Source organism: Thalassospira sp. NFXS8 (assembly GCF_040148805.1).
Lineage (GTDB): Bacteria > Pseudomonadota > Alphaproteobacteria > Rhodospirillales > Thalassospiraceae > Thalassospira.
In genome coordinates this window covers 1499460-1589360 of record NZ_JAGEMF010000002.1, presented here as the reverse complement: position 1 = coordinate 1589360, position 89901 = coordinate 1499460, and the positions used below count along the sequence as shown (strand labels likewise).

Annotated in this window: 84 protein-coding genes (1 of these 84 cut by a window edge); 42 read left to right on the top strand and 42 right to left on the bottom strand. The window is 53.6% G+C overall.

Features of this window, described 5'->3' with window-relative positions; translation table 11 throughout:
* Positions 1-932: 932 nt before the first annotated feature.
* The gene (locus J4E05_RS16365; protein ID WP_349597531.1) at positions 933-2297 is read left to right on the top strand and encodes a M23 family metallopeptidase; all 1365 of its coding nucleotides are present in this window, start codon (positions 933-935) and stop codon (positions 2295-2297) included.
* A 118-nt stretch (positions 2298-2415) separates the two neighbouring features.
* Here J4E05_RS16365 and J4E05_RS16360 read toward each other — a convergent pair whose 3' ends face one another.
* Positions 2416-3315 carry a LysR family transcriptional regulator gene (locus J4E05_RS16360; RefSeq protein ID WP_085595155.1) on the bottom strand — a complete coding sequence of 300 codons (900 nt, stop codon included), beginning with the start codon at positions 3313-3315 and terminating at the stop codon, positions 2416-2418.
* Positions 3316-3515: 200 nt separating this feature from the next.
* On the opposite strand from J4E05_RS16360, the gene J4E05_RS16355 reads away from it, so the two are divergent.
* From J4E05_RS16355 to J4E05_RS16335, 5 genes are all read left to right on the top strand, one after another.
* Positions 3516-4565, top strand: a complete 1050-nt coding sequence (locus J4E05_RS16355) for an amino acid ABC transporter substrate-binding protein (protein WP_349597529.1) — start codon at positions 3516-3518, stop codon at positions 4563-4565.
* Between the two features lie 76 nt (positions 4566-4641).
* Positions 4642-5874, top strand: coding sequence for an amino acid ABC transporter permease (locus J4E05_RS16350; protein ID WP_349597527.1), 1233 nt, complete (start codon positions 4642-4644; stop codon positions 5872-5874).
* A complete protein-coding gene (locus J4E05_RS16345) occupies positions 5875-7221 on the top strand; it encodes an amino acid ABC transporter permease (RefSeq protein ID WP_349597525.1) in 1347 nt (448 codons plus the stop codon).
* Positions 7218-7988, top strand: coding sequence for an amino acid ABC transporter ATP-binding protein (locus tag J4E05_RS16340; RefSeq protein WP_349597523.1), 771 nt, complete (start codon positions 7218-7220; stop codon positions 7986-7988). The genes J4E05_RS16345 and J4E05_RS16340 overlap by 4 nt, the downstream gene beginning before the upstream one ends.
* A gap of 43 nt (positions 7989-8031) precedes the next feature.
* Positions 8032-9351: an NAD(P)/FAD-dependent oxidoreductase gene (locus tag J4E05_RS16335; RefSeq protein WP_349597522.1), complete on the top strand. Its 1320-nt coding sequence runs from the start codon at positions 8032-8034 to the stop codon at positions 9349-9351.
* Positions 9352-9533: 182 nt separating this feature from the next.
* On the opposite strand, the gene J4E05_RS16330 is transcribed toward J4E05_RS16335, so the two are convergent.
* Together J4E05_RS16330 and cyaY are read right to left on the bottom strand one after the other, a co-directional pair.
* On the bottom strand, positions 9534-11330 hold the full coding sequence (locus tag J4E05_RS16330) for an ABC transporter transmembrane domain-containing protein (protein ID WP_085595136.1): 1797 nt from the start codon (positions 11328-11330) through the stop codon (positions 9534-9536).
* A gap of 50 nt (positions 11331-11380) precedes the next feature.
* The gene (cyaY, locus tag J4E05_RS16325; RefSeq protein WP_246833090.1) at positions 11381-11713 is read right to left on the bottom strand and encodes an iron donor protein CyaY; all 333 of its coding nucleotides are present in this window, start codon (positions 11711-11713) and stop codon (positions 11381-11383) included.
* Positions 11714-11937: 224 nt separating this feature from the next.
* On the opposite strand from cyaY, the gene rpmE reads away from it, so the two are divergent.
* Complete coding sequence (gene rpmE, locus J4E05_RS16320) at positions 11938-12165, top strand: 50S ribosomal protein L31 (protein ID WP_073956141.1); 228 nt, start codon at positions 11938-11940, stop codon at positions 12163-12165.
* A 226-nt stretch (positions 12166-12391) separates the two neighbouring features.
* Positions 12392-14134: an adenylate/guanylate cyclase domain-containing protein gene (locus J4E05_RS16315; RefSeq protein WP_349597519.1), complete on the top strand. Its 1743-nt coding sequence runs from the start codon at positions 12392-12394 to the stop codon at positions 14132-14134.
* A 236-nt stretch (positions 14135-14370) separates the two neighbouring features.
* On the opposite strand, the gene J4E05_RS16310 is transcribed toward J4E05_RS16315, so the two are convergent.
* Both J4E05_RS16310 and J4E05_RS16305 read right to left on the bottom strand, forming a co-directional pair.
* Positions 14371-14826, bottom strand: coding sequence for a DUF1465 family protein (locus J4E05_RS16310; protein ID WP_085595141.1), 456 nt, complete (start codon positions 14824-14826; stop codon positions 14371-14373).
* Between the two features lie 391 nt (positions 14827-15217).
* Positions 15218-15415, bottom strand: coding sequence for a DUF1192 domain-containing protein (locus J4E05_RS16305; RefSeq protein ID WP_085595143.1), 198 nt, complete (start codon positions 15413-15415; stop codon positions 15218-15220).
* A 169-nt stretch (positions 15416-15584) separates the two neighbouring features.
* On the opposite strand from J4E05_RS16305, the gene J4E05_RS16300 reads away from it, so the two are divergent.
* The 3 genes from J4E05_RS16300 (at position 15585) to J4E05_RS16290 (ending at position 18515) form a co-directional block, all read left to right on the top strand.
* The gene (locus J4E05_RS16300; protein WP_349597517.1) at positions 15585-16592 is read left to right on the top strand and encodes an NAD(P)H-quinone oxidoreductase; all 1008 of its coding nucleotides are present in this window, start codon (positions 15585-15587) and stop codon (positions 16590-16592) included.
* A 276-nt stretch (positions 16593-16868) separates the two neighbouring features.
* Positions 16869-17552 carry a DUF1013 domain-containing protein gene (locus tag J4E05_RS16295; RefSeq protein WP_085595147.1) on the top strand — a complete coding sequence of 228 codons (684 nt, stop codon included), beginning with the start codon at positions 16869-16871 and terminating at the stop codon, positions 17550-17552.
* A gap of 153 nt (positions 17553-17705) precedes the next feature.
* Complete coding sequence (locus J4E05_RS16290; protein ID WP_349597515.1) at positions 17706-18515, top strand: DeoR/GlpR family DNA-binding transcription regulator; 810 nt, start codon at positions 17706-17708, stop codon at positions 18513-18515.
* 117 nt (positions 18516-18632) lie between these two features.
* Here the strand turns inward: J4E05_RS16290 and J4E05_RS16285 are convergent, their stop codons facing one another.
* Positions 18633-19535 (bottom strand): LysR family transcriptional regulator, encoded by a 903-nt coding sequence (locus J4E05_RS16285; protein ID WP_349597513.1) that lies wholly within the window; start codon positions 19533-19535, stop codon positions 18633-18635.
* A gap of 117 nt (positions 19536-19652) precedes the next feature.
* Here J4E05_RS16285 and J4E05_RS16280 point away from each other — a divergent pair, with 117 nt between their 5' ends.
* Together J4E05_RS16280 and J4E05_RS16275 are read left to right on the top strand one after the other, a co-directional pair.
* Positions 19653-20360, top strand: coding sequence for a GNAT family N-acetyltransferase (locus tag J4E05_RS16280; RefSeq protein ID WP_349597510.1), 708 nt, complete (start codon positions 19653-19655; stop codon positions 20358-20360).
* Positions 20357-21610 carry an MFS transporter gene (locus J4E05_RS16275; protein ID WP_349597508.1) on the top strand — a complete coding sequence of 418 codons (1254 nt, stop codon included), beginning with the start codon at positions 20357-20359 and terminating at the stop codon, positions 21608-21610. The genes J4E05_RS16280 and J4E05_RS16275 overlap by 4 nt, the downstream gene beginning before the upstream one ends.
* Positions 21611-21842: 232 nt before the next feature.
* Here the strand turns inward: J4E05_RS16275 and J4E05_RS16270 are convergent, their stop codons facing one another.
* Together J4E05_RS16270 and J4E05_RS16265 are read right to left on the bottom strand one after the other, a co-directional pair.
* On the bottom strand, positions 21843-23750 hold the full coding sequence (locus tag J4E05_RS16270) for a propionyl-CoA synthetase (protein WP_349597506.1): 1908 nt from the start codon (positions 23748-23750) through the stop codon (positions 21843-21845).
* A gap of 459 nt (positions 23751-24209) precedes the next feature.
* Positions 24210-24374, bottom strand: coding sequence for a YdcH family protein (locus tag J4E05_RS16265; RefSeq protein ID WP_085591706.1), 165 nt, complete (start codon positions 24372-24374; stop codon positions 24210-24212).
* Positions 24375-25085: 711 nt separating this feature from the next.
* Here J4E05_RS16265 and J4E05_RS16260 point away from each other — a divergent pair.
* Together J4E05_RS16260 and J4E05_RS16255 are read left to right on the top strand one after the other, a co-directional pair.
* Positions 25086-25688, top strand: a complete 603-nt coding sequence (locus J4E05_RS16260) for a TetR/AcrR family transcriptional regulator (protein ID WP_349597503.1) — start codon at positions 25086-25088, stop codon at positions 25686-25688.
* Positions 25689-25915: 227 nt separating this feature from the next.
* A complete protein-coding gene (locus tag J4E05_RS16255; protein ID WP_503012342.1) occupies positions 25916-26593 on the top strand; it encodes a type 1 glutamine amidotransferase domain-containing protein in 678 nt (225 codons plus the stop codon).
* A gap of 94 nt (positions 26594-26687) precedes the next feature.
* Here the strand turns inward: J4E05_RS16255 and J4E05_RS16250 are convergent, their stop codons facing one another.
* Positions 26688-27164: a TIGR02444 family protein gene (locus J4E05_RS16250; protein WP_085591699.1), complete on the bottom strand. Its 477-nt coding sequence runs from the start codon at positions 27162-27164 to the stop codon at positions 26688-26690.
* A 118-nt stretch (positions 27165-27282) separates the two neighbouring features.
* Positions 27283-28389, bottom strand: coding sequence for an ATP-dependent 6-phosphofructokinase (locus tag J4E05_RS16245; RefSeq protein WP_349597499.1), 1107 nt, complete (start codon positions 28387-28389; stop codon positions 27283-27285).
* A 135-nt stretch (positions 28390-28524) separates the two neighbouring features.
* Here J4E05_RS16245 and J4E05_RS16240 point away from each other — a divergent pair, with 135 nt between their 5' ends.
* Positions 28525-28731, top strand: a complete 207-nt coding sequence (locus J4E05_RS16240; protein WP_085591695.1) for a YdcH family protein — start codon at positions 28525-28527, stop codon at positions 28729-28731.
* Between the two features lie 229 nt (positions 28732-28960).
* Here the strand turns inward: J4E05_RS16240 and J4E05_RS16235 are convergent, their stop codons facing one another.
* The gene (locus J4E05_RS16235; RefSeq protein WP_085591693.1) at positions 28961-29836 is read right to left on the bottom strand and encodes a GGDEF domain-containing protein; all 876 of its coding nucleotides are present in this window, start codon (positions 29834-29836) and stop codon (positions 28961-28963) included.
* 306 nt (positions 29837-30142) lie between these two features.
* On the opposite strand from J4E05_RS16235, the gene purE reads away from it, so the two are divergent.
* From purE to J4E05_RS16220, 3 genes are all read left to right on the top strand, one after another.
* Positions 30143-30643, top strand: coding sequence for a 5-(carboxyamino)imidazole ribonucleotide mutase (gene purE, locus J4E05_RS16230; RefSeq protein WP_349597497.1), 501 nt, complete (start codon positions 30143-30145; stop codon positions 30641-30643).
* A gap of 164 nt (positions 30644-30807) precedes the next feature.
* Positions 30808-31908: a 5-(carboxyamino)imidazole ribonucleotide synthase gene (locus tag J4E05_RS16225; protein ID WP_085591725.1), complete on the top strand. Its 1101-nt coding sequence runs from the start codon at positions 30808-30810 to the stop codon at positions 31906-31908.
* Between the two features lie 324 nt (positions 31909-32232).
* Entirely contained in the window at positions 32233-32874 is a 642-nt protein-coding gene (locus J4E05_RS16220; RefSeq protein WP_349597495.1) for a thermonuclease family protein, read from the top strand.
* 135 nt (positions 32875-33009) lie between these two features.
* Here the strand turns inward: J4E05_RS16220 and J4E05_RS16215 are convergent, their stop codons facing one another.
* Both J4E05_RS16215 and def read right to left on the bottom strand, forming a co-directional pair.
* Entirely contained in the window at positions 33010-33711 is a 702-nt protein-coding gene (locus tag J4E05_RS16215) for a COQ9 family protein (protein WP_085591685.1), read from the bottom strand.
* Between the two features lies 1 nt (position 33712).
* Positions 33713-34306, bottom strand: a complete 594-nt coding sequence (gene def, locus J4E05_RS16210) for a peptide deformylase (protein ID WP_349597493.1) — start codon at positions 34304-34306, stop codon at positions 33713-33715.
* Positions 34307-34530: 224 nt separating this feature from the next.
* On the opposite strand from def, the gene rpsU reads away from it, so the two are divergent.
* Positions 34531-34734: a 30S ribosomal protein S21 gene (gene rpsU / locus J4E05_RS16205; RefSeq protein WP_007091098.1), complete on the top strand. Its 204-nt coding sequence runs from the start codon at positions 34531-34533 to the stop codon at positions 34732-34734.
* A 152-nt stretch (positions 34735-34886) separates the two neighbouring features.
* Here the strand turns inward: rpsU and J4E05_RS16200 are convergent, their stop codons facing one another.
* On the bottom strand, positions 34887-35651 hold the full coding sequence (locus tag J4E05_RS16200) for an SDR family oxidoreductase (RefSeq protein WP_349597490.1): 765 nt from the start codon (positions 35649-35651) through the stop codon (positions 34887-34889).
* Positions 35652-35922: 271 nt separating this feature from the next.
* Between J4E05_RS16200 and J4E05_RS16195 the strand changes: the two genes are divergently transcribed.
* A complete protein-coding gene (locus tag J4E05_RS16195) occupies positions 35923-36774 on the top strand; it encodes a hypothetical protein (protein WP_349597488.1) in 852 nt (283 codons plus the stop codon).
* Positions 36775-36797: 23 nt separating this feature from the next.
* Here J4E05_RS16195 and J4E05_RS16190 read toward each other — a convergent pair whose 3' ends face one another.
* Positions 36798-37397, bottom strand: coding sequence for a hypothetical protein (locus J4E05_RS16190; RefSeq protein WP_349597487.1), 600 nt, complete (start codon positions 37395-37397; stop codon positions 36798-36800).
* A gap of 226 nt (positions 37398-37623) precedes the next feature.
* Here J4E05_RS16190 and J4E05_RS16185 point away from each other — a divergent pair, with 226 nt between their 5' ends.
* Positions 37624-38259, top strand: coding sequence for a LysE family translocator (locus J4E05_RS16185; protein WP_085591675.1), 636 nt, complete (start codon positions 37624-37626; stop codon positions 38257-38259).
* 72 nt (positions 38260-38331) lie between these two features.
* Here J4E05_RS16185 and J4E05_RS16180 read toward each other — a convergent pair whose 3' ends face one another.
* From J4E05_RS16180 to J4E05_RS16160, 5 genes are all read right to left on the bottom strand, one after another.
* The gene (locus J4E05_RS16180) at positions 38332-38904 is read right to left on the bottom strand and encodes a GNAT family N-acetyltransferase (RefSeq protein WP_349597484.1); all 573 of its coding nucleotides are present in this window, start codon (positions 38902-38904) and stop codon (positions 38332-38334) included.
* Positions 38905-39070: 166 nt separating this feature from the next.
* On the bottom strand, positions 39071-40468 hold the full coding sequence (locus J4E05_RS16175) for an NAD(P)(+) transhydrogenase (Re/Si-specific) subunit beta (protein WP_349597482.1): 1398 nt from the start codon (positions 40466-40468) through the stop codon (positions 39071-39073).
* A 15-nt stretch (positions 40469-40483) separates the two neighbouring features.
* Complete coding sequence (locus J4E05_RS16170) at positions 40484-40915, bottom strand: NAD(P) transhydrogenase subunit alpha part 2 (RefSeq protein WP_085591670.1); 432 nt, start codon at positions 40913-40915, stop codon at positions 40484-40486.
* Positions 40908-42083, bottom strand: coding sequence for a Re/Si-specific NAD(P)(+) transhydrogenase subunit alpha (locus J4E05_RS16165; RefSeq protein ID WP_349597480.1), 1176 nt, complete (start codon positions 42081-42083; stop codon positions 40908-40910). Before J4E05_RS16165 ends, J4E05_RS16170 begins: the two co-directional genes overlap by 8 nt.
* 915 nt (positions 42084-42998) lie before the next feature.
* Positions 42999-43517, bottom strand: a complete 519-nt coding sequence (locus tag J4E05_RS16160) for a hypothetical protein (RefSeq protein ID WP_349597478.1) — start codon at positions 43515-43517, stop codon at positions 42999-43001.
* A gap of 143 nt (positions 43518-43660) precedes the next feature.
* Here J4E05_RS16160 and J4E05_RS16155 point away from each other — a divergent pair, with 143 nt between their 5' ends.
* The gene (locus tag J4E05_RS16155) at positions 43661-44116 is read left to right on the top strand and encodes a MarR family winged helix-turn-helix transcriptional regulator (protein ID WP_349597476.1); all 456 of its coding nucleotides are present in this window, start codon (positions 43661-43663) and stop codon (positions 44114-44116) included.
* Between the two features lie 34 nt (positions 44117-44150).
* Here J4E05_RS16155 and J4E05_RS16150 read toward each other — a convergent pair whose 3' ends face one another.
* Positions 44151-45527: an ABC1 kinase family protein gene (locus J4E05_RS16150; protein ID WP_349597474.1), complete on the bottom strand. Its 1377-nt coding sequence runs from the start codon at positions 45525-45527 to the stop codon at positions 44151-44153.
* A 1-nt stretch (position 45528) separates the two neighbouring features.
* Positions 45529-47304 carry a M3 family oligoendopeptidase gene (locus tag J4E05_RS16145; protein ID WP_349597472.1) on the bottom strand — a complete coding sequence of 592 codons (1776 nt, stop codon included), beginning with the start codon at positions 47302-47304 and terminating at the stop codon, positions 45529-45531.
* Positions 47305-47471: 167 nt separating this feature from the next.
* Here J4E05_RS16145 and J4E05_RS16140 point away from each other — a divergent pair, with 167 nt between their 5' ends.
* The 3 genes from J4E05_RS16140 (at position 47472) to J4E05_RS16130 (ending at position 51054) form a co-directional block, all read left to right on the top strand.
* Positions 47472-49289: an AMP-dependent synthetase/ligase gene (locus tag J4E05_RS16140; protein WP_085591660.1), complete on the top strand. Its 1818-nt coding sequence runs from the start codon at positions 47472-47474 to the stop codon at positions 49287-49289.
* 248 nt (positions 49290-49537) lie between these two features.
* On the top strand, positions 49538-50464 hold the full coding sequence (locus J4E05_RS16135; protein ID WP_349597470.1) for a substrate-binding periplasmic protein: 927 nt from the start codon (positions 49538-49540) through the stop codon (positions 50462-50464).
* Between the two features lie 176 nt (positions 50465-50640).
* Positions 50641-51054, top strand: a complete 414-nt coding sequence (locus tag J4E05_RS16130) for an ATP-binding protein (RefSeq protein WP_349597469.1) — start codon at positions 50641-50643, stop codon at positions 51052-51054.
* Positions 51055-51129: 75 nt separating this feature from the next.
* On the opposite strand, the gene J4E05_RS16125 is transcribed toward J4E05_RS16130, so the two are convergent.
* The 3 genes from J4E05_RS16125 to J4E05_RS16115 form a co-directional block, all read right to left on the bottom strand.
* Positions 51130-51960, bottom strand: coding sequence for a DUF4197 domain-containing protein (locus tag J4E05_RS16125; protein WP_085591654.1), 831 nt, complete (start codon positions 51958-51960; stop codon positions 51130-51132).
* 106 nt (positions 51961-52066) lie between these two features.
* Positions 52067-54661, bottom strand: a complete 2595-nt coding sequence (clpB, locus tag J4E05_RS16120) for an ATP-dependent chaperone ClpB (protein ID WP_085591652.1) — start codon at positions 54659-54661, stop codon at positions 52067-52069.
* A 58-nt stretch (positions 54662-54719) separates the two neighbouring features.
* Entirely contained in the window at positions 54720-55028 is a 309-nt protein-coding gene (locus tag J4E05_RS16115; protein WP_349597466.1) for a hypothetical protein, read from the bottom strand.
* A 73-nt stretch (positions 55029-55101) separates the two neighbouring features.
* On the opposite strand from J4E05_RS16115, the gene J4E05_RS16110 reads away from it, so the two are divergent.
* Complete coding sequence (locus tag J4E05_RS16110; RefSeq protein WP_349597465.1) at positions 55102-55869, top strand: MOSC domain-containing protein; 768 nt, start codon at positions 55102-55104, stop codon at positions 55867-55869.
* Between the two features lie 96 nt (positions 55870-55965).
* Here J4E05_RS16110 and J4E05_RS16105 read toward each other — a convergent pair whose 3' ends face one another.
* From J4E05_RS16105 to J4E05_RS16055, 11 genes are all read right to left on the bottom strand, one after another.
* Positions 55966-57561 carry a type IV secretory system conjugative DNA transfer family protein gene (locus J4E05_RS16105; RefSeq protein ID WP_349597463.1) on the bottom strand — a complete coding sequence of 532 codons (1596 nt, stop codon included), beginning with the start codon at positions 57559-57561 and terminating at the stop codon, positions 55966-55968.
* Positions 57562-58035: 474 nt separating this feature from the next.
* A complete protein-coding gene (locus tag J4E05_RS16100) occupies positions 58036-59124 on the bottom strand; it encodes a DUF4167 domain-containing protein (protein WP_349597461.1) in 1089 nt (362 codons plus the stop codon).
* A 418-nt stretch (positions 59125-59542) separates the two neighbouring features.
* A complete protein-coding gene (gene prmC / locus J4E05_RS16095) occupies positions 59543-60421 on the bottom strand; it encodes a peptide chain release factor N(5)-glutamine methyltransferase (RefSeq protein WP_349597459.1) in 879 nt (292 codons plus the stop codon).
* Positions 60422-60429: 8 nt separating this feature from the next.
* On the bottom strand, positions 60430-61512 hold the full coding sequence (gene prfA, locus J4E05_RS16090) for a peptide chain release factor 1 (RefSeq protein ID WP_085591641.1): 1083 nt from the start codon (positions 61510-61512) through the stop codon (positions 60430-60432).
* Complete coding sequence (gene hemA / locus J4E05_RS16085; protein WP_085591639.1) at positions 61509-62852, bottom strand: glutamyl-tRNA reductase; 1344 nt, start codon at positions 62850-62852, stop codon at positions 61509-61511. Before hemA ends, prfA begins: the two co-directional genes overlap by 4 nt.
* Before the next feature lie 7 nt (positions 62853-62859).
* Positions 62860-64101 (bottom strand): histidine--tRNA ligase, encoded by a 1242-nt coding sequence (gene hisS, locus J4E05_RS16080; RefSeq protein WP_085591637.1) that lies wholly within the window; start codon positions 64099-64101, stop codon positions 62860-62862.
* 108 nt (positions 64102-64209) lie between these two features.
* On the bottom strand, positions 64210-65322 hold the full coding sequence (ispG, locus tag J4E05_RS16075; RefSeq protein ID WP_085591635.1) for a flavodoxin-dependent (E)-4-hydroxy-3-methylbut-2-enyl-diphosphate synthase: 1113 nt from the start codon (positions 65320-65322) through the stop codon (positions 64210-64212).
* Positions 65323-65496: 174 nt separating this feature from the next.
* A complete protein-coding gene (locus J4E05_RS16070; RefSeq protein ID WP_349597455.1) occupies positions 65497-66774 on the bottom strand; it encodes a helix-turn-helix domain-containing protein in 1278 nt (425 codons plus the stop codon).
* Between the two features lie 168 nt (positions 66775-66942).
* The gene (gene ptsP, locus J4E05_RS16065) at positions 66943-69222 is read right to left on the bottom strand and encodes a phosphoenolpyruvate--protein phosphotransferase (RefSeq protein ID WP_349597453.1); all 2280 of its coding nucleotides are present in this window, start codon (positions 69220-69222) and stop codon (positions 66943-66945) included.
* 5 nt (positions 69223-69227) lie between these two features.
* Entirely contained in the window at positions 69228-70256 is a 1029-nt protein-coding gene (locus tag J4E05_RS16060) for an NAD(P)H-dependent flavin oxidoreductase (protein WP_085591723.1), read from the bottom strand.
* 168 nt (positions 70257-70424) lie between these two features.
* Positions 70425-71645, bottom strand: a complete 1221-nt coding sequence (locus J4E05_RS16055; RefSeq protein ID WP_085591629.1) for an aspartate kinase — start codon at positions 71643-71645, stop codon at positions 70425-70427.
* A 323-nt stretch (positions 71646-71968) separates the two neighbouring features.
* Between J4E05_RS16055 and J4E05_RS16050 the strand changes: the two genes are divergently transcribed.
* The 6 genes from J4E05_RS16050 (at position 71969) to J4E05_RS16025 (ending at position 76582) form a co-directional block, all read left to right on the top strand.
* Positions 71969-72679 carry an HAD family hydrolase gene (locus J4E05_RS16050; protein WP_085591627.1) on the top strand — a complete coding sequence of 237 codons (711 nt, stop codon included), beginning with the start codon at positions 71969-71971 and terminating at the stop codon, positions 72677-72679.
* A 33-nt stretch (positions 72680-72712) separates the two neighbouring features.
* Entirely contained in the window at positions 72713-73795 is a 1083-nt protein-coding gene (locus J4E05_RS16045) for a helix-turn-helix transcriptional regulator (RefSeq protein WP_349597448.1), read from the top strand.
* A gap of 74 nt (positions 73796-73869) precedes the next feature.
* On the top strand, positions 73870-74505 hold the full coding sequence (locus J4E05_RS16040) for a YbhB/YbcL family Raf kinase inhibitor-like protein (RefSeq protein WP_349597446.1): 636 nt from the start codon (positions 73870-73872) through the stop codon (positions 74503-74505).
* Positions 74506-74654: 149 nt separating this feature from the next.
* Positions 74655-75416 (top strand): bifunctional 2-polyprenyl-6-hydroxyphenol methylase/3-demethylubiquinol 3-O-methyltransferase UbiG, encoded by a 762-nt coding sequence (gene ubiG / locus J4E05_RS16035; protein WP_349597444.1) that lies wholly within the window; start codon positions 74655-74657, stop codon positions 75414-75416.
* A 13-nt stretch (positions 75417-75429) separates the two neighbouring features.
* Entirely contained in the window at positions 75430-75984 is a 555-nt protein-coding gene (locus tag J4E05_RS16030; protein WP_349597442.1) for a GNAT family N-acetyltransferase, read from the top strand.
* A gap of 31 nt (positions 75985-76015) precedes the next feature.
* Positions 76016-76582: a GNAT family N-acetyltransferase gene (locus tag J4E05_RS16025; RefSeq protein WP_349597439.1), complete on the top strand. Its 567-nt coding sequence runs from the start codon at positions 76016-76018 to the stop codon at positions 76580-76582.
* A 108-nt stretch (positions 76583-76690) separates the two neighbouring features.
* Here J4E05_RS16025 and J4E05_RS16020 read toward each other — a convergent pair whose 3' ends face one another.
* Positions 76691-77128 carry a DUF1178 family protein gene (locus J4E05_RS16020; protein WP_085591618.1) on the bottom strand — a complete coding sequence of 146 codons (438 nt, stop codon included), beginning with the start codon at positions 77126-77128 and terminating at the stop codon, positions 76691-76693.
* Positions 77129-77160: 32 nt separating this feature from the next.
* On the opposite strand from J4E05_RS16020, the gene J4E05_RS16015 reads away from it, so the two are divergent.
* The 5 genes from J4E05_RS16015 to J4E05_RS15995 all read left to right on the top strand — a co-directional run bounded on the left by J4E05_RS16015 (position 77161) and on the right by J4E05_RS15995 (position 81801).
* Positions 77161-77583 carry a hypothetical protein gene (locus tag J4E05_RS16015; protein WP_349597436.1) on the top strand — a complete coding sequence of 141 codons (423 nt, stop codon included), beginning with the start codon at positions 77161-77163 and terminating at the stop codon, positions 77581-77583.
* Positions 77584-77742: 159 nt separating this feature from the next.
* Entirely contained in the window at positions 77743-79230 is a 1488-nt protein-coding gene (locus tag J4E05_RS16010) for an alkaline phosphatase family protein (protein ID WP_349597433.1), read from the top strand.
* Positions 79231-79302: 72 nt separating this feature from the next.
* Positions 79303-79743: a hypothetical protein gene (locus tag J4E05_RS16005; protein ID WP_349597431.1), complete on the top strand. Its 441-nt coding sequence runs from the start codon at positions 79303-79305 to the stop codon at positions 79741-79743.
* Positions 79697-80476: an ABC transporter ATP-binding protein gene (locus tag J4E05_RS16000; protein ID WP_349597428.1), complete on the top strand. Its 780-nt coding sequence runs from the start codon at positions 79697-79699 to the stop codon at positions 80474-80476. Before J4E05_RS16005 ends, J4E05_RS16000 begins: the two co-directional genes overlap by 47 nt.
* Positions 80473-81801, top strand: a complete 1329-nt coding sequence (locus J4E05_RS15995; RefSeq protein ID WP_349597427.1) for an ABC transporter permease — start codon at positions 80473-80475, stop codon at positions 81799-81801. The genes J4E05_RS16000 and J4E05_RS15995 overlap by 4 nt, the downstream gene beginning before the upstream one ends.
* 76 nt (positions 81802-81877) lie before the next feature.
* Here J4E05_RS15995 and J4E05_RS15990 read toward each other — a convergent pair whose 3' ends face one another.
* The 4 genes from J4E05_RS15990 to J4E05_RS15975 form a co-directional block, all read right to left on the bottom strand.
* Positions 81878-82702, bottom strand: a complete 825-nt coding sequence (locus tag J4E05_RS15990) for a carbon-nitrogen hydrolase family protein (protein ID WP_349597424.1) — start codon at positions 82700-82702, stop codon at positions 81878-81880.
* A 141-nt stretch (positions 82703-82843) separates the two neighbouring features.
* On the bottom strand, positions 82844-83101 hold the full coding sequence (grxC, locus tag J4E05_RS15985; RefSeq protein ID WP_085591606.1) for a glutaredoxin 3: 258 nt from the start codon (positions 83099-83101) through the stop codon (positions 82844-82846).
* A gap of 82 nt (positions 83102-83183) precedes the next feature.
* Positions 83184-84020, bottom strand: coding sequence for a ComFC family protein (locus J4E05_RS15980; RefSeq protein ID WP_349597421.1), 837 nt, complete (start codon positions 84018-84020; stop codon positions 83184-83186).
* A gap of 62 nt (positions 84021-84082) precedes the next feature.
* The gene (locus tag J4E05_RS15975) at positions 84083-84988 is read right to left on the bottom strand and encodes a LysR family transcriptional regulator (RefSeq protein WP_349597418.1); all 906 of its coding nucleotides are present in this window, start codon (positions 84986-84988) and stop codon (positions 84083-84085) included.
* Positions 84989-85142: 154 nt separating this feature from the next.
* On the opposite strand from J4E05_RS15975, the gene J4E05_RS15970 reads away from it, so the two are divergent.
* The 3 genes from J4E05_RS15970 to J4E05_RS15960 all read left to right on the top strand — a co-directional run bounded on the left by J4E05_RS15970 (position 85143) and on the right by J4E05_RS15960 (position 89158).
* Entirely contained in the window at positions 85143-85760 is a 618-nt protein-coding gene (locus tag J4E05_RS15970; protein ID WP_349597415.1) for a glutathione S-transferase family protein, read from the top strand.
* A gap of 109 nt (positions 85761-85869) precedes the next feature.
* The gene (locus J4E05_RS15965; RefSeq protein WP_349597413.1) at positions 85870-88062 is read left to right on the top strand and encodes a 2Fe-2S iron-sulfur cluster-binding protein; all 2193 of its coding nucleotides are present in this window, start codon (positions 85870-85872) and stop codon (positions 88060-88062) included.
* A 181-nt stretch (positions 88063-88243) separates the two neighbouring features.
* A complete protein-coding gene (locus J4E05_RS15960) occupies positions 88244-89158 on the top strand; it encodes a methyltransferase domain-containing protein (RefSeq protein ID WP_349597410.1) in 915 nt (304 codons plus the stop codon).
* Between the two features lie 3 nt (positions 89159-89161).
* Here J4E05_RS15960 and J4E05_RS15955 read toward each other — a convergent pair whose 3' ends face one another.
* Positions 89162-89380, bottom strand: coding sequence for a DUF6500 family protein (locus J4E05_RS15955; RefSeq protein WP_349597408.1), 219 nt, complete (start codon positions 89378-89380; stop codon positions 89162-89164).
* Between the two features lie 127 nt (positions 89381-89507).
* Here J4E05_RS15955 and sfsA point away from each other — a divergent pair, with 127 nt between their 5' ends.
* Positions 89508-89901, top strand: partial view of a DNA/RNA nuclease SfsA gene (sfsA, locus tag J4E05_RS15950; RefSeq protein ID WP_349597405.1) — the 5' portion only. The gene runs 323 nt beyond the window's last position; only the first 394 of its 717 coding nucleotides appear in the window; the start codon lies at positions 89508-89510; its stop codon lies beyond the right edge, outside the window.

Here is an 89901-nt window from a genome sequence, read left to right as displayed (position 1 = left end):
CAATCAATTGAGGCCAAAACCCCAACAAACCAAAAGGTCCGTCGTCTCCAGGATGCACAGACTGTAGCGCCATAACGCCGCCCGCGCATCCCTTCCTACTGATCAACAATGTCAAAGAACTCCGGGGAAAATCCCCGCCCCGACCAGTCCGCGTCGCCCTAGTAACCAGCGCCGCACCCCGTCGGTGGAGGCGGGTTATAGGCCCCAGTCCGCCACCTGTAAACACCTTTTTTAAACAAAAATCACGTTTTTTGGAAAAAACTGCGCTTGGCAGGCAGAAGGATAACCCAAGAGGGAATGTCGACAACCACCCCTCCCGCACAGCGCGAAACCGACCTGCTACGACGCGGTAAACACGCCATTTATGCGGGGTAACCTTAGGCCGAGATGGGGAAATTACGGATCAAAGACGCCAATTTACCCCGAAATGAAGGCAGCAAAAGCCAGTTGGACAACAAACATCACACATCTGATCGAGATCAGGGCGATGTCAAAGCAACAGGCATATTAACAAGAGAGAAACTGCAACATATCATGCAGATGAGAGACCTGATGATTTTCACATATATATAGAGAGCCCCCTTCGCTTAATGACCCAAGGTGCGATGCGGTGCTGCATGATGGAAAGGCAACAAGGTTATTGCGATAAAAAGACGACCATTTCAGATCGTTAAATCATTGCCATTTTCCTGCCATTGTCGCCGGGCAGATGGCGCCCGCCAGCAACAGAATTTTCAGCAGGATATTCAGCGAGCCTCAATACTTCTTAAACCTTCCTGCTGGCACACTGCTTTTGGCACCTTCAAATACAAAACCCGGTAATTGGGGTTTCATAATTGCCTGCCGTTTTGTATAACATTTCCGCCGATGTTGCCAAAAAGAGCAACTCGTTGGGTACACTGCATTTTTGATGACAGGGGAGATCTACGGCGATGGCCGGAAGACAAATCGTATCGTTTGCTGCGCTTGCGGCCATCATTGGCGGGACAACCGGCTATATTCTTTCTGACGCACAACAGGGACACCATAGTCCGCTTTCTGCCTATGCAGCAGAAACCACGACCATGCCAAAACCGGCAATGTCACCGAAGCACCAGACCACACGGGAAATTGCTTCTGTTACGGAAACGGTTCCCGTGGATGAAGGTTCCCAAAAAAATTCGGATAATTCATCACGGCAGGACACTGTTGTGCTTGAAAAGGGATCGAACCTGATGGCGGTTCTGACCGGGGCCGGACTTGAGCGGTCGGTTGCCTTTGAGGCCATTGAGGCTTTGCGCGATGTTTATAACCCGCGCAAATTACGCGCCGGTCAGGAATTTGACCTGGTTTATGCCAGCGAAATCAGCGGCGACACCGGGGATCTTCTTGATACCTTGCGCTTTCAGCCCGACGCGGAAACCATCGTTTCGGTATCACGCACCGATGACGGTTTTAGCGCCTCGACCGACAAGGTAGAACTGGTTAGTTCACCCAATGCGACCAGCGGCACCATTGACCAAAGCCTGTTTATGGCCGCAGAAAAGAACGGCATGCCGTTGTCGGTTCTGATGGAAATGATCAAGCTTTATAGCTATGACGTCGACTTTCAGCGCGATATTCAGCCTGGCGACAGCTTTGAAGTCATGTATGACGACATGAAAAACCCCAAAGGCGACCTGGTTCGTCACGGGGATATCGTTTATGCCAGCATGAATATTCGTGGCACTGATTATCGCCTGTATTCCTATACCGACAGTGATGGCAATCAGGACTTTTACAACGAAAAGGGCGAATCGTTCCGGCGTGCGCTGATGCGGACCCCAGTAAATGGGGCGCGCCTGTCATCCGGGTTCGGGATGCGCAAACACCCGATTCTGGGATATAGCCGCATGCATCAGGGTGTGGACTTTGCCGCCCCGACCGGTACCCCGATTTTTGCCGCCGGTAACGGCACCATTGAACGCATTGGCAAGGTTGGCGGCTATGGCAATTATATTCGCCTGCGCCATAACAGCACCTATGAAACCGCCTATGGCCACATGGCACGGTTTGCCAAGGGACTTCATACCGGATCACGCGTCAAACAGGGCGATGTCATTGGTTATGTCGGCATGACAGGTAGCGCCACCGGGCCGCACCTGCATTTTGAAATTCTGAAAGCAGCCCATCAGGTTAACCCGATCAGCGTGAAAATGCCGAGCGGCCGGACCCTGACCGGGAAGGAACTTGACCGTTTTCGCAACAATTCGGAGCAGTTGCAAAAGCAATATGCCCAATTGTCGATCGAAGGTGCGAAGGTTGCCAGTGCCGACTAAAACGATTTAACGATTTGTCATTCTTTCGAACCCTGCCAGTTCCCCCTGGCAGGGTTTTCTTTTTGAACGTCTTTCCAAAATTTCGAGGAATATATCAGTACCGGGCACAGGAAACCGATCACTGGGAAAACGCCTGAAGTTCGCCCAACATCACATCATAAAATTCGCGTGCAACACCTGATAATGGATGCACATTCGAGGTGATGACCTCTAGCGGTTCAAGAATTTGCGGACGAAAAGGCAAAAGCCTGACATTGGACAGGTTAAATGAGTCTGCGAACAACCGGCAATTTAGCGCATCGACCAATGCCACCCCGACCCCGAGATTAACAAACGACAACGCATGAACCGTTGTATGAACCTCGACCGCCCGATTGAAAACAAGCCCGCGATCAGCATAAATCCTTTTTAGGGCCTTTGTTGTCGCGTTTTCAGAATCAAGAGTGACCCAGGGAGAATCGGCTATAATCTCGGGTGTCAGGGCGTCGTGATGTGCTGCCGGATGATCCTTGTGAATCGCACAATGACATAACAAATCCATCGCTACCGATTCATGGCTGAAAGAACTTTGCGATTTATCGACAAGCCCGATCTGATATTGGCCGGTTGATATTCCCTGACGAATCACCGAACACCCCGCCTGATGCAAACTGACCTGTACACCCGGATGTTGTTTTAAGTACCGTGCAATCAATTCGGGCAGGAACCGGTAAGACGGGCCAAAAATGCTGCAAATACGCAACCGGCCAGCCTTGTTGTTTTTTGCCGCTTTCAGGCTGTCATCAAGATGATTAAGGCTCTGAAGCAAGGTATAAACTTCGTCATGAAGGAAATGGGCCTCGTCTGTCGGGATCAGTTTGCCATTACTGCGAGCAAACAACCTGTAGCCAATATCGTTTTCGAGATTGGTCAGCATTTTGCTGGCAGCGGGCTGGCTAACGAAACTTCTTTCGGCGGCCCGGGTGATACTGCCGGTGACAAAAACCTCGTGAAAAATCCGCAAACGTTTAACATTCATCAACATAACTCAAAGTTATAACCTCATTAAAAACATTCAATATCATTATTCAAATACTTAAACTAGCATCAGATCAGGCGTTGGATCAGAGCGCAGCAAAAACAAAAAAAGTGCGATACCAAATTGCACTGTTTCAGTCTGGGAATATGCTTCTGCGGCGAACGCCCAATGAACAAGAATTTTTAAAACAGGGATTCAAAATGAATAAAGTGAAGTCAATTGTGGCTGCGGGGACCGCAATTTTTGTGATGCAAGTCGCAACGAGTTCGTCGGCCATGGCACAGGAACGCACCAGCACCCTGCAACAGGTAAAAGATCGCGGTTATCTGAGCTGTGTGATTGGCAATTCCTTTCCCGGATTTTACAGCCTTGATAAAGACGGCGAATGGCAGGGCATGGACATTGACATGTGCCGCGGCGTTGCCGCCGCCGTGTTTGGTGACGCGTCAAAAGTAAAATTCATGCCGGTTCAATGGGCACAAAGTTTTACGTCTATCAAAAGTGGCGAAGGCGACATGCTGTCCAAAGGCATGACCTGGACACTGTCGCGCGACACCAGCCAGGGCCTGGACTTTCTTGAAACCTATTTTTACGACGGCCAGGGTTTCATGGTGCGCAAGGATCTGGGCGTGAATTCGGTTAAAGACCTGAAAGGGGCAACGGTTTGTGTTCTTACCGGGACATCAAGCGAATTGAACCTTGCCGATTACAGCCGCACCCACGGACTGGACCTTAAAACCGTGGTATTTGATGATTCGGCAGTTCGTAATACCGCATTTTTCAATGAAAACTGCGATGCCCTGACCAATGACAAATCGGGCCTGGCGGCACAACGTTCCGCCGCACCAAACCCGGACGATTATGTTGTCCTGCCCGAAACCATTTCAAAAGAAGCCCTGTCCTTTGCCGTCACCCAGAATGACAGCGAATGGGCCAACATTGTAAAATGGACCTTTGAAGCAATGGTTGCGGCCGAAGAATATGGCATCACATCGGCCAATGTCGATGAGATGAAAAACAATTCGGCCAGCCCGGTTGTTCGCCGTATCCTTGGCACAGAAGGCGACCTGAATACCGGACTTGGACTGTCGCCGGACTGGGCATATCAAGTGATCAAGGCCGTTGGCAATTATGGTGAAATTTATGCCCGCAATGTCGGCCCCGACAGTGTTCTGGGCCTTGAACGTAAAGGCACACTCAACGCCTTGTGGCAGGATGGCGGGCTGATGTACGCCAAGTCTTTCCGTTAATACGCATTGGTCCTTGCATTTCAGGCAGGTCTTCGGGCCTGCCTGTTTCAAACCTTTCAAGGTTCGGTTTCCCGGCATGATCCCCACCCCGATACAAAAGCCGCACAAATCCCCGCCGGTGCGTTCTGCCCCCAAGCTGGCAGGGCATCGCCCGCTGGTTACTTTTTTAAATAAAGATGCAACACGCGCGGGCCTTATTCAGGGCGCGGTTCTTTTCCTTGTGCTTTTGCTTTTTCTTTATCTGTTTTCAAATGCAGCCCATAACCTTGACCGACTGGGCATGGTTTTCGGTTTTGATTTTTTAACCGCGACCGCAGGGTTCGATATTAGCTGGAGCCTTATTCCCTATGACCCCGGTATGAGTTACTGGCGGGTCTTTTTAGTGGGCATTACCAATACGCTGGTATTATCGGCGGCGGTTATCGTGTTTGGCACCCTGATCGGCACTATTGTTGGTATTCTTCGCCTGTCGCATAACCCGCTGGTCGCACAACTAGCACGTTGTTATGTCGAGGTTGTTCGAAATGTGCCATTGCTGATTCAGATTATTTTCTGGTTCACTGCGGTTTTTTCGGCACTGCCACCCCCGCGCAAGGGATTTGCCTTTGGCGATGTCTTTTTCCTCAACAATCGCGGGTTCTATTTCCCCACCGCACAGTCAGATATTCCTGCCATATGGTTTGTTATTGCGGTATGTGCCTTTGTGCTTGGCGGTTGGTTTTTGCGGCAACTTGCCCGATCGGGCAATGATAGCCGCTCACAAAAATCCCGGGCCGTTATGGCCGGTTGGGGATGCTGGGCTGCTTTACTGATCGCCTGCATCGTTGTCCTAGGCCGGTTTTTAACCTGGTCGGTCCCTGCCCTTGACGGATTTAACCTTGAAGGCGGGCAATATATTCCGGCTGCGTTCGGTGCCGCCTTTGTTGCCATGACGGTTTACCGGTCGGCGGCAATTGCCGAAACAGTTCGCGCGGGGATGCAATCCATTGACAAGGGGCAACACGAAGCTGCCGCAACAATCGGTTTTTCCCGGTATCAAACCCTGCGCCTTGTGCTGATCCCCCAGGCGGTACGAGCCATTATTCCGCCTTTGGCAAATTCGTGGCTGGTTGCCGTGAAGGATTCATCGCTTGCGGTTGCGATTGGGTTTCCCGAAATCGTGTCGGTTTTTATGCAGACCTCGATCAATCAGACAGGGCGCGCCATTGAAATCATATCAATGGTTATGGGTTTTTACATCGTGGTCAGCCTGAGCATTTCCTATTTGCTGAACCGCTATAACGCCCACGTGCAGTATAAGGTCAGATAAATGAGCAACAAAACCGGGCTAAAACAGTTCGTTGCGAAACCTGCACGTCTGCCAACCCAAAATGATCAAACCATCATCCGGCGCATTCACAGCCGCTGTTTCAACACCATCGGCAACAGCATACTGACAATCTCGGTTGTAGTTCTGGGCTGGTATGTTATCAGCGCGGCCCTTGACTGGGCTGTGTTTAATGCCGTGTGGCATGCCAGCACCCGGCGCGAATGCATGAATATCAGCTCGGAGGGGGCATGCTGGGCCGGCGTGATAAGCTGGTTTAACGGGCTGATTTATGGCCGCTACCCAGCAGACCAGCAATGGCGGATCAATCTTGGCTTCATCCTTGCCGTAATGTGGCTTTTCCCGCTGAGCTGTCAGAAAATTGCCTATCGCAACTTTATCTTGCTGTCATGGATCGGATTATATCCGTTTTTCGGCGCCTATCTGTTTCTGGGTGGCACCTTCGGGGTCGATATCGGAGTATTTCATGGCGTTCTGACCTGCCTTGCAAGTGGCTTTTTCATATTGCTGTATGCAAACTGGCTTCTGGCGATTTTAAACAAACCGCATCTTTGCGAAATGTTTCAACCGCTGGCATCGCGTCTGTTTAACCGCTGGTCACAGCCCCTGTGCCTGGTTTTTGTGTGGCTCGTCCTTAGCCTGCCTGCGGCGGCTGTTCTTTCGCAGGTGCAATTGCAACCCGTGGCAATCGAACGGTGGGGCGGACTGTTCCTGACCCTGATCATCGCCACCTTCGCCATTACCATGTCCATCCCCATTGGGGTAATCCTGGCACTGGGGCGCCAATCGACATTGCCGGTTGTTCACTGGTTATCGCTTTTGGTGATCGAGCTTGTGCGTGCCGTTCCCCTGATTACGGTCTTGTTTATGGCTGTAACGCTGTTACCGATTTTTCTGCCCAGTGATATGGAACTCAACAAGCTGTCGCAGGTTCTGTTTGCTGTGTGCATTTTTGCCGGGGCTTATATGGCGGAAAATATCCGTGGCGGTTTGCAAGCCATTCCACGCGGGCAATATGAAGCGGCACAGGCGCTTGGCCTGGGATACTGGTTCACCATGCTGCTTATTGTATTGCCCCAGGCATTGCGACTTATGATCCCCAATATCATGACATCGTTCATCAGCATTTTAAAAGATACCACGCTGGTATCCATTATCGGGCTGTTCGACATCATGCTGATGGCGCGCAACATATCAAACGACAAGGACTGGATCGGGCTGCATACCGAACCCATTGCCATGATCTCGATCCTGTTTTTTGTCCTTTGCTACAGCATGTCGCAATACAGTCTTAACCTTGAAAAACGCCTGAAGGTGGATCGCTCATGACTTTGCAGAACCGTTCGGCGACCACCCCGGAGCCCCATGGCCGCGCAATCGAAATTAGCGGACTTAACAAATGGTATGGTGCCCATCACGTTTTGCGCGACATATCGCTTGATATTGCGGAAAGCGAGATCATGGTGGTGTGTGGCCCCTCAGGATCAGGAAAATCAACACTGATCCGGTGCCTTAACCATCTTGAAGAATATCAGGAAGGCGAGGTTTCGGTATTTGGTCACACATTGCAGCGCAATCCCCAAAGTGACCGTTATATTCATCAGACCATCGGCATGGTCTTTCAAAGCTTTAACCTGTTCCCCCATTTAAGTGTATTGCAAAACTGCACTTTGGGCCTGACATGGCTTCGTAAAAAAAGCGACAGCGAAGCCCGCGACATCGCCATGAGTTTGCTCGAACGGATTGGAATTGCCAATCTCGCAGATCGCTTTCCCGGGCAAATTTCGGGTGGGCAGCAACAGCGCGTTGCCATTTCCCGGTCCCTGGCGATGGAACCGAAAATCATGCTGTTTGACGAACCGACATCCGCACTTGACCCGGAAATGGTCAAGGAAGTGCTTGATGTGATGGTTAACCTTGCCAAAACAGGCATGACGATGGTGTGCGTAACCCACGAAATGCAATTCGCCCGCCAGGTCGCCGACCGCGTCGTCTTTATGGAGGATGGCGAAATTGTCGAAGTCGGACCGCCCGAACAGGTTTTGCTCAATCCGCAATGGGACCGCACGAAGGAATTTCTCGACCATATCCTTTAGCTGATCGCAGCCTGCAAAAACAACCACGTCAAAAGAACGGAAAATGATCGAAATGTTGGCAAAACATTCATCGAATTACACCCATGCGCCTTATTGGCTTGAAGATACGTCGATCAAGGCTGCACCCGCGACATTTCAACACCAGGATCTTCCCGCTTCTGTCGACGTGGTTATTGTCGGTGGCGGTTTTACCGGCTTGTCCGCGGCCATAACCCTGATCCGTGCCGGTTTAAAGGTTGCCCTGTTTGAAGCGGGACATTTAGGCAGCGGTGCAAGCACCCGCACCGGTGGAATGCTGGGACCAAGTTTTAGCAAACTGGGTGTTAACGGGTTGGAACGCCATTACGGGCGCGATCAGGTTCATGCCTCGATCAAGGAAAGCCTGGTCGCGTTTGACTGGCTGGTAAAATTTATCCGGGACGAACAAATTGATTGTGACCTGCAAATATGCGGGCGGTTTCGCGGTGCCAGCCATCCATCACATTATGCCGGGCTGGTTGAACAGGCAAACGAACTGGCAAAAATTGTCGATTTCCCGGCAATTGAAGTCAGCCGTAACGAACAGATGCAGGAAGTTGGCAGCAACCGTTATTATGGCGGGCTGGTTTACCCAACCGACGGTGCCGTGCAACCGGCAAAGCTGTTTCGTGGATTATGCCAAATTGCCCAAAAAGACGGTGCGATGCTGGTTGAACAAACGCCCGTGCGTCATGTTGAAAAGCAAAACGGGAAATTTACCGTTCGCTTTGACAACGGCGAAATCAAAGCCGGGCATGTCATTATCGCCACCAACGGCTATACCGGTGGCGCATTTTCACAATTCAAGCGGCGTTTGATCCCTATTCGCTCGGCCATCATCGCAACAGAGGAACTGCCAGAGGCTGTTATCCGTTCTGTTTCGCCCAAATTGCGTTGCCACGGCAGCACCGAAAGACTTTCAGCCTATTATCGCCCCTCGCCCGATGGCAAGCGCATCCTGTTTGGCGGGCGTGCCTTTGGACGCGGGGACCGGCCCGACCTTTATTCACACTATTTGCGTAATTTTATGGTTCGGTTATTTCCCCAGCTTCAAACTGCAAAAATCGATTACGCATGGTCTGGGCTGGTTGCCTACACCTTCGATCATGTGCCCCATATTGGCGAGCTTGATGGCCTGCATTATGCCATGGGCTATTGTGGATCCGGGGTTGGCCGGTCAAACTATTTCGGGCGCAAAATCGCCCAAAAAGTTATGGGCCTTGCCGAAGGCCGCACCACATTCGAGGATTACCCGTTTAAGGGACGCCCGTTTTATTATGGCAATCCTTGGTTTTTACCTGCGATCATGAAATGGCATGAACTTGCCGACCGCATGGGGCTATAGCCCGGGGCCAACTTCGCCAGATACCCCGGACACCAAGCTGTAGCCCCCAAAATGTCATCGCGATTCGCAGTCACACACAAACAAACGCCGGAGGTTTCAATGAAATCTCCGGCGTTGTCTTGATAATTATATAATGCCCGAATAAAGAAGCCTATCGGTACACAATGCAACAGGCCAGACTATCAAGCTGCATCGCGTTCGAATTGCAGTTTGGCCAGGCGGGCATAAAGCGGGCTGGTTTCAAGCAATTCATGGTGCGAGCCAATAGCGACCAGTTGTCCATCGTCAATCACAGCGATACGGTCTGCGTGCAGCACTGTCGACAGACGATGTGCAATGACCAGTGTTGTGCGCGACTTCATGATGGTTTCAAGCGCCTTTTGCACCACCTGTTCGCTTTCGGCATCCAGCGCGCTGGTGGCTTCGTCAAGCAGCAACACAGACGGGTTACGCAAAATGGCACGGGCAATGGCAATACGCTGGCGTTGACCACCGGAAAGACGAACACCCTTTTCCCCCAGAAAGGTTTTAAACCCGTCGGGTAAACGATCCAAAAACTCGCTGGCATGGGCTGCATCGGCCGCAGCCCTTACATCGGCGTCTGAAGCATCGGGGCGCCCGTAACGAATGTTTTCCCAGGCGTTGGCAGCAAAAATAACCGGGTCCTGCGCAACCAGCCCCAAACGTTCACGCACAGCAATGGGATCAGCCTGTCGAATATCAACACCATCAAGCGAAATCAGCCCCGAAGCCGGGTCGTAAAACCGCAGCAGCAATTGGAAAACAGTGGTTTTACCCGCACCGGACGGGCCAACCAGCGCCACAGTTTCCCCTGCATGAACATCAAGCGAAAAACCGGTCAGGGCGGAACGATCAGGCCGGGCGGGGTAATGGAAGGTAACATTTTCAAACCGGACATTACCCTGCGGGCGGTCTGGCATGGCCACCGCATTGGCCGGGGCCGCAATGCCAGGCCGGGTATGTAACAGGGCCACCAGCCGTTCGGCGGCACCGGCGGCACGCTGCAAATCACCAATGACTTCGCTGATGGCACCGACAGAACCGGCCACCACAACCGCATAAAACACAAAGGCCGAAAGTTCCCCGGCGGAAATCGTGCCATTCAGCACATCATGCCCGCCGATCCACAAAATAACGCCAACCGCACCAAACACCATAATAATGACCACGGCGGTCAACAGGGCACGGGCGGAAATACGTGAAATAGAGGTTTTAAACGCCCCTTCAACATACCCGTTAAAGCGATTGCTTTCGATTTCTTCGTGGGTATAGGCCTGCACCGTGCGCAGTGCATTGATCGATTCTTCGGAAAAAGCACTGACATCGGCGATGCGATCTTGCGAGTCCCGCGACAGACGACGCACCTTGCGACCATAAAAAATGATCGGCACCACCACTAACGGCACGACCAGCAAGACAAGAGCCGTCAATTTGGGGCTGGTAATGGCCAACATCGCCAGGCCGCCGACGAACATAAGAATATTGCGAAGCGCAATAGAAACACTGGAACCGATAACCACCTGCAACAGGGAAGTGTCGGTTGTCAGGCGTGACAACACCTCGCCGGTGCGGGTGACTTCAAAAAAGCCGGGATCAAGACGAATGATGTGAGCATAAATCGCCCGGCGAATGTCGGCGACAACGCGTTCCCCGATCCAGGAAACCAGATAGAATCGGGAATAACTGGCAAGCGCCATCAGAATGGTGAAGCCTAAAAGCACAAATAACGCCTGGTCAAGAAGGCCGCCATTGCCATCGGCAAAGCCCTTGTCGACCAGAAAACGCAACCCGTTACCCAAAGCCAAAACCGTACCCGACGCCACAATCAGGGCAAGGGAGGCACCAGCTATTTGTAATTTATAGGGTTTAATAAAGGGCACAATAGCCCGCAAAGAGGAGAGATCCCGGCTTCGATCACGATCTTCGAGGCGGGGGGACTTTCGCGGAGAGGTCGCCACGGCAATATTCCAGTTCTGTAATATCGACAGGAAAACGCCGGACCAAGGATTTAGTCCAGCGCGATCTTGTGCCCGGTCTTAACGGCAAGATCGGCAGCAAGCTGTTCGTGCAAGGTTGTGGCCCCCCGGGTGGAGCGCCAGCTTTCGGTGTCTTCGTCATAATCATAATGGCTGGCACCGCTTACGGGTGAGGACATCCAGATCTGACGGTTAAGGGCGTGTTTGTTAATGATAAACTGTTCACCCGAATCGAGTTCGATCGTTAAAATACCGGCTTCCAGATCAACGTCAATCTTGTCACCGATTGCATCATCAACAACATCAGAGATGGTTTCGATGGTCTGATCCGCAAGGCGATGAAAAAAGGTTTCTTCAAGAGGCACAATCAAACTCCGTCTGTCAGGCGGGAGGGCGTGTTGCCGTACCCGTGATCGTTTTGGTCCGTTGGCGCACCATACTATATAAGGTGAAGCGTGCAAGTAGACATCATCAATGACGGCAAGGAAATCCTGCGTTTTGCCTGATCCGAGATATTTACGGTGACAGGGGTTGCGCAGTTGGATTTTTTCGCTTATACACCGCGCTTCAAATTCCGGAGTGATAGGCGATGAAACAAGACATCCATCCCGATTACCATGAAATCACCGTTCAGATGACGGACGGCAGCACCTACACCACCAAGTCGACCTGGGGTAAACCGGGCGACGTCATGAAGCTGGACATTGATCCGAAGAGCCATCCGGCTTGGACGGGTGTTCATCGTCTTCTTGACAGCGGTGGACAGCTTGCCAAGTTCAAAAAGCGTTTCGCTGGTTTCAATATCGGTAATAACTAAGAACACAAATCGCGTTTTTTGCGATTTATGGGATTATCGCCCGCTGCATCCAAAAGATGCGGTGGGCGTTTTTCTTTTCTGCGCCATCTTTATATACACGCTGACACGCCTCATATGCCTTACCAAACTATGGTATAGTTCAACGTTTCTTGCCATACTTGAACCGGGACAGAATGATCGAGGCGGGTAACATGTATGTCATGCCGTTTTCGCGGGGGCGCGAGGTATGAATCAGATGGTCGCGCGCAAGCAGATCAGCTATGAAATCTATATAAAAGACAGAATGGGCAAGTGGGTTATTCATGCCCACTATACCGGTGCGCAAAAAGCGATTGCCGAAGAGGAAACCCATCAGCTTGAGCGTGAACAGCATGTGATGGCTGTCAAGCTGATCCGCGAGGTTTACAGCAGCGAAACCAACAGTGCTGACGAATATATCGTATATCAGACTCGCGATGCTGAAAGCCGCGAAAAGATTGCGACCTCGCGTGCTGCCCATTCCATCGAGCAGGTTGCCGACCCCGCCCCCGACGAAAACAATGACACTGCCCCGGCTGCCAAAACAAAATCAAAGCCGCGCAAAAAGAAGGATATCGGCCTGATCGGGCTGATTCTTAAGCTGCTACTGGCTTTTTGCGGGGCTATAGCCATTGGGCTTGCGGTTATGCTGGGCTCGGCACGCTTGCTGGAATATCTGCCGGGCATGGGCTATCACATCAGCCAGGGGGTGTTTGAAAAGGCCAACTTTTTTGCCTTTGTCCTTGGGTTTGTCGTCTCAATTACGCCCATGACAATGGCTCTGACCCGGCAGTTTCGCAGCTCGTCACGCAGCCGCAAAAAAGATAACACCCCGGACCAGGCCGCAGTCGCCCCGACAATTCCCAGTGGCCCAACCGACGAACAAATGCGTCAGGCCCGGGCCGAGGCCCTGCGCCGCAGCCTGGAAGAAAACCGTGCCGCTGCCAGCGACGAACCGGCCAGCACCCCCGCGCCCCCTGACGAAGATGACAGTGAAGCAACAGGCCAGCCCGAACACCCCGAACCGGAAAAAACCCCGGCCTTGCAGGCAACCCGGCAAATCATGCGTGATTTTATGGCGGGGTCGGTGATTGCAATTAGCGAGACCATGCCACAAATGGATGCCTATCATAAATTTGGCATCAATCTGTATGTTGCCGGGGCGTGCGATGCATGCAGCGAGCGCAACGCCCTGCCGCATGATAATGGCCGCACCATTTTACGCGATTGCATTTCAGCCCTTGGGGCCAACGGCAAAATGTCGGAAACCTTTTGCAACAGCGTGGATCAATACCTGCTGGAACCCAAATATAACGATATGTATGGGGCGGGACGCGATTCTATGCTGAATTTCATGAAAGATGAAAACAGCATTTCGGTGTCTGTCGCCCATGCCCTGACTATCTGGTCGGAAAAACCGGCCCCGACAACACAGCAACCGGGTAAAAAAATTCATGCCCTGATGTTCACCGATATTGTCAATTCAACCCGGTTAACCCAGGAACTTGGCGATACTGGCGCGCAACAAATGATACATGCACACAATAAAATTGTTCGTACGGCACTTTTGAACAATTACGGAAAAGAAGTGAAACATATGGGGGACGGCATAATGGCCGTTTTCCCGTCGTCCAATGCGGCCGTTGAAGGTGCTATTGAAATTCAGCGGCAAATGGCCCGATATAACGCGACGGGAAAACTGGAATTCCATGTTCGCATTGGTATCAATGCCGGCGAGGCCCTTGCCGAGGAAAACGATTTATTCGGGGCGGTTGTGCAACTTGCGGCACGGGTATGTGCAGCCGCCACCGGCGACGAAACACTGGTATCACCCGCCGTCCGGGAAACATATGCAGGCAAGCGAGCAACCTTTACCTCGCGTGGAGCACGAACAATGAAGGGTTTTGACACCCCGATCGAAGTTTTTGCCGTAACCAGCCGCACCAAATAGGCGCTACGATACGATCAACACCTGTTGGAACAGCGATGACGACGGGGGACGGATACAGTATCACCGTATCATCAGGATCCCCCTTATATCGCAGTCCAATTGCCCGGCGCCTAGCCGAATGCCCAAAGCACCCGCCAGCCGTTCCTGTATTCATCCCGAAATGGCAATTGAACGAAAGTAACCCAAAGCAAAAGCCGCCTGTGGCAACCCTTGCAGGGCTACAGGCATTGTCGCCGTCAATCCGCCGGGCGATGCCGGGCTGCGACCTGCAATTCCATACGGGCCGCGCGCATATAAAGCGAATGGGCACGATCCATTAAATCAAGCAAAGCCGGGGTTATTGTTGAACAACGATCACGGTCATCCTGAATGCATATTTTAATATCAACCATCAAATCGTCGCCATCAACCGCATCCGACCAGTCTATTTCACCGGCCTCCACCGCGCGAACCGACAACAGCCACGCCATGGAGCGGATCAGCCGCGTGGTCATACGCATTTCTTCGCGGAACTGGGCAATCGCGCCATCGCTTAACAGGTCTAGCCTGTCACGCTTGCGATTGGCAGACAGGTAGTCCCGGGCCTCGACCAAAAGGGTCAGGGCCTCGTCATAAGTCTTGGAAAACGGCACGATGACAAAATTGCTGTCATAGTTACTTTTTCCACGCAATGGCGGCGGATCATATGTCATCCACCGTATATTGGACTATCTGGAATGTAGTTCAAGCATCAAGGGTACCAAAAGACGAAGAGGCCGCTCCTGATAAGAGCGACCTCGCCTCAACCTGCTAAACTTGCCGGACTGTTTTATTTTTTGCGAATCTATACTCCCGGCTCCGGCTCGGTCAAGCGCATAAGTGTCAAAAATGTGACTATACGTATTAGTACGTATCCTCAGCATAAAAAAGAACCGCCCTACCAAAGGGCGGCCCAGTTTAACAGGGAGGCATCGAAACATCACGTTCGACAAGGGTAAAACTGAACCCTTAATCTTACATATAGATCGGCAGAATTAACATTCAATGAACCCAGGGTTTATTTTATCATTTAAGTGACACCCTAATGAACTTTCATTGAAATATTCAGGTTCTAAAAAGGGCTTCGGCCCCTTTGCGCACACCGTCGCGGCGCACCAGCGCCTGTTCGACCCGTTCTATTTCCGACAACAGGACGGCTTTGTAATCAGCCAGGTTTTCAACAGACATATCCTCAAGGTCGCGCGGAATACCCACCGGCATCCCCGCGGCTGCCTGAGCCAGAATATCGTCTTGCGCCATCATCGCCCTCCGTCGTTGCTGTTCCAACAGGACACATCAAAAAGCCTTGCCGCCGGTTTGGGTCGCCCGTCCGATCCAACAGAGCGCAACATCATGGCAACAAAAACCTTTCATATCTCGAACTGAAAACTAGATAATGATCAAACATCCATTTCGCCACAAAGGACAAGACATGAGCACGCAAAAAATTCCTGACACCATAAAAATCATCGCAATTGAAGAAAGTGGTGAAAACGGGCGACTGGTTACACAAAACGGGCCGTGTCCCCGTCCCGGTCCTGGCGAAGTCCTGGTCAAAATTGCCGCAGCCGGCATTAACCGCCCCGATTTGATGCAAGTCGCAGGCATGTATCCGCCGCCGCCCGGCGCATCCGATATCCCGGGGCTGGAACTGGCCGGGCAAATCGTTGCCTGCGGGGATGATTGCGGTGAATGGCAACCGGGTATGGATGTGTGCGCGCTGGTAACAGGCGGTGCCTATGCGCAATATGCGGTGGTCCCGGCGCAACAATGCCTGCCAGTACCAAAGGGGTTATCCCTGACCGAAGCAGCCTGCCTGCCTGAAACGTTTTTTACCGTCTGGCACAATGTATTCGACAAGGCGCAGTTGCAGGCGGGCGAGGTATTTTTGGTCCATGGCGGCACATCGGGCATTGGCACCACCGCCATTCAAATGGCAAAGGCCATGGGTGCGACGGTGATTGCCACAGCAGGTAGTGATGAAAAATGCGAGGCCTGCCGCAAGCTGGGAGCAGATCACGCCATAAACTATCGCGATCAGGATTTTGTTGCCGCCGTAATGGAAGCAACCGATGGCAAAGGGGCAAATGTCATCCTTGATATGGTGGCTGGCGATTATATCGACCGCGATTTCAAATGTGCAGCGCAGGATGGCCGCATTGCCGTGATTGCCTTTTTACGCGGCCCCAAGGCCGAAACCAACTTTTTGCCGTTATTGCGCAAACGCCTGACCCTGACCGGTTCCACATTACGCGCCCAGCCTGTTGCCGCCAAAGGGGCGATTGCCGACAAACTGCGCAAAACCATTTGGCCACTGATCGAAGAAGGCAGGATAAAACCGGTAATTTACCGCGAGGTTGCATTTGACGATGCCCAGCAGGGACACGATATCCTGAAAGACGGGGCCCATATTGGCAAAGTCGTGATCAAAATGGGTTAAGATGCCGGTCCAAAGGCCGATTTTAACGTTTAAAACGGGCAAATCGGACCTGCAAAAATATTATTGCCCCTTAATCGCAACAGAATGTTGCTTTTAGGTGCGCATTGACCGAAAAGAACGCAGTGGTGCGTTGGGCATTCGCGCGCGGCTAACCGTTGGTTGGCCTGCTGCGTTGCCGATCCACCAAAAGAGATTATATTCTGGGGCAGATATTGCCGCGTTTTGGGGCTTTACCCATCGCCGGTCTCCAGAAGTTAAATGATAACAGGAGGAATTATGGCTCAGCCCCTCATGCCGAAAGCAACTGCTGTATGGCTTATCGACAATACCGGCTTGTCATTCCGGCAGATTGCCGCCTTCACCGGTTTGCACGAGCTTGAAATCCAGGCAATCGCCGATGGCGATGTCAGCCAGGGGATCGTCGGGCGTGACCCGGTGGCAAATGGTCAGTTGACCCAGGCAGAAATCACCCGTTGCGAGGGCGACCCGCGCGAAGTTCTCAAGTTGGCAAAATCGGACCTTCCGCGCCCGCGTTCGCAAAGCAAAGGTGCGCGTTATACCCCGGTTTCAAAACGCCAGGATCGCCCGAATGCCATTGCGTGGCTGCTAAAGCACCATCCGGAACTTGCAGATTCGCAGGTTTGCAAACTGATTGGCACCACCAAGGATACGATCGGCAAAATTCGCGATCGCAGCCATTGGAATTCGTCCAATCTTGTACCGCGCAATCCCGTTACCATGGGTCTTTGCACCGAACTTGACCTGGAAAAACAGGTTGTGATCGCACGCAACAAAAACCCGGAAAAAATTGTCCGCGATGTCGAGCCCGATCCGCTGCCCGAAGAATTGCAGATCAAACCGGAACCCGATTTTCCCGGTGCCGAAAAAGAGAAAAAAGAAGAACGTGGCAAGTCTTCTCACGATTACAAGGAAGCTGCCGAGAACCTTTTCCGCAGCTAACCCGATCAAATCAGTCAGGCCGCCGAAAGGCGGCCTTTCTTTTTGGTCAGATTGTTGGTTTCATATGAATGCAGCCGAACCGTCATATTATTGAAACGCGCCTGCATTAGCATTCATTCGCACCTTCAAACAGGCCGATAGAAAAACAATTTTATGCAAAAACGCCCAACCGAACGTCAGGCCAGTATTGTAGAAACAGTCCGCGCTGACGGATTTCGTACCATTGAAGACCTTGCCGAGCGTTTTCAGGTTACAGCACAAACCATTCGCCGCGATGTAAATGCGCTGTGTGAAGAAGGTTTATTGCGCCGTCGCCATGGCGGAGTTGAACCAGCCCTGGAACACGAAAACATCGCCTATCGCGCCCGCAAGGTTTTACATGTAAATGAAAAACGCAAAATTGCGGCCCTGGTGGCGCGTCACATTCCCGATGGAGCATCATTGTTCTTTTCCATCGGCACCACACCGGAACTGGTTGCCAGTGCGCTTTTGCAGCACCGATCCTTGCGCATATTTACCAATAATCTGAATGTAGCCTACGTTGCGGCCACCAATGACAGCTTTGATGTTACTCTGATTGGCGGTCGCCTGCGAAACCGTGATCGCGACGTTCTAGGCCCCGAAGTCGAAACTTTCTTTAACAGTTATAAGGTTGATTACGGCATTTTCGGTGTTGGCGGCATAGACCCGGATGGCAGCCTGCTTGATTTTGATGAACAGGAAGTGCGCGCCCGCTCGGCCATTCTTGCCAATTCACGGCAGAATTATCTGGTGGCAGATCACACCAAATTTGGACGTAACGCCGTGGTACGCGGCGGCAATATTGCCCAGGTAACAGCATTTTTTACCGACACGACCCCGCCCGACCCGATCATCGCCATGATCGAAAAAACCGGTGTTGATCTGCATGTGCCCGAACCAGGTGCCGAATTTCCAACCTTTTATGTTCCGGACGATCATTGATACCTGGTGGAAACTGGCAAGGGGCAACGTGGACGTTAATTGACAATAATGAACAGGGCGCATGACCAGACATTAGGCGCGCCTAATTGCCCAGTTGGTTAATTTTTTAATGGCACCTTACAAAACCATATTCCCCAGCCCGGCGGCCTGTATCCCGTTATGAACCGCCCGCAACCCGGCTGTGAGGGTTTTATCACGACGCAAAATAACCGCCAGTTCCCGCCCCAAATCCGGCAACAGGGGCCGCGACACGACAGGCAGGCGCGTGCGCCCTGGCACCACCGCCATTGATGGCAATATTGAAGCCCCAAGTCCCGCGCCAACAAGTTCCTTGATCGCCTCGACACTGCCAAGTTCCATAACCGGGCGCGCGGCCACATTACCGTCTGCCCGCAGCCACCCATCGGCAATGTTGCGTGTGTTTGACCCCTGTTCAAAAAATACCAGCGGAAACCCCGCCAACACCTGTGGGGTAACAACATCGCCAACATTGGCGTCGGCGGCAAAAATTGCCACAAACGGGTCTTTCATAATCGGGGTTATATCCAGGGCACGGCTGTTTACCGGCAGGGTCACAAACCCGATATCAAGGTCGTTATCCTCAACCAGCCGGGTCATTTCGGCGGTATTGCCGGTTTTTACCGAAATTTCCAAATCGGGAAAACGATGCTGAATATCTGCCAGAACAGCAGGCAAAAAATATATGCAGGCTGTTGCCCCGCAACCGATCCTTACCCGCCCGCGCACACCATCGCCAAACGATGCCACAGCATCCAGTGCATCACGAAGAGCATGGTCGATCGGCCCGATATGCGCACGCAATGCCTGGCCCGCCGCCGTTGGCATGGCACGTTTGCCAATGCGTTCGATCAGTCGAACGCCAAGCCGTGTTTCCAGCAGCTTTACCTGCTGGCTGATTGCGGGCTGGCTTAAATTCCGGCGTTCGGCTGCGGCCGAAAAACTGCCCAGATCAATAACATCGGCAAAGGTTTGCAGGTGATCCAGGTTAAATCCGCGCACTATTGGTTTTCCTTATGGTTTGTATAAATAATCAAACACATACTTATGATAAAAACCAATCTATATTTTGCCAATCGTATCCCGCCACCCCGGCGCAACCGGCAAAGAAGCTATCTGATGAATGATCGATCCGGCACCGAAATAGCAAGCATACCGCCAACGGCCAGCAACAGCCCGGCCTGCCCCGACGATACCATTATCGCGCCAACACCTGCTGCGCCCGTTTTGGTGCGTGATGCAACCGTTTTTGATATTCCGGCAATTACTGCAATTTACCGGCAGGCGGTTTTGGAAGGCACAGCCTCGTTCGAAGAAATCGCCCCGGACGAAAACGAACTTGCCAAACGCCAGCAAGCGCTAATCGCGGGTGGCTTTCCCTATCTGGTTGCGATTGAGGAAACCACCGGTGATTTATGTGGCTATGCCTATGCCGGGCCATATCGCCCCCGCACAGCCTATCGCCATACGGTAGAAGATTCGATTTATGTCGCCCCCGCCCATCAGGGCAAAGGCATTGGCAGCCTTTTAATCACCAGCCTGATCGAACAGTGCGATGCCGGGCCATGGCGGCAAATGGTCGCCGCGATTGGCGACAGCCAGAATTATGGTTCTATCGCCCTTCACCGCAAACACGGGTTTCAACCCAGCGGCACATTTTACAATGTGGGTTATAAATTTGGCCGCTGGTTAGATTCCGTTTTAATGCAGCGCCCGTTAAAATCAACCACACCCGTAATCCCCGCACCCCAGAAACCTGCAGCCCTTTCTGCCGCTGGCCCCGCCAATGCCCCCTGCCCCACATCTTCGCCCACACACGCAAAATGATCAGCGCAGGTCTGGTGATCCGGCTTGGCATTGCGCAATTGATCAGTTGGGGAACGGCCTATTACCTGATTGGAAATTTTGGTAGCCGACTTGCACAACAGCACGGCTGGAGTGACACCATTATTTATGGCGGTTTTTCGCTGTCGTTGCTGGTGATGGGGGCCGTCTCGCCGCTCTGTGGCAAACTGATTGACCTCCACGGTGGGCGCCTGGTGATGGCGGCCGGGTCGCTTTTTCATGTGGCAGGCTGCATAACCCTTGCCTTTGCCGGTAACCTTGGCTTCTATTTTCTGGCGTGGGTTATACTGGGCATTGCCATGCGACTTACATTATATGACGCTGCATTTGCGACATTGGCCCGCATCGGTGGCATTGCCGCGCGGCGTAGCATGGGGCAAATCACGCTATTTGGCGGATTGGCCTCCACCGTATTCTGGCCGCTGGGACATTATATTGACGTTCAGTTTGGCCTGACCATTGCCCTTTTAAGCTATGCCGGGTTTGCACTGCTAACCTTTCCGCTACATTTATCCCTGCCATCGGGCACGGGAAACAATACGGCAAAGGGTCACGTCTCCCCAATATCGCATCACACTCAAACGGCCCAACCAGATGAAAAGCGCCATCACACTCCCCTTGCACCTGCGGGCATCCCGGTCCTGACAAAACATCAACAACTGGTGTGCGGCGTGCTATATGCCACAATCATGTCGCTGATGAATATTATCAACGCAGCAATGTCAGCCCACATGATTGCCCTTCTGGCGGGGCTGGGGCTGATTGGTGCGCAAGCAATTAACATCGCCAGTTTGCGCGGGTTCGGGCAACTGGCATCACGACTGGCCGATACCCTGTTTGGACATCACATCAGCCCGGCTGTGGTTACCGTCTGCGCGTCGTTATTGCTGGTTCTGTCATTCATCGTTGGGTTGGCTGCGGGCATTTCGCTGTGGCCTGCCGCAGTTTTTGCGTTGTCTTTCGGGGCCGCCAACGGGGTACTGACCATCACACGGGGAACATTGCCCTTGGTGATTTTTGATAGCAGCCACTATGGCAAACAGGTGGGCACGCTCTTATTACCGGGCTTTGTTTTATCAGCATTGGCACCGTCGCTGTTTGCAATGGCCATAAACCGGTTTGGCGCATCGCCGGCTATGATCATTTTGATCACCCTGTCAGGCGGCGCGTTTCTAGCATCGCTGATATTGTATTTATATATCACCCGTCATAAAAAAACCGCCCGCCCCTAAACGGGTAGCGGACGGTCAAGGGTATTCGGGCCCAACAAGGGTGTGCAGGTGGGACAGGCCCGAACGGGACCATGAATTGCCCGGCATAAAACCGGGGCCAGCAAGGCATAAGCAGAACCGCATACACGATATTGCCAAACATGACAGCAACCTGCCTGACCGGGGAAATCACCCCTTAAAAACTCCCGGTCCGGTCTTGGCCTTCCTGCTGTAAACAGGCAGATAACGATGGTTAACTTGCCCCGTCACGGGCATAGCCGATATCACGCAGGGCATCGGTAATTTCAGGCAAAATACCCGGGTCATCTATTGTGGCCGGTGTTTTATAAGCCTCGCCATCGGCTATCGAACGCATGGTCCGGCGCAAAATTTTGCCCGACCGGGTTTTGGGCAAGCGGTCCACGATTGTTGCCTGTTTAAAAGCGGCAACCGGGCCAATCTGGTCGCGAACCATGGCAATCACCTCGGCGATAATGTCGCTATCGGCGCGGTTGACCCCGGCCTTTAACACCATAAAGCCCAACGGCACCTGGCCTTTAAGATCATCATGCACACCAATAACTGCACATTCGGCAACGTCCTGATGGCCCGATAAAACTTCTTCCATCGCCCCGGTCGATAAACGGTGCCCTGCGACATTGATAATGTCATCGGTACGCGACATGACATAAATATAGCCATCTTCATCAATAAAACCGGCATCACCAGTGGCGTAATAACCGGGATATTCCGCCAGGTAGGATGAAACAAACCGGTCGTCATTTTGCCACAGGGTTGGCAGGGTTCCTGGTGGTAACGGCAATTTCGCAACCAGGGCACCAATTTTGCCCTTTGGCAATTCCCGGCCACCTTCATCAACGACCTGCACTTCCCAACCGCAAACCGCCACCGTGGGCGAGCCATATTTGATTGGCAATAATTCAATCCCGCGCGGATTGGCACAAATCGGCCAGCCGGTTTCGGTTTGCCACCAGTGATCAATCACTGGTACGTGCAAATGCCGTTCTGCCCATTGCAATGTATCGGGGTCCGACCGTTCACCTGCCAGATACAGCGCATCGAAACACGAAAGATCATAATTTTTCAAAAGTTCGGCATTGGGGTCATCGCGCTTGATGGCACGAAACGCTGTTGGGGCGGTAAACAACGCCTTTACCCCATGTTGCGAAATCACCCGCCAATACGCCCCGGCATCGGGGGTTCCCACCGGTTTGCCTTCATACATAACGGTGGTGCAACCCGCCAGAAGCGGCCCGTAAACAATATAGGAATGCCCTACAACCCAGCCAACATCGGATGCAGCCCAGAAAACATCGCCTGCCGAAACGCCGTAAATGTTTTTCATCGACCAGTGCAAAGCCACCATGTGGCCGCCATTATCACGCACAACCCCTTTGGGCTGCCCGGTGGTGCCCGATGTATATAAAACATAAAGCGGGTCGGTTGCGGCCACCGACACACAATTTGCCGGGGTGGCTTTGGCGCATTCATCCTGCCAGTCAAAATCGCGCCCGGCAGTCATTTCCGCCTGGGCCTGGGGCCGCTGCCACACAAAAACAGCATCGGGTTTGTGGGTTGCCTGTTCAATTGCGCGGTCCAGCAGCGGTTTATAGGCAATCACACGGCTGCCCTCGATCCCGCAACTGGCCGACAGCATCATTTTCGGTTTGGCGTCATTAATGCGGGTTGCCAGTTCGTGCGCGGCAAAACCGCCAAACACCACTGAATGGATCGCCCCGATCCGCGCACAGGCCAGCATCGCCATCGCCGCCTGCGGGATCATGGGCATATACAAAATAACCAGATCACCCTTGCCCACACCGTGCGCCTGCATGGCACCAGCCAACAGCGCCACCTCATCGCGCAATTCACGATAGGTATAGTGGCTTACAGTATCGGTAACCGGGCTATCATATATCAGGGCATTCTCGTCGCCCCGGCCATCATCAATATGGCGATCCAGCGCGTTAAAACAGGTATTGATAATGCCCCCGCCAAACCAGCGGGCGGCAGGTTTGGCTGTTACATCAACAACCTGATCCCATTTTTTATCCCACGACAGGGCATTGGCGGCCTCGGCCCAAAAGGCATCGCGATCGGTAATTGAATGGGCGTAAACATCCTGATAGCAACCCGGCATTAGTATTGTTCCTCCCGCTTGGCGGTCATTTTGACCATTTTTTCATGACCGGTTTTTCTGCCTCCTGATACAAAGACAATACCGGTTTCGTGATGGCCCGTTAATTCCGCATTATAATACCTATTTACGGATAAAACATCCCTTAGACATTGGTCGATTCCGATCAGGGTAATCTGGAATGATGCAAAGGTGCCAAACGCACAAAGGCGGGATGGGGGAATAACTGGGCTGAGCCAATTTAAAAACGCCGGGCCACGGCACCTAAAATCCGCGGAGCATTGTAAAATGGCAGCTGATTTTTTAGCCGGCAATTCATCGGCTAAACATAGTTGCCGCCTCACGGCGTGGGCACAAACCGGAGGCGGCGAAAAGTAAAAGGGGTCGTTCTTTACATCGGCAGAGGGCACCCTGGCTGGTTCAAACCTGTGCCCGGTCCACCGGGAACTGCATCATCCTTTGTCAGTGAGTGATCCGGTTAATCTCGTCTTTGATTTCAAGCTTGCGCCGTTTGATACTTGAGATTCGCGATAAATCAGGGGACGGTCGACACTGCTCCGTATGGAGTTCATGTTCGAGCGTGGCATGTTTGGCAGTAAGAGCTTCGATATGGGATTGAACGCTCATTCGCCTACTCCTCATTCCTGATATTGCCCACAACAAAATGGTAGTAATTCTGTAACGTGATTGCCAGCCTTTCCGCGCACAAATCGTTCAATTTTTATGCCCTCGCCCTAACAACCTGTCGCAAAACTGCCAATAATTGGCGGTGTTTCAGGGGGTTCAGCCTTTTTAGCCTAAACAGAATTTTTTGAAATTATCTAAAAACACACCGCCACCCTGTCGCGGTCCGGTTTTGCTCTCCACCCCACAAAATACATCGGCACATCACGGAAAAATGCGGGAAAATCAAAGCCATCACTCAAATGAAACATCACTGTCCGATTGGCTACGTTAAAGTCTATAATCTGCTTCACACCCTTATTTTCAAGGCAAAGAAGGACAATGACACCATACTAATCCACCCAAAAGTATCGAGTCGCATTTTTACCGAACCGACAAGGCCAACCGCATCACTGGTATTCCCCTCATCGTAACCTCAAACAAACGGCCAATATCACAATGATCAATGAAAGAGGATTGATCCCCCCAGTTTACATCGCGCATTGGCATCATTTCCCGGTCAATGCAGTACAGATGCAACAAACACCGGAAACCCTGCATTTCCCTGCTTAAATACCTAACGCCTGGCAGGGACAAAGCCGCGTAATTATCACTTTTTAAAAATCTTTAAAAAAGTTATAGACGACTGGTCTAATCGCCGCTATATCTGCGGTTATGAAAACCGACACGAAAAGCACCGACATTCGCGACAAGATCCTCGACACCGCCCAGACAATCATGAGCGGCAAAGGCTTCTCTGCAGTCGGATTAAACGAAATCCTTGCGGCCGCAAGTGTCCCCAAAGGCTCCTTCTATCACTATTTCCAGTCGAAGGATGCATTTGGCGAAGCCATGCTGCAACGCTATTTCGATCGCTACCTGAAAGGTATGGACGAACTGTTCGGCCAACCAGGTTTAACCGGCGCGAAGCGGCTGATGCTATATTGGCAAAACTGGCTAACGTCACAAACGACATGCGATCCGCAAAGCAAATGTCTGGTTGTGAAACTTGCTGCCGAAGTCGCCGACCTGTCCGAAGCCATGCGGGTTGTTTTGTTACATGGCACGGGCAAAATTATCAGCCGACTGGCTGGAATAATTGCCGAAGGCATTAAAGATGGGTCCCTTGCCATAAACGCAGATCCGGGACCCTTGGCCCAGGCCCTGTATCAGTCGTGGCTGGGGGCCAGCGTAATGGCGAAAATCACAAAGGATGACAGCCCGTTAAAAGCCGCGATGGCGACAACACAACTGCAGTTACGACAAGACACTTTGTAAAAGCACGGCCCCCGCCACCCTGTCAGAGGGTCGCATAACTTTTCTTTGTTATTTACCACCATGCTAGACGACCGGTCTATTTTAAGACCCTTAATCCGCCCCTGAAAAAAGCCGTTTCGGGCCGCTTCCAATCCCCGAAAACCCGGGATCATTCGCAGGACAACGGCAGAACCATTGCTCTGCACAGTTTACAACCCCAGAAAGGGAACAAAAATATGAAAGTCCTCATGGTATTGACTTCGCATGACACACTGGGAAACACCGGCAAAAAAACCGGCTTCTGGATCGAGGAACTTGCCGCCCCTTATTATGTTTTCAAAAATGCGGGGGCTGAAATTACCCTGGCTTCACCCAAAGGAGGCCGCCCGCCGCTGGATCCCAAAAGCAACGAGCCTGACTTTCAAACCGATGACACCCGCCGTTTTGAAGCAGACGCCACCGCCATGGCGACCCTTGGCAACACTGTAAAGCTGGCCGATGTGTCACACGATGATTATGACATCGTTTTCTACCCCGGTGGCCACGGCCCCCTGTGGGACCTGACCGAAGACCGTAATTCTGTTGCCCTGCTTGAAAGTGCCTATGCTGCGGGCAAAGTCGTAGCACTTGTCTGCCATGCCCCTGGCGTTCTGCGCGATGTCAAGGCACCCGACGGTACCCCGCTTGTTGCAGGCAAAAAAGTAACCGGCTTTACCAATTCCGAAGAAGCAGGTGTTGGCCTGACCGATGTTGTGCCTTATCTGGTCGAAGACGTGCTGAAGGAAAAGGGTGGCCTTTATTCTGCTGGCGATGACTGGGGTATTTATGTTGTTGCAGAAGGCAAACTGATCACGGGGCAAAACCCGGCATCGTCAAAGGAAACAGCTATTCTGGCCCTTGCCACCCTGGCACAGAACCCAAAATAACGGGCTCTGCGGCCCTGATCGTCGAGCAAACAACCGCCCCGGCAGAACTTGCACTTTACCGGCCAAACGCTCCCCCTTAGTCCCGTTTACACCATTATCCTTCAAGCCGGGGTGGCAGCTTGCCAATCAGGAAACGCAGGGCTTCATTACATTCATCCTGGGTCAAATCAAACCGGGACGGCGACAGATAGGCGCGAAGGGGGGCCGTCCTGTCCTGATTGGCTTCTATGGTTTCAACCGCAGCACATAGCAGTTCCTGCTCCAGCCGTTCAGCAACAAGTTCGTCTTTTTTGAGCTGTTCGCGCAGGGCCTGCACCCCGACCGATGGATCGTCGCGCAAATAGCGCCGTGTCGTTCGAAGCGGCGAAATCACATTGTCGCGCCAGGCCCGCACCGCATCTTCCAGGGCCGAAATACTATGGGGAGCCTTGTCTTGCAGGCCCAACCAGGCCAAAAACAGCAACAAATTAACATCCAGCCCACATTTTTCCTGTAATGACAGGCACATAGGGGCAATTCCCGGCCGCCCGTAAAAGGCGACCGTAAACTTCCATAACCCTTTCGCGTCCATTTTGCTCGGCCCTGTTCTGGCTGCCACGTTTATATCGGGCAAACCGGTTTTTTTGATATTTTGATATTTTGATATTACGGTAAATTTGGTTTATTTACCGTAATATCCTATCATTACTTTACACGGTTTTCGCGGCTCTTTTCGTTTTGGGCGGCGTTCCCATATAGGCTCCCAGGCCAATGGCCGTTGAAACCATTGTTTCCCCGGTATCAACCAGACGCGGCCCTGTAATAACATCGGCCATCGGTACATCCACCACCCGGCGCTGTTGCCACGCCACCACACGGTCAAATTTACCCTGGGCAATCAGGTCGACAGCATGAACACCAAAGGTTGATGCAACCAGCCGGTCCCGCGGTGATGGTGTGCCCCCCCGTTGCAAATGGCCCAATACCGTTACACGCGTTTCCCACCCGGTCCTGTCGCCAAGTTTTTCGGCCAGCCAATGGCCAACCCCGCCATACCGTGCCTTTTGCCCGTCATGCCCGGAAACCACAGCTTCGCCCTGATCGGTTTTAATGGCTTCGGCAACAATCACCAGGGCATGGTTACGGCCGCGCTTGCGAATGTTTAAGCAATGCCGGGCCAAATCTTCCAAATCATAATCCATCTCCGGTATCAAAATGGCGTCGGCACCTCCGGCTATCCCGGCAAACAGGGCAATATGCCCCGCATCGCGGCCCATAACCTCCAAAATCATGATCCGTTCGTGCGAGGCGGCTGTTGGTTGCAGCCGGTCCAATGCATCCACCGCCACATTGACCGCAGTGGTAAAGCCCACCGAATATTCGGTATGGGCCAGATCATTGTCGATGGTTTTTGGAATCCCAACCAGGTTAATCCCGCCTTTTTGCGCCAGTTCGCGCAAAATTGCCATACTGCCATCCCCGCCAATCCCGATAAGCGCATCCAGACCAAGGGCCTCATATCCGGCAATTACTTCGTCGGAACGATCAGAAAAACTGCCGTCCGGCATCGGGTAATGAAACGGATTACCCTTGTTAATTGTCCCCAAAATGGTGCCACCCAGCCGCAACATACCATCGTTATTTACATAATCGTTAAGTGGCATCACCGCAGGCGGGCGCTGCAACAAGCCATGTGTCCCCTGGCGGATCCCCACAACATCCCAGCCATATCCCAGCACAGCGCGGCGCACCACGGCCAGAATTACCGCATTCAACCCCGCGCAATCACCACCACTGGTTAAAATTCCGATCCGCATCAAACATCTCCCGTTGCTGTTTTCCATCGCTTTTACCGGGCGCACGATGGAGGCCGCACATTATTCGTGTGGGTTCACGCCCGCTTTCTGATAGTATTACAGGCAGTTCGCGTTGATAAATAAGCTGGATCAAAAATGGACGAAATCAATCAGATCGAGATTGAAAAAAAATTGGCTACTCTGCGCGAGGAACACCGCGACCTGGATGTCGCCATTACCGAAATGGCGAGCAATCCGCGCCATGACCAGTTGCGTCTGGTTCGGTTAAAAAAACGGAAATTGGCGTTAAAGGACGAGATCCGATATGCCGAGTCGCAAATTCTGCCCGACATCATTGCCTGATCTGCGCGCGCAAAACCACACTGCCAGGTGCTGTTCCGGCCGGTTTTACGAATAAAACTGTGTAACTGGCTTATGTTCCGTTTTGGCAATATCCGCGATATTGCCCAGCTGTGCGCAAATGCTTCCCTGCACCACACCCGGGCCGCCAGTGTAAAAACATGCCACACGCGCACTCGCCACAGGAACTCAAATCACCGGCTGACGGGTATATTTCAACCGTGCGTTCGCTTTATTCGGGCAGGTGATTGCCGGAAAACTGTGCCATCGACCACCGCAATTCCCGGTCTACCCCGCCCATAACAGTGGTTACGCTCTCGCCCGGGCCAATTTGATAGACCCCGAACACCAAACGATAATCCACCAGTTGCCCGTCCCAGAAATATGAGGCGCGCTGCAATTGTTCGCCAATTGCCTGTGACCGGCGCCATCCCTCGGCGGCGTCAACGTTATACAGCAGGGCGGCAAAATCGTTGCACCCCAGATACCCCAACTGATGCGGCGGTTGAATATAAACGGTTAAAAACTCGGCCAGCTGGGCGATCATCGCATCTTTGCACGATTGACCATAGGTTTTGGAAAGATTTTCCAGATCGGCAATTTCGCATAACAGCAAGCAACGCGGTGAAACCGGCGGTGGCGAAACCGAAATTTCATTTTCCAGAATCTGCATAAAGGAGGGTCGCGACAACAGGCCGGTAAACGGGTCCTGCGAAGATCGCCGGGCAAGTTCCTGCTGGTGCTTTTGCACCGTTTCAAGTTGCGTTACCAGCGTATCAACCCGTGTCATTAACCGCGACAACGCGCGTTCAACGGCAGGTGTAATCTGTTCTGATGGAATCCCTAAAAGATTGGCCGGGTCCATTGGGGTTCGGCCTGCATTGTTGCCTTGCCCGCCACCCGACGATGAACCGTCACTGCCCGAACCACCCTTGTTGCCATCGCGGCCATCAAGGCTGTCACTCAACGAATAGCTTTCTTCGCGGCCACCCGGGGTGGCACGGCCATATGCCTGCGTCGCATGGACTGCCTGTTGTGCGGCGGGGTTCCGTCCCTCGGAACCGGCCCCAAAGGATGACGATGCCATCCTTGCCTCGGTGACTTTCATGTCGGGTTCTCGCGCTACCTGCGTTTTGGAATGGCCTGCATGGCACTCTTCCACACTGCATCTTATAACATCTTACGGTAGAAATCCATTACAGACATACTATACTGATAGATATTCAACCCTTGGGAGGGTGGACTGACATTTCGGCAAAAATAAGGACATATCGCATAAACCAGCACCCATTGAGCAATTTTGCCGGTTTTGCGCAATTTTGGCCTCTTATTCACGGTGTCATGCTTGCATGGCGTTACGACCTCCCTATAATGCGGGCCTTCGCAAATTACGTCATACAAACGGAGCCCCATCATGAGCGACCCCCGCCCGGCAATCGGCATTATCATGGGCAGCCAGTCCGACTGGGAAACCATGAAAAATGCCGCCGATATTCTTGATACGCTGGGGGTCGCCTATGAAACGAAAATCGTTTCGGCTCATCGCACCCCGGACCGTCTGGTTGAGTATGCCAAAACGGCAAAATCCCGTGGTTTGAAAGTGATCATTGCCGGCGCAGGCGGGGCCGCACATTTGCCCGGCATGGCTGCCGCCATGACGCCACTTCCCGTTCTGGGCGTTCCGGTGCAAAGCCGCGCGCTTAAGGGGTTGGACAGCCTGCTATCGATTGTGCAAATGCCAGGTGGTGTGCCGGTGGGCACATTGGCAATTGGGGCAGCAGGGGCAAAAAATGCCGGTCTTATGGCTGCGGGCATCATGGCCCTGATGGATGATGCCCTGGCAAACCGTCTGGATGCCTGGCGTCAAAGCCAGACTGATGCGGTTGCCGAGGAACCGGTTGATCCCGCAATCTGACCTTGCATTATGGCGCATCGGGTGATGCGCCTTTTTTGCATGTATTCCTTTTTGCAGCTGACATTATATATTGCCATCGCGCACGAACCGTTATCATGTGCATAAATCAATTGGCCGATCCGCAAATAACCCGTTCGCGCCCGCCTTTCCGATCCGAGGATTTCATGACCCCTGATTTTGACAAACGCATTATCGCCCCCGGCGGCACCATTGGCATTATGGGCAACGGGCAACTGGGCCGCATGGCGGCCCTTTGTGCTGCCGAACTGGGATACCGCGTGCATGTCTTTGGCCCCGGAAAAGACAGCCCGACGCAGCAGGTGTGCGACAAGGCAACCGTTGCCGACTATACCGATTTCACAGCACTTAAAGACTTTGCCAACAGCGTTGACGTCGTGACATTTGAATTTGAAAATGTCCCTTACGATGCCGTCAAATTGTTGTCGGGCATGGTGCCGGTGCGCCCGGGGTGGCAATGCCTGCATATTTCACAAAACCGTTTGCGCGAAAAAACCTTCTGCAACGAACATGGCGTTGGCACAGCCCCATTTGCCGCCGTCCGTTCCCTGGCTGACCTTGAAGCCGCAGTTGAAAAACTGGGTCGCCCATCGGTCTTAAAAACCACGGAAATGGGCTATGACGGCAAAGGTCAGGTAAAAATCACCGACGACACCAACCTTGCGTCTGCCTGGGTCGACATGAATGGCAGCGAAGCCATTCTCGAAGGTTTTGTCGATTTTGAACGGGAATTATCGGTCATCGTCGCCCGTGGCATTGATGGCAAAATGGCCTGTTTTTGCCCGGTAGAAAACCGCCATGCCAACCACATCCTTGATGTCACAATTGCCCCGGCACAAATCCGCGCGTCCCTGCGCGCAGAAGCCGAAAAAATTGCCAAAACACTGGCCGAAAAAATGGAATTTATCGGCCTTCTGGCCGTTGAAATGTTCGTGACCCGCGATGGCAAACTGCTGGTCAACGAAGTGGCCCCGCGCCCGCATAATTCCGGCCACTGGACGATTGATGCCTGTGTTACCAGCCAGTTTGAACAGTTCATCCGTGCGGTATGCGGCCTGCCACTGGGCGACCCGGCCAACCATTCCGACGCGGAAATGAAAAATTTGCTGGGCGACGACATTGATGCCTGGCAGGCAATTTTGTCCGACCCGGATGCCAAACTGCACCTATATGGCAAGGCCGAGGCCAAACCGGGCCGTAAAATGGGCCATGTCACCTGGCTACGCCCGGCAAAAACTGCAAAATAAAGCAACCCGCGTTACCGGGCGGCACGATCCTCGCCAAAGACAATACCCCGTCGCCCCGTTACCCGGGTTGCGGGGTATTTTTATAACCATAAACATCCCGCCCAAATAACCCGGCAACCTGCATCGGGCCATCATCCCCTACCCCGTTTTATCCAGCCCCCACTGCCAATGGCGGTTTTGCAGCATTTGGCAACACTGCGATACTTGGCCTGCTCCCTTAAAACCGGCACATCGGCGAACATTTCCAGGGCGGCATAATCTGCCTGCCAAAACTGGCATTGCTTTTGCTGATATCCTGGCAGGTCATATGTGAGGCAACGGACGATGCAAAAACTTTTCTCCACGCTGGCAATCCTGATGGCGATCCTGCTTGCCCCCGGCATTGGCGGGGTCGCACGGGCAAGTTCATTTAATCCGGGCGCAGCGGGTTTCCCCACTGTCCTTCGCGGGGACCAGCTTTTGTTTGGCGCCATGGCAGTCGATTTGTTTGGCATTCGCGCGCCGCAACCCGGCACGGTTTGCAGGGCAGATAACATCTCGTTTCAATGTGGTGATGCCGCCGCCCAGGCCGTACGCCGAATTGTCCAGGATTACGCCGTTTCGTGCGAAAAAGTATCCGACAGCCAGCTTTTCCCGATGCTGACCGAATGCCATATCGGCCAAAGCGACCTGAACCGCCTGATTTTACGCGCCGGATGGGCAATGGTTGATATGAATGTGTGCGACACCTATGCCCGTTGCAAAACCTATATCGCCGATCAGAATTTTGCCCGCGACAACCACAAAGGCATGTGGATGGGCACCCCGCCCGCATCGCTGATTGCTGCAACCAAAAAATCCGAGACCGTTACCAGGCCCGGTGCAAAAGCTGCCATTCGCAACGCCATTTTTAATGTCGACCTTGCCGCCGAAATGAAAGCCCAACAGGAACCGGACCGGACCCTGATCAGTTTTTTAATGCCCTGAGCGGCGCGAACGAACAAACGCCCTGCATCCTGAGCGCGACCTAAAACAAAACCCCGTTCCCGGGTAAATCGGGAACGGGGTTTTGTTTATCGGGTTAAAACCGACCTGGCCAGACAGGCGGCCCGCAAACCAAACTTACCGCACGCCGCCAAACTGGCGGGCGATGCGGCCCGGTGTAGGAACGCAGGATGCTATTTTACGGCCCAAACGCAACCCGGTGCCGGCAACCTTGCCTGCCTTGCCCAGGCTCGCCTTAACCTTGGGAATCATCATGACATTGCCAATCCGGCGGTCCATAAATTCCCAGGTTGCCTGATGTCCGTCCGATGTATCGTCCAGCCAGTACATCAGGGTTGATCCATAAACCCCGGCCAACAGCCCACGTTTTGTGTACCAGTTATGGTCAGTCGATGTATCGCCTGCCGCCTGCCACATCAAATCAACTGTTTTGGCCGTCATACGCAGGCTTTTGGGCAGGTTTTGCGGCAGGGACAAATGTGCAACAGCGGCACGCACCGCATCCTTATGCGCTTCGGCCAAATCCAGCCGTACCCGAATGGCAGCACCGATACGCTGGCGAATTTTCATCGATTTGATATCCATCGCCGCCAGCCGGTCCATCATGTCACGATCGGTCAATGCCACATAATGTTCAATCACCTGGCCAACACCTCCGGGGAACAGGCGGTCCACTTCCATAGGTGACCAGCCCAAATCCTCGGCAGCGGTGCGCAAGGTTACCTTGCTCCAGCCATCAAAGGCCACATGCTCTAGGGCGGCACGCACCAGATCATCACGCTGCCGGGCAATACGGGCGAAACTTTCCTCAACCGACATATTATTTCTCCTGTTGCACATCGTCTGGGTCGCGCCCGGTTGCATCTGCTTTATCAGACGAAACATCGGGCGGGTCGCGGCGCAATTCTTCGGTAAATCCCATCAGGGTCATGTCTTCCATACGTTCAGGATACATGACTCCGATCAAATGATCATATTCATGCTGAACCACACGGGCATGGAAACCACTGGCGGTCTTTTCCACCCGGTCGCCATTTTCATCAATGCCGCGATAGCGGATTTTGCGCCAGCGCGGCACATAGCCCTGAAAACCGGGAATCGACAGGCACCCTTCCCAACCGCCAACTTTTTCATCGTCATCCACCGGTTCAATTTCGGGGTTGATCAATACGGTTAACGGAACTTCGCTTTCGTCGTCATCGTCGCTCGCACGACTGGGCGGTACAAAAAATATCATCACCGCCAACGAATGAAACACCTGCGGGGCTGCCAGTCCAACACCGCCAGCATCCTTCAGGGTTTCAATCATATCGGCAATTAAGCGAATGATTTCAGGGTCGTTCGGGTTTTCAACCCGGCTTGCAACCTTGCGCAAAACCGGGTGGCCCATCCGGGCAATTTTTAATATCGACATGGGCTTATTATCCGGTCAAACCATGTTTGCTGCCAAGAACAATCTTATATTAAAGCTTCGGAACATTTTCCAACCAACGTCAGGCGCGATATCTAACGCTGCCCTCTTTCCTTTTTATCCGGTTTGGACTATATAACCGCCACGGCCATGTTGGCCGCTTTAGCATCCGGTTGGCAAATCTGCCTTCCGGCTTATTGTGTATTATTGAAAGGAGCGTGGTTTCCGTGCAGGTAATCGTTCGCGACAACAATGTCGATCAGGCTCTGAAGGCGCTTAAGAAAAAGATGCAGCGCGAGGGCATTTTTCGTGAGATGAAACTTCGTCGTCACTTTGAAAAGCCGTCGGAGAAGAAAGCTCGCGAAGGGGCGGAAGCAGTCCGTCGTTCTCGCAAGCTGGAGCGCAAGCGCATCGAGCGCGAAGGCTTCTAGTCTTTTTCACTTTCGGGGTTCCTCGAACGTGACTGTACGGTCGGTTTTGCTTAATCAGTTTTGATTTTTCAAAATCGGACCCGTGCCGAAACCCGCCGTGGCGCAAGCCTGGCGGGTTTTGTGTTTTTATACCTTATACCTCTAATTTCAGATCAGGCTGCTTTGCAGATCGAGTTGCCGCCATCAGCCAGCATGGCGGTTCCGGTGACAAAACTCGACGCATCGGATGCCAGGAACAGGGCGGCTTTTGCAATTTCTTCCGGCTCGGCAATCCGGCCAAGTGCATGAAACTTTTCCACCATTGCCCGTGCTTCCGGATCATTGGCATAGCTTGCGGCCATCGGGGTATCCGTTCCGCCGGGCAGCAACGCATTCACCCGCACATTGGCCCCGCCATATTCCACCGCCAGACATTGCGCCATGCCGATAAGCCCCATTTTGCTGGCGGCATAGGCCGTCATACCCGGCAGTCCGATGGTATACCCGACAAAGGTGGACGTAAAAATAACCGATCCGCCACCACGCCTGGCTATTTCGGGCATCTGATGCTTCGCCCCAAACATCGCCGAGGTCAGGTTGGTGCGCAGTGTCTGGTTCCAGTCGTCTTGTTCAATATCGACCAGCGCCCCGGGCGATCCCAACGTCCCGGCATTGTTAAATCCGACATCAAGCCCGCCATATTCCCCAATGGCCGCATTGACCAGCGCCTTGGCGAAAGCCTCGTCACAGACATCGCCGGCAAGGGCAAAGGCCTCGCCGCCCGCAGCGGTAATTTCACTTACAACGGCATCAAGCCGATCAACATTACGCGCACCAAGAACAAGCTTCGCCCCCTGGGCAGCAAATAGCTTGGCCGATGCCGCGCCGATCCCGGAATTGGCCCCGGTGATAATCACAACCTTGTCTTGAAGTAACATAATCTTTCCCATCCATCCGGCACCGACCCGAAGGTATGCGGTGCAATTAACGATGGTGGAAAGGTATGCCAGGCCCCGAAAATCTACTCGCCAGTTTCGGACGCGGCGTTTTAATCGTATTCAATTCCCTGAAACCCGGCCCTGTATTTGAACTGGCACGGGGGGTTTGTTTTTTAAAACCCGAACCACCGGGCCAAGACACCATTGCATCAAAATGCTGAAACGCTATCTTCTTTCTCATAGCTGACATGCCTGATCACAGGAGTATGACGTGCCGTCCCACCTCCCGACACGGATTTTACCAAACACTGGCAAATCTCACCTTTTGCGCCCCCTGCTGGGCATAGCATTGGTGATGACACTGGTATTGTGCGTACCGGACAATACCGCCCTGGCGCAAAGTGCATCCCCACAGGCAGCGCCAGCGGCAAAGACGTCAACATCCGATGCAACATCCACATCCGGGCCCCCGTCAGACACAACAGGCAGCGACAAAACCGGCAATGCCAGCACGGCAAAGGACGCTGCACCCGCACCCGTGCCACATTGTGACAGCGATCATATGTCGCTATGCGAAGATACCAATGAACTGATCTGGTCAAAGGGCTTTGCCGACCGTGTTGGTGCCTTTGTCGGCCCGGGCACATCAAGCTGGCTTGCCAATAATGCCAGCCGGATTGACCAGATGATCCAGGTCTTGAGCGGCCCGCCGCAGATCCGGCAAAAAATCGGCGATGATTTATGGCTTTATGGGGCCTGCCGTGCCCATAGCTGCCCGGAAAAGGGCGCTGTGATTGTGACTGGCAAAGGCAAAATCACCGCAACGGCCATTTTGCATTTTGCCTGCACCACCACCTGTCAAGATGACTATACCCTGTCCATCATCGGCAACGACGGCGACAAATCCCTGTCAGATGAAATCGAAAACTGGGCGAAAACCACCCTTGCCGATGACGCAAAAGCTTATAAAAAGGCTAACCCGCCTAAAATCGCCAAAATAGAGCATCTCGGCGCGAATGGCACACCGTCACCGCAAACTTCCGATACAACACCCCTGGCTTCACAACCAGCCTCCGCCGCAACGGCTCCGGCAACAGCAACGACCAAAGCCCCGGCCAAGTAGCAGACCGAACCGGCCTACCCGGTTTATGGTAATTTTTGATCGCCCAGTAACCAGTGAAACAAATGCCCAATCCCACCCGCATTACCTTGCATTGCGTCAGTGGGCTTTTCGCGCACCAAAAGGCCAAATTGCGAACGATAAACCGTATAAGTGGTACTGGTGGAAATATCAGTATAGGTCGAGCTGCCATATTGCGCGTCAATCAGAAAATTCCACGGCAACAACCACGTTCCAACCGACCCGCTATATTTTGATGCCAGGTCATAGGCCCGATGTGGCCCGGCATTTTGCTGTTCAATATCGGCGTAACGCCCTTCCAGCCGCTCCAGCCGATAACGCGCATCCATGCCTATAATATTGGCCCATGGCTTTAATTTCACAAATTGCGCATCGACGCGCCATTGATCGCCATAAATTATGTATTTGCGCGGAATATCCTCGCCCGGCAGCCGCAAATAGGCGTTAAACTCTTCGCGCCCGGTCTGCTCGAACGTCACCTCCGCCACCGGCATTTCATCGGTCAGGCGGGTATATGTCAGCACAATCCCGGCAATGGATAACGCAAGTGCCAACGACAACAGCACAATGGCAAACAAGGAAACCCTGACCACACGAAGTTTCAAACGACATCCACCGTATCAGCCATAAAAACCTGCATCAGTGTCGCCCAGTCTGTTTTTACAGACAAGCCCGAATGAGCCCCGCACCAAAACCACATAACTGCGTAAAACCGCCCCGATTTCGCAAAATTCTCCTTTCCTGTTTCCTGATCGTCTTTAGACGCCTTATAAGTTATTTATAATTTATCGCATTCTCACGCGGACAGTACCGGCCTAATAATCAGGAGACATGGCGTTGAACTTTGAAACATGGCTGGCATTCACCACTGCTTGCATCGTCTTAACGCTAATCCCCGGCCCCAGTGTTTTGCTTGTTATCGGGCAATCGCTCACACGGGGGAAAGCGGCCGCCATGATGTGCATTCTGGGCGATGTTATCGGCAGCATAGTGCTTATGGGCCTGTCCTTTGCCGGTGTAGGTGCCATCCTTGCGGCTTCGGCCCTTCTGTTTCAGGTCGTAAAATGGGTTGGGGTACTTTATCTCGCATGGCTGGGATACAGGCAAATCGCCGAAGCCCGCCAAACCCCGGCAGAAGATGAAAACATCACCACACCGGGCCAAGCCCATTCTGCCTGGCGCAGTTTTTGGGCGGGCACCATTACCGCCATTCTGAACCCCAAAGCCATCATCTTTTACATGGCATTTCTTGCCCAGTTCATTAATCCGCAGGCAGATTTAACAGCACAACTGGCTATTCTGACCCTGACATCCAGCATGGTCGTCGTTGTTCTTTTAACATGTTATGCGCTGGTTGCCGCCCGCGCCCGCCAGGTGTTTCAAAGCCCTGTTGCCAGAAAGCGCATGGGATATACTGGCGGCACCTTTATGATTGGCGGCAGCGTTTTAATGGCCACAACCCGGTAAACTTTGCAGTCAGCAAAGGACTACATCAATTTCAACCCTGAACGCAAACCACGTTCCGCTCTGTCGTGCCGTTCACACACCCCGGGTTACGGCAAAACCGTCAAATGTGGCGCGGGTGATCTGGAAATAACGGCACAGCTCATCGCGTTCGCGGGCCGGGGCATAATGCCACCGGTCATCCGCCTGTGACATGCCCCAACACCGCATCACACCAAAGGACGCTTCGTTTTCAAGCTGCGCCCCCGCCTCGATCACATCAACATCCAGCATTTCAAAAGCAGCGCCAAGCACAACAGGCCCCATTTCGCGCAAATACCCTTTGCCCTGTGCGTCCATCCCCAGCCAGTACCCGGCTCCGCTTTTTTTGGGGTCATCCGCGTCGCGAAAGATGCTGACACAGCCAACAATCGCACCTGTATCTCGCTCCTCGACAGCCAAAGGCAACATTTTGCCTGCCCGGGCGGCTTCGCGCTCGCGTAAAATACGCGCACGGGCCTTATCCATGGTAAATGGAAGCGACCACGATGCCAGCCATCGCGAAATTTCCGGCACCATCAACGCCGACACCATCCCGGCATCTTCCAATTGCATACAGCGCAGTTTCAATCGCGGTGTTTCAAAGATGCAATCGCGAAAATCGGCCATAATCGTTTTCCAATGCTTCCTGCAACCAGCCTGCAACCACGGCGTTAAAAGGCATAAAAGGTCGCCACCTCATTTAATAAAAAATCCCGATGCAAGGCGAGGGTTTTATCAACGCAAAAAGGGCAGCCCGAAAGACTGCCCTTTGCTTTGCGAACCGAAAGTTCACTCATTCATCAAGCTGATTGACGATTTCCTCGCACATTTTTTTGGCGTCACCAAACAGCATCATGGTGTTGTCCTTAAAGAACAGCTCGTTCTGAATACCGGCATAGCCCGCCGACATGCTGCGTTTGATAAACAGCACCGTTTTGGCTTTTTCCACATCCAGCACCGGCATGCCAAAAATGGGCGATGACGGGTCGGTTTTGGCGGCCGGGTTGGTAATGTCGTTTGCACCGATGACAAAGGCCACATCGGCGGTGCCAAAATCGCGGTTGATTTCGTCCATCTCAACAACATCATCATAGGGCACACCGGCCTCGGCCAGCAGAACGTTCATGTGGCCTGGCATTCGTCCGGCAACCGGGTGAATGGCATAACGCACCTTCACACCTTCGGCCTTAAGAAGATCGGCCATTTCGCGCAGCGCATGCTGGGCCTGCGCCACAGCCATGCCATAACCCGGCACGATGATGACGCTGGAGGCGTTTTTCATAATGAAAGACGCATCATCGGACGAGCCCGATTTTACCGGCCTGTCGGCATCGCCACCGGCGGCCGCGGCACCGCCTGCTTCAACCCCGAAACCACCGAGAATAACGTTAAAGATCGAACGGTTCATGCCCTTGCACATGATGTAGGACAGGATCGCACCCGATGCGCCGACCAGTGCACCGGTAATGATCAGTGCGTTATTTTGCAAGGTAAAGCCAATGCCGCACGCCGCCCAGCCCGAATAGGAATTGAGCATCGAAACCACCACCGGCATATCGGCCCCGCCAATGGGAATGATCAGCGTAATCCCCAAAACCAGCGCCAGAACAACCGCCAACCAAAAGGCCGTATGGCTTTCGGTAGTCACAAAGATGATGCCAACCACGATAATGGCAATGCCAATACCAAGGTTCAGCAAATGCTGACCACTAAACTGCACCGGGGTGCCCGATACAAGGCCTTGCAACTTGCCAAAGGCCACCAGTGACCCGGTAAAGGTAATGGCCCCAATGGCAACACCCAGGCCCATTTCAATCAGGCTGGCGGGGTGAATTTCGCCCACCGTGCCAATGCCATAGGCCTCGGGCGAATAAAGTGCCGCCCCGGCCACAAACACAGCGGCCAACCCGACAAGCGAGTGAAACGCCGCCACCAGTTGTGGCAGGGCCGTCATTTTGATTTTAAGGGCGATAATGGTGCCAATCGACCCGCCAATCAGAATGCCAACAATGATGGTGGTGTAAGATAAAACCTCTGGCGAGGCCAGAGTGGTGAAGATCGCAATTGCCATACCGACCATGCCCAGCATATTGCCGGTACGGGCGGAATCAGGCGATGACAGGCCGCGCAAGGACAGAATGAAGCAGACCGAGGCGACCAGATACAGGAAAGCCGACAGGTTTTCCGACATGATGTTTCCCCTTCCCTACTTCTTTTTCTTGAACATCTGCAACATGCGTTGCGCGACGATGAAACCGCCAAAGATATTGATCGATGCCAATACCACGGCAACAAACCCCATAACCTTGGAGATGTTCATATCCACCGGGCCAGACGCCAGAAGCGCGCCGACAATAATCACCGATGAAATGGCATTGGTCACCGCCATCAGCGGCGAATGCAGGGCGGGTGTTACTTTCCACACCACGTAATAGCCAACAAAGCAGGCCAATACAAAAACTGTCAGGCCCATCACCGTTGGGCTGACACCGCCAGAGGATGCCGCATGTGCGGCACCATTTGCCATGTCATGTGCGCCCGCTGCCACCTGATCGGCCAACTTGGCGGCTTTTTCGGCCAGGCCAAGGGCGGCATCGCGCATGTCGTTGGCAGACTGGGTTAAAGATTGATCAGTCATCGGAAGCCTCCCCCGACGGTTCCTGGGCACCAAATTTCGGATGAACGATTTTGCCGTCATGGGTTAACATGGTGTCGGCAATAATCTGGTCTTCGCGGTTAAATGCCAGTTCCTTTTTTTCGCTATCCACCATCAGGGTCACAAAATTCAAAAGGTTTTTGGCATACATCGCGGTGGCATCAGTCGGAACCGAACTTACAATATTGGACGGACCGATCAGTTTAACGCCGTTATCTGTGATGATGGTTTCACCCACCTTCACCCCGGCAACATTACCGCCACGTTCGGCTGCCAGATCAATAATGATCGAGCCATCCTTCATGCCCGCAACCATGTCAGCGGTAACAATTTCCGGGGCCGGACGCCCGGGAATAAGGGCTGTTGTGATGACAATATCGGTTTTCGCCAACACGTCTTTCAGCTTGGCCGCCTGCTTTTGCTTGTAAGCGTCCGACATTTCGCGGGCATAGCCCCCCGCAGTTTCGGCCGTTTCGGCTTCGTCATCCTCCACCTCGATGAAGGTACCGCCCAGTGACTGGACCTGTTCCTTTACCGCCGGACGCACGTCAAATGCCGAAACAACCGCCCCCATGCGCTTGGCCGTGGCAATTGCCTGCAAACCGGCAACACCCGCCCCCACAATAACAACACGGGTCGGGGCAAGGGTGCCTGCCGCTGTCATCATCATTGGAAAAATACGGCCAAATTCATAGGCCGCGTCAATTACGGCACGGTAACCGGCAAGGTTTGACTGCGAGGATAAAACATCCATCGACTGGGCGCGTGAAATGCGCGGCACCAGTTCCATGGCAAAGCTGGTCACGCCGGCTTCGGCCATTTTACCAATCAGTTCGGCGCGGTCATAAGGCTCGATCAGCCCGATGACGGCAGCCCCTTTTTTATAAGTCGCAAGCTCGTTGGTTTTGCCTTCGACCATCGGCGGGCGAACCTTCAGCACGATGTCGGCATCGGCCACAGCGGTCTTTGCCGTTTTGGCAATGGTTGCTCCGGCATCGGCGTAACGATCATCCGCAATCGACGCATTTTCGCCTGCACCGGTTTCGATCACCACCTCGAATCCCAATCCCGTAAATTTCTTAACGGTATCGGGCGTGATGGCAACGCGTTTTTCACCGGGCCATATTTCCTTTGGAACGGCCAGCTTCATCGCGTCGTACCTCCTTCCCTATTTGAACAATCCTGTCTGGTATGTCAGTCATTCGTTTATTGTAGCGTCCCTGTTTCCGGGACTTTGGTATTGTTTTATTAAACCCTTGTCCGGCGCCCCGGTCGTTCCTTACTTGCTAGCACTGCAACCCTGGCTGCAACGGCCCCTAGCCCATTTCCCGCGAAAGGGAAAATTCGGTTCAGGACGAAAAAAGGCGGTTCTTCTGAATTAACAGAAGAAACCGCCCACTTTCCCACCACGCTTTCCGAGGCAACAAAGCCTTGGTGACAAACCGGGTCCCACCCGCCGATGGTGCTCAGGACAAACATTCACCAGCGCCCCGCTTTGTCTGCGTTGACCGAAAGATGCGATTTTCTTCTCAAGACCTCAACAGCAAAACCATATAAAAATCACACTTAACTTATTTTTGGTTTACAATACTCAGCAGGGCAAATATGCGGAAAACCACACACACCTTTATCTGAATGGAACAGGTGCCATTCCAGAAGAAGCGCAATCAATCCCTTGATTTCCAACAATTCTTGCCAAATCACACCCGCGCAAGGGATTAAATACGCCCCACCAATACACCCGGAGGTTTTCATTAAAGTCGCCACAACGCAAGCAGGGATAGCAAAAAAATTTACGCCGCCTCGTGCCAGCCTTCCCGGACTTTTACCTTCAAATACAGAAATTTATCCTTTGCCCGGAAGAAAAACCCTGAAGATCGGGAAATTATACAAACCCGAGTCTGTAGCCCCGATGGTTCCCCGAATGAAATTTCCACAACCCGCCCGATAGTGCGTCCTCCTGAAACGACAAAAAGCCGGATCACATCATTGTGCCATCCGGCTTTCATCTGTATTTATGGCTGTCACAGGGGCAGGACCTCACACAAGGATTTGTTGTACAGGGTTACTTTGCCGCCAATGTCTTTCTGTCGGGTAAAAAGATAATGCCCAGCAGAATGTTTTCATCAATGCCGGTTTTCTCTGCCACCTTATAAATCGATTGTTCCGGTGTTGCGGCAATACCTTGCCCGGCCAGCTTTGCAATAATCACGTCCGGTTGGTTTCCGATAACCGCCGCCAGTGCCGATAACGGGGCAAAGACCAGGGCTTCCTCAATCGGGCGTTCCAGTTGCGGGCCGGTAATCAGCCCCCATGAAAAACACGACAAAACAAAAACAATCCCGAAACCGGCAGCAAAAATAGTACCCGACCGTGACTTCAACCGACTTTTGAACGGTTTGAAATTAACAAAAATATGCGCCCCGGCCCCGATCAGAAAAAACCACGAAAACCACTGATGCACTACCGCAGTTAACCCGTCTTCAAATTCAAAAAACAGCATCAGGCCGGTTCCCGCCATCAATAGAAAGGCACCGATGGTTAGTTGGGTCGCCCAGCTGCGCAAGAAAGCCATTTTGGTCATGCCATCAAATCCTGTTTTGGCCGGGCCACTTGTAAATCTGTGCAATTTACCGTGGCAATGTCGGCATACCTTCTATAATAATGTGTAATATGCACATAACAGAGGCCGGGTTGATGTCAAGAAAAAGCGTGCAAAATACACATATGAACACGCAGATGCGCAACCTGCACGGTGCGCTGATCGAAATCATCAGCGTGATGAACCGCCCGCAGCGCGATGATGCCATGATCCGCGAGGCAGGCATCACGCTTGACCGCGCGCTGTTTCCATTACTGGTTCTGGTGGAAAAACTTGGCCCGATTGGCATTGTTGACCTGGCCGAACGGGTTGGCCGCGACCACACAACCGTCAGCCGTCAAATTGCCAAACTGGAAAATCTGGGCCTGATCACACGCCAATCCGGCGCGACAGATAAACGTGTACGTCATGCAATCATTGCCCCGGCAGGCAAACAAATGACCGACGCCATCGACCGTGCCCGCGAACGGATCGGACAGGCTATTTTCAATCAATGGGATGAACACGACCTTAGCGAACTTGTCCGTCTGACCCGCAAATTCGCCGACGCCATCAAAGACCCGCAACAAGCCGAAAGCTAAGATACGCAAGCAGTTAAAAGCACCAAGGTCAGGGTTATTCGGGCCGAACCAGCCCCACCTGTTGCAGGGCTGCTTCCTGATTGCCTGCCAGTTCGGCTTCATTAAAATCGCCGACCAGATCGTGGAAAATGCGAAACCAGTTGACCTTGGCATCGAGCCTTAAAAAAACTGATCCCAAGCCAACCGCAGCCCGGTCTACCAGCACAAATTCACGCGGCGGCTTTACCCCGCCCAAACGGCGCAATTCGGCATGAACCTTGCCCGCCACTTCGGCCCCATAGGCGACCGAATTGCTTTCTTCCATTTTACGTTCGCGGTCATCAAGCAGCGGGCCATACACAAACCCGGCCCAAATATTTAAAACATCAATCAATTCATTTGAAAGGTTGGTAAAGCCCCAGCTTTCATAGGCCGCCACCGCCTTTTCGCGGTCGCCATCACGCAATGCCTGATAAAGAGAAATCACAGCACCAACAAAACTGGGCTGAAACACGCGGATACAACCAAAATCCAGCAAATTTACGCTAAGGTCATCGCATAGGGAGTAATTGCCCAAATGCGGGTCGCCATGAATAACGCCGTATTTATAAAATGGGACATACCAGGCGCGAAACATGTTCAGCGCCACCTGGTTCCGCTCTTCCTCCGACGGATTACGATCCACAAACGATTGCAGTTTACCGCCCTGAAGCCAGGTCATGGTCAGCAAACGCCGCGTCGTCAGGTCCCCCACCGGTTCAGGTACATGGACATGGGATTCGTCCCGAAGCATATGGCGATATAACGCCATCTGTTTGGCTTCGCGTTCGTAATCCAGTTCCTCGCGCAGGCGCGCGGTTAATTCCAGCTGGATGTTTTCAGCATCAATTGCACTGTCATATCGGCGATAAATGGCAAAGGCTGCGCGCAGCTGTTTTAAATCGGCCTCTACGGTTGCCGACATATCAGGATATTGCAGCTTACAGGCCACATCGCGGCCACCGGGCAAAGTGGCCTTATGCACCTGCCCCAACGATGCCGCCGCCGCCGCGTCCTTGCCAAATTCGGCAAATTTGTCCTGCCAGCCAGCCCCCAGTTCGGTGCGCATCCGGCGTTTGACAAACAGCCAGCCCATCGGCGGGGCATCGGCCTGCAACCCTGCCAGCGCATCGGCATAGTCACGCGGCAGGGCATCGGGGATCGTCGATAATATTTGCGCCACCTTCATCAGCGGGCCTTTGAGCCCGCCAAGGGCGGCGGTTAGATCGGCGGCATAACGCCCGTGATCAACCTCGGTTCCAAAAACCTTACCAACCGCAAGGCGCGTCGCCAGTTTCCCGGCTGACGCCCCCACGCGAGCATAACGACGCACGCGTCCGCCAAAACGATTATCTTCGGATTGGCGAAAATCGTCGTCGTTATCATTGCTCATATCAGGAAAGTTCCTCCAGCTCGTCAATCAGACGTTTGATCATGTTCAGGCCGCGCTGCCAAAATGCCGGGTCGGATGCATCCAGCCCGAACGGGGCCAAAAGTTCCTGATGACGCTTGGTACCGCCCGCTTTGAGCATATCGAAATATTTATCGGCAAAGCCATCTTCGGCATTTTGATAAACATCATACAGCGAATTCACCAGGCAATCGCCAAAGGCATAGGCATAAACGTAAAACGGTGAATGGATGAAATGCGGGATATATGACCAGTAATATTTATATTCCTCGTCATACCGGATCGCATCTCCCAGACTTTCCTTCTGTACGTCGATCCAGATCTGGCAGATCTCCTCGACCGTCAGTTCGGCTTCGCGACGTTTGGAATGCACGCGTTTTTCAAATTCAAAAAACGCAATCTGGCGCACCACAGTGTTGAGCATATCCTCAACCTTGCCTGCCAGCATGATGCGGCGCATTTTCGGGTCGGTTTCGGCGCGCAACATCGACTGGAAAGTCAGCATTTCGCCAAACACCGATGCGGTTTCGGCCAGGGTCAGCGGCGTATCGGACAGGAAATAGCCCTGTTCGCCCGCCAAAATCTGATGCACACCGTGGCCAAGTTCATGGGCAAGGGTCATCACATCGCGGGTTTTACCATGATAGTTCAGCAACAAATAGGGGTGTGCTGACGGCACAGTCGGGTGGGCAAAAGCACCCGACGATTTACCGGCACGCGGCGGAACATCAATCCAGGGGTTATCAAAAAACCGTTTGCCAATATCGGCCAGGTTTGGTGAAAATTCGCCATATGCCTTCAAAACGGTTTCGCGCGCTGACTCCCAGTCAATCTGGCGGTCGTCATCTTCGGGAAGGGGTGCGTTACGGTCCCAGTAATCAAGCTGATCAACGCCAAACCATTTGGCTTTCAGCTTGTAATAACGGTGCGACAAATCCCCATAGGATGACGTAACCGCTTCGCTAAGTGCTTCAACAACATCGTCTTCCACCTGGTTCGACAGGTTGCGTGCACTAACCGGCGTTGGGAAACTGCGCAAACGATCGTCAATTTCCTTGTCTTTCGCCAGGGTGTTGGTGATGTGAGCCAGCAATTTAATGTTTTTGCCCAAAACATCGCCAATTGATTTCGCGGCAACCTTGCGGTCCTCAACCTTGGTTGATGACAACATATTGGCCGCATCCGACATGGTCAGGTCCTGACCATTGATCGGAAAACGCAGTTCGGCCATGGTTTGATCAAACAAACGGATCCATGCCCCTGAACCGGCCACTTCACGTTCATGTAAAACCTGTTCAACTTCGTCCGAAAGCTGATGCGGGCGGAAAGACCGGTTTTCATCCAGCCACGGACGATAGCGCGCCAGGGCATCACTTTCGTCGTATTTGGCTTGCAATGCACTTTCGTCGATGCGGTTTAATTCCAGCCCGAAAAACAGGGTAAAGCTGGAAATGGTGGTCAGTTGTTCGCGAACACCCTGGTAAAACTGGCCAATTGCCGGATCGCTGCCGTCCCCCGCATGAAGAAGGCCGGCAAAAGACCCGATCTTGCCGCAAATTTCGGAAATGCCTTCATATTCGACAATTGCCGCGGCCAAAGCATCGCCGGAAAGACCGGCCAGTTTGCCTTGATAATCCTTCTGGAACGCCTCCGAACGCTGTTTGGCATCGTCAAGATCTTTGCGAATGGCGGGGTCTTTGGCATCCGCATAAAGATCGCTTAGATCCCAGGTCGGCAGGTTCTTGTTGATCGCGTTCATTGGTCCTCCAGATAATTCGGAACATAAAAGGCTTTGCTGCGATATAAGACAAAGATATTTTAATCGCCAGCATGACGCGGCAAAAAGATCAAAAACAGTTTATCTGATCACCGTTTCGATGGGCTTCGTACAACATATATATAAGAAAACGATTACAGGGAAACGCCATGACGCAATTGCAGGATTATGCCAACTGGCAGAACTTGCCGATGATGTTTTTTGATCTGGCAAAACATCATGGCGACAAACCACTTTGGTGGACCAAATCGTCAGAAACGGGTGAATTTGTTTCAATCAGCTGGCGTGAAGCTGCCCATCAGGTGCGCGCACTTGCCCGTGCGCTGTATAAATCGGGGGTGCGCCCCGGCGACCGCGTTATTTTATTGTCAGAAAACCGCACCGAATGGGGCATCGCCGACCTGGCGATTATGTGCGTTGGCGCATTTACCGCCCCGGCCTATTCAACCAACACCGAACGCGACCATCTTCATATTATCGAGGATTCCGGTGCCAGCCTGGCAATTATATCGACCAAAAAACTGGCGCAGCCGTTTTTGCATGGCGCACTGGATTCCGGCCGTTGCCGCCACGCCATCACGATCGAGGATTGGGGCCAAAACTTTGTTGGCGGCATTACCATTTCACGCTGGAACGACATGATCGACGAGGGCAGCGCCCTTGACCACGACGTGGACGCCTGGGTTGCCAATATCAAACGCGAAGATACTGCCTGCCTGATTTACACATCGGGCACCGGTGGCGCCCCCAAAGGCGTGATGCTTAGTCACGGGGCCATTATCAACAATTGCGCAGGCGCGTTCGATATTATCGAGACCCTGGGCATTAAGGACGAAGTTTTCCTGTCGTTTTTGCCGCTGTCGCATTCCTATGAACATACTGCCGGCCTTTATTTCCCCATCAGTATCGGTGCGCAAATTTACTATGCCGAAAGCCTGGACAAACTGGCTGCCAACATGGCCGAAGTCCGCCCGACCATCATGACAGCAGTGCCCCGCCTGTATGAAATGCTCTATCAACGCCTGAGCCGTACACTGGAAAAAGAAGGCGGCTTTAAACTAAAGCTGTTTAACCTGACACTGCGTCTGGGCCGCAAAAAATATGAAGGCACCCGACTAAACCCGATTGAATGGGTCCAGAATCTGGTGTGCGAACTGTTGTTACGCCGCAAACTGCGCCAACGATTTGGCGGTCGCCTTAAAGCCATGGTCTCGGGCGGGGGGCCGTTAAACTACGAACTGGGTGTTTTGTTTGTCTCGTGCGGGTTGCGCATTTTGCAAGGTTACGGCCAAACCGAATTTAGCCCCGTTGTGTCGTGCAATCGGGCCGAAAACAATAAATTACGCACCGTTGGCCCGCCAATGGTGGGGGTTGAATGCAAAATTGCCGATGACGGCGAAATTTTGCTGCGCGGCGAAAGCATCATGAAGGGGTATTGGAACCTGCCCGATACAACCGCACAAACCATTATCGACGGCTGGCTGCACACGGGCGACATCGGCCAGTTTGACGATGAAGGCAGCCTGATGATTACCGATCGCAAGAAGGATATTATCGTTAATTCCGGCGGGGATAATATATCGCCCCAGCGCATCGAAGGGTTGCTGACCCTGGAAACCGAAATCGCACAGGCCATGATCTATGGCGACAACCAGCCCTATCTGGTTGCCATTTTATCCCCCGAAGAAGACGTAATGCGAGATTTCGCCCGCGCCCATAACCTTGAAAACAAGATCGAAACCCTGGCCGAAAACGAGGATTTCCGTAAAATGATCCGCAAGGCCGTAGACCGGGTCAATACCCGCCTTTCAACCATCGAAAAGGTACGTAGCTTCACCTTTGCCGACAGCGCCTTTAGCATCGAAAATGAAATGCTGACGCCATCGATGAAAATTCGCCGTCACAAAATTCGTGCGGCTTATGAACAACGCCTGGTGTCCCTTTATCAGCGCAAACGGCAAAGCTGATTGCGGCGTATCATCCCCTCGCCCGGTCTATTCCGGCGAGGGGATTCCTCGCGCCATTCCTTTCCGGCCAGCTTTTATTTAGCATGATTTTGGCTGTTAGCCCGGTGCATATCGGGTTGTGTTGGCTGCAAGGCATTCGCGCTTTTTATACAAAATCAACCATCCACCGCCACCACCAAACGGATTATAAACAAGGTCAAACCATCGCCCAGATTGTAATCGCGCAATAAATCCGTCATAGTGAGTGAATGAAAAACAAACGGAACCACCCGGAATTTCTTTTTCAAATTCAGGCAGCCGTTTTGCTCCTGCCCAGGCTTTGTTATGCCCTGCCGGTTTATCGTTTCATTCCGATCACACGCACGTTTCTGATCATTGTCGCTTGTGCAGGCTCGCTGATGTGGCCTGCTACGTCTTCTGCGCAGCAGGTTTGCCGTAACATCAACGTTGGATACAGTTATTATCCACCATTTTCCTATCAGGATGCAAATGGCCTTGTAAAAGGTGCATCGGTTGAAGTCGCAAAGCGTGCCTTTAATCAAATGAAGGTTGATGTCACACTGGTACAAATGCCATGGGCCCGCCTGTTACGAGAAGCACAGGACGGATCGATAGATTTCATTGCTGCGGCCTACCGCACGCCGGACCGCCTTGCCTGGGCAACATATAGTGATGTTCCCATTGGCTATGAACGCATTGTTGTTATCCATGACAGCCACACCCGTTTTGACGAACCCACACTTAATGATTTACGACGCAAGAAGGGGCTTTTGCGCCGGGGGGACAGTCACGGCCCTGAAGTGGACCAGGCCATTGCCAAAAACATCCTGACAGTCGACGAAATCCCCGAAATCGAGGTTGGCTTGCGAATGCTTGATGCCGGGCGGGCGGATTATTTATTAACAAGTGACGCCGTTGCCCGGGATATGTTGCGTCAGCATCTATATCCCGACCTGTCATTCAGCCGGGTCAAGGTGGCTGGCGAAGCCCTTTATGCCCTTTTTTCACAGCAAAGCCCCTGCGTTGCACTGGCGGATCAGTTCAATCAAACCATCCGCAATTTACACCGGCAGGATTTAATGCCGACCCTTCTGGTACAATATCTTAAATCCGTTGGGTCCCCGCTGGTGGTAGAGCTTGCATCGCAATCACCCACACAGGATTTGGGAAATTAACCCGGCCTGTTGCCAAATCCAAACCATCCGCACCGGCCCCCAAACATCGTTGCACAGTTGCAGTAACGGTAACGGTAGCACACGCATTACGCCTCATAAGGTTAGGCTGGTGTGATATTGGGTAATCTGCGAAATTGCATATTACCCTTTCGCTAAACAGTTTGGATCTTAACGCTATGACGTCCCCGAACACCGATCAGTATTTATTGCTAATCCGGGGCCTGCCGGGGTCGGGTAAATCAACGCTTGCACAACAATTGTGCCAAAACGGCGATCTAATTCACCTTGAAGCCGATATGTTTATGGTTGATGGCACCGGAAAATACCGGTTTTCACCTACAAAACTGGCCGATGTCCATGCCCGGTGCGAACGCGAAACCCGCACCCACCTGGAAAACGGGCGCAGTGTGGTTGTGTCCAATACTTTCAGCCAGATTTGGGAAATGCAACCCTACTTTGATATGGCAGCACAAAGCGTAATTCCGGTTCAAATCATTGAATGCCAGGGTCAATTTAAATCCATCCACGATGTCCCGGAACGCGGTTTAACCGCCATGCGCAATCGTTGGGAAAAACTGCCCCGCAAATAAGCCAACGGCCCGGCGTCTGCCAAACAGACGCAAGGCCGCCATTTTTTCTTCGCTTATATAAATTGATGCTGAAATTTATTGTGCTGCCGAGAAAACCTTCTTCAGCACATCGGTCGTCCATTGACCCGGATTATTGCGGATCTCGCCTTCCTGTACTGCCAGATAATGAAACAGGCCTTTCATGGCGGCATCGGTGGCATAATCGGTAAGGGATGTTTTCACATCAGGCATCATTGGCAATTTGTCATATTGCCCCAGCATCTGATCGTAAAGCTGCAACGCGCCAGTATCGGAAAGGGCGTCATTCATCACCGGACGCATGTCATTGGCAATTCTGGTACCGGAAACCTTTTGCAAATAGGCCGTTGCCGCATCGTCCGGCCCTTGCAAAATGGCCTTGGCATCGGCAACAGTCATTTTTTTGACGGCATCAACCAGAATATCACCGGCGTTATCCATCGCACTTTCAGCGGCACGGTTCATGCGCAATTCAATTTCATCGCCGTAACTGCCCATTCCGGCCTTGTTTAACAACGATTGTGCCCGCTTCACCGTATCAGGCAGCGGAATGTGCGCCACCGGGTCCGTATTAAAACCATCCTTGGCACCTAACATCGCGGTTACAGCACCAATTCCTTTATCAAGGGCCTGGCGCAAACCATCATCGACCATCCCTTGCGACAACGACGACACTGCGCTGTTCGTACCTGTCGTGGTGCCAGATGACGCCGACGAAGACGTTGTATCGCCTGACGAGGACTGGTTGTTCATCACATCGCCCAGCGCCTTCTTGGCCGAACTGAAAAACGAATTTTCCGCCTGGGCAGGAACAGCAGTTAAAACAACGCCGCCAGTTAAAATGGCAGCACCCGCAACACAGGCAATTTTACGCGACAACAAGGTCATTCAAGGTTCCCCGACCAATGAAAATGAAACATCCATTGTATGTGATAAATCATCACGGCCAAATTATGTTTGTAAAATAAACAGTCAAGCTGGCCAAAACTGCGGCTTATCCGTCAGCAAGTTCAACTTTCTTGCCATTTAGCAACAAGACACCGGCCTCGGCCGAAACCGGCACCGTTGCCCCGTCATGCACCACGCCTTCCAGAATTTGCATGGCCAGCGGGTTCTGCAAATACCGTTGGAACACACGTTTAAGCGGGCGGGCACCATAAGCCGGGTCATACCCCTTGTCCGCCAGCCAGCTTTTGGCGAAATCGTCCAGCTTCAGCGTGATCTTGCGATCGGCCAACAGCTTTTCCAAACGGCCCAGCTGGATATCAACGATATGATCCATCTGGGCGCGCTCCAGACGATGGAACAACAGGACTTCGTCCAGACGGTTCAAAAATTCCGGCCGGAACGACGCCCGAACCACTTCCATGACCTGGCTGCGCACTTCGCCGCTATCATGACCTTCCCCCTGTGCCGCCAGAATTTCGGACCCCAGGTTGGATGTCAGAATAATCAGCGTATTACGGAAATCCACTGTGCGGCCCTGCCCGTCGGTCAACCGTCCTTCGTCAAGCACCTGAAGCAGCACGTTAAACACATCGGGATGGGCTTTTTCCACCTCGTCAAACAGCACCACCTGGTACGGGCGACGACGCACAGCTTCGGTTAAAGAACCGCCTTCTTCATAACCAACATAGCCCGGAGGCGCGCCAATCAAACGGGCCACCGCATGTTTTTCCATGAATTCCGACATATCAATGCGCACCATGGCCTGTTCATCGTCAAACAGGAACTGTGCCAAAGCCTTTGTCAGTTCGGTTTTACCAACCCCGGTCGGACCTAAAAACAGGAACGACCCAATCGGACGGTTCGGGTCCTGCAACCCGGCCCGGGCCCGACGCACCGCATTGGAAATGGACCGGACGGCATCGTCCTGCCCCACCACGCGCTTGCGCAGGACATTTTCCATATCAAGCAGCTTTTCACGCTCGCCTTCCAGCATTTTATCAACCGGAATACCAGTCCAGCGCGACACCACCGATGCAATATGCTTTTCGGTAACGGCCTCGTCTTTCATACCGTGGGTAGGATCATCCTCTGCCTTGGCCAACAATCGTTCAAGGGCGGGAATTTCCTGATACTGCAACTGCCCGGCCCGCTCCAGCAAGCCGTCACGCATGGCGCGTTCCAGCTCGCCGCGCGCCTGGTCAAGCTGTTCCTTGATATGCGTCGACGCCGCAAGTTCGCTTTTCTGCGATTCCCACTTTGCCGTAAGTGTCGCAGACTTATCTTCAAGTTCGGACAGTTCCTTGTCCAACCGGCCCAGCCGGTCTTTTGATGCGTGGTCTTCCTCTTTTTTCAGCGCTTCGCGTTCAATTTTCAACTGAATGATCCGGCGGTCAAGCTCGTCGATTTCCTCGGGCTTGGAATCCAGTTCCATCCGCAGGCGCGACGCCGATTCATCCATCAAATCGATGGCTTTATCGGGCAAAAACCGGTCGGTGATATAGCGGTTTGACAAGGTTGCTGCCGCCACAAGGGCCGCATCGGCAATACGCACACCATGATGCAGTTCGTATTTATCCTTGATCCCGCGCAAGATCGATACCGTGTCTTCGACAGTCGGCTCGCTGACAAATACCGGCTGGAAACGGCGGGCAAGGGCCGCGTCCTTTTCAATATATTTACGGTATTCATCAAGCGTGGTGGCACCCACACAGTGCAATTCGCCCCGTGCCAGCATCGGTTTTAGCAGGTTCGATGCATCCATCGACCCTTCCGACTTGCCCGCCCCGACCAGGGTGTGCAACTCGTCGATAAACAAAATCACCTGTCCGGCTTCAGCTTCGATTTCGGACAAAACCGCTTTCAGCCGTTCTTCAAATTCACCGCGAAACTTGGCCCCGGCAATCAACGCCCCCAGATCAAGCGACAGCAGCTTTTTGGTTTTCAGGGTTTCAGGAACATCACCCTTCACAATGCGCAAGGCAAGGCCTTCGGCGATGGCTGTTTTACCAACACCGGGTTCACCGATCAGAACCGGGTTATTTTTGGTCCGCCGCGACAAAACCTGAATGGCCCGGCGAATTTCTTCGTCCCGGCCAATCACCGGGTCCAGTTTGCCCTCGCGGGCGGCTTCTGTCAGGTCGCGTGCATATTTTTTAAGGGCATCATACTGGCTTTCCGCCCCTGAACTGTCCGCAGTGCGGCCTTTGCGTAAATCATTGATAACGGTGTTAAGCCCCTGTGCCGTTACCCCGGCATCTGCCAGAACCTTACCGGTTACCGATTTGGTATCCAGGGTTAAGGCCAGCAACAAGCGTTCCGATGTGACATAACTGTCACCGGCTTTCTGGGCAATTTTCTGGGCTTCATCAATCAGGCGGGCAAACTCGCTCGACAGGTAAACCTGGCCATTGGCACCGGTCACTTTGGGCAGCTTCGCCAGTTCCTGTTCGGTGCGTTGCAGGGCAAGTTTAGGGTCCCCGCCCTGCGCCTTGATCAGGTTGGCCGCAAGGCCTTCCGTATCATCAAGCAACACTTTAAGCAGGTGAACCGGCACAAATTGCTGATGATTTTCGCGCAAGGCCAAAGTTTGCGCCGATTGCAAAAATCCTTTGGACCGGTCGGTAAATTTCTCAAATTCCATTATCTGTCACTCCTTGAGCCAACAGGGGCCTTCAGACGAACCTTCTTTGAAGCATCCGTCACCATAGATGGGCATCCATCCTGCCATTACCATAAAGGAACAGCAGGTGAACATCCTTGATATGTCTCAAGCCTTGCAGCGCGCAAGTACCTGACTGCCCAATCGTACAAGGTTTTTCATCTGGCAAAAATTGCCAAATCAGGAACCCTTCGCAAAACCGGTGCATCCATTTGAAACACTTCTTTATTCTATCACAGGCACCGCAACATCCACCGATGTTTTCAGCGTGGCCAAAACGACCTTCTTTTAAATTGTCCCTGTCAAAAATCAGGACAATTGCGCGCTTGCCGTTCGCCTGCACAGTCATTAACGTCACCCTGTCAAAAGAAAAACGGGCAGCTTAAAAATAACTGCTCGCCACAGGAAACAGGCAAATTAGAATGGCAAACGGTGAACTTGGCGCAATCATGCGCTATCCGGTCAAAGGGCTTCGCGGCGTCGAAATGGCATCAGCAACAATTGATGCACACCACATGCTGGCAGATGACCGTCGCTATGTTCTGGCAACCAGTACATCACTTGGTCAGGGCGGGCTGGATGGCTGGGCGCGCAAAAGCAATTTCCTGCAACTGGTCAACACGCCCAAATTAGCCGAACTTGGCATTGAATATGACGATGCCACCACCACCCTTGCCATTTCACGCAATGGCCGCACCATTTGCAAAGGTAACCTTGAAAACGCAATGGGCCGCACCGTGATCGAGGATTTCCTGAGTGCATTTTTAAAAAATGATATCGCAGGCAGCCCTAAAATCATGTCGGTGCCCGATACGCATTTTGGCGATAAGGAAGCCCCCTATATTTCGCTGCTTAACCGCGACTCGATTAAGGATTTTGGCGACCGAATTGCCAGCCAGCATGTGGACCCGATGCGCTTTCGCGGCAACTTTCTGGTCGATGGCCTGCCGGCATGGTCCGAACTGGAATGGGCCGAAAATCAAACCATCACCATTGGCGATGTTTCATTTCGCATGATCCACCCCATTACCCGCTGCAAAGCCACCAGCATTAACCCCGAAACCGCACAATCCGACATTAATGTGCCGTTATTGCTGCGCAAAGGCATGAACCACCTGTTAATGGGGGTCTATCTGGAGGCAACCAGCAGCGGCACCCTTAAAGCTGGCGACAGCATCACGGTGGGTTAACCTCGCCTGTTACGGTTAAATCGCCATAATCAAAAACAACTAACCAAAACCGGGGACACCCGATTTTAACGGCCACAGCAAATATCGCCCGCCAGCCTAAAAAGTTGGCGGGCGCGTTGCCAGACGCCTGAACACATCGTCGTTCGCCCAATGCAAGCGCATGGCCCGAATAGGGGGCAACCCTTTACAAAACAGCAATTGTTCCGTTTCCGGCAACCTTGCCACTTCAACCGATTTCAACATGGCCTGTTTATCTTTGGCGCGCAAATGTACTGGCACGTCGCTGTTGCCGGTACGGTTGCCGGTGTCGGCAAACCGTGACATGGCGGTTAAACCAGCGGCCCAGTCCAGGTCGAACGCCCCGTCCTGACCAAATATTTGCACAACATCGCTGCGGCCCACCACATTTTCCCAGTTATGGCATACATCCATAACCGCACTAACCCCGGTAAATGATGGCCACAATGTTAAACCGGTATTGCCATTCCCGCCGCCACCGCCCAGCAATCGTTCAAGCTGCACCAGCCGCCCCAGGGCTTCAACCCTGTCTAGCATCACCAGAAAAGACGAGGTTTGCCGCCCCTGCTCCCGCCCTGAAACCAGTGACAGCAAACATCCCAGTACCACCCGCGCCCATGTCACCAATGGCTCGTCATATCCTTCGGGGGGGCTGCCAATCACAAAAATTGAAACCCCGCGCAAGGTAATGTCTTCAAGTGTAAAGCTGGTGGTGTTGCAGGAACTCTCAATTGCCGATATTTCAAACACGGCTGTTGCCTTGCGGCACGCATCAAGGATCGCATCGCGGCGATCATCTGACATATCCATAATTGACAAGGCAATGTCGGAAATACGCCCTTCGGTGGCATCGATATCGATCAATTCGCCCAGCAAGGGGTAAAACCGATGTGACGGCAATGTCAGGCTGCGACGCATTTCGTTTAAATTGCGCGACGTGGCATTGCTATGACGCTGGGTATGTATAATTAACCCCTGCAATAATACCCGTGCCACCCTTGCATCCTGCGGGTCGAGGTCACGAATAAATTGCGGAGCCAGCAACAATTCCGCAATCATACCGGCGTCGGAAACCATGCCTTCGCCATCCGGGCGCATAAAATCAAGCGGGTTAAAATGGTCCGGCGTGCTGCCGGACTGGCCAAACGGGTCCAGCACAATCAACTTCTGTCCCAGTTGCGCCCGACGATCGCGAACGGCCTTGCATACCAAACCGTTTTCTTCAAATACCAGCAAATTATCCCGCGTGGTCAGGGCATTGGGAATAACGCTACTTTGGTAAAAATCAAGCGATGCGTTACAAAACGTCATTAACCGGCGACAGGCCTGCAACCCGATCAAACCCGGACCATCCTTTAAACGGGCAAGATAAATCTGCGGGTCCGGTTCCAGCACCCCGGCCTGTTGCAGGGTTTCTGCGTCGGCCCAATGGCCTTCTGCTTCTGTTATCACCGGCTCCTGCGAGGGGGTAGCTGATGCATCGGGCAATAACGGGCGATCCTTGAAAAAAGGAGCCAGCAACAATACAAACAGCCGCACGACCATAGGAATCACGCCACATATCATGCCTGCCAGCACAAGGGCATTATCGCGCGCGATCATGCCAATCACCACCACCAGCGCGCCAAGCCCAAGTAACAAAACCAGTATCACCCTGAAGCCCGCTGGCCCCATCGCAACCTCCCCGATCGTCCTGTTTTTATATGGTGTTTCGTACCGTTCCGGCAAAATCACCATCGCCTTATTCAAATATACCCGGCCTGCTCCCAACAATCACATATCGGCAGGCTTCCCCAGCCTCAGCCATCGGTTCGTCACACCACTCACAGCGCGCGCATCCAGCCATAACTGGTGCGCTGTTCCGGCTGTAGAATTTACTCTGTCCCCACATTTACAGATGAACCCGCATTGCAAACCCGGCAATCCGATGCAGCACCGCGCACGCCCATACCTCGGTATGAGTATTCCTTATACCGACAGCGATACGGAATGCACAAACACTGTTTATCGGCTTGTCAACACGCTGAAAACAAACCAATCGAATGGATTTAACCGGTTAATGGAAACATGTTTTAAACAAAAAACCCCGGCCACATCGTGACCGGGGATTTTTTAGAACAACCTGACGCAATAGCGCCGATTGATAAATCAGGCAGAAACCTTTTCGGTTTCGGTGTCGTTGCCGCCACCTTCTTCGCCATCTTCGCGCGAACCAACCCGGCTACGACCGCGGCGGGCCGTCGGATGACGCCCCCGGGTCCGGGTGGTAGACGCTGCACGCTTGCGCGGTTTTTTATCGTCGCCAGCGGCATCGGCGTCACCATCGGCAACGGCATCGGCCGGAGCATCACCGTCACTTGCCGCCGGCTTTGCAACAGCGGCGGCTTCGTCGCTGCTGGCATCGTCGGATTTGGCACTTGCGGCGGTTTTACGCGGCGCACGTGGCGTTGTTGTCCGGCGCGCGCGTGTTGCACGCTTTGGCGCAGCTTCTTCACCGGCATCCGAACTTTCTGCTACCGGGGCTTCAACTGCGACAGCGGTTGATGCAGCGGGTGCTTCTGGGCTCGGCGCGGTGTTTTCGGCAGCGGCCACGGGGGCCGCATCATCGCCCGCAGGGGCGGCGACATCTGCCTTCTTGGGCTGGCGCGGGGTACGTGCCCGCGGCGTGCGCGGTGCCCGTGCCGGTTTTGCATCGTCCTGGCGGGTATTGGCAGAAACGTCATTACGACGTTCGCTGTCATCCTGCTGGTTTTGTACCGCAGCATTCCCAGCATCACCTTCGGCACTATGCGCACCATTGCCCGCACTGGCAGCTACACTGTCTTGCGACGGCGTATCGTCGGCCCGGTTATCGGCGTTGTTGTGGCGATTGCCACGCTGGTCATTATTGTGACGATCGTTGTTATTACGATCGTTATTGTTGTTGCGGTCGTTATTATTACGGTCGTTCCGCTCATTGCGTTCCGGACGGGGTTGCGCTTCGCGGCGCTGGTTTTCCCATTCGATCGCAGACTGCAAAATACGGTAATAATGTTCGGCATACTGGTAGTAATTTTCCGCCAGAACAGGATCATCCGTGCAGTCTTTAGCTAGCGAAACATATTTCTCGTAGACTTGCTGGGCATTACCGCGCACGCGCCCGTCCGGACCGTTACTGTCAAAATTTTGAAATTTCGGATTTACAGGACGTTTATTAGGCTGTGGCCGCCCGCGCGGACGTTTATTGTTATTTCTCATATCAACATACTGTTGGCGTTGAGGACACCCGTGGGCAGCGTCATCGCGCCCCGGAACCAATCCGTCTGAAAAAACACATTTCCCGAAAAACAGTACCGGCCAAACGGTACCGTCAGAAATCAACCGATGACCAAATATAAGGGAACGGAGATTTGTTACTGTTTACAGGGGAACACGGCGCAATTAGAAAGCGCGTCAGGCACCCGGCCTGCTCAGGACAAACTATATGGCTTGCAGGCTTATTCCAACTGTTTTTTTCCGTTCTTTCGTTTTTTTTACAACTACGTTTCTGTTAACAGCGCAGGGCTATCCTTTTCCAGCAAACACAACTGCTTACTGGATGCTCAATCGTTCGGCCTTGCCAAATTAAAAGGCAAACAGGGGGCCATTTAACCAAAACCGCAGTCCTGAAATGCCGTTAGCCCCGTTTTTGTCCACCCACACACCGTATGATACCACCAAGATCACGCCGGTATTGAATGTTTCCAAAACCCTGCTGCGCCAGCAAGTGATGGACCGCTTCTTCCTGCCCCTGGCCAATCTCGAAAATGACCCAGCCCGCACTGCGAACCAACTGTCCGGCAATCCTTGCCAGCTTGCGATAGGATGTAAGCCCGTCCGCGCCATCGCTCAGGGCATTAAACGGGTCAAAATCACGAACCTCGGGGGCCAGCCCTGCCATTTCGCTTTGGGCAATATAGGGCGGATTTGACAGCATGATATCAAATCCGGCGGCCTTTGTCTGCGCATCAAGGTCACAATCCCAATCTGAAACTACAAATTGGCTGCGCTGATTAAGCCCCAAGGCAACCGCGTTTTCCACCGCACACTCAACGGCCCCCGCACTGATATCCACGCCCACACCCTTGGCACCTGGCACATCACCCAGCACGGAAAGCAACAAACACCCTGTTCCCGTGCCAAAATCAATCAGATCCGGTTGTGTTAAATCAGCTGCCAGCTCAATCGCCCATTCAACCAGTGTTTCACTGTCGGGGCGCGGGTCCAGGGTATCGGCGGTGACTTTGAAACGATGGCGCCAAAAATCGCGCTGGCCAAAAATGCGCGCAACCGGTTCGCGTGTGCTGCGTCGTTCAATCATCTGGCGAAACGCCTGGGCATGGCCCGCCGTAACGACGTCTTCGGGCCACGCCATAATCCGGCTGGCATCAACATCGCAGGCCGCGGCCAGCAAAATGCGTGCATCAAGGCGGGCCGTATCACAGCCAGCCTGTTTTAGCTGCGCTGTCGCCTCGGTCATCAAAGAACCAAGCGTATCGGCTTCCTGCGGGTTCATCCCCGAACTCAACTTTCGATTTCGGCCAGTTTTTGCGCCTGATCTTCAGAAATCAGCGCATCAATCATTTCATCTACCGATGGCCCGCCGGTTACAAAATCATCTAACCGGTACAGGGTCAGGTTAATGCGGTGGTCCGATATGCGACCTTGCGGGAAATTATAGGTGCGAATACGTTCGGACCGATCCCCCGAGCCCACCTGCGATTTGCGATCCGCCGCGCGGGCAGCATCCTTGGTTTCGCGTTCGTGATCATACAAACGTGTCATCAGCATCTTCATGGCCTTGGCCTTGTTCTTATGCTGCGATTTTTCTTCCTGGCACGCAGCAACCACACCCGAGGGAATATGGGTCACACGCACGGCACTGTCGGTGGTGTTCACATGCTGCCCACCGGCCCCCTGGGACCGATAGGTATCAATGCGCAAATCCTTGGGATCGATATGCACATCAACGTCTTCGGCCTCGGGCAAAACGGCAACCGTGGCAGCCGATGTATGAATGCGCCCGCCCGTTTCAGTTACCGGCACACGCTGTACGCGGTGAACGCCACTTTCATATTTCAGGCGCGCAAACACCCCGGCCCCCGACACATTAACGACAACTTCCTTAAAACCGCCCAGATCGTTTTCGTTGGCGTCCATCAATTCAAACCGCCAGCCTTTGTTCTCGGCATAACGCTGATACATGCGGTAAAGGTCGGCTGCAAAAAGGGCCGCTTCCTCGCCGCCCGTTCCGGCACGAATTTCAAGAATGGCATTCTTTTCATCAGCCGAGTCCTTGGGCAACAGCATCAGCTTTACGTCGTGCTCTGCCTCGGGCAATTTCTCCAGCAGTTCCTGGCGTTCGGCCTCGGCCATCTCGCGCATGTCACGGTCTGATTCCGGATCGGCCAGCAATTCCTTTACCCCGGCCAAATCATCATGCAAGCGCTGAAAGGCTTCAATTTTTTCAACAACGGGCAATAATTCCGCATATTCCCGCGACAATTTGGCAAAGCTGTCATTATCACCCGCCCCCCCCGACAACAGGGATTTAAGCTCGTCAAACCGGCGAACAACACCATGCAGTTTACCTGGGTCCAAACTCACTCTTTATTCTCCTGATCTGTATTTGTCGGTTCCGAAGTATCGGCATCGTCGGGATAAAGCGGAAAAAGCCGCCCCAACAATTTTTGCGCCTTAACCCATTCCATCGTCCCGGCACCACCTGTTGTGGCTGCTAGGTCTTTAAGGGCTTGTGTGGGTGCATGCAACAGCCGATTAACCAAAAGCCGGGTTGCCTTTTCGGCATCGCCATGGCTTTCGGCCAATGCCGCTGCGCGCACTGCATCAAAATGCTGGCGCAATTCGGCAAGGGCCGGGATCGCGGCGCGCTCGGCACGCACACGAACAAAATGGTCAACCTCCGCCTCGACCATTGCCCAGGCTTCATCGGCTTTTTCCTCGCGCCCGCCACGCCCCTGTGCAGCAATATTTTCCAGATCTTCCAGGCGATAAAAAAACACCTCGGAAATATCGTCAACCTGCGGGTCAATATCGCCGGGAACGGCGGTATCAATCATTAAAACAGGGCGATAGCGGCGACGCTTCACTGCGGTTAGCGCAATATCATGATCAATCAAATACCGCCGCGATCCACCCGCCGTCAGCACGATATCGGCCTCGGCCAGCAAACGTTCAAGATCGCCCATATCCGACCAGTGACATTCCAGCCGCTTGGCCACCAGGCGCGCCCGGGCCGCCAAACGGTCCACCACCATGATGCGTCCCATGCCGCGTTCGGCAAGGGATGCCGCAATCAGTTCGCCCATATCGCCCGCACCAGCCAAAAGCAGGGTACAATTGGCAATATCCCCATGCAGGTCGCGCGCCACCGATTGCGCGGCAGCCGCAATCGAAACAGCCCCCTGCCCAATCCCGGTCTGGCTGCGCACCCGTTTGGAAATGGCATAGGCAGTTTGATAAACCTGTTCAAGTTCCCGGCCCACCAGCCCATGCATCCGGGCAATTTTATGGGCATCCTTGATCTGGCCAAAAACCTCGGGCTCGCCAATAACCAAGCTGTCAAGCGACGCCGCCACAGCAAAAACATGCTTCAGGGCTTCCCGCCCTGACCGTATATATAGCTCTGCTGCCAGTTGGTCCCGGTCCAGATCAGCCCACAGGGCCATCAGGTCAATCACCCGTTCGCGGCCACGTTCGGCCTCAAACGCCAGCAAATGAATTTCAGTACGGTTGCAGGTAGAAACAACCACCGCCTGCCCCAGCCGGGCCTGGTCAATCACGCCCAGAAACTGGGGCAAACGGGTTTCGTCGATGAAAAGGCGGTCGCGCGTTTCCTCACTGGATCGCCGATGATTGGTTCCAACCACCATCAAACGGTCCAGCGGCCAGTCTCCGGCTTCGTCGCGTCCCGCCGCCTCATTCACCCGGCACTTACCTTTCGCCAATCACACCGATCAGGCTATCAATCGCAACTTCGCGCTGCTCGCCTGCATCAAGGTCACGCACCATGGCAACACCCTTTGCCAGTTCGTCATCGCCAATGATGACTGCCATTTTGGCATTGGCCTTATCGGCACGCTTCATGCGTTTTTTCATATTGCCCGCATAACCCAGCTCGACAGCAATGCCGGCTTCGCGCAATTGCTGCGCCAGTGTGCGGCACCGGCTTTCGGCGGCGTCCCCCATCGGGATCAGAGCCACCGGGCGCGGCGCAGCAGGGGCTGTCCCCACCATCATTGCCAAACGTTCAACGCCGGCTGCCCAGCCCACACCTGCGGTTTGCGGGCCACCCATGGTTGACACCAAACCGTCATATCGGCCACCGGCCATTACCGTGCCCTGTGCGCCCAGCGTGCTGGTGACAAATTCGAAACAGGTATGGCAATAATAATCCAGCCCGCGCACCAAACGCGGGTTAAGCTGGTAATTAATACCAATATCGCCCAAACCGTCGGTCAATTGCTTGAAAAACGTCTTTGAATGTTCGTTCAGATATTCACCAAACAGCGGCGCATTTGCCACCAGTTCGCGGTCGCCTTCATCCTTGGAATCAAGAATGCGCAGCGGGTTTTTATCCAGACGGTTGCGGCTGTCTTCGGACAATTTATCAAAATGCCCTTTGAAATAATCCACCAGCACATCGCGATACGCTGCCCGGCTGTCGGGGTCGCCCAAGGTATTCAGTTCCAGGGTGATGTTATCCCACAGGCCCAGCGCCTTCAGGATATGCGCGCCATAGGCAATAACCTCAAGGTCGCCGCCAACCTGTTCAACACCTAATAATTCCACACCGATCTGGTGGAACTGGCGTTGTCGGCCTTTTTGCGGGCGTTCATAACGGAACATCGGCCCGTAATAACACACCTTTACCGGCGATAATTGCTGCATACCGTTGGAAATATAAGCCCGTGCGATCCCGGCGGTGTTTTCAGGACGCAGGGTGATTTTCTCGCCACCGCGATCCTCAAACGTATACATTTCCTTGGTCACGACATCGGACGTATCGCCAAGGGTGCGGGCAAAAACGTCCGTAAATTCAAAGATCGGCGTGGTCATACGATGATAACCATACAGCTCGCCAATGGCGCGGGCCGTTTCCGCGATATGGTCCTGCACCCGGTTTTCTTCGGGTAAAAGGTCATGTGTGCCACGGACGGGTTGAAGCGATGCCACGTTTGATCTCCGATATTCTTGGTGTTTTTCTATAAAGGGATAGTCATATACGCACGAAAATAGCCTTCCGCCGGGGTGGCGGAAAGCCTTAATTCGGCAAATACAACGCTATTCAGCCGCTGCCTTGGCTGCTTCGATTTTTGCAGCGCGTTCTTCAACCAGCTCGACGATATGGTCGACCATTTTTTCGCTGCTAACATTATGGTCCGGCTTGCCCGAAATATACATTTTGTGGTTGCCACCGCCGCCACCGGTAAGCCCGATGTCGGTTTCACGCGCTTCGCCCGGTCCATTGACAATACAGCCAATAATCGACAGGGAAATCGGCGTTGAAATATGGGACAACCGTTTTTCAAGTTCGGCCACGGTATCAACCACATTAAAGCCCTGACGCGCACAGGACGGGCAGGAAATAATCTGCACCCCGCGCGTCCGCAAACCCAGCGATTTCAACATGTCATAGCCAACATGGATTTCTTCCACCGGGTCAGCCGACAATGACACCCGCAAGGTATCGCCGATACCGGCCCACAGCAAATTGCCCATGCCAATCGATGATTTTACCGTACCGCCGCGCAGGCCCCCAGCCTCGGTAATACCCAGATGCAGCGGGTAATCGCAAGCCTCGGCCAGGCCATAATAGGCAGCCACGGCCAAAAACACATCCGATGCCTTAACCGATATTTTGAACTCGCGGAAATCCTGGTCTTCCAAAATCCGCGCATGGTTCATGGCACTTTCAACCATCGCTTCGGGGCAAGGTTCACCGTATTTTTCCAGCAATTCCCGTTCCAGCGACCCGGCATTCACGCCAATACGCATCGAACAGCCATGATCCTTGGCCGCCTTGACCACTTCACGTACCCGTTCGGTCGATCCGATATTCCCCGGATTAATTCGCAGGCAGGCCGCACCGCTTTCGGCGGCTTCGATGGCGCGTTTGTAATGAAAATGAATATCGGCAACGATCGGCACGCTAACCTGTTTGACAATGTCTTTCAGGGCCAGCGACGATTCCTGATCCGGGCAGGATACACGCACAATATCGGCACCGGCTTCTTCAAGGCGGTGAATTTGCGCGACAGTACCCGCGACATCCGTGGTCAGCGTATTGGTCATGGATTGCACCGAAATCGGCGCATCACCGCCAACTTCGACAGAACCGACACGAATTTTACGGCTTTTGCGGCGTTCGATATCACGATAGGGGCGGACACTCATTTGCGGATCCGTAGCCTTTGTTGCAACACAGTGAACTGTAGGCCTGTATATAGCTTATCACCGGCGCAGAAGAAACCGTCGCGCTCAGCTTTTTCGCGGTGTTTTTATGACAGGCACGAAAAAGGCGGCCCGGGGTATGGCCGCCTTTTAAAATAAAGACCCTTTAACGAACTGTTATTGTGTCTTTTTTTCCGTCAAAGAAGCCAGAATATCGTCCGGATTCAGTGAATAATTTGAAATCACCTGACCATAGCTGCCAATCGAGACATTTTTCGTCGCGTCCACGCTGATCGACAAGGCGCCAGCATTGCCAACTTCAAGTTTAAGACCATCGCGATTAGGCACACGATAAACATCGCCCGCACTTAACATCCGGGTTAGCAAAATATTGCCATCATCCTCGCGGATACGGACCCAGCTGGTTTCATTGGCCGAAATGGTCACGCGGCTATCGGCATTGACGGCACCAAAAACACGCCCGCCACCAGCATCACCAACTTCGGGTGCCGCCGGAACAGACGCCACTTCCGGGGTGCCTGCCGTTTGCGGCGCATTGGGTGCGCGCGGCGGCAACGGAATATTGCCCTGGTTAGGCATCAACGCGGCACTACCTTGCGGTACGGCATTGGCATTGGCGTTGGCATCCGCAGTACCCGACGGCAATTCAGGCGCAGCCATGGGTGCCGCATTGGCGTTTTCATTGCCCGAAACCGGTGCGGTTGCCGCATTCGGCCCTGCCGATGCCGTCTGATCCGGCATCGCATCGGCCGGGACATCACGATTTCCCGCCTGCGACGACATCACATCAAAATCCGGCTCGGCAAACATGCCCTCAACGGGGCTGCCAATGGCATCATTCATGCTTTCCGACGCCTGCGCAGATGGCGAACCGCCCATACGCGGGCCAACTTCGGCCGCATGGGCCTCGGCAGCATTTTCCAGGGTCCGTTCACGTTCGGCGGGAGCAGCGCTGTTATTGTTCCCCGTATCGGGTATGGCCGTATACCCCTTCATACTATCGGGCAACGGCTCTACCAGATCGGCAATTGTCTTGCCCTGGCTTGATAAATAGTACCAGCCACCATAAGCAACGATCCCCAGCACCGCAGCAATCAGCATCATGGCACCACCGGGCACACGACTTTCCTGCACCGGTTTGGGAAAGCTCAGCTCGCTGCGCACAGCGGGCGCGTTGCTTTCTTCCTTGTAACGACGAACAATTTCCTTGCCGTCCAACCCCAGATGTTCGGCATAGCCCTTAACAAAGCCCAGGCCATATGGCCCGCCCGGAAGCGCGTCATACTGACTGTTCTCGATCGCTTCGAGGTAAACTTTCCGAATCCGCAAAAGCTGGGCAACCCCTTCAATGGTCTGCCCATGCATCGTCCGGGTGTGGCGCAACAGCCGCCCGACATTCACTGCTTCAGCGTTAAAATTAACCTGTGGTTCCATACTCATATCATTTGATGGCGCACTTCCGGGCAACGGCTTGAACCGCAAACGCCCTCTTGGTGGCACACCCAAATGATCTTCCTTTCGCTTTCCGATCGCCAACTCCCGCACCCCCACGTTACGATCCAGCAACAAACTAGCAAATACCCCAGCCAAAAGCGATTTTTTTTAAAGTTTTACACCGTGATCTATTGCGAAAGCCTTAAGACGGGACCTAAGACTTTTTTTAGGGCTGTCGAGGAGCGACAAAACATATTGTTCAACACTTTTTGCGTTCATGCTCCGAACCATTTCCTTGACCGGACCAACCGATGCCGGAGCCATCGACATACGCCGTATCCCCAGACCAATCAAGGCCATCGCCTCTAACGGGCGCCCGGCCATTTCACCACAAATGGTCAGACGCACATTATGATCGTCACACAATTTCACCAGGTGCCTTAAAAAGGTAAAAACACCCGGCGACAATGTGTCATAGCGACCTTCAAGGCGCGGATTCCCACGATCTGCAGCAAACATAAACTGAAGCAGGTCGTTGGTCCCCACCGAAAGGAAATCCACCTGACCCAGCAGACTTTTCGCCTGCCAGACCAATGCAGGGACTTCCAGCATTGCCCCGACCTTAACCGAGCGTGGCACAAAACCCCGTTCGGCTTCACGTTCCAGTTGCCGGTCCAGCAGTTGTCTGGCGGTCATAAATTCGGCCACCTCTGCTATCATCGGAAACATGACATGCAAATCCCGGTCGTGGGCAGCACGGATCAGCGCACGCAACTGATGCACCAACACCGCCGGTCTATCCAGGGTTATCCGGATAGACCGCCATCCCATGGCCGGATTTTCCTCTGTCATATCCTGCCAATAGGGCAATAATTTGTCACCGCCGACATCAAGGGTCCGAAAAACCACCGGCCGGCCTTCGGCCTGCTCGAAAATACGGTTATAAAGCCGTGTCTGATCCTCGATATCAGGCATGGCAGATCGCACCATGAACGGTATTTCCGTTCGATACAGACCAATGCCATCAGCCCCGCTTTCAATCACGTGGGGCACATCAATCAGCAACCCGGCATTGATGTTCAGCGAAATGTTAATATCATCGCAGGTTTGCGCAGGCAAATCGCGCATCTGCGCATAAAGCGCCTTGCGTTCAGCCCGCGCCTTTAACGCCCCGTCAATAACGGCGCGGACATCCTCGCTGGGGCGCACAAATAACTGGGCATTGTCCGCATCAACAATTAACGGGTCACCACCTTCAACCTTGTCAAGAACGCCCTTTACCCCGCCCAGAACCGGAATGTCAAGGGCACGCGCCACTATCGCCACATGCGATGTATGCGATCCCTCCTCCAGTGCCAGGCCCCGCAACCGGGTATGATCGTAATCAAGCAATTCCGCCGGGCCGATATTGCGCGCCACCAGAATAATATCATCGGGCAAATCGCCAAATGCCGGGGACTGATACTGTCCGGACAAATGCTGCAACAACCGGTTTGCCAGATCTTCCAGGTCATGCAGGCGTTCGCGCAAATAAGGGTCGGTCACCTGCGCCATGCGCGCACGGGTATCATCATGCACCTTTTGCACGGCGGCTTCGGCGGTCAGGCCGGTGTTAACGGCTTCGGTAATGCGGTTTAACCAGCCGGTATCCTTGGCAATCATACGATAGGCATCAAGAATATCGCCGGGGTCATCGCCCCCGCCAACATCAAATTCGCCCACCGCCTCGACCATGCGGTCAAGGTGTTTTTGCAAAACCCGCATCGCTTCGCGCAAGCGCGTTAGCTCCTCTTGCGGGTCTTCGGCCACCATGCGGTCGATAACAATGCGCGGTTCATGCAAAACCGCAATGCCCTTACCAATGCCCGGGGCCAGCCGCGCCCCCGACAGGCGCAACGGCAACAAGGCAATGCCATCCGCCGGGATCAACTCATCCCGATTGACCAGTTCGCCCCCGGCGACCATTTCGGCCAGCACCATGGCGACGTTTTCAAGGGCTTCCTGTTCGTCTTCGGTATATTGGCGTTCGGTACGGTTCTGCACCGCCAAAACCCCAATAATGCGGCCTCCGCGCAAAATCGGCACGCCGATCATGGAATGATAAATTTCTTCGCCTGTTTCCGGGCGATAGGCAAAATTGGGATGCGATTGTGCATCGCGCAAGTTAAGTGGCCGCGCATGGGCGGCAACATAACCGACAATCCCCTCGCCGGTGCGCAGACGCGTGCGATGCACGGCTTCGGCGGCAAGGCCACAAGTGGCAAAAAGTTCAAGCACCTCGCCCGCCCGCATCACATAGACCGAGCACACTTCAGCGACCATATCCGCCGCAATAATGGTCACGATCTTGCCCAGGCGTTCTTCAGCGGTCCCCGGTCCGGCCATAACGTCGCGCACCCGTTTTAACAGGCGACGCGGACCAGTGACTGCGGCGGGCGATATGCTCATCAGATTTAAAGGTCTCTTTGTACGAGGGACTGAACGGCCTGATCGACCAGTTCGGCCAGAATTTCAGAAACCGGCTGTTCTTTCTTTACCATACCAACCGACTGCCCCGCCATGACAGATCCGTTTTCAACGTCTCCGTCCACAACGGCGCGGCGCAGGGCACCTGCCCAGAAATGTTCGATTTCAAGTTGCGCTGCCCCCTGTTCTAACTGACCCGCACGGAACTTTTCAATAACTTCGCGCTGAACATTCATAAAAGCTTCCGTACCCTTGTTATTCAGGGCGCGAACCGGAATAACCGGGAAGCGGTCGTCAAGCTGCACAGTGGTAACGGCTTCACGCGCACTGGCGCGGATAAACGCCTTTTTAAAGGCCGGGTGGGCAATACATTCGCTGGCACAAACCAGACGCGTCCCAACCTGAACCCCTGCCGCACCCATTTCCAGAAACGACGAAATCGCTTCGCCGCGGCCAATACCGCCGGCACAGAAAATTGGCACATTGCGAATTTCGGGTAAAATTTCCTGGGCCAGTACAGTTAACGATACCGGGCCAACATGGCCACCGGCTTCACTGCCTTCAATTACCAGCGCATCCGCACCCGACCGGGTCAGTTTTTTTGCCAGCACCAGCGCCGGAGCAAAACAGATAACCCGGGCAAATTCCTTAACCGCCTTGATCGAATTTGACGAGGGCAAACCACCGGCCAACACAACATGGCCAACTTCCTGTTCCCGGCACACCGCAATCAGGTCGTCAAGCTGAGGATGCATGGTGATCAGATTAACGCCAAACGGTTTGGCGGTCATTTCCTTGGTCGCGGCAATTTCGGCGGCCAAAAGTTCCGGCCCCATCGACCCACAGGCGATCACCCCAAATCCACCGGCATTTGATACCGCAGCAACAAGGTGACGTTCGGAAACCCACGACATCGCACCGGCCAAAATGGCGTATTCAGTGCCCAGGAATTCCTTGCCGGGCGCCCACAATTTTTCCAGACGGTTGCGCGCTGCCGCAAATTTCGGATCGTTCATATAGTTGTACCCCAATGCAGAAATGCAGGGCACCGCATGGTCCCTGCTATTTCATCATAATGGTCGAAACAAAATGTTCCAGCCCAGATATGTATTAAATAACGGCCCCTTAACACTGCCTTAATTGCCAAAAACAATCCGGCAGCACATCGGGCCTACCCTTGGAACCTAGTCGGCATCCAGCCCATAGGCCGTATGCAGGGCACGAACGGCAAGTTCGGTATATTCTTCGGCAATCAGGACGCTTACCTTGATTTCCGAGGTTGAAATAACCTGAATGTTGATACCCTTGTCAGACAGGGTTTCAAACATTTTACGTGCCACCCCGACATGGGAACGCATACCGACACCAATGATCGAAACCTTGGTCACATCCGACGTGCTTAACAGCTCCTGATAGGCGATCTTTTCACGATTGCCTTCAATCACCTGAAGCGCACGTTTGAACTCGCCACGCGGCACGGTAAAGGTCATGTCCGTGCTGTTGCCATTTTCCGATATGTTCTGAACGATCATATCGACATTGATGTTGGCTTCGGCCAGCGGGCCAAAAATGGTTGCTGCCGTGCCCGGCTTGTCGGCAACCTTAACCAGCGTGATCTTGGCTTCGTCCCGGCTATAGGCAATTCCGCTAACGACTTCCTGTTCCACGATTTCGTCCTCGTCTACAACAAGTGTACCTTCCGCATCACTAAAGGTCGAACGGACCTGCACCCGGACGCGATGGTTCATGGCCATCTCGACTGAACGGGTTTGCAGCACCTTGGCCCCAAGCGATGCCAGTTCCAGCATTTCTTCGTAGGTAATTTTTTCAATCTTGCGTGCCTTGGGCACAATGCGGGGATCGGTTGTGTAGACACCTTCAACGTCAGTATAAATGTCGCAACGGTCTGCCCGAAGGGCTGCCGCCAGCGCCACCGCCGAGGTATCGGACCCGCCACGTCCCAGCGTGGTAATACGGTTATCTGGCGCAATCCCCTGAAAACCGGCAACACATACCACTTCGCCGCCATCAAGGCGTTTGTCAAGTTCGGTTGTGTCAATCGATTTGATCCGGGCCTTGGCATGGGCGCCATCGGTCTTGATCGGAATTTGCCACCCCAGCCACGAACGTGCAGGGACATCCATGCTTTGCAGCGCCATCGCCAGCAAACCAACTGTCACCTGCTCACCCGACGATACAATCACATCATATTCGCGCGCATCATAAAGCGGCGAAATTGTATCGGCCCAGCCCACCAGTTCATTGGTTTTGCCCGACATTGCCGAAACGACAACCGCAACCTGGTTCCCTGCGTCCACTTCGCTTTTAACGCGACGGGCAACATTCTTGATCTTTTCAACGTCGGCGACAGATGTGCCACCAAACTTCATGACAATACGGGCCATGAAAATTCCCCGTTATGCTTGCCTTTACATCTCGCCAGCCGAAATGCAAGGTCTTGTGTTTCCGCCAGTTTCCGGGTCACGGACCTGCAAGGTTGCAAGCCCCCTGATCAGGGCGGCGATATCAATACTGCCATAATGACCGCGAAACAAGCATGAAGGCAGTGTTAATCCGGCCCAAGGCTATATTTTAACCATCGATCTTTCACAAAACCTGAAATAACGCATAATCCAGTCAGCGTTTTGCAACAACTGCGAAATTATCATGCGTAAAAACCCGCAAAACTTCAACTACCAGCCCCTGCGCCCCCAAACCGGAGCCCCAAATGCCCGTCACATCGGCCACACACCCGCGACAACATACATCTGGCAAACACCCCGACCAGGCAGGCATTGCCACAACATCGGCACAAAAACTGGTGATGTTTGATGTTGGCGAAACGCTGATCAGCGAAACCGCAATCTGGCACCGCATTGCCCGTCATCTTAACCTGCCGTCTTTTACCGTTTCGGCTGCGGCGGGCATCGCACTGGCGCGCAATTGCGGGTTCGCGGCAATCCTGAAACAGCTGGGCGACTTTTCTGCCATCCCGGGGGAGCCCTGGCGTGGCCCCGATTTGCTGTCTTTTACCATTGACGATCTATATGACGACGCCTTACCGGCCCTGACCGACCTGCACAAACACGGCCATAAGGTTGGTATTTGCGGTAATCAGCCTGCATCATCGGAACAGGTGTTGCAGGCTTTGCCCTGCCATATTGACTGGCTGTCAAGTTCGGCACGGCTAAAATGCAAAAAACCCGACCCCGCCTTTTTCAATGCCGTTATCGAACAAACCGGCCATGACCCGGCCGATATCATTTATATTGGCGACCGGCTGGATAACGATATTTACCCGGCGTTACAACACGGGATGGATGCAATCTGGCTGTTGCGCGGGCCGTGGGCTTTTGCCCAATGGCAGCAAAGCGGCATACCCGATGGTATCCGCACCATTCGCTCACTTGCCGAACTGCCCGCTTTACTCACAAAATAACCACCAGCAGAAGCCCGCCCAGGAAAACCGGCCATGCCCCATAATGCACCTGACAAAGCAGGTTCCCCATCCTCAAACCTGACCCCCGGCGATTTTCGCAAAATAGCCCACCGGTTACCACGACCATCTCAAGCTGCCGCAATCAACATGGGGGCATCCGGGACGCATGGCACACCATCGTCAAACAAAGTCGACATTCACGGCCTGTCACGCCTGGGAAAGCTGATTTTTCGCCAAACCGAAACCTTGCAGGATTATGTCGCCGATTTCCCGGCCATCGCATATCTGATCGACGGGCGCAAAACCGTGGGCACCAGGCCCGATGCGCCCCCTGGCGAAACCATGATACCCGGCCAGATTTTGCTGATCCCGGCGGGGCTTCCGCTAACGGTGGTAAATTACCCCGATCTGGAAACCGGGTTATATAGCGCACTGGTGCTTGAATTTTCACCCGACCTGATCATGCGATTTATTGCAGCCTACCCCGAAATTCGCGACATTACCGCCGCCGCTGCGGCACCCCAAAAGCTGGTCATCGCCCCCAAGCAGCCGCTTTTACGGTCCATGCTGGCGGTCATGTCACTGCTGACCGCCCCGACCAGCCAACATGACCGCATCATCATCCGTCACCGGTTAATGGAGGTTTTACTACTGTTGGCCCAACACGGGCAGGCAGGGCCGCTTTTGTTACTTGCCACCACATCCACGATAGAAGACAGACTTTTGGCCCTGTTTCGCCTTTCCCCGGCACGCAAATGGCAAAAACCACAAGTCGCCCGTCACCTTGGCATCAGCCCGTCGTCGATTGACCGGCATTTAAAGCAGGCTGGCACCAGCTTTCGACAATTGCTTGAAGGGGAACGTATGACCCATGCCGCTACCCTGCTGGCCCAAATACACACAAAACAATCAACCACCCCTGCCCCAACGGGCGTTGATAGATCTACACCACATCAGAAAATACCGAACATACGGGTCGTTGCTCCGTCTGCGCCGCCAATCACCATTGCCGATATCGCCTTTCAATGCGGGTATCAGTCGCAATCCGCTTTTGGGCGGGCCTTTTTGCGCCATTTCGGCCACAGCCCGATGCAGACGGTACAAAACATGGTGTGATCCGCACATATGATGGAGTTCAAAGCTGATAACCTTGATGGATCGACACATACCGAACCATCAGGAAACCTGCCATGAAAACCCTCTGCACTGCACGTTCCCCCGTCAATACGCCTTGCGCCCCAAAACACCGACACCTGCAATTTTCCGCCATGGTTGCCTTTGGTGTCGGCATTGTCCTTACAATGGCAGCAATAATCCGGCCCGCATCAGCGCTGGAATTACACAGCAGCGACTTCGCCGATAACGGCCCATTGGCTGATGCACAGGTTTTCAACGGCTTTGGCTGTAAGGGCGGCAACATATCGCCAGCCCTGTCCTGGTCAGACGTCCCCGATGGGACCAAAAGTTTCGCCCTGATGGTGCATGACCCGGACGCACCAACAGGCAGCGGCTGGTGGCATTGGGTCGTTACCGACATCCCGGCAGACCGACGCAGCCTGCCGCAAAATGCAGGCGATGCAACAAATCCGAATGCAATTCCCGACGCACATCAATTAAAAACCGATTTTGGCCTGGCTGGTTATGGTGGTCCGTGCCCGCCGGTTGGCGATGCACCACACCCCTATCAGTTTACGTTATTTGCCCTTGATGTTGCCGCACTTGAAATGGATGCCAACGCCAGCACAGCACTGGTCGGTTTTATGGTGCACGCGCACACCATCGCCCGCACCACCGTAACCGGTACATATGGCCGCCCGGGCAAATAACCGCTGAACGCATGGCGACATGCAAATTTCCCGCCGGTGCGCGGATAAAACACTTTACGGTACAAGCATATGGTTGCGCCAAACCGGCGGCCCGCGTAAACAGGGCAGGCATATACACATTACCTGTTACGCGCCGCCGGAGCCCTGCCATGTCAGCCCACACCAACCGCACTGCCAACCCTGACGAAATTTCACGTTTTTCTGCCATGGCGGATGAATGGTGGAACCCCGAAGGCGTGATGAAACCGCTGCACAAATTTAATCCGGTACGGTTACAATTGTTGCGCGATAATATTGCCGCCCATTATGGCCGTGACCTTAATGATATCAACCTGCTTAACGGGTTGGATATCATTGATATTGGCTGTGGTGCGGGCCTACTTTCCGAGCCGATGGCGCGGCTGGGCGCAAACATGACGGCCCTTGATGCCGCAGAAAACAACATAAATGTTGCCCGCGTGCATGCCAAACAGGCCGGCCTGACCATCGATTACCGCCTTGGCACACCTGAAACGATGGTTGACGAAGGCCGCCAGTTTGATGTGGTTTTAAATATGGAAGTCATCGAACATGTCGATGACCCGGCCTTTTTCATGCAAGCCTGTGCAGCACTACTTAAGCCAGGTGGCATCATGTTTATCGCGACCCTGAACCGTACCCTTAAATCGCTGGCACTGGCTAAAATTGGCGCAGAATACATATTGCGCTGGGTACCGGCCGGGACGCATGACTGGCGCAAATTTGTCAAACCGTCAGAATTATCGCGCTATATCCGCGATTGCGGCCTGCAATTAACCGACATCACCGGCATTTCCTATAATCCGGTGCAGGATAAATGGCAGCCTGCCCCGCACGATCTTGACATCAATTATCTGGCGATCGCAACCAAGCCATCCCTTGACGAATTGTAACGGTAACGTTGTCATGCCTTTGTCCGTAACGCCTGCCCGGCTTGAAACACAACGCCTGGTTCTGGAGCCCTTCGGGTTGCCCGAACATATTGCGGCATGGTGCAAAATGGATATGGATGCCGATGTCATGCGTCATATTCGCCAGCCCAGCCCCGATATAGCCAGTGCCCGCGCCCGGCTGACCCAGGCCGACGAAGGCACCCCGGCCATTCTCGGCAACTGGGGTGTCCGCGAAAAAGAAAGTAACACCATTGTGGGCCGCGCCCTGTTACGCTGGCTCGCAGATGATAGCGGTGTTGAAATCGGCTATCGTCTTGGTCGTGCCTGCTGGGGCAAGGGATATGCCACCGAACTGGCACAACGTGTTGTCGCACATGGCTTTGAAGACCTTGGTCTTGCCGTGATATGCGGGGTTTATCAAACCGGCAATCTGGCATCACGCAAGGTTTTGGCAAAATGCGGCATGAACGATGCCGGGACAACTTCGGTTCATGGTGGTAGCGCAAAGCCACTCATGAAAATAACTGCCGCCACATGGAAGAACGGGCCAACAACAACGTTTGCCTGATACAATTTTAACGGATCAGGAAAAACCGGTCATGACCCAACAACCCACCCTTACCACCGATCGACTGGTGCTGGAGCCATTTGGCGACGCCCATGTTCCGGCATTGGCACGTGCAGATATGGATGCGCGCGTCATGCGTTATATCCGCGCGCCCAGCCCCGATTATGAATCGGCCAAGGCCCGTATTTGCCAGATATTGATGCGTGACGATGGCGTACTGGGCGTGTGGGGTGTTCGCCTGCGCGATACAGCCCAGGTAATTGGTCTGGGTATTTTGCGCCCGCTTCCCGATGATAGCGACATCGAAGTCGGCTATCGCCTGTTGGTGCCGCACTGGGGCAAGGGATATGCGACTGAAATTGCCAAATGCCTGACCAATTACGGTTTTGGCACCCTGAACCTAACCAGCATCGTCGCAACATTTGATGCTGAAAACGACGCATCGCGCCACGTGCTGACAAAATGTGGCTTGCGCGACGATGGCATGACAACAGCCTATCATTCAGCAGGCACACCGCTGGTACGTCTGAATGTTGAAAACTGGTCAAACGATGTTGCCGGGCCTTCTATGACGGCAACGGCGGTCAAAAACAGCTGACTGGCACAAAGCCCGATATCTGTCACAACTGATCTATCCGGTATCCCTTGCCAACTGACCTATGCGATCAGGGCGCAAGGGATTTTCCGGTATTCACATTACAACGGGTCAGTTCTTTTTGGATTTGTCCTCGACCCACGGCAAGGCATGCACATCAATGCCTTCATCCACCAGTTCGGTGGCTTCCTTGATGGTTGCTTCGCCGTAAATGCCGCGTTTTTCAGTTTCACCATAATGGATTTTGCGGGCTTCCTCGGCAAAACCGGTGCCTACATTTTCGCAATTGGTTTCGACCTGGGCGCGAAGTTCGCTCAGCGCCTTGTGGGTTGCCTCGGCAATAGCTGCCTTTTTGCGATTTTCTGCCGCCGTTTCCTTTTGCCGTGATGTCCGCAGGCGCGGCGCCATCAGGGCCTTACTCACCTGGTCAGACCCGCACATAGGGCACGAAAGCTCGCCGCTGGTCGATTGCGCCTCGTATGTCGCACTATCGCGAAACCAGCCTTCAAATTCGTGGTCATGGTTACATTTTAACTGAAACAGAATCATGATTGCGTTTGGTCAAGTCACGTTAAAGGTATGTGAACAAAAAAGGGCTCTTGCCGATATATGGCGATTTTATCGCAAAACACCAGCACTACCATGCAAATGCTGCGTGTTTTCCGGTCATGGCCGCATGCCGTTTGTTCTCGAATGTCCCGAATATCCCGAACAAAGCATCAAACGTCCAAAAAACGATCAGCCGTGACACCAACAAACGCACCCTGCACCCTCTCGGCTCCGCAACCCGGCGTTACCACAAGTTAAACAGCCAGAACGCCCCCAAAACAGGCCCCCCCCTTGAAATAGCCGACAAGGCCGGATTTTTCGGCGGTATTATCCGCATTTTGGTGCCAATCCTGAAGATGAAACAGCTTCAAAAACAAACAATCAAAGATAGAATACTTCCTAAAATAAATGCAAATGTGAAACAGTTCACATTTATTCCCGGATCTCGATTTTAATCAAACAATTTCAAATGTTTATATCGTTGAAAAATCCCGAAACCGAATGTCACCATGCGATAATGTTTCTGTCACAGAACTGTTGCACACACTTCCTATAATCCCGGCGCGAACCAGGGGGCCTTGCCCCCTTCATTGTTTCACAAGGGGGTAAAATTGATGAAACGCGTTCTTTGGGCCACCGCACTTGCCAGTTCCATGTGCTCTACCGCAGCTTTCGCTGCTGACAAATTGCCACAGGCAGAAAACCCGTATTACACGGCAGCCCAGCAAGAATTGCAGATGAAACTGGCTGACAAACCGAACACCAACAAAGCCAAAAACATTATTTTGTTTGTTGGCGATGGCATGAGCATCCCGACCGTCACCGCAGCGCGCATTTTTGAAGGCCAGCAGCGCGGTGTCGACGGCGAAAGCAACAGCCTGGTATTTGGTCAGTTCCCGAACGTGGCCCTGTCGAAAACCTACACCAACGACGCCCAGATCGCAGACTCGGCCCCGACCGCATCCGCAATGATGAGCGGCGTTAAGTCAAACAACGGCACCATCGGTGTTTCAGGCGATGTTAAACGCGGCGATTGTGCTGCACAACTTGCCCACCCGACCGTCTCGCTGGCAGAGCGTGCCGAACTGCTCGGCATGTCAACCGGTGTGGTTTCCACCGCCCGCCTGACCCACGCCACCCCGGCCGCGACCTATGTTCACACCGCCGACCGTAACTGGGAAAGCGATGCCGACCTGTCGGACGATGCCAAAAAGAACGGCTGCCCCGACATTGCATCACAGCTTGTTGCCTGGGCACCGGGCGACGGTTTTGAAGTTGCCTTTGGCGGTGGTCGCCGCATGTTCATGGATAAAACCATGGCCGACCCGGAAGACAAGGGCAAAACCGGCCAGCGTACCGATGGCCGCGACCTGACCGCCGAATGGGTCAAACGTTATGGCAATGAAGGCGCATTTGTCTGGAACGAAGAACAGTTCAAAGCCATTGACCCGGCCAAAACCAAACACGTTCTGGCCCTGTTTGACCGCTCGCACATGGAATATGAAGCCGACCGCGCCAAGGATGCCGGTGGCGAGCCCAGCCTGGCCGAAATGACCGAAAAAGCCATCGACATGCTGTCGCAGAACGACAAGGGTTTCTTCCTGATGGTTGAGGCCGGTCGTATCGACCATGCCCATCACGAAGGCAATGCTTTCCGCGCCCTCGAAGATACCGTTGCCCTGAACGATGCTGTTAAAATGGCCCTGTCGAAAGTGAAAACCGACGACACCCTTATCATTGTTACTGCCGATCACAGCCACACCATGACCATTTCGGGCTACGCATCGCGCGGCAACCCGATCCTTGGTCTTTCCGAAGAAAAAGGCGACGATGGCAAGCCTTACACCACCCTTGGCTACATGAACGGCCCGGGCGCCCTGAAAGACGAACTGCGCGCCGATCTGACCAATGTTGACACCCAGGACCCCGACTTTCTGCAGCAGGCCCTGGTGCCGATGAGCAGCGAAACCCATGCTGGTGACGACGTTGCGATTTTCGCGACCGGCCCGTCAGCCTATCTGTTCCACGGTGTTGTTGAACAGAACTTCATCTATCACGTCATGGATTACGCCGCACAGGTTGAAAGCCAACTGGCAAAGTAAGCCCGACGACGTTGATCTTGCAAAACCGGCCGCAAACAATGCGGCCGGTTTCCTCATTTGGAGGTTTGGAAAATGACTTGTGATCGCCGTTCATTTTTGGCCGGTGGCAGTGCCGCCCTGTTGGGCCTGATGGCAGCCATTCCGCTCGCCCGCGCCGCCGAAAGCCTTAAAATCCGCGATATTTATAAAACCCAGGACGAATTTTCCGCCACCGCCAAAAACCTTGTCGGAAAACGGATCGAAATTCCCGGCTTTATGGCCCCGCCGCTTAAGGCCGATGCCAGTTTCTTTGTCCTGACCAAACGCCCAATGTCGGTATGTCCGTTTTGCGAAACCAGCGCCGACTGGCCAAACGACATTGTTTTTGTCCGTATGCGCGAAAAACTTGATGCCGTTCGCTTCAACCGCCCGATCATCACTCAGGGTGTTTTGGAGTTGGGTGTTGCCAAAGATCAGGAGACCGGATTTGTCAGCCTCGTCCGACTTGTCGATGCCAGCTTCGACCTCGTCTGAAACCGCGTCTGCCATCAAAACCGGCAAGAGCGACAACAGCGACAACAGCACAAGCCCGCCTCTTGCGATAAATGATTTGTCGCTTGGTTTTGCCAAACAAACCGCCCCGATCCTCTCGCTGCCCCATCTTGTGGTTGCGCCGGGCACCTTGTTGGGCGTCGCCGGGCCTTCAGGGTCAGGCAAGTCATCCCTTCTCTATTTGCTAAGTGGCCTGTTGCGCCCGACAAAAGGGTCGGTTCACTGGGGGGATACCGATTTGACATCCTTGTCCGAAGGGGCATGTGATACCTGGCGGCGCCAGCATGTCGGTTTTATCTTTCAGGATTTCCATCTGATCGGTGAATTGCCGCCACTGGAAAATGTTTTGCTGCCTGCCGGGTTTCATGGCTGGCGCATCCCCGCCGATTTGCGCGCACGTGCAACCACCTTGCTTGATCTGGTCGGAGTTCCCACCAATCGCGGGTCGGTGGCCGATTTATCGCGCGGCGAACAGCAACGTGTCGCCATTGCCCGCGCATTGTTGTTTGATCCGCCCATTTTGCTGGCCGACGAACCCACCGCCAGCCTTGATGCCGTTGCCGCCGATAATTGCGCCGACATTCTGTTTGCCTATGCCCGCGAAAATAATCGCACGCTCATTGTGGTCAGCCATGATCACACCGTAATCGACCGGTGCACGCGTGTATTACAGTTCGAAAAAGGCCGGCTTTTAACCAATGCAGAGGCCGCATGAACCCGTTTCCCATCGTTTTCGCCAGCCTGCGCCGCCATTGGGTGATGAATATCCTGTTCATCGCCCTGATTGCCGTGGCCGTGGCCATTGGTGTTGGCATCACCGCCCAGGAACGCGCCCTGCGCCAGGGCAGCGCCCATGCCGCCGACAAGTTTGATATTCTGGTGGCCGCCCCGGGCAGCCATACCGACATCGTCATGAATACCATTTTCCTGCGCCCCTCGGCGGTAAACCTGCTTGAAGGGCCGATATGGTCAAAGCTGCTAGATGACGACCGGGTGGATTTTGCCGCCCCGCTGGCTTTTGGCGATTCCTGGCACGATCACAGCATCGTTGGTTCCACCGCCCAATTTATCGACTATCTATCTGGTGGCCTGCGTGATGGTGCCATGTTTGCCGACCACGAAGAAGCCGTGATTGGCGCTGCCGTTCCCCTTGAAATTGGCGACACATTCGAGCCTGCCCACGGCCATGGTATTGAAGCCGAAGAACATCATCATCACGATGTGAACATCACCGTTGTTGGCCGTATGAATGCCACCGGCACCCCCTGGGACAGCGCGATTATCGTGCCGGTCGAACAGGTATGGGAAGTTCATTCGCTTGCCAGCGGGCACGCCGAAAACGACCATGATGAAGAGCATGAGCATGAGCACGCCGCCACCGGCAGCACAGAACATGCAGATCATGACGCCCATGATGACGATGCCACCCATGAACATGAACATGAGCACGAACATGAGCACGAAACCGTAAAACTTGGCCCGCCCTTTGATGGACTGGACCTGCCCGGTGTTCCGGCAATGGTGGTGCATCCCAAATCAATTGCGGGGGCCTATGGCATTCGGTCCAGCTATCGCACCGATCACAGCACGGCGTTTTTCCCTGCCGAAGTCCTGATCGAAATGTATCAGATGCTGGGTAATGCCGGCGCCGTCATGCGTTGGATGGCGCTGGGCACACAGGCATTGGTGGTTGCCGCCATTTTGGCCGCCGTGCTGGCGCTTATGCAAATTTATCGCAAGCAATTTGCGGTTTTGCGCGCCCTTGGTGCCCCGAGGAGCTATATTTTCGGCTCGATCTGGCTGTATGTGGCGATTTTGGTGGTCTTTGGCGCCGCCATTGGGCTGGTGCTGGGTTGGGGTGTGGCACAGGCCGTATCACAGGTTTTCACCGCAGAAACCGGCATGGCCATGACGGCCACCATTGGCAAGCCGGAACTTGGCCTTGCGGCTGGCTTCGTGATTATCGGCTTTGCCCTGGCTTTGGTTCCCGCCTTTATGCTCTATCGCAAACCGGTGGTCGAAGCCCTGCGCGGATCATAACAGCACGCCATTAATCGTGCATAAAACACCAAGGACCGGCCCCGAAAGCCGGTCCTTTATTTTATTAAAAGCACAATCAGGCCGGGCTGTAATCATGGTCATTACGCAAGGATGGCACCATCGCGCGGACTTCATTCACCCGTTCCAGATCAATTTCAGCCGTGATAAAGCCCGGCTCAGTGCCGCCATCGGCCAAAACAACACCCCACGGGTCAATAATCAGGGAATGGCCAAATGTTTGCCGGTCGCCAGGGTGGTCACCACACTGGGCGGCAGCAATGACAAAGCAGCCGGTTTCAATGGCACGGGCGCGCAGCAAAGTGTGCCAGTGCGCCTGCCCGGTCGTGCGGGTAAAGGCAGCGGGGATGGTTAACACCGTTGCGCCCGCCTTGGCATAACCGCGAAACAAATGCGGAAACCGCACATCATAACAAATCGCCAAACCGATATCGGCCTGATCGGTTTTAACCAGCCGGGCGGCATCGCCGGGGCGAAAGGTTTTGCTTTCGCGGTAAGACTCGCCATTGGCAAGGTCCACGTCAAACATATGGATTTTATCATAGGATGTCAGAACTGCCCCGTCCGGGCCAATCGCATAACAACGGTTGGCAACCCGGTCTTCACCCGGCACGCTAACGTGAAGCGACCCGACAATCAGTGTGCTTTCAAGTTCGCGCGCCAGATCACTGAAAAATGCCAGCGCCGGATGATCCTTTTCGGCATAGGCGGCGGCACGCACCTTGTCGCCACCAAACGACATCATCGATACATTTTCGGGAAAGGTAATTAACCGCGCCCCGGCTGCATGGGCATCGCGCGCATAAATCGCCGCGCGCGCCAGATTATCATGCATGTCATCGCGGCTGTTTACCTGAACACAGGCAGCGGTAAAACGGGTCATGGTTAATTCTCCTTATCCGACGACGCCGGTTATCATCAATTTACCCAACAATAGGCAGCGAAAGCAGCGGGAGAAAGTCCAAAAACAAAAAAGGGGCGGCCCGCAATATGCGCAGCCACCCCTTTTTCAAGTTCGTCTTGATTATGCCGAAAGCATTTTATCCAGACCGCCCTTGGCGTTCAACGCCATCAGTTCGTCGCAGCCACCAATATGTTCATCATTGATAAAAATCTGCGGCACACTGGTTTTGCCACCGGCACGGTCCATCATTTCGCGTTTGCGGCGCGGTTCCATCATCACGTCGATCACGTCGTAATCGGCATTTTTCTCATCAAGCAACTTGCGGGCCCGCTTGCAATAGGGGCACCAGTCGGTTGCATAAACTTCAATTTTCGCCATCGATTCAATTCCTTTTATTTCGGGCTCCTGACCCGGAATATCCGTGTGTTGGAAAGGTATATAACAGATAATTTCGCGTTCGTCAGCGTACCACCCGCGCAATTGTGATCAGGTCCACCTGCATGGCTCCGGCTTTTTTTAGCACATACGCACAGGCCGCCGCCGTGGCCCCTGTTGTTAAAACATCATCCACCAGCACAATTTTGCGCCCGGTCACGTCATATTTCGTCGCCATTTTGGCCGATATCGCAAAGGCCCCCTGCACCTCGCGCAGGCGGGATGTTCGGCCCAGCCCGGCAAGGCTGCGGGTTTTGCGTTTACGGGTAATCAAATCGGGTGCAAACAAAATACCGGTTTGTTTTGCCAGCGACGCGGCCAACAAACCCGACTGGTTATAACGGCGCATTAATAACCGACTGCGATGCAGGGGGACGGGTACCAGCAACGTGGCATCGGGCCAAAAATCCTGCCCGGCCTGCATCATCCAGCGGGTTAAAAGCGGGGTTAGATCGGTCCGGTCACCATGCTTATAGCGCAACACATAATCCCGGCTGCCATCATCATAAATCAGGGCGGCGCGGGCCCGATCATAAGGCGGGGTATGGCGCAAACATGGGCCGCATAAAACACCTTTGGCATATTTTGCATCCCGCGCGGCCATTTCGTCGGCGGGGGCTAGCATTTCCACCGGCATCAATTCAAACGGATACCCGCAACAGGCACAAAAAGGCGGCGACACAAACCGCAACGCCGACCAGCATTCGGCACACAGCGCATGGGGGGCATCACTGATAACGCCACATCCCCCGCACCGCGCAGGCAACAAACCGCGCAAAATTGCCTGCCAAACCGCCGTGCCTACCCGCTTAAAGGGCTGACGATCATGGTGCGCATCCACCTTCTGATCCTGATTATCCATTCACCCCGGCTTCTCCCCCTGTCTGCAGCCGCCCCTGCCCATGCAACGCTACGCTACAATACTTATTCGTATTGACGAACAGCAGGATTTGCGCGCAAACGCTTCGTTGCAAAATCAATAAAGGCCCGCACCTTGGCCGATGCCCGCCGCCCTTCGGGATGCACCAGATGGATCGGCACTGGGTTTTCGTCATATTGCTCCAGCACCGTTTCAAGCTGGCCCGATGCCAAAGCCGGACTGATCTGATAAGACAACAATCGTGCAATGCCCCAGCCGTCAAGGGCTGCCTGCAAGGCTGCATCCGTCGCATTGGTTAACAAGGTCGGCTGAACCACTACTGCAACTTTTTCCGTGCGGCCAAACCGCCATTCCTGGGTGGTTGGCGGGTTGGTGGTGCCAATAATGCGGTGCGCGGCCAAATCAGCCGGTTTTTCAGGCCTGCCATACCTTGCAAAATAGGCAGGGGCGGCACAAACCAGCCGTTTAACCGCGCCAACCCGTACCGCACTTAAACCTGAATCCGTCAAATGCCCAATACGGACCGCAAGGTCCATGCCCTCCTCAACCACATTCACCACCCGGTCAAGCAACAAGACCTGTCCGCGCATACCGGGGTTTTCATCAAGAAACGCCATTAAAATCGGCATGACAAACATTTTACCAAACAGAACCGGAGCCGTAACAGTCAGGGTGCCGGTTGGCGTGGCATAGGCCCCCCCGGCGGCCGCTTCTGCCTCGGCCAGATCATCAAGGATACGGCGGCAATCGCGCATATAACGATCCCCCGCTTCGGTCAGCTTTACGCTGCGCGTGGTGCGGGTCAACAATCGCGCACCGGTAATTTCTTCCAAAAAGGCAATGGCACGGGTCACCGCAGGCGGGCTCATACGCAAATCACGCCCGGCCTGGGCAAAACTGCCACAATCCGCCACCCGAATAAAAACCTTCATCGCTTGCCAGCGGTCCATGAATTACCTTTCTATGCCACGTGTGAAAGCGCCGCCTTATTATTCCCCAATACGGAACAGTACATTCCAAATACTCTATCTTAACTAACATAATTGAAACAATCATAATCATTTCATCAGCCGTTCCCTGCACCTCCTTTCAAAGGAAAATGCTATGAAACTTTATGATTTTCCACTTTCCGGCCATTCCCACCGCGCCCATCTGTTCTTGTCCCTGATCGGTGCCGACTATGATCTGATCCCTGTTGACCTTGCCAATGGAGAACATAAAAAGCCGGCATTTCTGGCGTTAAACCCGTTTGGGCAGGTGCCCGTACTTGAGGATGACGGCGTAATCATCCCCGATTCCATCGCCATTATGGTTTATGTTGCCAAAAAATACGGCAAAACCGATTGGTTGCCCGAAGACCCGCAACATGCCGCCCAAATCCAGCGCTGGTTATCTGTCGCTGCCGGTCAAATCGCGTATGGCCCCTGTGCCGCACGCCTTGTCACTGTGTTTGGGGCCGATTTCAACACCGATGAGGTCATTGCCCGGGCGCACAGCATTTTAACGCTGATTGATGCCGAACTTGCCAACCGCGACTGGCTGGTTACCGACCGGGCGACCATCGCCGATGTCGCACTTTACAGCTATATCGTGCAGGCCCCGGAAGGCAATGTCGATATCAGCCCCTATCACAACGTGACCAAATGGCTTCGCCAGATCGAGGCTTTGCCGGGCTTTGTCCCCTTTCCGACCACCCAAGCCGGTTTGCGCACAACCAGCTAACCTGGCCCGGTCATCACCAACCCGCATTTCAAACGCCGAACACGGCAGGCGGCCCCGTTTTGGGTGCCGCTGCCCCTTGGTGCCTGCTTTTTCAGCAAAGGTAATTCCCATGTCGATGTCATATTCCAAGCCAGCGTCTGAAACATGGCATGAAGGTGAACGCACCCTTCATCAACACATGGGAATTACCACGCAAATGGCCGAAATCGGCAACCGTGCCATTCGCGACCATATGATCGAACAACACCGCACCTTCTTTGCCAAACTGCCCTTTGTGGTTTTGGGTACTGTCGATGACCGCGATAATGTCTGGGCCACTATTCGCACCGCCTCCCCCGGCTTTATGCGGGCAAAAAACGACACCACATTACACATCAACCTGTCCCCCAACAGCAATGATCCGGCCCAAGGCGGCCTTGCCAATGGCAAATCAGTCGGTCTTTTGGGAATCGAGCTTGAAACGCGCCGCCGCAACCGCATGAATGGCCGTATTGCCAATTTTGACGATGCCGGATTTGAAATTTCCGTTCATCACAGCTTTGGCAATTGCCCGCAATATATTCGCCTGCGCGACCATTATTTCCTCTCCCAAGGCACTGCTGCCAACCCGGACGAAACCGTAACCCGTCTCGACCATACCGATGATTTTTGCCAAAATCTGATCAAAAATGCCGATACGTTTTTTGTCGCCAGCTATGCAGACCGCGCCACGGAAACCCCCGGTTCCACCTCCCACGCACGCCGCGAAGTGGATGTTTCACACCGGGGTGGCAAACCGGGCTTTGTCAGGCTTGACGACGATGGCGGGCTGACCATCCCCGATTTTGCAGGAAACCTGTTTTTCAATACGCTGGGTAATATTTTGCAAACCGGACGCGCCGGGCTGATTTTTGCCGATTTTGAAACCGGCACTATTTTGCAACTGACCGGCCGGGCCGAAATCCTGCTCGACAGCCCCGAAATTGCTCATTTTCAGGGGGCTGAACGCCTGTGGCGTTTTTCCCCCACTCACATCGTTATTCGTAAAAATGCACTGCCCCTGCGCTGGCACCCGCGCGATGGCGGACAATCCCCAAACAACCTTTTAACCGGCACCTGGGACGAAGCCGCACAGCGTGCCATTGCATTACGGATGGCAAATCAATGGCGGCCGCTTGAAGTTGTTCGCATTGTTAATGAAAGTCGGTCGGTGAAATCATTCCATCTGGCCCCCGTTCGCGGGCATACGGGCACAAACGCACATGAAAACACGGGCGAAAAGACTGGGGAAAAGACTGGGGCAAATACGCAACATGCCATTTCCAGCACATTAATCCCGCCTGTTGCCGGCCAATTCCTGCCCATTCGCATCACAATGGCCGATGGCAGCAAACATGTGCGCACCTATACGCTGTCCTCGGCCCCAACTGACCGGAACTACCGTATCAGTGTTGCCCGTCAAAACGGCGTATCGCGCCATTTGCACGACACCATTGCCATTGGCGACATCATCGAAGCCCGCGCACCACAAGGAAACTTTGTGCCAGACATCCAATCAAACCGCCCGATTGTGATGATGGCAGGCGGCATTGGCATTACCCCGTTCATCGCAATGATGCGGCACATATTATACGAAGCCCATCGCGCCCGGCGCATTCAACCCTGTTGGCTGTTTTATGCCGCACGTAACAAACAGGACCGTGCCTTTGAACACGAACTGGCCGAACTCGAACAGGCATCGCAGGGCATGTTTAAAATCATCCGGGTTCTGGGCGACACCAACAATGCCCTGCCCCACCGCGATTATGATGCCAGCGGCTTCATCGACATGGACCTTTTACAATCAGCACTGCCGTTTGATGATTACGATTTTTATCTGTGCGGCCCGCCGGGTTTCATGCAGGCCCTGTATGACGGACTGCGCAGCAAAAACATTGCCGATACCCGCATCCATGCCGAGGCCTTTGGCCCTGCCAGCTTAACCCGTACGCCAGATGTTTCCCCGGCAACCGGGGCATCGGACAACGCCCCGCCTGCCACCGTTTCCGATGCCCCGGTTGAAGTCACCTTTGCCCAAAGCGGTAAAACCGCCCATTGGCATCCCGACAAAAACCAAACCTTGCTGGACCTGGCCGAAGCCGAAGGCCTAAGCCCGGATTATGGGTGCCGCAGTGGAAATTGTGCAAGTTGCAAGGCCGCAATTATCAGCGGCGATGTTGCCTATGCCAACCCGCCTTCGGCAAGTTGCGACAATAACAATGCGCTTTTATGTTGCGCCATGCCTGCCGCAGGCGCCAGTGCCAAACTGGTTCTTGATGTCTAGTGACATCTGCAAGGTGCATTCATATACGTATCATGATTGATACAAAAATGAATATGCTGTGCCATCAAACCCGCCGCGCGGTCGGGCCATCCGGCCCGGTCAAACCGATGATCCATTGCACGGCTGCACTGTGCGGGCTATTTAAAGGGCAAATATAGCATTCCGCACAGTGGAGCCCCTGATGAGCGATCCGATTACGGTGTTTGATCGCCGTATCCTGAAAATGCGCCGCGACCGTGCGGCAAACCGGTCGCAGGATTACAATTTTCTGTTTGCCGAAACAGCCGAACGGCTGGCCGACAGGCTGGACGACACCACACGCAGCTTCCCCACCGCGCTTGATCTGGGGTGCCATAGTGGCGAGTTGGGCCAGATCCTTGGCAAACGCGGCGGCATTGAAACACTTTTCCAATCCGACATTTCGCTGGGTTATGCCCGCAACGCCCAAAATGGTGCGGTCAAACACCCCACCCTTGTCGCGGACGAGGAATTTTTGCCGTTTGCCCACGGGTCGCTGGATTTGATCCTGTCGAACCTGTCGCTGCACTGGGTGAATGATTTGCCCGGTATGCTGGTTCAGGCCCGGCAGGCACTAAAACCCGACGGGTTCTTTTTGGCATCAATGCTGGGTGGGGAAACGCTAAAAGATTTACGCGATGCGCTGATGACGGCCGAAGCCGAAGAAGAAGGCGGGGTATCACCGCGCATCTCGCCGTTTATTGATGTCCGGGATGCTGGCGCGCTTTTGCAACGCAGTGGCTTTGCCCTGCCAGTGGTTGATATTGATGAAATCACGGTGGATTACCCCGACGCACTAAAACTGATGCGCGACCTTGCCGGTATGGGCGAAAGCAACCTGATTTTAAAACGCAGCAAAAAATTCACCAAACGCAGCACCCTTGCCCGTGCTGCCGCAATTTACCACGACCGCCACGCCCGACCCGACGGACGGGTAAATGCCCGTTTTCAGGTGGTGTACCTTACCGCATGGTCACCCGATGAAAGCCAGCCCAAACCCCTGCGCCGTGGCAGTGGACAGGTTAGCCTGGTTGATTTTTTGGGCGATGTGCCAGACAAACCAAAGCCGGTAAACTAGGCCTTACTTACCCCCTTGAACCATCTCGCGAATTTTCGTGGCCTTTTCAAAATGATCAAGCTGGTGGGTTTTGATCCACCAGTTTGCAGCCTCCATCAACAGGTCGGGGTCATCATTGCGGTTGGCAAAAAACGCATAAAATGACAAGCCGACATTTGGCCCTTTCTGCGCGATTTTCCTGTCGCAAATTTCAATGATCTTTTGGCGAAGGCTGTCTCGCATATCTGATCCTTTGAACACCTTTGGGCATCAGGGGGGTGATGTATGACCGAAATGCCGTGAAATTGGCACGATGTTTACCCGACACACATGACAGGTTCTGTCAGGACAGATTTTTGAAAGGCCGACCATGCACCTGCCCTCACCGCTTATCCGTGGCAAACTGATCCAGCGTTACAAGCGTTTTCTGGCCGATATTGAACTGGAAAATGGCGATGTTATCACCGCGCATTGTGCCAACCCCGGTGCGATGACCGGGTTAAAGGATGCCGGGCTGGCTGTGTGGGTTTCAACATCGGATAACCCCAAACGCAAACTGAAACATAGCTGGGAGTTATGCCAGGTGGGCGATGCGATGGTGGGAATTAACACATCCCACCCCAATGCCATCGTCGAAGAAGCCATCCTTGCCGGAAAAATCCCGGAACTGGCGGGTTACGAAACCCTGAAACGCGAAGTTAAATACGGGCAGAATTCGCGGATCGACATTTTACTATCCGACCCTGACAAAGGCCTGTGTTACG

Excerpts from the sequence above, each read along its gene's own strand:
- J4E05_RS16365 (WP_349597531.1), top strand. The coding sequence starts at position 933 with ATGGCCGGAAGACAAATCGTATCGTTTGCTGCGCTTGCGGCCATCATT.
- J4E05_RS16360 (WP_085595155.1), bottom strand. The coding sequence starts at position 3,315 with ATGAATGTTAAACGTTTGCGGATTTTTCACGAGGTTTTTGTCACCGGC.
- J4E05_RS16355 (WP_349597529.1), top strand. The coding sequence starts at position 3,516 with ATGAATAAAGTGAAGTCAATTGTGGCTGCGGGGACCGCAATTTTTGTG.
- J4E05_RS16350 (WP_349597527.1), top strand. The coding sequence starts at position 4,642 with ATGATCCCCACCCCGATACAAAAGCCGCACAAATCCCCGCCGGTGCGT.
- J4E05_RS16345 (WP_349597525.1), top strand. The coding sequence starts at position 5,875 with ATGAGCAACAAAACCGGGCTAAAACAGTTCGTTGCGAAACCTGCACGT.
- J4E05_RS16340 (WP_349597523.1), top strand. The coding sequence starts at position 7,218 with ATGACTTTGCAGAACCGTTCGGCGACCACCCCGGAGCCCCATGGCCGC.
- J4E05_RS16335 (WP_349597522.1), top strand. The coding sequence starts at position 8,032 with ATGATCGAAATGTTGGCAAAACATTCATCGAATTACACCCATGCGCCT.
- rpmE (WP_073956141.1), top strand. The coding sequence starts at position 11,938 with ATGAAACAAGACATCCATCCCGATTACCATGAAATCACCGTTCAGATG.
- J4E05_RS16315 (WP_349597519.1), top strand. The coding sequence starts at position 12,392 with ATGAATCAGATGGTCGCGCGCAAGCAGATCAGCTATGAAATCTATATA.
- J4E05_RS16310 (WP_085595141.1), bottom strand. The coding sequence starts at position 14,826 with ATGACATATGATCCGCCGCCATTGCGTGGAAAAAGTAACTATGACAGC.
- J4E05_RS16305 (WP_085595143.1), bottom strand. The coding sequence starts at position 15,415 with ATGATGGCGCAAGACGATATTCTGGCTCAGGCAGCCGCGGGGATGCCG.
- J4E05_RS16300 (WP_349597517.1), top strand. The coding sequence starts at position 15,585 with ATGAGCACGCAAAAAATTCCTGACACCATAAAAATCATCGCAATTGAA.
- J4E05_RS16295 (WP_085595147.1), top strand. The coding sequence starts at position 16,869 with ATGGCTCAGCCCCTCATGCCGAAAGCAACTGCTGTATGGCTTATCGAC.
- J4E05_RS16290 (WP_349597515.1), top strand. The coding sequence starts at position 17,706 with ATGCAAAAACGCCCAACCGAACGTCAGGCCAGTATTGTAGAAACAGTC.
- J4E05_RS16280 (WP_349597510.1), top strand. The coding sequence starts at position 19,653 with ATGAATGATCGATCCGGCACCGAAATAGCAAGCATACCGCCAACGGCC.
- J4E05_RS16275 (WP_349597508.1), top strand. The coding sequence starts at position 20,357 with ATGATCAGCGCAGGTCTGGTGATCCGGCTTGGCATTGCGCAATTGATC.
- J4E05_RS16270 (WP_349597506.1), bottom strand. The coding sequence starts at position 23,750 with ATGCCGGGTTGCTATCAGGATGTTTACGCCCATTCAATTACCGATCGC.
- J4E05_RS16265 (WP_085591706.1), bottom strand. The coding sequence starts at position 24,374 with ATGAGCGTTCAATCCCATATCGAAGCTCTTACTGCCAAACATGCCACG.
- J4E05_RS16260 (WP_349597503.1), top strand. The coding sequence starts at position 25,086 with ATGAAAACCGACACGAAAAGCACCGACATTCGCGACAAGATCCTCGAC.
- J4E05_RS16255 (WP_503012342.1), top strand. The coding sequence starts at position 25,916 with ATGGTATTGACTTCGCATGACACACTGGGAAACACCGGCAAAAAAACC.
- J4E05_RS16250 (WP_085591699.1), bottom strand. The coding sequence starts at position 27,164 with ATGGACGCGAAAGGGTTATGGAAGTTTACGGTCGCCTTTTACGGGCGG.
- J4E05_RS16245 (WP_349597499.1), bottom strand. The coding sequence starts at position 28,389 with ATGCGGATCGGAATTTTAACCAGTGGTGGTGATTGCGCGGGGTTGAAT.
- J4E05_RS16240 (WP_085591695.1), top strand. The coding sequence starts at position 28,525 with ATGGACGAAATCAATCAGATCGAGATTGAAAAAAAATTGGCTACTCTG.
- J4E05_RS16235 (WP_085591693.1), bottom strand. The coding sequence starts at position 29,836 with ATGAAAGTCACCGAGGCAAGGATGGCATCGTCATCCTTTGGGGCCGGT.
- purE (WP_349597497.1), top strand. The coding sequence starts at position 30,143 with ATGAGCGACCCCCGCCCGGCAATCGGCATTATCATGGGCAGCCAGTCC.
- J4E05_RS16225 (WP_085591725.1), top strand. The coding sequence starts at position 30,808 with ATGACCCCTGATTTTGACAAACGCATTATCGCCCCCGGCGGCACCATT.
- J4E05_RS16220 (WP_349597495.1), top strand. The coding sequence starts at position 32,233 with ATGCAAAAACTTTTCTCCACGCTGGCAATCCTGATGGCGATCCTGCTT.
- J4E05_RS16215 (WP_085591685.1), bottom strand. The coding sequence starts at position 33,711 with ATGTCGGTTGAGGAAAGTTTCGCCCGTATTGCCCGGCAGCGTGATGAT.
- def (WP_349597493.1), bottom strand. The coding sequence starts at position 34,306 with ATGTCGATATTAAAAATTGCCCGGATGGGCCACCCGGTTTTGCGCAAG.
- J4E05_RS16200 (WP_349597490.1), bottom strand. The coding sequence starts at position 35,651 with ATGTTACTTCAAGACAAGGTTGTGATTATCACCGGGGCCAATTCCGGG.
- J4E05_RS16185 (WP_085591675.1), top strand. The coding sequence starts at position 37,624 with ATGGCGTTGAACTTTGAAACATGGCTGGCATTCACCACTGCTTGCATC.
- J4E05_RS16180 (WP_349597484.1), bottom strand. The coding sequence starts at position 38,904 with ATGGCCGATTTTCGCGATTGCATCTTTGAAACACCGCGATTGAAACTG.
- J4E05_RS16175 (WP_349597482.1), bottom strand. The coding sequence starts at position 40,468 with ATGTCGGAAAACCTGTCGGCTTTCCTGTATCTGGTCGCCTCGGTCTGC.
- J4E05_RS16170 (WP_085591670.1), bottom strand. The coding sequence starts at position 40,915 with ATGACTGATCAATCTTTAACCCAGTCTGCCAACGACATGCGCGATGCC.
- J4E05_RS16165 (WP_349597480.1), bottom strand. The coding sequence starts at position 42,083 with ATGAAGCTGGCCGTTCCAAAGGAAATATGGCCCGGTGAAAAACGCGTT.
- J4E05_RS16160 (WP_349597478.1), bottom strand. The coding sequence starts at position 43,517 with ATGACCAAAATGGCTTTCTTGCGCAGCTGGGCGACCCAACTAACCATC.
- J4E05_RS16155 (WP_349597476.1), top strand. The coding sequence starts at position 43,661 with ATGAACACGCAGATGCGCAACCTGCACGGTGCGCTGATCGAAATCATC.
- J4E05_RS16150 (WP_349597474.1), bottom strand. The coding sequence starts at position 45,527 with ATGAGCAATGATAACGACGACGATTTTCGCCAATCCGAAGATAATCGT.
- J4E05_RS16145 (WP_349597472.1), bottom strand. The coding sequence starts at position 47,304 with ATGAACGCGATCAACAAGAACCTGCCGACCTGGGATCTAAGCGATCTT.
- J4E05_RS16140 (WP_085591660.1), top strand. The coding sequence starts at position 47,472 with ATGACGCAATTGCAGGATTATGCCAACTGGCAGAACTTGCCGATGATG.
- J4E05_RS16135 (WP_349597470.1), top strand. The coding sequence starts at position 49,538 with ATGAAAAACAAACGGAACCACCCGGAATTTCTTTTTCAAATTCAGGCA.
- J4E05_RS16130 (WP_349597469.1), top strand. The coding sequence starts at position 50,641 with ATGACGTCCCCGAACACCGATCAGTATTTATTGCTAATCCGGGGCCTG.
- J4E05_RS16125 (WP_085591654.1), bottom strand. The coding sequence starts at position 51,960 with ATGACCTTGTTGTCGCGTAAAATTGCCTGTGTTGCGGGTGCTGCCATT.
- clpB (WP_085591652.1), bottom strand. The coding sequence starts at position 54,661 with ATGGAATTTGAGAAATTTACCGACCGGTCCAAAGGATTTTTGCAATCG.
- J4E05_RS16115 (WP_349597466.1), bottom strand. The coding sequence starts at position 55,028 with ATGACTGTGCAGGCGAACGGCAAGCGCGCAATTGTCCTGATTTTTGAC.
- J4E05_RS16110 (WP_349597465.1), top strand. The coding sequence starts at position 55,102 with ATGGCAAACGGTGAACTTGGCGCAATCATGCGCTATCCGGTCAAAGGG.
- J4E05_RS16105 (WP_349597463.1), bottom strand. The coding sequence starts at position 57,561 with ATGGGGCCAGCGGGCTTCAGGGTGATACTGGTTTTGTTACTTGGGCTT.
- J4E05_RS16100 (WP_349597461.1), bottom strand. The coding sequence starts at position 59,124 with ATGAGAAATAACAATAAACGTCCGCGCGGGCGGCCACAGCCTAATAAA.
- prmC (WP_349597459.1), bottom strand. The coding sequence starts at position 60,421 with ATGAACCCGCAGGAAGCCGATACGCTTGGTTCTTTGATGACCGAGGCG.
- ispG (WP_085591635.1), bottom strand. The coding sequence starts at position 65,322 with ATGAGTGTCCGCCCCTATCGTGATATCGAACGCCGCAAAAGCCGTAAA.
- J4E05_RS16070 (WP_349597455.1), bottom strand. The coding sequence starts at position 66,774 with ATGGAACCACAGGTTAATTTTAACGCTGAAGCAGTGAATGTCGGGCGG.
- ptsP (WP_349597453.1), bottom strand. The coding sequence starts at position 69,222 with ATGAGCATATCGCCCGCCGCAGTCACTGGTCCGCGTCGCCTGTTAAAA.
- J4E05_RS16060 (WP_085591723.1), bottom strand. The coding sequence starts at position 70,256 with ATGAACGATCCGAAATTTGCGGCAGCGCGCAACCGTCTGGAAAAATTG.
- J4E05_RS16055 (WP_085591629.1), bottom strand. The coding sequence starts at position 71,645 with ATGGCCCGTATTGTCATGAAGTTTGGTGGCACATCTGTCGCCGACGTT.
- J4E05_RS16050 (WP_085591627.1), top strand. The coding sequence starts at position 71,969 with ATGCCCGTCACATCGGCCACACACCCGCGACAACATACATCTGGCAAA.
- J4E05_RS16045 (WP_349597448.1), top strand. The coding sequence starts at position 72,713 with ATGCCCCATAATGCACCTGACAAAGCAGGTTCCCCATCCTCAAACCTG.
- J4E05_RS16040 (WP_349597446.1), top strand. The coding sequence starts at position 73,870 with ATGAAAACCCTCTGCACTGCACGTTCCCCCGTCAATACGCCTTGCGCC.
- ubiG (WP_349597444.1), top strand. The coding sequence starts at position 74,655 with ATGTCAGCCCACACCAACCGCACTGCCAACCCTGACGAAATTTCACGT.
- J4E05_RS16030 (WP_349597442.1), top strand. The coding sequence starts at position 75,430 with ATGCCTTTGTCCGTAACGCCTGCCCGGCTTGAAACACAACGCCTGGTT.
- J4E05_RS16025 (WP_349597439.1), top strand. The coding sequence starts at position 76,016 with ATGACCCAACAACCCACCCTTACCACCGATCGACTGGTGCTGGAGCCA.
- J4E05_RS16020 (WP_085591618.1), bottom strand. The coding sequence starts at position 77,128 with ATGATTCTGTTTCAGTTAAAATGTAACCATGACCACGAATTTGAAGGC.
- J4E05_RS16010 (WP_349597433.1), top strand. The coding sequence starts at position 77,743 with ATGAAACGCGTTCTTTGGGCCACCGCACTTGCCAGTTCCATGTGCTCT.
- J4E05_RS16005 (WP_349597431.1), top strand. The coding sequence starts at position 79,303 with ATGACTTGTGATCGCCGTTCATTTTTGGCCGGTGGCAGTGCCGCCCTG.
- J4E05_RS15995 (WP_349597427.1), top strand. The coding sequence starts at position 80,473 with ATGAACCCGTTTCCCATCGTTTTCGCCAGCCTGCGCCGCCATTGGGTG.
- J4E05_RS15990 (WP_349597424.1), bottom strand. The coding sequence starts at position 82,702 with ATGACCCGTTTTACCGCTGCCTGTGTTCAGGTAAACAGCCGCGATGAC.
- grxC (WP_085591606.1), bottom strand. The coding sequence starts at position 83,101 with ATGGCGAAAATTGAAGTTTATGCAACCGACTGGTGCCCCTATTGCAAG.
- J4E05_RS15980 (WP_349597421.1), bottom strand. The coding sequence starts at position 84,020 with ATGGATAATCAGGATCAGAAGGTGGATGCGCACCATGATCGTCAGCCC.
- J4E05_RS15975 (WP_349597418.1), bottom strand. The coding sequence starts at position 84,988 with ATGGACCGCTGGCAAGCGATGAAGGTTTTTATTCGGGTGGCGGATTGT.
- J4E05_RS15970 (WP_349597415.1), top strand. The coding sequence starts at position 85,143 with ATGAAACTTTATGATTTTCCACTTTCCGGCCATTCCCACCGCGCCCAT.
- J4E05_RS15965 (WP_349597413.1), top strand. The coding sequence starts at position 85,870 with ATGTCGATGTCATATTCCAAGCCAGCGTCTGAAACATGGCATGAAGGT.
- J4E05_RS15960 (WP_349597410.1), top strand. The coding sequence starts at position 88,244 with ATGAGCGATCCGATTACGGTGTTTGATCGCCGTATCCTGAAAATGCGC.
- J4E05_RS15955 (WP_349597408.1), bottom strand. The coding sequence starts at position 89,380 with ATGCGAGACAGCCTTCGCCAAAAGATCATTGAAATTTGCGACAGGAAA.